Raw genomic sequence first — 113,699 nt, forward strand, 5'->3', positions numbered from 1 at the left:
TCGCTGCCGGACTGGGCTGAGACAGTACGCGGCTCTTTGCTCTCTGAAATGGCGACTGCCACCTCCCCCTTGTCCACCGTGTCCAGCAGGCCGGCGGTGGCGATGGATTTGCAGCCCTCGGGGTCCGTCTTCGCCGCACTCATGAGCAGGCTTGCAATGCGCCCGCCCTGGTCCACCTGGTCCTTGGAATAGAGCTTGAGCTCGTTGCCTTCGGCGTCCTTCATGCCGGAGATCAATTCGCGGAGCTCGTCCTCGGTATACACCTTGTCCTGGGCCGCCTCGGTGGTGGCGGTCGTCGCCGTGGGGCTCGCGGTGCCGCCTCCACCACCCGTGCACGCCGCCAATGAGAGGACCGCTGCTGCCAATCCGAGAACCGGTACTTTGCCCACTTGAACCACTCCTTCAAGATACGAAGCATGCTTACGATCTACAGCTTAAGGCTTTCGGGTCGGGGACGATAGCCGGATTCCACGAAAAGTGCCAGCATCGTCAGCCCTTGACTCCCGCCCCCATCCTTCCCTACACTTTTCATAAAGCAGAATCTAATTTCCACCAAGTGAAAATATCTCGCAGAATCGCCTAGCGGAATCGCGAAGCGGCGAGAAGCTTAGGAAGCTAGATCAAAGCCCCCTCCTCGGAAGGACCTACGATGACGTACACAGTGAACTGCTCCATCCTGCTGACAGAGCTGCCCCTGCTCGAGCGGCCCGCCGCCGCGAAGGCCGCCGGCTTTGACGCCGTCGAGTTCTGGTGGCCTTTTGAAACTTCCGTCCCCACCGACGCCGAGACCACGGCCTTCGAGCGCGCCATCACCGACGCCGGCGTGCAGCTCACCGGCCTGAACTTCAACGCCGGCAACATGCCCGGCGGCGACCGCGGACTGGTCTCCTGGAAGGGACGCTGCTCCGAGTTCAAGGACAACATCGACGTCGTCGCCGGCATCGGCGGGCGCCTCGGCTGCAAAGCCTTCAACGCCCTGTACGGCAACCGGCAGGACGAATTCACCCCGGAGGAGCAGGACGAACTGGGCGCCCGGAACCTGGCCGCCGCAGCCGAAGGAGTGGCCCGCATCGGCGGCACCGTCCTGCTGGAACCGGTCAGCGGCGCCCCCAGGTACCCGCTCCTCAAAGCCCAGGACGCACTTGACGTCATTGCCCGGGTCAAGGAGGAATCCGGCGCGGAGAACATCAAGCTCCTCGCCGACTTCTACCACCTGGCCGTCAACGGGGACGACGTCGCCGCCGTCATCGAAAAGCACGCGAAGGACTTCGGCCACATCCAGATCGCCGACAACCCCGGCCGCGGGGCTCCCGGAACCGGAGAGCTTCCGCTCGGCGAATGGATCGCCCGCAGCCGCGAACTCGGCTACGAGGGCTACATCGGCCTCGAATACAAGGAACCGCAGGAAACCGCCTTCAGCTGGGCCATCCGCCAGCGCGTCAGCCAGTAGCGGTTTCGACGAGCTCAACCACCGGCACCACCACAGACTTCAGAAAGAGAACCACAATGAGCAACGTTTCAGTCATCGGACTCGGAATCATGGGCCTGCCCATGGCCATCAACCTCGTCAAGGCCGGCCACACCGTCACCGGTTTCAACCGCAGCCAGGACAAGATCGACAAGCTGGTCTCCGAAGGCGGCAAGGGCGCTACGAGCATCGCGGACGCCGTCAAGGACGCCGACGTCGTGATCACCATGGTCCCGGACTCCCCCGACGTTGAGGGCGTAGTCAGCGGTCCCGAGGGCGTCTTCGCCAATGCGAAGAAGGGCACCTTGTGGATTGACGCCAGCAGCATCCGCCCGGACGTCGCCAAGCGCCTGGCCGAGGACGCAGTCGCAGCAGGCATCCGCCCGCTCGACGCGCCGGTCTCCGGCGGCGAACAGGGTGCCATCGACGCCGCCCTCTCCATCATGGTCGGCGGCGAAGCGGCAGACTTCGAGGCAGCCCAGGACGTCCTCAACGCCGTCGGCAAGACCATCGTCCACGTCGGCCCCGCAGGCTCCGGCCAGACCGTCAAGGCAGCCAACCAGCTGATCGTCGCCGTCAACATCGAGGTCCTGGCCGAAGCCATCGCCTTCCTTGAGGCCTACGGCGTGGACACCGACGCAGCCCTCAAGGTCCTCGGCGGCGGCCTCGCCGGCTCCAAGGTCCTGGACCAGAAGGGCCAGAAGATGCTGGACCGCAACTTCGACCCCGGCTTCCGCCTGGCCCTGCACCACAAGGACCTCGGCATCGTCACCTCCGCCGCCCGCGAAGCCAACGTCGCCGTCCCCCTCGGCGCCGTCGTCGCACAACTCGTCGCCGCCACCGTCAACCAGGGCGACGGCGCACTGGACCACTCGGGCCTCTTCAAGCAGGTCCTCCAGCTCAGCGGCCGGAAGTAAAGCACCTCCGGCAGTAGCCGGACAACAAGCAAAACCGGGCAACCGCCGTCGTACATCAACGACGGCGGCTCCCCCACCACACCCAAAAACAGCCCGAGAGGGCCCCAAAGTTTCCCTAGGAGTACACCATGACCAAGATGCGCACCGTAGACGCTGCCGTCGCGATCCTGGAAAAGGAGGGCGCCACCGAGGCGTTCGGCCTGCCAGGTGCGGCAATCAACCCCTTCTATTCGGCCATGCGGGCCCACGGCGGGATCCGCCACACGCTGGCCCGCCATGTTGAGGGCGCCAGCCACATGGCGGACGGCTTCAGCCGCGCCAAGGACGGCAACATCGGCATCTGCATCGGCACCTCCGGCCCGGCAGGCACCGACATGATCACCGGCCTGTACGCGGCGTGGGCCGATTCCATCCCCATGCTGTGCATCACCGGCCAGGCCCCCGTGGCCAAGCTGCACAAGGAAGACTTCCAGGCCGTGGACATCGAGTCCATCGCCAAGCCCGTCACGAAGATGGCCATGACCATCCTGGAGCCCGGCCAGGTTCCCGGCGCCTTCCAGAAGGCCTTCCAGCTGATGCGCTCCGGCCGCCCCGGCCCCGTCCTGCTGGACCTGCCGATCGACGTGCAGATGGCCGAGATCGAGTTCGACATCGACACCTACGAGCCCCTGCCCGTTGAGAAGCCCAAAGCCAGCCGCAAGCAGCTGGAAAAGGCCCTGGACATGCTGACCGCAGGTGAGCGCCCGCTGATCGTGGCCGGCGGCGGCATCATCAACGCCGGCGCCTCCGAGCAGCTGGTGGAACTGGCCGAGCTGCTGGGCGTTCCGGTCATCCCCACCCTGATGGGCTGGGGCGCAATCTCCGATGACCACCCGCTGATGGCCGGCATGGTGGGCCTGCAGACCTCGCACCGCTACGGTAACGAGAACTACCTGCGCAGCGACTTCGTGATCGGCATCGGCAACCGCTGGGCCAACCGCCACACCGGCGGGCTGGACACCTACACGGCCGGCCGCACCTTCGTGCACATCGACATCGAGCCCACGCAGATCGGCCGCGTGTTCTCCCCGGACTTCGGCATCGCGTCCGACGCCGGTGCGGCGCTGGCCGGGCTGATTGAGCTGGCCCGTGAGCGCCGGGCCGCCGGATCCCTGCCGGACTACTCCGGCTGGGCCGCCGAATGCGCGGAGCGCAAGGCAACGATGCACCGCAAGACGCACTTCGAGAACATCCCCATCAAGCCGCAGCGCGTGTACGAGGAGATGAACAAGTCCTTCGGCAAGGACACCACCTACGTTTCCACCATCGGACTGTCCCAGATCGCCGGCGCCCAGATGCTGCACGTGTTCGGCCCGCGCAAGTGGATCAACGCCGGCCAGGCAGGTCCCCTGGGATGGACCGCTCCGGCCGCCCTGGGCGTTGTCCGCGGCAAGCCGGACGAGACCGTTGTTGCCCTGTCCGGTGACTACGATTTCCAGTTCATGATCGAGGAACTGGCCGTGGGTGCGCAGTTCAACCTGCCGTACATCCACGTGGTGGTCAACAACTCCTACCTGGGCCTGATCCGCCAGTCCCAGCGCGGCTTCAACATGGAACAGAACGTGTCCCTGGCCTTCGAGAACATCAACTCCCCGGAAACAAACGGCTACGGCGTGGACCACATCAAGGTGGCAGAGGGCCTGGGCTGCAAGGCCATCCGCGTGGAGGACCCCAGCGACCTGGGTTCCGCGTTCGACAAGGCCAAGGCGCTCATGGGCGAGTTCAAGGTTCCCGTGGTGGTGGAAGTGATCCTGGAGAAGATCACCAACATCTCCATGGGCCTGGAAATCAACGCGGTCAACGAGTTCGAGGAACTGGCCGAGACCAGCGCCGACGCCCCCACCGCCATCCTGGCGATGCAGGCCTAACCATGCGGATCGTGATCGCCCCGGACAAGTTCAAGGGCTCGCTGTCCGCCCCGGACGTGGCCCGGCACCTGGCTGCCGGGCTGCAGTCCGCCACGGGCCACAACCTTGAGGTACTCCGGATTCCGGTGGCCGACGGCGGCGAGGGCACCCTCGATGCCGCCGTCGGCTCCGGCTTCTCCTGCCGGAGCGCCACGGTCAGCGGCCCTACCGGGCAGCCGCTCCGTGCGGACTTTGCCGTCCGCGGCCGCGAAGCGGTCATCGAAATGGCAGCGGCTTCCGGCCTCGCCGTCCTCCCCGGCGGCACCCTGGATGCCAAGGGCGCCACCAGCCTGGGCACCGGTGAACTGATCCGGGCAGCGCTCGACGCCGGATGCCGGCAGATCATTCTCGGCGTCGGCGGGAGCGCCAACACAGACGGCGGCGCCGGCGTCCTGCAGGGACTCGGCGCGCAACTCCTCGACGCCGACGGCAACGAACTGCCGCCGGGCGGCGCGGCCCTCGCCAGGCTGGACCGGATCGACTTCTCGGGCTTCGATTCCCGCCTGGACGAGACGCGCTTTGTCCTGGCCAGCGACGTGGACAACCCCTTGCTCGGGGCGGAGGGCGCTCCCGCGATCTTCGGCCCGCAGAAGGGCGCCACGGCGGACGACGTCGGAACCCTCGACGCGGCGTTGCAGCATTTCGTGGACGTCCTCGCCGCCGAGATCGGGCCCCGCGCACTGAAGGCCGCGGAAGCACCGGGCGCCGGAGCGGCAGGCGGCGTGGGCTACGCCGCCATCGCGGTCCTGGCCGCAACGCGCAGGCCCGGCATCGACGTCGTGCTTGAATTCACCGGGCTGGCCGACCGGCTGGCCGGCGCCGACCTGGTGATCACCGGCGAAGGCAGCCTGGACGAACAGAGCCTGCTCGGCAAGACGCCCATGGGCGTGGCGCGTGCTGCTGAACAGGCCGGCGTTCCGGCGGTGGCCGTCTGCGGCCGGACCACCCTGACACCGGAACAACAAAAGGATTCCGGATTCCGGCAGGTCTACCCGCTGACCGCGCTGGAGGCCAAGGTAGAAATATGTATAGCCGAAGCAGGACCCCTGCTTGAACAATTGGGAAAGCACATCGGCGCGGAACTGGCGGACCTGACCCAGGCCCCCGCCCCGGCCGGTCCCACCACGCCGGTGAACAGCGCCCGCACTAAGGAGCCCCTCAATGTCTGAAGAACGCTTTGACCTCGTTATCCGGGGCCAGCGCATCCTCACCACGGTCGGCATCGCGCCCCGTGAAGTGGGCGTGCGCGGCGGCAAGATCGTGGCCATCGAACCGCTCGGCAACGGCCTGGCCGGCACCGAAGTGGTCCAGCTCGCCGACGACGAAACCCTGATTCCCGGCCTGGTGGACACCCACGTCCACGTCAACGAGCCCGGCCGCACCGAGTGGGAGGGCTTCGCGTCCGCCACCCGCGCCGCAGCGGCCGGCGGTGTCACCACCATCATCGACATGCCGCTGAACTCCATTCCGCCCACCACCACCGTGGAAGGTCTCAAGCTCAAGCGTGAAGTGGCCGAGGACCAGGCGTTCGTGGACGTCGGCTTCTGGGGCGGCGCGGTTCCCGGCAACAAGGCGGACCTGCGCCCGCTGCACGACGAGGGCGTGTTCGGTTTCAAGTGCTTCCTGCTGCACTCCGGCGTGGACGAGTTCCCGCACCTGGAAGCGGACGAGATGGAAGAGGACATGGCCGAGCTCAAGTCCTTCGACTCGCTCATGATCGTGCACGCCGAGGACTCGCACGCCATTGACCGCGCACCCCATCCCGGCGGCGACCACTACTCCACCTTCCTGGCGTCCCGCCCCCGAGGCGCCGAAAACAAGGCCATCGCCGAGGTGATCGAACGTGCCCGGTGGACCGGTGCCCGCGCCCACATCCTGCACCTCTCCTCCTCGGACGCGCTCCCGATGATCGCCTCCGCAAAGCGCGACGGCGTCCACCTCACCGTGGAGACATGCCCGCACTACCTCACGCTCATGGCCGAGGAGATCCCCGACGGCGCGACTGCTTACAAGTGCTGCCCGCCGATCCGCGAGGCCTCCAACCGCGAGCTGCTCTGGAAGGGCCTGCAGGACGGCACCATCGACTGCATCGTGTCCGACCACTCCCCGTCGACGCTGGATCTGAAGGACCTGGAGAACGGCGACTTCGCCGTGGCCTGGGGCGGTGTCTCCTCGCTGCAGCTGGGCCTCTCGCTCATCTGGACCGAAGCCCGGCACCGCGGCATCCCGCTGGAGCAGGTTGTGTCCTGGATGGCCGAGAAGCCGGCCGCCCTGGCACGCCTGTCCAACAAGGGCCAGCTGGCGCTCGGGTTCGACGCCGATTTCTCGGTCTTCGCCCCGGACGAGGCCTTCGTGGTGGATGTTTCCAAGCTCAAGCACAAGAACCCCATCACGCCGTACGACGGCAAGGCGCTCTCCGGCGTGGTCCGGAAGACATTCCTGCGCGGACATGAGATCGACGGCCAGACCCCCAGCGGCAAGCTCATCCGCCGCGGCGGCGTCTGAGGAACCACGCCGTGGCTGTCCAGGTACATTCCCCGCGCGGCATATGTGCGTCCGCTCCGGCGAGCACTGCTCCGGCGAAGGCCGGGGCAGCGGCGCGGGGTCCGCAGCTCAAGGCCCACGGCCTGGCCGTCTGGGTGACGCCGGACGGCGGGCAGGACATTGACGACGCCGTGATGGCGCGCGCCGCGGAACTGTTGCTGGCGCGTGCCCTGAAGATTGCTCCGGAGGCGGAAGTCCACGTCTGGCCCGCCGCCGGAGCTGCAACTTCCGCTGCCGAGGCTGCCCTGCCGGGGGGACCGCACGGGGCAGCCGGCAGCGGAACCCGGGTGCCGTCGTCTGCCCTTCCGGAGGACTCCCCGGAAGTGGACGACGACGGCGCCACTCTCCTGCCGCCGTCGGCCGGTCCCGCGAGCCTGGTGTCAGTGGATCTTGCCGCCGGCGAGGTTCTGCTGGACGGCAAGCTGGTGGCGCTGACCGGCGTCGAATTCAAGCTGCTGCGCTACCTCGTGGAAAACTGTTCGCGGGCCATCAGCCGTGAAGAGCTGCGGCTCTTCCTGGAATCGTTCGATTCCCCCGCGGCGGCCTCCCGTTCCATCGATGTGTATGTGGGCCGGGTGCGGCGGAAGCTGCGCCGCGGCCGGCATGCGATCGCCACGGTGCGCGGCGGTGGCTACCAGTTCGTCCCGGGCCCGCACACAAAAGTTCGCGGCCCCGCGGAATACTGCATCTGAAACGGTGGTTGTGCCAGTAGAAACCAGCGCAGCCAGCCCGTTCAGTACGCAAGCTTTGTCAGTAATCAGACTCCCGAAGGATCATCATGACCCCCACTCTGACCACCAAGCTCCAGCCCGGAACCCAGGCACCGGACTTCACCCTGCCGGACGCTGAGGGCAAGCCGACGTCGCTGGCCGATTACCGCGGCAAGAACGTCATTGTGTACTTCTACCCGGAAGCGGCCACCCCGGGCTGCACCACCGAGGCGTGCGATTTCCGCGACAGCCTCGAGTCCCTGCAGGGTTCCGGCTACGAGGTGCTCGGAGTTTCCCCCGACGCCCCCGAGAAGCTGGCACACTTCACCGGCGACTTCGCGCTGACCTTCCCGCTCCTGGCCGACGAGGACCACGCTGTTGCACTGGCCTACGGCGCCTGGGGTGAAAAGCTGCGCGACGGCGAGGTGACTGAAGGAATTGTCCGCTCCACCGTGGTTCTCGACCCCGAAGGCAAAGTGAAACTGGCCCAGTACCAGGTCAAGGCCCAGGGCCACGTCGCGGCGCTGAAGGAAGCCCTGGGCGTCTAGCCCCCGCCCACTACCAGGACCCTCTCTCACTTCCTGCGCCTTTTGCCCCAACGCTCTCTCACCTGTCGCGCCAAAAGCCGGAACCCTCTCTCACTGTCTTGGAGAAAGTGAGAGAGGGTTCCGGCTTTTCCGGTAGATAGTGAGAGAGGGTCCCGTGGTTCGCGTGTCCGGGGTTAGTGGTGGAGCCGGTCGGAAGCCAGCGCGGACTGGCGGACCTGCGCCGGAGTGAAGCGGGCGCCGGCGTCGGGGAAGCGGGGAACCTCGATCCGCGCATGGCTGTGGACTTCAGAAACCGTGTCCCGCGTGTGCTCGGCGATCTTTGCCATCGTGGTGACCCACATGCCGTCCATGGCCTTGACCCGGCTGATCAGCTGCTCGAGTGCCACAGCCTTGGAGGGCCGGCCCGAGATGAACGGGTGGTTGGTCAGCACGAAACAGCTCCCGGCCGCGTGGTGCGCCTCGGCTTCCAACGTCCACATCTCGAGCACCTTGGCGGGGCTTTCGATGACGCCGCTGCCGGTCACTCCGGGATAGAACGCGTACTGCTCCCAGTCGTCCAATGCCCAGTCGACCGGGATCTCGACCAGGTCCCTGGAGTCACCCTCGGCGACGCTGAAGCGATACGGTGCATCGCCGTCGAGCAGGCTTGAATCGTAGAGGAAGCCGCGGTCTGCAAGGAGGGCCGGCGAGTGCCAGTTGAGCTCCCACCAGGGGGCGCGGTAGCCCACGGGCCGGACGCCCGCCACCTTGGCCAGTGCTTCCAGTCCACGGTCGATGTACCGCGCCTCGGTGGCGGCGTCGATGCCCTGCATGGGTTCGTGCAGGTAGCCGTGGTGGGCGATCTCATGGCCCGCGTCCACGATCCGCCGCACCACGTCGGGGTAGCTCTCGGCCGTGAAGCCGGGGACGAAGAAAGTGGCCTGGATATCCTGGCGCTGCAGGATCTGCAGCAGCCGCGGCACAGCAACCTTGGGTCCGTATGACTGGTGGGTCATGAGCGACATCCGGCGCGTGCTGGTGGGATCGTGGGCGATGGTGCAGGATTCCGCGTCCACATCGAACGTGAAGGACGCGGCCGCCCGGTAGCCTCCGGGCCAGGTGATGGGATGGGCGGAGTCCGGGAAAGCGGGGAAGTCCATGGTCCGGTTCCTTTCTACAGTGAGACTGCGGTTGTTGCCGGGCGGACTGAAGTTTCGGATGCAGTGTCTTCCGGGACGATTACCTGCTGAGCTGCGGCACTGGCCAGAAACTTGCGGTGAACCCGGGGGCCAAGCACCGCGTAGCTTGCAGCGCTGCTGAGTCCGCCGGCCAGCCAGGACAGGTCCCAGCCGCCCAGGGCCACGGCGATGGGGCCCTGCATTGCGGGGACAAGCCCGTACATGAACAGCCAGGTGGCGAAGATGCCGACCAGGAGGGATACGACGCCGGCCCAGTTGACTCCGGGGAGCCGCTTGGTACCCACGCGGTCGAACAGCCGCGAGGCGTCACTGGGCCAGCGCTTCTCGACCCAGAAGTAGTGCACCAGCATGACCCCGCCCCAGGCGGCCACCCATGCCACGAGTCCGATCAGCCAGGCATCCAGCACTGCGGCGAAGTCTTCCTGGAAGATGAAGAACACGACGGCGGCCAGCGAGAACACGCCGACGAACAGGTTGAGCTTGCGGCGGCTGATGGTGATGTCGAGCGCCTGCGTGGCGACCGAGAAGGTGTAGATGTTCAGGATGTTGGTGGCGATGGGCCCGTGCAGGACCATCAGGAGCACGGGAAGTGCGAGGACGCCGAAGTTCTGGACAATCAGCTTTCCGGGATCGATCTCGCCGCTGTTGGTGGCGAGGCTGGCGCCCAGGATTCCGAGCCAGACGACGGGGATGAACTGGCCCAGGACTGAGGCCAGGTAGACCTTGCGCTTGGGCACTTCGGTGCTGACGAAGCGGGAGTAGTCGGCGGCGTAGGTGAACCAGGTGATCCCCCAGCCGATGCCGATTGCCGTCATGACGGCGCTCATCGCGGCAATCCGCTCCGAGCCTTCGAGGATGTTGCCGGCAGGTCCGGCGTAGGACCAGTTGATCTTCATGCCGAACCAGGCGACGGCGGACATCACCGCGAGGATGATGATGGTGGGCGGCACGGTCCACTTCTCAAAGGCCGCGATGGCCTTGTAGCCGAACCAGGCGATGGCTACCTGTGCAGCCATGATAGTGGTGGCGACGCCGATCTTCCACGCGTAGTTCTGGGCAGTCGGGTCAACCCAGCCGAGGGTTCCGAACAGCGCCATGACGAGGTCCAGGATGATCCATGTGTTCACCGCACACCAGCCGATGACCAGCAGCGCCTGGATGGCGGCGGGCAGGTAATTTCCGCGCCTGCCGAATGCCGCACGGGCCAGCACCATGCCTGTTGCCCCGGTCTTCTGGCCGAGCAGGACGAAGCAGCCGAAGAGGAGCATCCCGATCAGGTTCCCCAGGACCAGAACGGTGACGGTGTCGGCAAAACCAAGCCCGAGGTGGATGCCCAGGGCGCCGAGCACCCAGTTGATGGGTGCGAGGTTTGCGCCGGCCCAGATCCAGAACTGGCCGGATACCTTCCGGGTCCGCTGGGATTCGGGAATGGGCTGAAGCCAGGCTTCGACGTCTTCGCCGGCTACGGGCGCTTGGCCGGCCGGGACTGCAGTGGAGTTGTGTTGCATGGGGGCCTCCGTAGGGGGAAAGGGGTATATCCAGATTATGTGTTGCAGGCCACACCCAACAAGATACGATGTGTACATCAAAACGACCCTTTGCATTACGGAGCGTCATGCCGATCAAACTCAGCGATGTCATGAACCACGCCACCTTCACTGCCGCGGATCCGGTGCTCCGCGCCGGCGCGGCCGCAGCGGCCGATACGCAGCTGCGCTGGGTCCACTCCAGTGAGGTTCTGGACATTGCACCGTTACTTAGCGGCGGCGAACTGCTCCTCACCGGCGGCGACGCCCTGGTCACAGCCTCGGACGCGCGCCGCGTGGAGTACATCCGCCAGTTGGCTGAGCGCGGCGTCGGTGCGCTAGCGGTGGAAACGGGCCAGCGGCTCGCGTCGCTTCCCTCCTCCATGGTCCGGGCGGCGGAGGAAGCCGGACTGCCGCTAATCGAATTCCGCAAAGTGGTGCCGTTCGTGGGCATCATGCAGGCCATCAATTCGATGCTGGTCAGCGAATCCGTGGCCCACCTGCGCCGTGCGGACGAGGCCAGCCATGAGATGGCTGTTGAGCTGGCCCACGGGAGCAGCCTGGACCAGATCCTTGCCGTCCTGGCCGGAATCATTGACGCGACACTGGAGCTCTCGTCCGTGTCCGGTGTGACGCTGGGCAATGCCGGCCCCAACGGCGCCGGCACCCGGCCGGAGGGCACCGGCTCTCCGACCGACGACACCGGCAGTCGGCCGGAGGGCACCCGCTCTCCGACCGACGGCCCCGGCAGTGACGAGGAGCCCGGACACACGGCCGGCCCGGGCACTGGCGGCACCGTCATCAACATCGATGTGCCGGTCCGCGGCGTGCCGTCAGCGAGGCTGATCATCACCGTCCCGGCCGACGGCGACATCAACCTCGCGCGCGTTGCCGGCGGCCGCTGCGTGGACATCCTATCGCTGGCCCTGCTGCAGCGGATGCCGCCCGGGTTGAAGGAAGTGGCAGGGACTGCACTGCTGCGCGCCGTCAGTTCCGGCAGCCAGCCGTGGCGGCTCCAACAGCTCTCGCCGGCCGCCGGCATTCCGCCCTCGGCGACGATGGTCGCCGTCGTCGTCCGGACATCCACGTCGCAGCAATTGCGGGTGGCCATGGACAAGATCCTCAAGAAGTCGGCCCAGCAGAGTGCCAGCTACGTGGACAATGCGGAGGTCCTGGCGCTTGCCGCCCTTCCGTTCGACGGGGCCGCGTCGGCGCGGGCCGAACTCGTTGCCGCGCTGGAGGAGCTCCCGGTTGAGGCCGGAACCATGACGGCGGTGGGCCCGCTGGCAGCCGGGATCGAGAACGCGCCGTGGTCGCTGTCGGAGGCGAAAGTCGCACTGGATCTTGCGGTAAACAGTTCACTCCGCGCTGCGGCGCGGCCGACGTCGGACACCGGCGGCGTGGTGCTCGACGTCGAAAATCTCGCCGTGGAACGTCTGGCGGCACAACACCTGGACCAACGTGCGCGGCAGGATTTTGTCCGCCAGCAGCTGGGGCCCGTGCTGGATCACGATACCCGGCGGAACTCGCAGCTGCTGGAAACGCTGGCAACGTGGCTCGACTCCGGCTGCAACACGGCGCAGGCCGCACGGGAGCTGCACGTGGAGCGGCAGTCGATGCACCACCGGCTGCAGCGGATCTTTGAGCTGTGCGGCGGGGATCCGCGCGGAACCGGCCGGCTCGCCGCGCTCCACCTGGCCACCCGGCTGGCCGCGCCGTAGCCCGGCCCGGACCGCCCAAGCGCCCAGAGCGCCCTCTCCCCCGGGACGCTCTCTCACTTAACGCAGGAAAAGCCGGGACGCTCTCTCACTTCCCCCAAGGAAGTGAGAGAGCGTCCCGGCAAAACCGACAGGAAGTGAGAGAGCGTCCCGGCTCCCGGCAAAACCGACAGGACCTAGCGGAGCACCACGGTCCGGTTGCCCTGCAGGATGACCCGGCCCTCGCAGTGCCAGCGCACTGCGTTGGACAAAGCCTTGCACTCCGTGTCGCGGCCGGCGGCCACCAGATCTTCCGGGCCGTAGGTGTGGTCCACCTCAACCACCTGCTGGGCGATGATGGGTCCCTCGTCCAGTTCGCCGTTGACGTAGTGCGCGGTGGCGCCCACGGTCTTCACGCCGCGCGCGTAGGCCTGGTGGTACGGCTTGGCGCCCTTGAAGCTGGGCAGGAACGAGTGGTGGATGTTGATCGCCTTGCCGTCCAGCTTGCGGGTGAGGCCGTCGCTGAGCACCTGCATGTAGCGGGCCAGCACCACCAGCTCCACGTCGTACTCGTCCACCAGTTCCAGCAGCCGCGCTTCGGCTTCGGGCTTGGTGGCGGCGGTGACGGGCACGTGGAAGAACGGGATGCCGTGCCATTCCACCAGCGCCTGATGGTCGGTGTGGTTGGAAACCACGGCCACCACGTCCACCGGGAGTTCGCCGATCCGGGCACGGAACAGCAGGTCGTTGAGGCAGTGCCCGAACTTAGACACCATGATCAGCACCTTGCGCTTGGAGCCGTGCGGCTCCAGCCGCCAGCTCATCCCGAAACGTTCGGCCACCGGACCAAAAGCGGTCCGCAGCGTGTCCGCGGTGGAGGCATCGCCGTCGGACGCAAAGTGCACCCGCATGAAGAAGTGCCCCTCGGACCGTTCGCCGAACTGCTGGTTGTCGATGATGTCGCAGCCGTGTTCCAGCAGGAAGCCGGACACGGCATAGACGATGCCCGGCGACTCGCTGCAGTCCAGGGTCAGGACGTGCTCCACGGTGGTGGCCGGCGCGGCGGCTGACGGCAGGGAAGTTTCAGTCTCAATGGCAGTCATGGCTCAGCACTCAATCACGTTGACGGCGAGGCCTCCGCGGGAGGTCTCCTTGTACTTGGTTTTCATGTCGGCTCCTGTTTCGCGCATCGTTTTGATGGCTTTGTCGAGGGATACCTTGTGGCTGCCGTCGCCGTGCAGGGCAAGGCGGGCGGCGTTGATGGCTTTCACACTGGCAATGGCGTTGCGTTCGATGCAGGGAATCTGCACCAGGCCGCCCACGGGGTCGCAGGTCAGCCCGAGGTTGTGTTCGATGCCCACTTCGGCGGCGTTTTCCACCTGTTCGGGCGTGCCGCCGAGGACCTCGCACAGCCCTGCCGCCGCCATGGAGCAGGCCGAGCCCACTTCGCCCTGGCAGCCCACTTCCGCACCGGAAATGGAGGCGTTGATCTTGAACAGGATCCCGACCGCGGCCGCGGCCAGCAGGAAGCGGACCACCCCGTCGTCGTCGGCTCCGGGAACAAACTTGGTGTAGTAGTGCAGCACCGCCGGCACAATCCCGGCGGCACCGTTGGTGGGGGCAGTGACGATGCGCCCGCCGGCGGCGTTTTCCTCGTTCACGGCCAGCGCGAAGAGGTTCACCCATTCCATCGCCCGGAGCGGATCGGTCACGCCGGTGTCCGCCGTCAGGGTTTTGAACAACGACGGCGCCCGGCGCCTGACGTTCAGCCCGCCGGGAAGGATCCCTTCCGCAGCGCAGCCGTTGTCCACGCATTCGCGCATGACGGCCCAGAGCTTCAGCAGCTCCGCGCGGAGCTCGGCTTCGCTGCGCCACACCAGTTCGTTGGCGAGCATGACGTCGGAGATGGACATCCCTTCGCGGCGGCAGATCTCAAGGAGTTCGTCGGCCGTGGTGAAGGGGTACGGCAGCGGGGTGTCGTCCGCCACCACTTTGTCGCCGGCGTCGGCGTCCCCGTCAACAACGAAGCCGCCGCCAATCGAATAGAAGCTCCGTTCGCTGAGGACGGCGCCCTTGTGGTCCAGCGCGCGGAAGGTCATGCCGTTGGGGTGTGCGGGCAGGGACTTGCGGCGGTGCAGCACCACGTCCTCGTCCCAGTTGAAGTCCACCCGGTGGTCCCCGCCGATCCGGAGTTCGGCGTCGAGCGCGGCGGCAGCCACCTGGTCGTCCGCGGTGGAGGTGTCCACCGTTTCCGGGTCCAGGCCCTGGAGCCCGAGCACCACGGCTTTATCGGAGCCGTGGCCCCGGCCGGTGGCGCCGAGCGATCCGAACAGTTCGGCCTGGACCCGCGTGGTGGCGCTCAGGTGGCCGTCACCTTTGAGCCCTTCGGCGAACAGCTTCGCCGCCCGCATCGGGCCGACCGTGTGTGACGACGACGGCCCGATGCCAACGGAGAAGAGGTCCAGGGCGCTCAGCGCCATCAGGGCACCTCGGGGGAGGCGTATTCCCTCATGGCGTCCAGGAGCCAGCGGCCCAGGAAGTCCGCGAACGAAGCCCGCGGGAAGAGCCGGAAGCTCTCCTCGCCGGACTTCAGCAGGACCACCGGGATGTTGCCCACCTCGGTGTTCAGGGCTGTCCCCGGCTTGATGCTGCGGGGGTGCAGGTCAACTGCGCAGCCCTTCTCCAGGACGGCGCGGGCACGCGGGCCGGAGAGTTCGAACGTGGTGCGGTTGGCGGAGAGGTCCACCACCTGGCCCGGGGCGTCGCCCAGGGCCGCCGTGAGGGAACCGATCAGGTCTCCGCCCAGGGAGTCGTGGGCTTCTTCCGGTGCCACCACCAGGAATTCCGCCGGTCCGAGCCACAGGACGCTGACGCTGCCCGTGCCGCCCACTTCACCGCACCGCGCCGGCAGACCGCCGGCAACTGAAGCGATCCGTGAGCCCTGCTCGGAGCGGGGGTCCACGCGGATCCCGGCCATGGTCTGGAACGGGCCTTCCTTCAGGACGACCGTTCCCTCTACGGAGCCGGCTTCCAGTGCGGAGGCCAGGTGGGAGGCCGGGCTGCGGCGGATGTCCCGGAGTCCATTGATGCCTTCGAGTGCTGCGGTGTTAGCCATCTTTGCGGGTCCCTTCGGGGTCAAAAAGTACGGTTTCGGCGATGACGACATCAACCAGCTGGTCTCCGGCTGCGGCCACGAGGGTCTCGCCGATGCGGTTGCGGCCGTTCTTGATCAGGGCCAGGCCAAACGACCGGCCCAGGGCGGCGCTGTGGTAGCTCGAGGTCACGAAGCCCTGCATGGGGACGGGTCCGTAGGCAGGGTTGACGGTGATGCCCTTTTCCACGAGCTGGGTGCCTTCCGGCAGCCGCAGCGTTCCATCCACGGGAAGGACGCTGACCAGGTGCTTGCGGTCCTCGCGGCTGGCGTCGGTCCGCGAGTAGGAGCGCTTGCCGATGAACTCCTTGGCCTTGGAGACCACCCATTCCATTCCCGCGTCCTGCGGGGTGACGGTGCCGTCGGTGTCCTGGCCGACGATCGGGTAGCCCTTTTCGGCGCGGAGCACGTGCATGGTTTCGGTGCCGTAGGGGGTGATGCTGAATTCGGCCCCGGCGGCTGCCACGGCTTCCCAGGTGTTGAGCCCGTACCAGGACGGCACGTTGATTTCGTAGGCCAGTTCGCCGGAGAACGAGATCCGGCAGATCCGGGCCTGAACACCGGAGGCCAGGGTGGTTTCGCGGAACGTCATGAACGGGAAGGCTTCCGCTTCCAGGCCGCCGTCAGCGGCCAGTTCGGGCGCCAGCTTCGCGATCACTGCGCGGGACTTGGGCCCGACGACGGCAATGGTGCTCCACTGTTCGGTCACCGAGGTGCAGTGCACGTCGAGCTCAGGCCATTCGGTCTGCAGCCATTCCTCCAGCCAGTCCAGCACCTTCGCGGCGCCGCCGGTGGTGGTGGTCATGAAGAACCGGTCCTCGTCGAGGCGCAGGGTCACGCCGTCGTCGAAAATCATGCCGTCCGGGCCGCACATGACGCCGTAGCGGGCGGAACCAGGGGCGAGCTTCTTGAACGCGTTGGTGTAGATCCGGTTGAGGAACTCACCGGCGTCCTTGCCGCGGATTTCGATCTTGCCCAGCGTGGTGGCGTCCATGAAGCCCACGGATTCGCGGACTGCAGCGCACTCGCGCAGCACGGCGGTGTCCATGTCTTCCCCGGCCTGCGGGTAGTACCAGGGGCGCTTCCACTGCCCCACGTCCTCGAACAGTGCGCCCTTGGCAACGTGCCACGGCTGGATCGAGGTGACGCGGGCGGGGTCGAACAGCTCGCCGCGCTGGCGTCCGGCGAGTGCTGCAAACGCCACCGGGGTGAACGGTGCCCGGTAGGTGGTGGTGCCGATGTCGCCGATGCCGCGGGACGCTTCGCCTGCCGTGCGGAGTGCGGCGGCGATGACGCCGATCGCGTTGACGCCGGAGGTCTTGCCCTGGTCGTTGGCGGTGCTGATGGAGGTGTAGCGCTTGATGTGCTCCACGGACCGCATGCCGGCACCGGTGGACCGCAGCACGTCAGCCACGGACTGGTCGCGCTGGAAGTCCACGAAGTGGTGGTGCCAGTCATCCGGTGTGCCTTCCTGGCCCGGAACCAGCCACAGCTGGCGGGTGGGGGCGGATGCCTTCGGTTCACCGATGACGGCGGGCTTGGTTTCGGATGCGAAGCCCGCGGCGATGGCCGCCGAGGCTCCGGCGGAGATGCCTTCGGCGAGGCAGTCCTCCAGTTCGAAGCTGCCGCGGCCCGAGCCGATGGTCTGCTGGTTCGGGACAACGGTGCTCGGCACGAAAGCGGCGAGCTCATCGTCCCAGCGCAGCTTGCCCTGCCGCTGGGAGTGCAGGTGAACCAGCGGGCTCCAGCCGCCGGAGACGGCCAGCAGGTCGCAGGCGATCTCTTCGACGCCGGAGGTGAGTTCGCCGTCGTCGTTGATGCTGCGGACGGTCACGCTGCTCAGCCGGCCTGCCCCGTCGGCCGACGTGTTGGCTACGGCGCTGCCGATCAGCACGCGGGTGCCGGATTCGACGGCGGCGGCGGCCACCCCGGTGAGGCGGGGGCGGGCGTCCACGACGGCGGCGACCTTGACGCCGGCGGCGCGGAGGTCCGCGGCCACCGCGTAGGCGCTGTCGTTGGTGGTGCTGATGACAACGCGCTGCCCGGCGGCAACGGCGTAGCGGTTGAGGTAGGTGCGGACGGCCGAGGCGAGGATGATGCCGGGGCGGTCGTTGTTCTCGAACACCAGCGGGCGTTCGTGGGCGCCGGGAGCAAGCACCACCTGGTTGGCACGGATGTGCCAAATACGCTGGCGGGAGACGCCGGGGGCGGCCGGGCTGGAGAGGTGGTCGGTGCGGTTCTGGACCGCGACGACGTAGTTGGCATCGTAGGCGCCGAAGGCGGTGGTGCGGTTCAGGACGGTGCATTCGGCTGCGGAGACGAGTTCGGCTTCCACATCCGCCACCCATTCCAGGGCCGGCTTGCCTTCGATGGCCTCGGCAAGCTCGGGCGCGGTGGAGCCGGACAGCAGCGTACCGCCCAGTTCGGGCTGGTCATCCAGCAGCATGACGCGGGCGCCGGTGCGGACTGCTTCGCGGGCCGCGGCCAGGCCGGCGGGGCCGCCGCCGATCACCAGGACGTCGGTGTGGACGAACTTCTTGTCGTACTCGGCGCGGTCCTCCTCGGGGTCCAGGCGGCCCAGTCCGTTGAGCAGGTCCGCCTTCAGGCCGTCCACCAGGGTGACGGTGGTGGCGGGGAGCATGGACTCGGCCACGTGGCCCGGGAAGCGTGCTTCGACGCGTACCAGCGCGTTGGATTCCTCCACGCCGGCGGACATGATGCCGCGGGCGCGGCCCTCGTAGAGCGAGTTGCCTGCGGCGATCCGGCCGTTGGCGAGCAGGGCTGAGGCGAGCGTGTCGCCGGGGTGGCCCGTAAATTCCTCGCCGTCCACGGTGAAACGCCAGGAAATGCTGCGGTCGATGCGTCCGCCGGCGGCGAGGCGGGCGTTCTGGGAAGTCACTTGGTTGCTCCTTCCGGGGCGGTGGTGCTGGTTGGCGAGATGCTGGTTGCGGAGGTGCTGGGCGCGGCGGTGCCGGTGGTGGTGCTGTCAGCGGCGGTGCTGGCAGTTCCTGCGTCCGGGGCCGCCACGGCGGCCGCGCCGGCGGCTGCCGGACGGGGGGTGCCCATCGGGTAGACGGCCTGGATGTCGTACGTGACCGTGTCGCGGAGCATGTTGAACCACTGGCGGCAGCCGGTGCTGTGGAGCCAGCGTTCGGCGAAGGTGCCCTTGGTGTTGTCGCGGTAGAACAGGTACTCGGCCCACTCGCGGTCGGTCAGGTCGTTCGGGTTCTCCGGGTAGGCCACGTGGGCCTGGCCGCCGTAGTGGAACTCGGTCTCGTCGCGCGAGCCGCAGTTGGGGCATGAGATAAGCAGCATGTGCGTCTTCTTTCTATGAGTGCAGGGTCGCTGACGGCGGCTAGTGGGCCACGGCGGCTGCGCCGTGTTCGTCGATCAGGGCTCCGGTTTCAAAGCGTTCCAGCGCAAACGGCTTGTTCAGCTTGTGCGGGGTGCCCGTGGCGATGGTGTGGGCGAACGTGAGGCCGGCAGCGGGCGTGGCCTTGAAGCCGCCGGTGCCCCAGCCACAGTTCACGAACATGTTCTCCACCGGGGTGGTGCCGACGATCGGCGAGGCATCCAAGGTGGTGTCCACAATGCCGCCCCAGGTCCGGAGCACGTGCGCCCGGGCAAAGATGGGGAAGAGCTCGACGGCGGCAGCCATCTGGTTCTCGATCACGTGGAAGGACCCGCGCTGGCCGTAGCCGTTGTAGGAGTCCACGCCGGCGCCCATCACCAGTTCGCCCTTGTGGGCCTGGGAGACGTAGACGTGCACGTGGTTGGACATCACCACGGTGGGGTGGACCGGTTCGTGCAGTTCGGACACCAGGGCCTGCAGCGGGTGGGACTGGATGGGGAGCCGGAAGCCGGCCATTTCCGCGAGGACCGAGCTGTGGCCGGCCGCTGCGAGGCCCACCTTTTCAGTGTTGATGGTGCCGCGGTTGGTCTTGACGCCAACTACGCGGTTGCCGTCCTTGACGAAGCCGGTGACTTCGCAGTTCTGGATGATGTCCACGCCCAGTTCGTCGCACTTGCGGGCAAAGGCCCAGGCCACGTGGTCGTGCTTGGCGATGCCTGCACGCGGCTGGTACGTGGCGCCCATGACGGGGTAGCGGATGTTGTCGCTGATGTTCAGGATGGGGCAGAGTTCCTTGACCTGGTCCGGCTCCAGCCATTCAGCGTCCACGCCGTTGAGTTTGTTCGCGCCGACGCGGCGGATGCTCTCGCGGACGTCGCCCAGGGTGTGGGCGAGGTTCATGACGCCGCGCTGGCTGAACAGGAAGTCGTATTCAAGTTCCTCGGGCAGGATTTCCCACAGCTTCAGGGCGTGCTCGTAGATGGCCGCGCTCTCGTCCCAGAGGTAGTTGGAACGGATGATCGTGGTGTTCCGGGCCATGTTGCCGCCGGCCAGCCAGCCCTTTTCCAGGACGGCGATGTTGGTCATGCCGTGGTTCTTGGCGAGGAAGTAGGCCGTGGCCAGGCCGTGCCCGCCGCCGCCCACAATCACGGCGTCGTAGGAGGACTTGGGCTCCGGGTTGCGCCAGAGGAAATCCGGGTGCTCCGGAAGCTGTTGGGTGCTCACTGGGCTGCTCCAATCAGGTCTGCTTCGAAGGCGGCAGTGTCGGTGCCGCTATTGAGGTGGGGGTAGAGGGGGAACTGTTCGGCAAGGGCGGTCACCCGGGCGCGGAGTTCGACGGCGGTGCTGTCGCTCAGGGACGTTGTCCCGGTGGTGCCGTTGCCGGCAGCGGCGATGAGCGCCGTCGCGATGATGTCCGCTACTTCGGCGAATTCGTCGGCGCCGAAGCCGCGGGTGGCCAGGGCCGGGGTTCCGATCCGGAGGCCGGAGGACACCATCGGCGGGCGGGGATCGAACGGTACGGCGTTGCGGTTGACGGTGATGCCGATCCGGTGCAGGGCGTCTTCGGCCTGCTGGCCGTCCAGTTCGGAGTTGCGGAGGTCCACCAGGACCAGGTGCACGTCGGTGCCGCCGTTGACCACGGAGATGCCTGCCGCGGCGACGTCGTCGCGGAGCAGCCGTTCGGCCAGCAGCTTGGATCCCTGCAGGACGCGTTCCTGGCGTTCCTTGAATTCCGGGGTGCCGGCTAGCTTGAAGGCCACTGCCTTGGCTGCGATGACGTGCTCCAGCGGGCCGCCCTGCTGACCCGGGAACACGGCGCTGTTGATCTTGCGGGCGTATTCCTCCTTGGCGAGGATGACGCCGCCGCGGGGACCGCCGAGGGTTTTGTGGGTGGTGGTGGTGACGACGTCGGCGTACGGCACCGGATTGGGGTGCAGCCCTGCTGCCACCAGGCCGGCGAAGTGCGCCATGTCCACCATCAGGTAGGCGCCCACGAGGTCGGCGATGCGGCGGAACTCGGCGAAATCGAGCTGACGGGAGTAAGCGGACCAGCCGGCGACGATCAGCCGCGGGCGGTGCTGAAGGGCCAGCGCTTCGACTTCGGCCATATCGATGCGGAGGTCGGATTCACGGACGTGGTACGGGACCACGTTGTAAAGCTTGCCGGAGAAGTTGATGCGCATGCCGTGGGTGAGGTGGCCGCCGTGGGCCAGGTCAAGGCCCATGATGGTGTCGCCCGGGTTCAGCAGCGCGAACATGGCGGCGGCGTTGGCCTGCGCGCCGGAGTGCGGCTGGACGTTCGCGAACTCGGCGCCGAAGAGGGCCTTCACGCGGTCGATGGCCAGCTGCTCGACGACGTCAACGTGCTCGCAGCCGCCGTAGTAGCGCTTGCCCGGGTAGCCCTCGGCGTACTTGTTGGTCAGGACCGAACCCTGTGCCTCCATGACTGCGGAGGGGGCGAAATTCTCCGAGGCGATCATTTCCAGGGTGGACTGCTGGCGGCCCAGCTCATTGGCAATGGCCTGCTGGACCTCGGGATCGACTACGGAAAGTCGCTCGTTCAACTGCTCAACCACGGATGCTCCTTTGAAATACCACTATTGCTATGACTGATATATCAGTGTGAGGTCAATGGTATGATTGGGATCACAAGAGAGTCAATAGCGGGAAGCAAAGTGGCACTGAGCTTCCGGTTGTACCCGATCGCTCAGTGGTGAAGCTGAGCGGTGAAGAACTGAGTAGCGATGAACGGAGCGGCACCTTGAATGCACTTCCTGCCCTGCCACCCGCCGAGGACGAAGTCCTGTCCCAGGCGGAGGCCGCCTACCGGCAGCTGCGCGACAAGCTGATCATGCTGGAGATCCGGCCGGGCGAACCCATCAATGACGGACAGCTGGCGGCCGAGCTCGGGTTTGGCCGCACCCCCGTGCGCGAGGCGATCAAGCGTCTGGAAGTGGACCACCTGGTGGTGTCCTATCCGCGCCGGGGAACGTTCGCCACCAACGTGGACTTCACCGAACTGGCCGACGTCTCCGAGGTCCGGGAGCTGCTGGAGCCCCTGGCTGCACGCAGCGCGGCCACCCGGGCAAACGCCGCCATGCGCCGCGAGCTGCTGCACGTCGCCGACACCATTGCCGGGCTGGATCCGAATCCCAGCGAGTCCCGCGACCTCATGCGCTACGACCTGACCGTGCACCGGCTGATCTACAAGGCGGCAGCCAACCCGCACCTGGAAGACACCCTGATCCGCTACGACAACCTGGCCACCCGCATCTGGTGCCTGGTCCTGGACAAGGTGCCCTCGGTGAGCGGCCACGTCACCGAACACGTCGAGCTGCTCAAGGCCGTGGCCGCCGGCGACGCCGACAAAGCGGGCGAGCTGGCCCTGCACCACGTCACGAGCTTCGAAGAGACCATCCGCAAGGTGCTCTAGGCAGCTCCCGCGACAAAAAGACGAAACGCTCTCTCACTTCCTGCGATTAAAAACGAAACGCTCTCTCACCTTTCGCCATAAAACCCGAGACGCTCTCTCACTTTCTTCAAGAAAGTGAGAGAGCGTTTCGCCTAAAGCGGCAGGAAGTGAGAGAGCGTCCAGTGGGCGCTGGTAGCCCTACCGACCGCCGCCGCCGATCACCCCGGCTTCCACGGCCTTCGTGACGGCGTCCGCCTCGGCCTGGGTCAGCTTGCCGTCGGTGACTGCGGTGTCCAGCCGGGTCTTGAGGGCGGCTGCGCGTTCGGCCTGGCCGGCCGCGCGGATTTCCTCCAGTGCCGCGGTGACCTTGGATTCCTCGACGCCGAGCGACTCCGCCAGGGACTTGGCCATCGCCGCATCCATGGCGGAGCGGTCCGGTCTGGTGCCTTCGGCCGGCGCTGTGCCGTCCGCCGCCGCGGTGGGCTTGTTGGCGTCCCGGAAGGCCTGGATCGCCTCGGTCACCTTGGCTTCCTCGACGCCAAGCTTCGTGGCAAGGTCAGCAGCCAGCTGGCCGCGGTCCCCTCCCTTGTGGCCGCCCCGCTTCCCGCTGTCAGTGGCCGCGGAACCGTCGGTGGACGCCGTGCTCACCGCCGACGCCGTGGCGCTCGGCGTTGGGGTTTCGGCAGCCGACGCCATTCCGGTGACTCCCAGGCCGGCGCCGAGCGCCAGTGCCCCGGCCGTAAGGCCAAGGGTTATTCTCTTCGTGCGTGACATCTGATGTCTCCTCGATCCGCCGTTGTGAACGGCTCTTTGGGGAAGAACGGCCGGTTTGCACCGTCCTTCACTCAAAGATGCAGGGCCAACATAAGGCACCGCTGTTCGGATCCTGTCGGCATGCTGTGAATGCAGGCCTGTAGGTCAATCATCTGTCATGGCTGCCAGAACGTGGGGGGTCAGCCGTTTCTTTTCCAGCTCTTTGGCCACCGGACGTTCATCAGCAGCAGCCCCAGCAGGAGCGAGTCAACGGTCATGATTGCGGCCATGAGGTAGGCCCAGCCGATCATCATGGCTTGTTCACCGCCAACCTGCGGCGTGAACACTTGGCGGGCATCGATGATCGCATATCAATCTCCTGACGTGGATCCCCCCAGTCAATCGATAGTCCACCAAGTGTGGCATGGCCGCGGCCCGGACGGAACGGCCCGCACTACTCGAATCCTGCCCTTGCGAGGCACCGAAAAGCGCGCGGAATACTCGTTAGATAATCGCCGCGCGCAGCTCCTTGGCGGCGAGCGCGGGATCGTCCGCGCTGTAGATGGAACCGCCGACGACGGCGACATCGGCACCCGCACGCTGCACGGCGTTGATGGTGGAGAGGTTAACTCCCCCGGCCACGGAGAAGGGCACGCGTGCTTCCTCCCCGGCGCTCAGGAGGACGTCGAGGTTGTAGCCCGGCTTGGCCTGCTCGTCGAGGCCTGCGTGGAACTCGATGAACTTGGCTCCCAGGGCGCGGGCCTCCTTGGCGCGGGTTACTTTGTCCGCAACGCCGATCAGGTCAACAACAACGCCCTTGTTGTGGGCCTTCGCTGCCTTGACCGAACCGGCGATGGTGGAATCGTCGGCGCCGCCGAGGACGGACACCAGGTCCGCACCGGCGCTGAAGGCGATCTCGGCCTCCAGCTCGCCAGCGTCCATGGTCTTCAGGTCCGCGAACACGATCTTGTCCGGGTGGGCGGTCTTGATGGCGGTCACCGCTGACAAGCCGGCGTTCTTCACCAGCGGGGTGCCCAGCTCGATGATGTCGACGTATTCGGCAACCTTGCCGGCGAGTTCGAGGGCGGCTTCGACGGTCAGGACGTCCATGGCGACTTGCAGTTTCATGTGTATATTCCTTGCTTGTTGAGGGGTTTGGCTGACTTGGTTCGGTGCGGCTATTCGAGGTTTGCGTGGCGAAGCCACAGATCCTCCGGTGCGATGGCTTCTTCATCCCAGAGGCTTTGGAACACCGCTTCCGTGGTGGTGAACAGCACCTGTTCGAAGAGGCTGCCCGAATACTGCCGGGACACAGCCGAACCGTGGTCCGTCTTTTGGGCGGCCGGAATTACGACGACGGCAGAGGCCGCCTCCGCGAGCGGAGAACCCGGGTTGGTGGTGTAGACGGCCACCCGCGCACCCTGGGCAGCTGCGGTCTGTGCCGCTTTCACGACACTGGACGTAGTGCCTGAGCCGGAGGCGGCGAGCAGCACGTCTCCCGCGCTGATGGCGGGGGCCGTGGTCTCACCCACCACATGAACTGCCCGCCCCAGGTGCATGAGCCTCATGGCGGCCATTTTCAGGACAAGGCCGCTGCGGCCGGCGCCGGTAACGAAGATCCTGTCAGCCAGCCGGAGCTCCGTGACGAGCGCCGCCACCTGGGCCGGGTCCACGCGGTGGAACACCTCGCAGATTTCGCCCTGGACAAGATCCCGGTTGCGGCCAAAGGCCCGGGAGGCATCGGCCAAGGACGTGTCGGCCAGACTCGCGTTGGCCAGGGCCGGGTCGGTTGCTGCGATGACGCTCATCAGTTGGTTCCCCCTTCACGAAAGTTGCTACCCCTTCATCCTCGCCCGCCTGTCGGGCGGGTCCAACGCCATGATCGGACAGTCTTGCCTACCCAAAGGGATAGGCATGCTCTGAAAGAGTCCGTAAACTGGGCGGGTGGATGCCCCCGATATCGCCCTGCTCGAAGCTGTTACCGCCCTGTCCACTGCTCCGCTGGCCGGCATCGCCCAGCGGCTGCGGGAGGCCACCCTGCCGTACCTGGGCTGCAGCGCCCTGGTTATCTTCACCGAGGACTGCACGGGCCGGCCGCAGAAGAAAGCCGGCGACGAGTCGATCATCAGCCGCGTGTCCATCGCCGAACTCGACCACATCCGGACGTCGCTCGCAGGCGAGTCAGGCACAGGCGATGCGTGGCAGGGCGAAGCCGTGCTCGGCGGCGCGGTGCGCCCGGTCCTTGCCTTGTCTTCACCGAGCAATGCCCTGCTGGTCCTCGCCGATCCGCAGCATCCTGCAGGAACTGCACACACGGCGGACACCGCCGCACGCGAAGCGGCAGGGCGCATGCTCCGCTACTTCTGGGCGATGGCGTCCGAGCGGATCCGGGAAAAGGTGGCCGACGCACCGCCGTCGTACTTGATCGAATCCCGAGCCGCTTCCGCCGAGCGGGTCAGGGTGACTGCGGAGCTGGTGGACCACCACTCCACCACCCTCGAGACGCTCCTCGCGGCGCTGCGGTCGCCCGCACTGAGCGACGATGCAGCGCGGAGGTCCGCCACCGACGTCGCCGCCAAGGCGCTCGTGGGACTCCGCACACTGAACGACCGCACCACCGACCTCGTGGAAGAACCCGTCGCCACTGCGTTCCAGCGACTCCGTGAGGACCTGAAACCGCTGATGAACTTCAGCGGCATCGACGTCCAGTTCATCGAGCCTCCCGTCAACGGCCGCGCCTTACCTGGCGAGGTTGCCCATGCGGCCCGGGCGATCGTCCGCGGGCTGGTGCTTGCCATGGTGGACCAGCAGGGAGTCCGACGGATCCGGACGCAGTGGGATTGCGACGGCGAGAACCTCCTGGTCAATGTCCGCGACGACGGTCCCGGCGAACTGTCCACGGACGCACCGAACATGGCCCGCCTCGCCCAGCGCGTCGAAGCCCTGTACGGGAGCATGTCGGTGGACGTGATGACTGGCTGGGGCGCCGACGTCGCCGTCTCACTCCCCCTCGATCCGCCCGCCCGGCAGCTGGCAGACGTTTCGGACTGGAAGCTGGGTGAACGCGAACTCGACGTCCTCCAGCTGCTGGCAGCCGGCCAGCGGAACCGGGCCATCGCCGCGAAGCTGCACATCAGCGAGAACACCGTGAAGTTCCACCTCCGGAACATCTACCGGAAGGTGGGCGCGTCCTCCCGCACGGAGGCGATCGCGATGGCGCACAGCAACGGCCTGCGTTAGGCCAGGGCCGCACAATGGGATCGAAAATCGGCAGATAGGACTCCGCACCATGGCAATCGAAGTTTGTCCGGCCACCCGCTTCGAGGACGTGAAAGCAATGGTGGGGCCCAAACGGCCCGACGCGACCGTGTGCTGGTGCCTGAGCTACCGCATTCCCTCCAAAGAGAACCTGGAGTTGCGCGGCCCGGAACGCGGAGAATTCGTGAGGGAACTGGTCCGGCAGGAACCGCCTCCCGGGGTGCTCGCGTACGACGGCGACGAGGTGGTGGGCTGGGCCGCTGTCCATCCGCGCGCCGACACCAGCTTCGCCCGCAACCGCAAGATCCCCCATGTTGACGACCTTGATGTGTGGTCGGTGTGGTGCATCCGGGTGCGGCCCGGGCACCGCGGCAAGGGAATCTCGTATCACCTGCTGCAGGGTGCCGTCGACTTCGCCCGCAGCCACGGCGCGCAGGCCATCGAAGGCTATCCCGTCGATAACCAGGGCAGGAAGGTTGACCTCACCATGGCCTACGTCGGCACGCGCAAGCTCTTCGAAGGGGCCGGCTTCACCAAGGCCGCAGACACCGAGTCCGTGGTCAACGGCTTTCCCCGCGTACTGATGCGGCTGGACCTGGACTGATGTCCACGCGCATAACGCAATGCCTGCTCCCGCACACCCCACGACATAGGATCGAAAGTGTGCGACTGACCGAGAGGTCGCTTTGGGCGGCATTGTGGCGGGTAAGCAAGCCGCAGAAACTACTTGAGAGTATGGATCATGGCTTCGAAGAACGACCCCGAATCCGACGTCGACGCGGAGTCGGGCCAGCACGGCGGCGTCCAGTCGGTGGACCGGGCCCTTGCGGTTTTGGAGATCCTGGCCCGGGACGGCCATGCCGGGGTGAGCGAAATCGCCGAGGAGATGGGCATCCACAAGTCCACCGTCTCCCGGCTGATGGGTTCACTGGTGGCCAGGGAGATGGTCCACCAGAACAGCGAACGGGGCAAATACCAGCTGGGCTTCGGCATCCTCAGGCTGGCAAGCTCCATCCCGGGCCGGCTCAGCCTGGTCCGTGAAGCCCGGTCCGTGCTGGAAAGCCTGGCCGAGGAATTCAAGGAGACGGTGAACCTGGCCGTCCTGCGCTCAAACTACGCCGTCAACGTGGACCAGGCGATGGGCCCCTCCACGCTCGCCACATACGACTGGGTGGGCAGCCTGACCCCGCTCCACGCGACGTCGAGCGGGAAAGTGCTGCTCGCAGCGCTGTCTGCGGACGAACGCGACCGCATCCTGAAGGAGACCGGCCTGCCGGCCCGCACGCCCCGGACCATCACCAACCGGAAGGAGCTGGAAACCCAGCTCCTTGACGTCGCCCGCGACGGCTACGGCGTGGTCCGCGAAGAGTTCGAAATCGGCCTCAACTCGATGTCCGTGCCGGTGTACAACCATGTGGGTGTTGTGATCGGGGCCGTGAGCATCTCCGGGCCGGCATTCCGTTTTGATCCGGAAACGGCACCCGGGCTCCTCGCGGAGCTGAAGCAGGCAGGGCTGCAGATCAGCGCAAAAATGGGCTATACCCGCCGCTAAGGCATCAGGTCCAGCACGCCCCACGCCGGCAGCGTTCAGAGGTCCTCGTTGAGCCGGTCGGTGAGAATCCGGTTGGCGTTGAACTGCAGGATGCCGAGCGACTCCTGGATCAGGGGTGAGGCGATGCTGCCCCTGCGCACCGCTGCGACGATGCGGCGCGTGGGTTTCGTCTGACCGGTGATGCGTAACCGAACCACGTTTTCGGCACCATGCAAAGGCGCCAGCCGGGGCAGCAGGCCGACGCCCAGCCCCGCTCCCACGAACGCGATGTGGGTTTCCCATTCAACGGCTTCATGGGCAATCCGCGGCGTCACCCCGACTGCCGTGAACGCCGCGGTGAAGAGGGAATGGTACGTGGAACCGGCGGCCTCCGTAATCCAGGGTTCCGATGCCAGCTCTTCAAGCGTCGCTGTCTGGCGTGATGCCAGCGGATGGTCACCGGGAATGATCACGTCCAGTGGATCGTCGAGCAGAACTCTCTGCTCGAAGCGCGGATCGTCCTCACCATAGCTGTCGGACTGCATGGCGACGATGACTGCAAGGTCGATTCGTTCCGCAATCAACAAGTCGAAGCAGCGGGCCGGTTCAGCTTCAAGAACCTGCACCTCCAGCAGGGGGCGTGTTGAGCGCAGGGTGGCGGCCAGCGGCGCGAGCAACTGGGCGGCTGCAGATGAGAATCCGCCGAGGCCAAAGTGGGACTGCACCTGGTCGCCAGCCTCCATGGCTGCGGCGCGCAGGTTCTCCCATTGGGCAATGAGGGGATCCGAGCCCGCCACCAGAAAGCGTCCCGTGGCGGTAAGCCGCAGGCCCCGGCCGTCTTTCGTCAGCAGCTGCATTCCAAGCACGCGCTGGAGCTCCCGCAATTGCGCGGAGACGGCAGAGGGAGAATAGCCCGTGAGCTCCGCGGTCGCGCCTATGGTGCCGCACCGGGCGAACACGCGGAGTGTGATAAGCCTCGGGTCGATCATGCATCTATTCTGCATGGTTATATTCAAAATCTTGCGCTTTTATTGCAGATGACGTGACTCTAATCTCAGATTACAAGTTCTTCGACCACGCCGTTAGCACCCGTGCACCCGTGATCAACACGCAACACCCACTACCCATGCCTCCCGGGAGGAAACCCATGACTGCTTCAGTGAACGTGCCCCTCAATTCACGCGGAAAACTCGCTGCATCATTGCCTGCCGAGCAGCTGGCAGAAATTACCGCATTGTTTGAGTTCCGGCGCACCGGATACTCCCTCGATGCCCCCTTCTACACCGATCCTTCGATCTTCAAGATCGACATGGAGGCAATTTTTGGCCAGCACTGGATCTTTGCCGCAAGCACCGCCGAACTGCCGGAGCCGGGCGACTACGTCACCGTCGACTACGGGCCCTACTCCCTGATAGTGCTGCGCAACGACGACGGAGCCGTGAACGTCCTGCACAACGTATGCCGCCACCGCGGCGCCCGCGTTCTCACCGAAGCGGCCGGCTCAACTGGAAACCTGGTCTGCGGCTACCACTCCTGGACCTACTCCCCGGAGGGCAACTTGATCCATGCCTCCGCGCCGGGTGAAACGAAGTTCGACAAGAGCTGCTTCGGCCTCAAGCGCGCCCAGGGCCGCGAGGTCGCCGGACTTATCTTCGTCTGCATTGCGGATGAACCGCCGACGGACTTCGACGAAACCGCAAAGATTTTTGAACCCTACCTGGCGCCCCACGATCTCTCGAAGACAAAAATCGCCTACCAGCAGAACATCATCGAAGAGGGCAACTGGAAGCTCGTCATGGAGAACAACCGTGAGTGCTACCACTGCGACGGCCACCCGGAGCTCGCCTGCTCCCTCTTCCCCACCTGGGGTCTGACGGAGGGCCTGATCCCGCCCCATCTTGAGGAAGTGTGGAACCGGAACAAGGAGGCCCAGTCCTCCCTCGAGGACCGGTGCCGCCGCTACGGCCTTCCCTACGAGGTGGTCGAGCAGCTTGACACGCGCATCGCCGGAATCCGCATCTCGCGGGAATCACTCGATGGAGAGGGCGAATCGTTCTCTGCCGACGGTCGGAGGCTTTCAAAGAAGCTGCTCGGTGACTTGCGCGACTTCCGCCTTGGCCGCTGCTCGATGCACCTGCAGCCCAACAGCTGGTTCCATTTCCTCGGCGACCATGTCATCACGTTCGGCGTCTTCCCCATCAACGAACACCAGAGCCTGGTACGCACCACTTGGCTTGTGGCTGACGACGCCGTGGAAGGCGTCGACTACGACCTGGAGAAGCTCACCTACACCTGGAAGCAGACGAACCTGCAGGACAAGGCGTTCGTGGAGCTGTGCCAGCAGGGTGCCGGCAGTCCCGCCTACGAGCCCGGTCCGTACATGAAGAGCGAATACCAGGTCGAGGCATTCATCAACTGGTACGTGCAGCGCGTGCAGGAGCACTTGGCGTGATTGAACTCCTCACTGAAACGGCAATCCAGGAACCACAGCGTATTCGCGGTCTTGAGATGCCCTGGAACAGGGTGATGGGAAGCACTGAGACACCCGCCCGGGCAGCCCGTGCTTTGGGCCCATGGCATCCGCAGGAGTTCATGGCCGAATGCGTCGAGACTATTCCCGAGGCCGGCGCCATGATGACCTTCGTGTTCCGCCGCTGCGACGGTGCGCCCCTGGCGTTCCGTGCCGGCCAGTACGTGAACGTCGCATTTCCCGTGAATGGCGAGGACCAGGAACCGGTGGACCGCAGCTACTCGCTGTCCAGTTCGCCCACCGAGCCGTGGACCTTCAGCATTACCGTCAAGTGCGACTCCACGGGACTGGTCTCGCCGTGGGTGCACGAGAACGTCAAACCCGGCACCGTCCTTGAGATGCTGGGACCGGTGGGAGCATTCCACCTGCCCGATGCCGACCGCCGGGCAAGGTATCTTTTGCTTGCCGCCGGCGCAGGCATCACTCCCATCATGTCCATGATGCGGACCATCCACTCCCTGCCCGGACACGCCGATGTTGTGGTGCTCTACCACGGCTCGGATGCTGGAGGCTTTGCCTTCCACCGGGAACTGGCCTATATCGCCTCCGTGGACTCACGCATCAAGGTCTACTACTCCCTGGGCGACCGCAGCGTACCGGAGGGGTGGGAAGGACTCAGCGGAAGACTGACGGCGGCCATGCTCGAGGAGGTGGCTCCGGACGCCAACGGCCGTCAGGTGTACGCATGCGGTCCTGAGGGTTACCTGAACACCGCCGCCGAGCTCCTCAAGAAGGTCGGTGTGGACGACACTTCCATCTATATGGAGTTCTTCTCCGGAGACCGCCAGACGCTCCTTGAATACCAGGCGGAGGTGGCCCTTGCAGCCGACGTCGCGGAGGAGATCGCCGAGGAGATCGCTGAATCCGCCGAGGACTACTTTGAAGGCCAGCCCGCCGCGTTCGGGCTCTACGAGCCTGGCTACGACGCTGACGGGACTCTGCAGGCCTCGGGCCTGCCGCTGGAAATCGTCGACCCGGACACGCCCGGCTCCGACCCCTCCGCCGACAGCCCGGTCGGGGAGCCGGAAGCCGGTTCCCCTGATGCCTCGAGCTTCGACACGGTGGGAACAGGCAGCCTCACCATGTCCTTCATGCGTACCGGCATCAATGTGCGGATCGACCCCGCCGAGCGCATCCTCGAGGTGGCACAGCGTGCCGGCGTCAGGATCGGCGCGAACTGCAAGGAAGGCATGTGCGGCTCCTGCAAGGTCGTCAAGCTTTCAGGGGAGATCGAGATGAACCACCAGGGCGGGATCCGGGCGCGGGAAATCTCTGCAGGCAAGTTCCTGCCCTGCTGCTCCATCGCGCAGACGGACCTGGTGATCGATGCCTGAATCCCTGTTCCGGCCCACTGTCAAGGCGCAGCCGGAACCCTGAAATAGGGCTTAAGACTTCAGAAAAGCCTTGACATGGCAATGTAATCCCGGCCACTCTGTTGCTTATCGTGAGACGTGTTGATCTTTGCGGAACAGCCGCCGCGATGGAAGCAAAGCTGGCCTTGATTACTGAATGCCAGGAAGACCCGATCTTCCGCCCGGCTGGGGGACGCCGGAGTACAGCGTCAAACCGAGAATCCAAACCAAAGGACTTGACATGGCTTTGAACAGCGACATCCGCACGGATGCCCACCCCCCCCTTGAGCTGGAGGAGCCCAAGCTCGTTCCTGCACCCGAGAACTCTCCTTCCTCCCACGATTCACACGATTCACACGATGCCGAGAACACCGAACAGATCATGCAGGAACTCCGCCAGACCAAAGCCGAGCAGGCTGTGGCAGAGCGGCGGAACCGCAAACTCACCCTCGACAAGGCCACCTTCGGCATCACCGGGGTCCTGGCCCTGGCCTTCGTGGCGTGGGGCTTCCTGGGCCGGGACAGCCTGGCCGCCACGTCAACAGCCGCCCTCGACTGGGTAATGGAGTACACCGGCTGGCTCTTTATGGTCCTAGCCTCGCTGTTCGTTGTTTTTGTGCTCTGGCTGGCCCTGGGCAAGTGGGGCAACATTCCCCTCGGCAAGGACGGCGAGAAGCCCGAGTTCCGGACCGTGTCATGGATCGCCATGATGTTCGCGGCCGGCATGGGCATCGGCCTGATGTTCTACGGCGTGGCCGAGCCGCTCTACCACTACATCTCCCCGCCGCCCGGAACGGTGGACGGACGGACGCCGGCAGCCATCCAGACCGCCATGGCAACCTCCATCTTCCACTGGACCCTGCACCCCTGGGCAATGTACGCCGTCGTCGGCATTGCCATGGCCTACGGCACCTACCGCCTGGGCCGCCGGCAGCTGATCTCCGCGGCGTTCACGTCGCTGTTCGGCATCAGGACGGTGGAAGGGCCGGTAGGCAAGTTCATCAACATCCTGGCGATCTTCGCCACGCTCTTCGGCACGGCGGCTTCCCTGGGTCTCGGTGCCCTCCAAATCGGCAGCGGCCTGACGTCGAACGGCTGGATCGGCGAGATCGGCACCCCCGTCCTGGTGGCCATCGTTGCCATCCTGACTGCGTGTTTCGTGGCCTCGGCGGTGTCCGGCATCAGCCGCGGCATCCAGTGGCTGTCCAACATCAACATGGTCCTGGCCGTTGTCCTGGCGCTCATCGTCTTCATCGCGGGGCCAACGCTGTTCATCCTCAACCTCATCCCCGCCGCGGTGGGCGACTACGCCAGGGACCTGGCCGAAATGTCCTCCCGCACCGAGGCCGTCGGTGACGAGGCCCTGCGCACCTGGATGTCCGGTTGGACTATCTTCTACTGGGCCTGGTGGGTGTCCTGGACGCCTTTCGTGGGCATGTTCATCGCCCGGATAAGCCGCGGCCGCACCATCCGGCAGTTCGTCACCGGCGTCCTGCTGGTACCCAGCATCGTCAGCGTCATCTGGTTTGGCATCTTCGGCGGAACGGCCTTCAAGATCCAGGAGGACGCGGACAAGGCAGGCACGGCCGGCCTCGTGTCCATGGCCAGCGGGTCACCGTCCATCGACTTTGACGGAGCCCTGTTCGACCTGGTGAAGAACATGTCCATGCCGGCCTGGCTGACCGCGGCGGTCATCGTCCTCGCCATGGTCCTGGTGGCCATCTTCTTCATCACCGGAGCCGATTCCGCATCGATCATCATGGCATCCCTGAGCTCCAACGGATCCTCCGACCCGAAGCGCGGACTGGTCATCTTCTGGGGCCTCCTCACCGGCGCGGTTGCCGCCGTGATGATGCTGGCCGGCGGCGATGAACCGTCCGAGGCGCTCTCCGGCCTGCAGCGGATCACCATCGTGGCGGCCCTGCCGTTCGTGCTGGTGATGCTGCTGCTGTGCTTCGCCCTGGTCAAGGACCTGCGCCGGGATCCGCTGTCCCTCCGGCGCCGACTGGCGGACTCCGTAGTGGAGCGCGCCATTCGCAGCGGCGTGGACCAGCACGGCGGCGTCCAGTTCGATCTCGTTACCAAGCATCAATGTGATCAGCGCTGTCCGGACGACGGCCGCTGCGCGGCTTCCCCCGCTGACACCCAAGCCCCCGCAAAGAATTAGGAGTAGACCATGACCACAGTCCTCGAAGGCCGCCCCACCGGTAACGCGACGGTGGAGGCCGGCGACGTTGCCGGCGTCCGCGGCACTGACACCGTACAGTATGTCCTTACCCTTGCGTGCCCGGAGCGCCCCGGAATCGTCCGGGCCATCACAGCATTCCTCGCTGATCGCGGCTTCGACATTGTTGAACACCAGCAGTTCGATGACCACATCAGCGGCAAGCTCTACCTGCGCACGGCCTTCACTCCGGGAGACAAGGAAATTTCCGCGGAAGGCCTCAGCGCGGAGTTCGCCGCCGTCGCCGATGAGTTCGACATGGAATTCGCCATCCACGATGGCCGCCCCCAGCGCCTGCTGGTGATGGTTTCCAAGTTCGGCCACTGCCTCAACGACCTCATCTTCCGCTGGCGCGCCGGCAGCCTGGGTGCGGAGATCGCCGTCGTGGTGTCCAACCACGAGGACCTCCGCCCCATGGCGGAAGCCGCCGGCCTGCCGTTCATCCACGTCCCGGTGACGGCCGCTACCAAGCCCGAAGCGGAAGCGCGCCTGCTGGAACTGGTGGCCGAGTACAACGCGGACCTGGTGGTGCTGGCACGCTACATGCAGGTCCTGTCCAACGACCTGTGCGCCAGTCTCCGCGGCCGCGCCATCAACATCCACCATTCCTTCCTGCCCGGGTTCAAGGGGGCCAAGCCCTACCACCAGGCCTATGACCGCGGCGTGAAGCTCATCGGAGCCACCGCGCACTACGTCACCGCAGACCTGGACGAGGGACCGATCATCGAGCAGGAAGTGTTCCGGGTGGACCACAGCCTGGACCCGAACGCACTGGTCACTGTAGGCAGGGATGCCGAATCGCAGGCACTGTCCCGCGCAGTTAGGTGGCACAGCCAGCACCGGGTCCTGCTCAACAACACCCGCACCGTCGTCTTCCGCTAACGCCAACGCCCGCAAAGCTAAACAGGAGAAACAACACCATGAGCGCATCACCACGCGTTGTCATTATCGGCGCCGGCATTGTCGGAACCAACCTTGCCGACGAACTCGCCACCCGCGGATGGACCAACATCACGGTGGTGGAACAGGGTCCGCTGGAACTTGCCGGCGGCTCCACCTCGCACGCGCCGGGCCTGGTGTTCCAGAACAACCCGTCACGGACCATGACCGAGTTCGCCACCTACACGGTGAACAAGCTGCTGGCCCTGAGCAAGGACGGCGAGTCCTGCTTCAACCAGGTTGGCGGCCTGGAGCTGGCAACCACCCCCGAGCGCCTCGCCGACCTCAAGCGCAAGATGGGCGTGATGACCTCCTGGGGCGTCGAAAGCCGGATCGTCGACGCCGACGAATGCGAAAAGTTCTACCCCCTCCTGAACACCGGCAAGCTCACTGGCGGCCGCGAAGTCCTGGGCGGCCTGCTCATCCCCACCGACGGCCTGGCCCTGGCCGCCCGCGCGGTGCAGTTGCTGATCGAGCGCTCCAGCGAGCGTGGCGTGACCTTCCTCGGCTCCACCACCGTGACCGGCATCGCCCAGGAGGGCGGCAAGGTGACCGGCGTCGAAACCGAGAACGGGCTGATCCCGGCCGACATCGTGGTGTCCTGCGCAGGTTTCTGGGGCCGTGAACTCGGCAAGATGGTGGGCTTGGAAGTCCCGCTGCTGCCGCTGGCCCACCAGTACGCCATCAGCACTCCGCTGCCCGAACTTGAGGGCGTCAACGAGCTTCCCAAGGGTGCCAGCAAGCCCATCCTGCGCTACCAGGACAGGGACCTCTACTACCGCGAATGGGGAGACCGCATCGGCATCGGCAGCTACGCCCACCGTCCCATGCCGGTGGACATGTCCGCCCTGCCGAAGGTCTCCGCGGAGGAAATGTCGGACCACCGCATGCCGTCCCGCCTGGATTTCACCCTGGAAGACTTCCTGCCCGCCTGGGAGGACAGCCAGGACCTGCTGCCGGCGCTGCGCAACTCCGAGATCCAGGACGGCTTCAACGGCATCTTCTCCTTCACCCCCGATGGCGGCCCGCTCATGGGCGAGGCGCCCGACCTCGAGGGCTTCTTCGTGGCCGAGGCCGTCTGGGTCACCCACTCCGCCGGCGTGGCCAAGGCCATGGCAGAGCTGCTGATCGAGGGCCGGTCCCGCACCGACCTGCACGGCTGCGAGCTCACCCGCTTTGAGAAAGTCCAGACCAGCGACGAGTACGTCAGCGAAACCTCCCAGCAGAACTTCGTGGAAATCTACGACGTCCTGCACCCGCTGCAGCCCAAGGAATCACCGCGGGACCTGCGCGTCAGCCCGTTCAACGTCCGGCAGAAGGAGCTGGGCGCATTCTTCCTGGAGTCCGCCGGCTGGGAGCGCCCGCACTGGTTCGAAGCCAACCGCGGGCTGCTGGCCGAACTGCCGGCTGAATGGCAGGCGCCCGAACGGGACGAGTGGGCAGCCATGTTCTCCTCCCCCATTTCGGCGGCCGAAGCGTGGAAGACGCGCACCGCCGTCGCGCTGTACGACATGACGCCGCTGAAGCGGCTGGCCGTCAACGGACCGGGCGCCCAGGCGCTGCTGCACCGGCTCAGCACGGGCAACATCGCCAAGAAGCCCGGCGCCGTCACCTACTGCCTGCTGCTGGAGCACGACGGCGGCATCCGCAGCGACGTGACAGTGGCCCGGCTCGCTGAGGAACAGTTCCAGCTCGGTGTGAACAGCAACGTGGACTTCGACTACCTCCGCGTGGAAGCCCGCAAGCAGTCCGCCGCGGATCCCGCCCAGTGGGTGCACGTCTCGGACATCACCGGCAGCACCTGCTGCATCGGACTGTGGGGCCCGCTGGCCCGGGAAGTGATCGGCAAGCTCAGCACTGACGACCTCTCCAACGACGGCCTGAAGTACTTCCGCACCAAGGAAATCTCGGTCCGTGGCATCCCCGTCACAGCCATGCGGCTCTCCTACGTGGGCGAGCTCGGCTGGGAGCTGTACACCACCGCCGAGTACGGGCTGAAGCTGTGGGACCTGCTGTTCGAGGCGGGGCAGGAGCACGGCATCATTGCGGCCGGGCGCGGCGCGTTCAACAGCATGCGGCTCGAGAAGGGTTACCGGCTGTGGGGCACGGACATGACCTCGGAGCACCACCCCTACCAGTCAGGCCTCGGCTTCTCAGTGGCCAAGGACAAGACGGGCTTCGTGGGGGCGGAGGCTCTGGCGGCACTGAAGGAACAGCAGCCCGACAAGGTGCTTCGGTGCCTGACCGTGGACGACGGCACCTCACTGGTCCTGGGCAAGGAGCCCGTGTACGTCAACGGCGAGGCCGCCGGGTACGTCACCAGCGCCGCCTACGGCTACTCGATCCGCAAGCCCCTCGCCTACGCCTGGCTGCCTGCCGCGGTTTCCGAGGGCGACCCCGTGGAGGTTGAATACTTCGGCAGGCGCATCGCGGCAACCGTCACGGCCGAACCGCTGTTCGATCCCGGCATGGAACGGCTCCGCGGGTAGTTCGACGACGGGTCAGGACGACCGTACCGCCGTCCTGACCCCCTACTACGCCAGAACGACGGCGACACACCGGCAGGTCCGGAGTGTCGCCGTCGTTCGCGGTTAAACAGGGTCACGACGGCGGGCGGCCGGGGCTGGGCGGCTGGGGATGGGGCAGCTGGGGTGGGCGGCCGGGGGTGGGCGGCTGGGGTGGGGCGGCTGGGGCTGGCGGGGCCGAAGTCCTAGCCGGCTGCGTAGACGTCGGTTTCACGCTTCAGGCGGCGGGTGATCAGTTCCACCCTCCTGGACATGTGCGTGCCCACCTGGAGCCGGTCGCCAGGCCAGCTGGAGGCCTCCCGGGAGTCTTCGAGCGCCTTGGCCAGGGCCCTGGATAGGGCATAGACCTTCCAGGCGTGCTTCAGGTAGTGGACGGTCCGTTTCTTGTAGCCGGGCGCCTGCTGCACCAGGTGGATGGCGGCGCGCGCCAGGGCTTCGCCCAGCAGCTTCTCCCCGCTTTGAATTCTTTCCATGCGGACCTTCACCATCCCCAGTGCGCCGACTGACTCTTACTCGACCCTTCCTTCGAGTGTGGCGAAGGTGGCTCAGCGTCGGCTCAAGGCTGTGCAAGGATTTGCTCAAGACCCTGCCGGGACACCGAACGAGGGCGACGGAGTATGTTGGGGTACCGACGAAAGGTGGATCGCCATGACGGAGCCGGACTGGGTCCAACACGCTATCTGGTGGCAGGTCTATCCCATCGGATTTGTCGGCGCGGAGCCTACTGCCGACATAGGCGCCGGCCCAGCGGGCGGAGCAGCGGCCCAGCCCGTGGTCCACCGGCTGGGCCAGCTGGTTCCCTGGCTCGACTACGTCGTGGAACTGGGAGCTTCCGGCCTTGCGTTGGGACCGGTCTTCGCCTCGGAAACCCACGGCTACGACACCACCGACTACTTCCGCATCGATCCCCGGCTGGGTGACGACGCGGACTTCGACGAACTCATTACCCAGTGCCACGCCCGCGGACTGAAGGTCCTGCTCGACGGCGTCTTCAACCACGTGGGCCGCAGCTTCGGGCCGTTCCAACGCGTGCTCGCGGAAGGCCCCGACGCTCCCGCCGCCTCATGGTTCCGCCTGCAGTGGCCGGACTCCGGGTGGACGCCGGGGACCGAGCCCGGCTACGACGATTTCGAGGGCCACCACCACTTGGTGGCCCTCAACCACGACGAACCCGGGGTCGCCGCCCTGGTCACTGACGTGATGAAGCACTGGCTGGGCCGCGGGGCGGACGGGTGGCGGCTTGACGCAGCGTACGCCGTGCCGGCGTCGTTCTGGGCACCGGTGCTGGCGGAGGTGCGCCGCGACTATCCGGAGGCCTACTTCGTGGGCGAGTACATCCACGGCGACTTCGCCGATGAGGTGGAGCGGAGCACCCTGGACTCGGTCACCCAATACGAGTTGTGGAAGGCCGTCTGGAGTTCCCTCAACGATGCCAACTTCTACGAACTCGCGTCCGCCCTGGAGCGCCACAACGGGTTCCTGGACAGCTTTGTGCCGCTCACGTTCGTGGGCAACCACGACGTCACCCGGCTGGCCAGCAAGCTGGAGAACCCGGATCAGCTGGCCCTTGCACTTACCGTCCTGCTGACCGTGGGCGGGACGCCCAGCATCTACTACGGCGACGAGCAGGCCTTCCGCGGCGTCAAGGAGGACCGCGCCGGCGGCGATGACGCGGTCCGTCCGGCATTCCCCGCCGGCCCCGCGGACCTGGCAGCGGCCGGCTGGCCCGTTTACCACCTGCACCAGGAACTGATCAGCCTCCGACGGCGGCACGCCTGGCTGCACCGCGCCCGCACCACTGTGCTGACTCTCAGCAACGAGCACCTCGTCTACCAAGTCAGGGGCGACGGCGGTACAGGCGACGGCGGTGCACGCGACGGCGGTGCGCTGACAGTCGCGCTGAACCTTTCCGTCACGCCGGCGGACCTGCCCGTGCCGGCAGGATCAGGCACCCTGCTGGCCGGACAGGCCCGCCAGCATCAGGAACGCGACGCCGTGGGCCTGCCCGGTTACGGGTGGGCGGTGCTGGGAAGCAGCTAGCAGCCCTAGCTGGCCGCCGCCGGACCAGCCAACGCCGCAGTTTCCGGCAGGCCTTCAGTCAGCTGCGCTCCGCCTTCCGCCAGGTGCGGCACGAAGCGGACGAACATGGCCTTGAAACCGGGGGTGTTGGATTCCCTGGCCACGTTCTCCTTGTGGACCAGGGCGTTGGCCTCGGGGAAGTACGCCGCGGCGCAGCCCTTCGCCGTCGGGTACGCCACCAGGCGGAACTTGTCCGCCTGCCGGTCGTGGCCACGGAAGGTGCTGACCACGTCCACGAGGTCGCGGTCCTTTAAACCGAGTTCCGCCAAGTCCTCCGGGTGCACCAGAATCACGCGCCGGCCATCCGAAATTCCCCGGTACCGGTCATCCAGGCCGTAGAACGTGGTGTTGTACTGGTCGTGGCTGCGGATGGTCTGGAGAACCAGGTGGCCCTCGGGCGGGGTCAGGTATTCCAGCGGGCTGACCGTGAAGCGTCCGCGGCCGATGTCCGTCTTGAAGGACCGGGTGTCACGCGGCGGGTTGGGCAGCACGAAGCCGTTTTTGGTCCGGACCCTGGCGTTGAAGTCTTCGAAGCCGGGCAGCACCCGCGAGATGTGGTCCCGAATGACGTCGTAGTCCTCAGCCATGGCCTTCCAGTCCACGGAATGGCCTTCGCCGAAGGTGGCCTCGGCCATCCGTGCCACGATCACCGGTTCGGCGAGCATGTGTTCGGACACCGGGTGGAGCCTGCCCTGCGTCGAGTGCACCACGGACATGGAGTCCTCCACGGACAGGAACTGCGCACCTCCCGGGTGCTTGTCGTCCTTGTCGGTCCGGCCCAGCGTGGGCAGGATCAGGGAGGTGCGGCCGTGGACCACGTGGGACCTGTTCGGTTTGGTGGAGATGTGGACGGTCAGGCCGATCCGCTGCATGCCCGCTTCCAGTGTCTCCGTGTCGGAGCAGGCCAGGGAGAAGTTGCCGCCCATGGAGACGAAAACGTCCACCTCGTCGCGTTCAAAGGCTTCCATCGACTCGACGGCGTCGTACCCGTGGTGCCGCGGGGACTGGATGCCGAACTCGCTGTCCAGTGCTGCGAGCAGCCACTCCTTGGGTTTCTCCCAGATGCCCATGGTCCGGTCGCCCTGGACGTTGGAGTGTCCGCGGACCGGGCAGGCTCCGGCGCCGGGCTTGCCGAAGTTACCCTGCAGGAGCAGGACGTTGACCATTTCCTTGATGGTGTCCACCGAGTGGGGCTGCTGCGTGACGCCGAGGGCCCAGCAGAAGATCGTGGCCTTGGACCGGATCAGCATCCCGGCAACGTCCTCGATCTGCGTCCGGGCCAGGCCTGTCGCTTTCTCCGTCTCCGCCCAGTCCAGCTCCCGGCGGGCGTCGCGGTACGCGTCGAAGCCGTCTGTCTGCGCGTCGATGAAGGAACGGTCGACGACGGTGCCGGGGTTCCGCTCTTCCTCCTGCAGGAGCAGGTGGCCCAGTGCCTGGAACAGCGCAAGGTCCCCGCCCACCTTGATCTGGAGGTACTCGTCGGCCAGGGGCGTGCCGCCGCCGACGACCCCGGCGATGGTCTGGGGGTCTTTGAAGTTGAACAGGCCGGCCTCCGGCAGCGGGTTCACCGCCACCACCTTGCCGCCGTTGTCCTTGCACTCCTTCAGCGCCGAGAGCATCCGGGGATGGTTGGTGCCCGGGTTCTGGCCGACCACGAAGATGAGCTCCGAGTCGTGGATGTCGTCCAGCGACACGGTGCCCTTGCCGATGCCGATGGTCGGGTTCAGCGCCGAACCTGAGGACTCGTGGCACATGTTCGAGCAGTCCGGCAGGTTGTTGGTGCCCAGTGCCCGCGCGAACAGCTGGTACATGAATGCCGTCTCATTCGCGGTGCGCCCGGAGGTGTAGAAGACGCAGCGGTCCGGGGTGCTGGCCCGGATGTGCTCGCCGATCAGTTCGAAGGCCTCCACCCAGGAGATCGGTGAATAGTGGGTTTCGCCTTCGCGGATCACTACCGGCTCGCTGAGCCTGCCCTGGTTGCCCAGCCAGTACTCTGTCTTGCCCGACAGCTCGGCGATGGAATGCCTGGCCCAGAACTCGGCGCCCACTGTCCTGAGGGTGTTCTCCTCGGCCACCGCTTTGGCACCGTTCTCACAGAATTCAGCCGTCTTGCGTTTCTTGTCCGATTCCGGCCAGGCGCAGCCGGGGCAGTCGAAGCCGCCGCGCTGGTTCAAGCGCAACAGCGAATGGGCCGTACGCGACACCCCGGCCTGCGCCACGGCGCGCTCCAGCGCCACCATCACGGCCTTGACGCCGGCAGCTTCCTTTTTTGGTGCGTGGACTTCGAGGTTGTCCTCGTTGATGTCCTCGACCGGTGCGGGCTGCCGCCCGAACTTGAGGGGTTTCACTGGCTTACCTTGGCCAGCGTCTCGCGCTCCGCCGCAATGGTGGTGCTGTCCCCGTGGCCGGTGCGGACCACCGTGCCGGCAGGCAACGTCAGCAGCCGCTGCCTGATGGAGTCGAGGATGGTGGGGTAGTCGCTGTAGGACCGGCCCGTGGCACCCGGGCCGCCGTTGAACAGCGTGTCCCCGGTGAACACCGTTCCTTCGTCCTCGAGGTGGAAGCACGTGGAGCCCGGCGAGTGGCCCGGGGTGTGCAGGGCACGCAGGGTGGCCCCGCCCACCTGGAAGACGTCGCCGTCCGCGAGGTAGCGGTCCGGCTTGACGTCGGGATAGACCTGCTCCCACAGCACCAGGTCGTCCGGGTGGAGGTAGACCGGTGCGTCCACGGCCTCTGCCACGGCACGCGCCGCACCGATGTGGTCGTTGTGCGCGTGCGTCAGCAGGATGGCCAGGACCTTACGGCCGCGGACCTGGTTGATGATCGCTTCGGCGTCGTGCGGGGAGTCGATGATCACGCATTCGTCCTCGTTCCCCACGATCCAGACGTTGTTGTCCACGTCCCAGGTGCCGCCGTCGAGCGAAAACGTGCCCGAGGTGACCAGGTTCTCGATGGTGACGCTCATACGGACGCCGCTTCCGGGGCGGTCTGAGCGGCGGTGACGGTTTCAGTGCCCGGGTGGATTTCCACCACGGACCGCAGCACCTTGCCCTCGTGCATCTTGGCGAACGCCTCCTCCACCTGGTCGATGGTGATGCGTTCGGTGACGAAAGCGTCCAGGTCCAGGTTTCCCAGCTTGTAATGCTGAACCAGCATGGGGAAGTCACGGGAGGGCAGGCAGTCGCCGTACCACGAGGACTTCAGGGAACCGCCGCGGCCAAAGACGTCCAGCAGCGGCAGCTCGAGCTTCATGTCCGGCGTCGGAACACCCACCAGCACCACGCGGCCGGCGAGGTCGCGCGCGTAGAAGGCCTGCTTGTACGTTTCGGGGCGGCCCACGGCTTCAATCACGACGTCGGCGCCGTTGCCGCCCGTGAGTGCCCGGATGGCTTCGATGGGATCTTCCTTGCTGGAGTCCACGCCGTGAGTGGCGCCCAGGGACTTGGCCATTTCCACCTTGTTGGCGTCGATGTCCACCGCGATGATGGTAGTGGCACCGGCCAGCTTTGCCCCGGCGATCGCCGCGATGCCCACGCCGCCGCAGCCGATGACGGCGACGGATTCGCCGCGCTTGACCTCGCCGGTGTTGATGGCGGCGCCAATTCCTGCCATCACACCGCAGCCGAGGAGTCCGACGGCGGCGGGATCGGCGTCGTCGTCAACCTTGGTGCACTGCCCGGCGGCGACGAGCGTCTTCTCCGCGAAGGCGCCGATGCCGAGCGCGGGCGAGAGCTCCGTGCCGTCCTCAAGCGTCATCTTCTGCGTTGCGTTGTGCGTGTTGAAGCAGTACTGCGGCTGGCCTTTGGCACAGGCGCGGCATTCGCCGCACACAGCACGCCAGTTCAGGATCACGCGGTCGCCGGGGGCCACTTCGGTGACGTCCGGTCCGACGGCGCTGACCACACCGGTGGCCTCGTGGCCCAGCAGGATGGGGAAATCGTCGGTGATTCCGCCCTGCTTGTAGTGCAGGTCCGTGTGGCAAACGCCGCAGGTGAGGATGTCCACCAGCGCCTCGCCCGGGCCGGGATCCGGCACCAGGATGGTCTCCACCGAGACCGGAGCGTTCTTTTCCTTGGCGATGACGGCTTTTACTTTGTGAACCATGATTCGTGTGTTCCTTTCCTGAGCCCGGGAGGACTCGTTGGCAACGGCACCCGTTGCCAATCTAGCTGACTCGTTGCGGTTCCAAATCTTCGTGCAGGACGACCCGCACTACGGTGTGCGCTGCTTCCTGCGTGCGGACGGCGCTGCCGCATGCCCTGCAAGGATGCCCGTCCGGTGCCGGATCTTCAGACGGTAGAGCAGTGCCCCGCCGATCGCGACTGGACCGACGAAGATTACGCCGCCCCGGTGGACTGCGGGGTCTAACGTCCCGGGCATCCGGAACAAGACGCAGGAGTTCTCCGTCATTCTGCAAAGTCTCCTTGTTCGTCGTGGGAGCCAGCGTGGAACGCCACCCCTTGGATCGGGAGGCCGGCCTGAACACCACGGAGTCAGTTCCGCTGAATTGCGTATTACACAACACGATGCACATAGCGCGTACTAGAAAAATATGACAGCCGCCACACGGGGTGTCAACAGATCGCCGCAGTGCTACCTGGCACCAACGCGTCGAATCTTCGAACCATATCTAATTTCCTGCAACCGCGTCGCTTTCAGTGCAACATGTTTTCACCAACACGGCTTTCACATCGCCTCCTGGTGGTAATTCCATGCGCAAAGTTCAAGACGGTGAGGCACGAAGGTATTGACTGTGGTGCATGTCACGCCTAATCTGGTGCAACAGCGTTGCGCTGAATGCAACCCCAAACACCTTGGTGGATACATGAGTAACGAAACTTCCTCTCCCGCTCTTGCGGGGGAACGTGGCGCGGAGCAGGATGGCGTGCATGACGGCCGCCGCGCCGGCCGCAGTACGTTGAGCGGCCAGAATTTCCAACCTGCTGACGACGGTGTCAGCAAGGACACGCGCCGCAGAGTCATCGCGGCCAGCTTCATCGGCAACTTCGTTGAATGGTTCGACTACGCCGTTTACGGCTACCTGGCCGTCACGATCGCCACTGTCTTTTTCCCTGAATCAGATCCCCAGACCGGGCTTCTGCTGACCTTCGCCCTGTTCGCGATTTCATTCCTGGTGCGCCCGCTCGGCGGGTTCGTCTGGGGCCATATCGGTGACAGGGTGGGCCGGCGCACGGCCCTCTCCCTGTCCATCCTGATCATGTCCGGTGCGACGTTCTGCATAGCCCTCATTCCGGGCTACAACACAATCGGCATCTGGGCTCCGATCCTGCTTCTGATCATCCGGGTGGTCCAGGGCTTCTCAGCCTCAGGCGAGTACGCCGGAGCGTCGGCCTTCCTCGTCGAGTACGCCCCCGCCAACAAGCGCGGCCTCTACGCCGCGGTGGTTCCCGCGAGCACCGCGGCAGGCCTGCTGCTAGGTTCCCTGCTGGCGGGCCTGCTGACCATACTGCTCAGTTCCGATGCGATGCAAAGCTGGGGTTGGCGCCTGCCGTTCCTGCTGGCCGCCCCGATGGGCCTGATCGGACGCTACATCCGGACCAAGCTGGAAGACACCCCCGTATTCCGCGAAATGGCCGCGGAGGACGATGCTGTGAAGGCACCCGTTTCAAGCCTGTTCCGGAACCACTGGCGGCAGCTGCTGCAGGCCGTCGGAGCGGTGCTGCTGAACGCCGTCGGCTTCTACGTGATCCTCAGCTACATGCCCACCTACCTGTCCTCGGAGCTGGGCCTCGGCGAGACCGAATCATTCCTGGCCACCACCGTCGCACTGGTGACATACATCGGTTTCATCTTCCTGACGGGAATGCTGTCGGACCGTTACGGACGCAAGAAGGTACTCATTGCCGCGTCCGTGAGCTTCATCCTGCTGACGGTGCCCGCGTTCGCGCTTCTGGGAACCGGGAACTTCCTTGTAATTGTCCTGGTCCAGATCCTGCTGGGCGCCATGCTCACGCTCAACGACGGGACGCTCCCCAGCTTCCTGGCAGAAATGTTCCCCACCCGTGTCCGCTACAGCGGCTTCGCCGTCAGCTTCAACCTCTCCAACGCGCTCTTCGGCGGCACCGCCCCGTTTATGGCAACGCTCCTGATCGCCGCCACCGCCAGCGATCTCGCCCCGGCCTGGTACCTCGTCGCAGCGGCAGTCATCTCCCTGATCGCCGTCGCGCTCTCCAGGGAAACCTGCAAAGAACCGCTGCGCCACGAATAAAGACTTCCTCCCACCTCAAAGTAACTGCACCACAGAAAGGCACCACCACAATGACCACCACAACATCCGAGAACGCAACGTCCGTCGCCGAACTGGAGCGACTCAAAGTCCTCAAGAACGGCGACAAGGTCAAGCTCACCTTCTCCGACACTGAGTTCGAGCGTCGCATCGCCGGTCTGCGCCGCATCATGGTGGAAAAGGATCTGGACGCCGTTGTCCTGACCAGCTACCACTCCATCAAGTACTACTCCGACTTCCTTTTCACCACCTTCGGCCGCTCCTACGCCATGGTTGTCACCAAGGACGACACCGTCACCGTCACCGCCAACATCGACGCCGGCATGCCCTGGCGCCGCAGCTTCGGCGACAACATCGTCTACACGGACTGGCGCCGCGACAACTACATCTTCGCCATCCAGGAAGTGCTGCGCACCCGCGGCATCAACCCCCGCCGGCTCGGCGTCGAGGACGACTCGCTGCCGCTGGATAACCGCAACAAGATCCAGGCAGCCTTCGCATCGGCCACCCTGGTGGACGTTGCCCAGGCTGCGATGCGCCAGCGGATGATCAAGTCCGCAGAGGAGATCGAGGTCATCAAGCACGGTGCACGCATCGGAGACCTCGGCGGCGAGGCCATCCGCAACGCCATCACGGCCGGCATCACCGAGTACGAGGTCGCCCTGATCGGCACCGAAGCCATGGTCCACGAGATTGCCCGGACCTTCCCGGATTCGGAAATCCGCGACACCTGGGTGTGGTTCCAGTCCGGCATCAACACCGACGGCGCGCACAACTGGGGCACCACCCGCAAGATCCAGGAACACGACATCCTGTCGCTGAACTGCTTCCCGATGACCTCGGGCTACTACACGGCGCTGGAGCGCACCCTGTTCTACGGCGAACCGGATGCCCGCTCGCTGGAACTGTGGAACATCAACGTGGAAGTCCACAAGCGCGGACTCGAACTCATCAAGCCCGGCGCCGTCTGCAAGGACATCGCCGCTGAACTGAACGAGATCTACGTCGGCTACGGCCTCCTGGCCAACCGCACCTTCGGTTACGGACACTCCTTCGGCGTCCTCAGCCACTACTACGGCCGAGAAGCGGGGCTGGAGCTCCGCGAGGACATCGACACCGTGCTGGAACCGGGCATGGTGGTTTCCATGGAGCCGATGATCACCGTCCTGGACGGCGAGCCGGGCGCCGGCGGCTACCGCGAGCACGACATCCTGGTGGTCGGCGAAGACGGCGCGGAGAACATCACCAAGTTCCCGTTCGGTCCGGAATACAACATCATCGGGGCATAGCACCTGCCGCATTTGCCACCGCCCGAAAGCGGCGCCACGTCATCCGTGGCGCCGCTTTCCGGCTCTCATACGGAATGATGGTGGACACCATGACCTCTGAAGAAACTCCTGAAACCAGCACCAACGGCGACACCAAGGGCACGTCGGTCATCGTCAACGCCATCGCCGTGCTGCGGAGTTTTACCGCTGACGAGCCGCTGCTCGGCGTCACCGAGATAGCAAACCGCGTCGGCCTGCACAAAAGCACCGTCTCCCGCATTCTGGCCACGTTCGAACAGGAACACCTGGTGGAACGCGATCCGGAGACCCGCAGGTTCCGCCTGGGCCTGGGCCTGATCGCCGTTGCCGGACCGCTGCTGGCCGAACTCGAAGAGCGCCGCGTGGCCTACCCCGTCCTGCGCGAACTCACGGAACAGACCGGCGAAACAAGCGCGCTCATGGTGTGGAACGGGTCCGAGTCGATGTGCGTGGAGCAGATCGCCAGCCACCACCAGATCAAGCACACCACCCCGTTGGGCGCACGGTACAAGGACGCACTCAGCGCTTCCGTGCAGGTCTTCCTTGCCGCCGAGCCGGCCGAGCGCGTGCGGGTATTGCTCCGCAGCGGCGAGATAACCCATCCGGGCCTGGACGAAACCAGCCTCGAGGCGTACCTGATCCGGCTGGGCGACGTCGCCCGGCGCGGCTGGGCCACCAACTACGGCGAGTCATCACTGGATGAGGTGGGCCTGGCCGCCCCCGTCTTCGACCACCGCGGCGACATCGTGGCGGCGGTCCTCATCCCGGCGCCCCGCTTCCGGGTTTCCCCGGACACACTGCAGCGCCTCGGCGAGTCCTGCAAGGCTGCCGCGGACCGGGTCACAGCCCGACTCGGCGGCGCCGCGCCCGCACGCTGACCCCGGACGCTCTCTCACTTCCTGCGGGTTTCTCCCCGACGCTCTCTCCCGAGTGACAGAGCGTCCCGGACAAAGCGACGGAAAGTGAGAGAGCGTCAGGTGGGGATGATGCGGAACAGGAACCTGGTCCGGACCATCACCCAGAGCAGCGCCACGATCAGGGCGTAGGCGGCGGTGTTGAGCCAGATGTTCCCCTGCTGCAGGGCCGGAATGTTCGCTACCACCGCGATGAGTACCACGTGCATGATGAAGACGTACAGGGTGGCCTGCCCCAGCGGGATCAGCAGCCAGCCAACAGCGCGTTCGATCGGCTTCCAGTAAGCCGTGAGGAGCGCGTAGGCCGTCACCAGCAGGGTGAGCACGTTGAGGAGCCGCCCGGGCTCGAGGTAGGTCCGCCCGAAGAACTGGTCGTACACGGCACGGTAGCCCGCATCCGACGTCAGCGCGAGCCTGACGTCGAACTCGTTGGCCAGGTACGGGTTGCCCCAGGACATCAGTGCGAAGGCCACCGTGATGGCCGCGCAGACACCCACCACCCAGCGATGGCCGGACAGCCAGACCACAATCCTCCGACGGTGGTAGCCGCCCACCAGCCCCAGCACAAACAGGACCTGCCACACCAGCAGCGGGAAGGAATCCTCGAACTGTGACGGCAGGAGCCGGAAGCGGAACACCGTCCCGGCAACGTACAGGGCGGTGGTGCCCAGCAGAACCCAGAGCACCTTGCCGCGGGCCAGCGCCAGCAGGATCAGCGGGCTGACCAGCAGCATGATCACATAGAGTCCCATCACGTTGAACTGCCACGGGCCGAACTGCAGGAGCAGCACTGCCGGGATGACAGCCCCGGACACGGGAAACTGGAGAAGGCCCTGCATGCCGGTGTAGAGGTCATAGGTCCTGCCCGCTCCCGACCTGCCGGCACCGCCGGTCCCCTGGTCCGTGAACGTGGTGAGCACTTCGGAGTTGAAGGCCGGGATGAGGCTGAGCAGGAACACCAGGACCACAACCGCCAGCGCCGTAACGTACAGCTTGCCGGCCCGCCGGCCGGTCTTTTCCGCCACCAGGCCGATGTTGTCCTGGGCCTTGGGCCCGTAGACCATGCCCAGCACAAGCCCGGAGAGCAGCACGAACAGCTCTGCACCGGACACAAAGCCGATGGTTTCCTGCGTCAGCAGCTGGAAGAACGAGGTCATCCCCACGTGGTTCACCACCACGAACAGGATGGCCACGCCGCGCATCAGGTCCACCCGGGCATCCCGCGAGGACTTGTCCGAGTACGCCCAGTTCGCGGCCGTGCGCAGGCGGACCGGCACCAGCCACAGCAGGACCGCGGCCGCCAGCAGTGTGGCCGCCATGATCGCCGCAGGAACACCGGCCAGCGTGTTGCCTGATGACCCGCCCAGCCCCTGCACCGTGGCGGTGACCGGCCCGGTGGTGAGCGTGGACTCCTTGACGGCTGCGCCGGCGGCCGCCGCCACGTCCGCATTCCGCGTCAGGCGCCAGTCAATGATGGTGTTGCCGGCGTCCCCCACGTCCGTTTTTTCGTCCCAGACGACGGCGGCAATCCGGTCCAGTTTCCCCTGCCCGGCGTCGCCCAGCACCTGTCTCCACCAGCCGGTCTTGATGTCGTTTTCCGAGGGGCCGCCCGCCGACGGGCTGTAGTAAGCGGCAGTCTGAAGCAGCAGCGGCTTTTCCCGCTGCACGGCGTAGGACTCGTAGAAGTCGGAATCGCCGGTGTCGGCTGGCGCATCCCCGGCGGACGCGGCCCCCTGGGCCGTCCCATCCAACAGGGCCGCAAGCTCCCCGTCCTTTGACAGCGTATTGACGGCGGCTCCCCCGCCGGTGTCGTCATGGAGTGCCGTCAGGCCGGCCCAGTCAACGACGTCGTCGCCCGGGTAGTACGGCGCGTAGGGTGCATCCGAGCCGTTCCAGACGCCGTCGGAATTCGTGTCCAGAACGGCGAACCCGGCGGTGCCGGGCGCCGGGGCGCTGCGGTTCCTGGTGAACGGATAGTCCCGCCCCTGGAAGGGCTGCCACACCATGACCACGTTGGATTCGGCTGCGAACGCCTGGGCCACGGCCCGGTACGCCGGAACGTAGGCCCCCGGCTGCTGGCCCCAGGACACCCAGCTGGAGTTCATGTCCGGGGCGAAACGGATCAGCAGCTTTCCGGGGAAACCCTGCGCGAGTTCCTCGAGCTGCCCGGCAAAGTCACCGGCGGCGGCCGCGTTGACGTCCGTCAGGGACACCGTGGGGTTCACGGTCAGCAGGGCGTGGGCGCCGGAGGATGCACTTTGGGCCAGGAACTCCCGCAGGTAGGCCTTTTCCGCGGCTTTGATGGGAAAGGAAGCATCGTGCCCGAGGACCGCAGGAGTGGCCTGCAGCCGCGCAGCGAAACCGGCGGCATCGTCCTCGCCCCATTCCAGCACCGCACCAAGGAGGGGCTTTCCGGGCGCGGCCCCGAGGTCCTCCCCCGCGGCAGTGTTCGACGCCGGGACGCCAGCTTGCGCTGTACTTCCGGCTTGCGCTGTACTTCCGGCTGGCGCTGCCACGGCAGCATGCGCGGCACCCGCGGGCAGAAAGAGCACCAGTGCGAGCAACAGAAGGGAGGCCCTGAGGAAGGCTTTAAGCGGACTGATCCCGGCCGCCTTTCGGGAAGAGCGCCGAAACAGTCGTCCCGCCGCCGGGCGTTTCCGCGAGGGAGAGTTCTCCGCCGTGTGAATGGACGATCCGCACGCAGGTGGCGAGCCCCAGGCCCGAACCCGGGGCGTCGCCGGGGCGATGCAGCCGGACCAGCGGTTCAAGGACCCGTTCGCGGTCGGCGGCTCCGACACCTTTGCCGTTGTCCGCCACACGCACGACGACGCCGCGGTCATCGGCCACGGCATCAACCCGGACCTTGAGGCTCTGACCGGGGCGGCGGTAGTTGGATGCATTGCCCAGGAGGTTCTGCAGCAGCGTCCTGAGTTGCGCCGGATCAGCCACCACTTCAGCATCCTCGCATTCCAGCGAGGCGCCGGCGCCGAATCCGTCGCCCAGGTCGCTCACTGCCTCGGCCACTGCCCTTTGCAGGGAAACCGGCCGGGGACGCAGCATTCCGCCCACCTGGGAGTAGCTGAGGACGTCGTCCAGCATGGCGAGCATCCGCCGCCCGCTGCCACCGATGCGCTGCAGATAGCCTGCCGCCGGGCTGTCCGGGCGGATGTCGTCGTCGTCTTCACTCAGTTCCACGTAGCCAAGGATTGTGGTGAGAGGGATGCGAAGGTCATGGCTGACGCGTCCGGCGAACTCCGCCAGTTTGCGGTTGCTGCGCCCGAGTTCCTCCAGGGCATGCTGGAGCTGCAGCGTGCGGTGCTGTAGTTCCAGCACTTCCACCACCTGTGCCGCCAGGACGTCCAGCATGGCGATCTGCTCTGCAGAGATGGTGGCCGGCGCGTCGGAGAAAACGCACAGCGAGCCCAGCGCGAAGCCGGAACTGGTCTGCAGCGGCGAGGAGGCGTAGAACCGGACATTCGCAATTTCGCCGGTCACAAACGGGTTGTCCGCAAATCTCGGATCGGCGGAAGCGTCTGGCACCACGGTGGTGCCGCCGTGCTGGAAAACCATGGCGCACATCGAGTCCTCCCGTGCGCACAGTCCGGGCGCCAGGCCCGCGGCCGCAAGCTGGACCTGCTGTCCGGGAGCGATAATGTTGACGACGCTAAAGGGGACGCCGCAAAGCTTCGCGGCAAGGTCCACCAGGAAGTTCAGGGCCCGCGCGGCGGTGGCGCTGGCGCTGGCGATGTCGTCCTCGGCGGAGGCCGGATCCCGCGGCAATAGTCCGTATTCGCCCAGCACGGAGCGCCGTTCAAGGTCAGCGCTAACAAGGCTGTGCCCATCTGCTTGAGCCACTGGAGTCCTTCCCACCAATAAGGACAGCCGGCCAAGCGCCGCAGTCCCCCCAGCAGGAGTCTATCGGAGCGGAATGCCGCCAACCGGGGTGCTGTAGTCTCTTGACACCAAGCGCAAATTTCGGGTTGACTATTACGCATGCTGAAATAACAGTTCCATGATGCGGAATGCAGAAGTGATGCTGCGGCGAGAAACGGGCCGCGGCGGCTTTTGCATCGGGGCAGCCCCTTGTCCGCATAGCCGACGCCATGGATGCCAGCATTTGCACGAGGGATGAACAAGCATGCAGCTTGCCGTATTCAACGGGGCGGACCGCGCGGAAGTCACCGCGGCACTTCGCCCCTGCATCGACGTCCGGCGCTGGGTGGACCAGATCGCGGACGCACGCCCGTTCGCCAGCAGCGAGGCCCTGCTGGACTTCGCCCGCAACGCCGCCGACCCGTTTACGCCGGACGAGGTGGAAGCCGCCATGGCCCACCACCCGCGGATCGGGGAACGGCCCACGGCTTCCACCACGGAGGCCTCCATGTCCCGCTCGGAACAGGCAGGCGTGGATCCCGCGGACCGGCAAATCACGACGGCACTCGCCGAAGGCAACCGTGCCTACGAGGAAAAGTTCGGCAGGGTGTTCCTGATCCGCGCGGCCGGGCGGACCGCTCCGGAAATCCTGGCGGCACTGCACGAGCGCCTCAACCACACTGCCGAAGAAGAAGACGCCATAGTGGCCCAGCAGCTGCGCGAAATCGCCCTGCTCCGGCTCGAAGGAGTGATCAGCGAATGACCGTTTCACAGGTGACCACCCACATCCTGGACACCGGGGCCGGGCGCCCGGCTGCCGGCGTCGCCGTCGTACTTTACGCGCGCGACGGCGGCGGCTGGAACCTCGTTGCTTCGGGCACCACGGATGCCGACGGCAGGGCGAAGGACCTTGGTCCGGAGCTCCTGCCGGCCGGGACGTACCGGCTCAACTTTGCCACGGGCGCCTACTACGAGGACCTGGGCACGGCCACGTTCTTCCCGGAGGTGGATCTGGTGTTCACCGTGTCCGACGCCGGCGAGCACTACCACGTGCCGCTGCTCCTGAGCCCGTTCGCCTACTCGACGTACCGCGGCAGCTAGACGACGCCGGGGCGGCCGACCCATTCAACCCCGGGCAGTAGGCTAGATGGCATGGCTTCTGAAGACACCCCCGCCGAACGGCGCGAAATCACCGTGCGCCGGGCACCCAAATACGTGCCGTTCCTCATACTCGGCGGACTCGTGGGCATCATCGTTGCGGCAGTCATCGCGTTTGCGCTGCCCGGGGACCCGAGCTACGAACCCAGCTCCGTCTTCGGTTTCTTTATGGTCCTTTTCGGCGCCGGCGGAGTGATTCTGGGCGCCATTGTTGCCCTCCTGCTGGACCGGCTCAGCGTCCGCCGCGCCGAACACGCCGTCGTCGAAGCCGTCCCGGAGACCGACGCCGGCAGCGAACCGGACGACGGCGGGGACAGCGGCACCCAGGCTGGCCGTCAGTCATAATCGGGCGGCCGGGAAAGTCCTACCCCATCACGTGAGATAATCGACCAGTGGCACGCGGCGATGGAAAACTTTCTCATGATCTTCTCCCTGGCGAAAAAGGCCCTCAGGACGCTTGTGGCGTCTTCGGGGTCTGGGCACCAGGTGAAGAAGTAGCAAAACTCACCTATTACGGGCTGTATGCATTGCAGCACCGCGGTCAGGAGTCGGCTGGCATAGCAACCAGCGACGGCAAGCGGATTAACGTCTATAAGGACATGGGCCTCGTATCCCAGGTCTTCGACGAGACCACGCTGAACACCCTGACCGGGCACCTGGCCGTCGGCCACTGCCGCTATTCCACGACCGGCGCCAGCCACTGGGCCAATGCCCAGCCCACGCTTGGCGCTACCGCCACGGGCACCGTGGCACTGGCCCACAACGGCAACCTCACCAACACTGCCGAGCTCAACGCCATGATCAACGACCGCACCGGCGGCCAGCTGAGCGGCGAAATGAAGCAGGGCAACACCTCGGACACCGCCCTGGTCACGGCACTGCTGGAGGGCGAAGAGGGCAAGTCCCTCGAACAGACAGCCATTGAGCTGCTGCCCAAGATCAAGGGCGGCTTCTGCTTCGTCTTTATGGACGAAGGCACCCTCTATGCGGCGCGGGACACCTACGGCATCCGCCCGCTGGTCCTCGGCCGGCTGGAGCGCGGCTGGGTTGTCGCCTCCGAACAGTCGGCCTTGGCGACTGTGGGCGCGAGCTTCATCCGCGAAATCGAACCCGGCGAATTCATCGCCATCGACGAGGACGGCGTGCGGTCCCAGCGCTTTGCGGAGCCGACGCCGGCTGGTTGCGTTTTCGAGTACGTGTACCTCGCCCGTCCGGACGCCGCCATCGCGGGACGCTCCGTCTACGAATCCCGCGTGGAGATGGGCCGCCAGCTGGCCCGCGAAAACACCCAGGAAGCGGACATCGTCATCCCGGTCCCGGAGTCCGGCACCCCGGCTGCCGTGGGCTACGCAGAGGAATCCGGCATTCCCTTCGCGCACGGTTTCGTCAAGAACTCCTACGTGGGCCGCACGTTCATCCAGCCCTCGCAGACGCTGCGCCAGCTGGGCATCCGGCTCAAGCTCAACGCCCTCGAGTCCGTGATCCGCGGCAAGCGTGTTGTTGTAGTGGATGACTCGATCGTCCGAGGCAACACCCAGCGAGCCATCGTCCGGATGCTCCGCGAAGCCGGTGCCGCCTCGGTGCATGTGAAAATCTCCTCCCCGCCCGTGCAGTGGCCCTGCTTCTACGGCATCGACTTCGCGTCCCGCGCTGAGCTGATCGCCAACGGCGCCACCATCGAGGAAATCTCCCAGGCCATCGGCGCCGACTCGCTGGCCTACATTTCCGAAGACGGCATGATCGACGCTACGCGTCAGCCGCGCGAGCGTCTCTGCACCGCCTGCTTCACCGGCAAGTACCCCATCGAGCTGCCCGGCGCGGACAAGCTCGGCAAGAACCTGCTGGAGCGCACGGACCTCGGCGGCCTTCCTGCCGCGGGATCCGCCGCCAGCGCCCCGGAATCCACCGCCGTAGCAGTGGATTCCGACGAGGATCCGGCCGGCAAACCCGGCGCCACGGGCTGCGACCCGGGACCGGATGCCGAGTTCGAGAACCTGCTGACCGACGCCGATCGTCTGACCGCTGACAAGAAAGAGTCCGTATGACTTCCGCATCTTCCTCCGCCCAGAACGCCGGCATCACGTACGCCTCCGCCGGTGTTGACGTCGAAGCGGGAGACCGCGCTGTTGAACTGATGAAGGACGCCGTCAAGGCAACCCACAATTCCTCGGTGATCGGCGGAGTGGGCGGCTTTGCCGGCCTCTACGACGTTTCGAAGCTCCTCACCTACAAGCGGCCGCTGCTTGCCACGTCCACGGACGGTGTGGGCACCAAGGTGGCGATCGCCCAGGCCATGGACATCCATGACACCATCGGCTTCGACCTCGTGGGCATGGTGGTGGACGACATCGTGGTGGTGGGTGCCGAGCCGCTTTACATGACCGACTACATCGCCTGCGGCAAGGTTGTCCCCGAGCGCATTGCGGACATCGTCCGCGGCATCGCAGCCGCCTGCTCCGTGGCCGGCACTGCCCTGGTGGGTGGCGAAACCGCGGAGCACCCTGGCCTGCTGGGTGAGCACGAGTACGACGTCGCCGGTGCCGCCACCGGTGTTGTTGAAGCCTCCGATCTGCTGGGCCCGGACCGCGTCCGCGCGGGGGACGTTGTGATCGGCATGGCCTCTTCCGGACTGCACTCCAACGGCTACTCCCTGGTCCGCCGCGTCATCAACCACGCCGGCTGGGCACTGGACCGCCAGGTCTCCGAACTCGGACGCACGCTGGGCGAGGAACTGCTCGAACCCACCCGCGTCTACGCAGCCGACTGCCTGGACCTGGCCCGCACGTTCCCCGTGAACGGATCCGCGGCCGGCAAGGCTGTCCACGGCTTCAGCCATGTCACCGGCGGCGGCCTCGCAGCCAACCTGGCCCGCGTCCTCCCGCAGGGCCGCATCGCCACGGTGGACCGCGCCACGTGGGAACTTCCCGCCATCTTCAAGCTGGTCTCGGAACTGGGCAACGTCCCGCTGGCGGACCTCGAGCGCACCCTGAACCTGGGCGTGGGCATGGTGGCAATCGTCTCCCCCGAGGCTGCGGACGCCGCCGTGAACCGCCTCAACGACCGCGGCCTGCCGTCCTGGATCATGGGCACCGTCGAAGAGAACTCGGACTCCATCGTGAAGACCGGCCCGGACTACGTCCAGGGTGCCAAGGGTGTTGACGGCGGCGCAGTCCGACTGGTGAACGCCTACGCCTAAGGGTTCCTAAACTCTCATCGAGTGCTCCGCAACCGCCGTTTAGCAGGTCCATAACGGCGGTTGCGGAGCACTCGATCTGTTTAAACCTCCAGCAGGCTGAATATTCCGCCCTGCGGGTCGCTCAGCGTGGCGACCCTGCCGGCGTCCTCGTCGTCGCCGTCACCCTCCGGTTCGACCAGGACGACGGCGCCAGCGGCCACCGCAGCGGCCACCGCCTCCGTGATGCTGTCGACGCCGAAGTAGACCTGCCAGCCAGCCTGAAGGACGTCTTCCGTGTCGGACTCCGGGTCGGCTCCCGTGGCCGCCCCCTCGTCATCTTCCTCGTCCTCCAGCGGGAGCGGCGCGATCCCGGCCACCTCCGCCCCGTCCACCATCAGCGTGGTGTACGTTCCGCCGTCGTCCTGCGGGTATTCGGTGACCTCGTGCCCGAACAGCTGCTGGAAGAAGGCGACGGCGGCCTGCGGTTCGGGAGTCAGCAGTTCCGCCCAGGCAAGGGCCCCGGATTCGTTGTACCTTGCGGTGCCGGTATGCGTTCCCGGCTGCCACACGCCGGTGGTGCCGCCGCCGGGTGGCGCCAGGAACACCATGACGCCGGTGTCCTCCACCTCCTCGGGGCCGAACTCCACCGCGCCGCCCGCGTGCGGCGTTTCCTCCACGATGGCTCCGGCATCAGCGACAGCAAAGTAGATGTTCCACTGCGCGGCCGTGCCGGAGGACTCCTGCTGGGGGTTCTGGGGCGCAATGACCGTGATGAGGTCGTCGCCCAAAAAGGCCTTGGAGTAGCTTCGCCCGTCCGGAGTGGGCAAGTCCTCATAGCGCCAGCCGAACACGGCGGCATAGAAAGCCTTTGCCGCCTCCACATCCTTGGTCTGCAGGTCCGTCCAGCAGATCTCGCCCGCGTTGAAGGTGGTGCGACCGGTCATAAAATCATTTCCCTTCGACCCTAATATTCGAAACCGCGCCGGCCCGGCAGCGGGACAGCCCACGATCAACCTAGTACGGGGCTCCGGCACTGACAACAAGCGGTCCGGCGGAGGACAATGGCGGCAACGACGATTCACCGCCGTCGAAGGACCGCCGGAACGGAGTGAGCCATGGCCAGCCGCGTGGACATTAACGGGCACCCCACCTGGGTGGAGGACCGCGGAGGCAACGGGGAGCCGCTCCTGCTGCTCCACGGCGGCCTGGGCAACAGCGACGATCTGCTCAACAGCATAGGTCCGGGGCTGTCGGATGGTTTCCGCGTCCTGGCCTTCGACCGGCGCGGTCACGGCTATACCGCGGACACGGAGGCAGACTTCCATTACGCGGACATGGCGGAGGAGACGATCGGCGTGCTTGAGAAAGTGGTGGGCGGGCCGGCCCACCTTGTCGGGTGGAGCGACGGCGGCATCATTGCACTGTTGGTTGCCCTTCGCCGCCCGGACCTGGTCCGGAAACTCGTGGTGGTGGGCGCAAACTACAACTTCGAGGGCACCCTCCCCGTCGAGATGGACCCCGGCTCCGCGGTGCCGCAGGAACTTGGCACAGCCTATATCGCGCGTTCCCCGGACGGGCCTGAGCATCTGGAAGTCGTCATGAACAAGAGTTTCCGGATGTTCGCTTCGGAGCCCACTCTGACGACGGCCGACATCGCCCGGATCAGCATGCCGGTGCTCGTCGTGGTGGGCGACGACGATCTCGTCACCCTGCCGCACACGGTTTCCCTGTACGAGGCCCTGCCGAATGGCCAATTGGCGGTGATTCCGGCGGCCTCGCACGGGCTTCCCCTGGAACAGCCGGAAGCCCTCAACCGCCTCATCCTTGCCTTCCTGGCCGCCACCGGCGCGCCCCGGACACTGATGCCGATACGGCGGGCGAAAACACTCCCGGGGTGACGTCCCGGGGTGACAACAGAAAGGCCCGTCAGGGCACACCGGAAACCGGCGTGCCCTGACGGGCCCAATATCTGAGGTCAGCATCCGGAGTGCTGGAAAAGAAGAGCCGAAGAGCCGTACGGATCACTGTGGTGAATGGTACGACGGCGGCACGCCACTGAGTGCCTTACGGCAGGTTCAATGGGCGACAACTAACCGATTCGACGGGTGTCAACCTCGTCGTCGTCTTCTTCCAAATCGTCCGCGTACTTATCCACATAAGCCGAATAATCCGGTTCGACCGGCTCACTCGAGAAACGGCTCGGTGCACGACCCTCAGTGCTCTTGAGCTCACGCTGAAGCGCAGAGTAGTCGGTGTTCGGGGAATAGTACTTAATATCCCGAGCCTGCTTGGTAGCTTTTGCCTTTTGACGGCCGCGCCCCATGGCGTGACCCCCTTTTGTACTCGGACCGGAGGTGGTCACCATTGGCGTTAGTGAGGCCCCGGAATGTTTGGTCAATTTGTCGTACACCTAGATTACATGCTTTCAGCGGTAACTGCGCCCCGGAACGGGCCCCTGGAGAACACTCGCCACGTTAACGCAGGTCCGGACCGTCTCCGGTCCGCAGATTTTCTTCGGTAGAGTCGTTGGGGCGACTCCAGCCGGGCGGCCCATTGGCTGCCCTCATCCAAGGAAAAAGCCAGGATTGCGACGCCGGGAAGGGTGAATCTTCACGTGAATGACCAGAACGGAACGGACACAGGGAACCACGAGACATCCCCGCGCGCCGGAATGCCACCGGTCGCTCCCCCGCAGCCTTCCCGGCCGCCAACCAGCAGCCTCCCGATCCTGCCGCCCGCCGTCACCGTCACAGACAACACAGACGTCACAGATGTCACAGACGACAAGCCGGCCCCCAAAGCGGGCGAGCCACGTCAAACCCTGTTCAAGGTCGGCTTCGTGGTGGCCGGACTGGTGCTGCTGGGCCTGCTCACGTGGTGGCTGGCAACCCTGATCGCGAGCGGCAATGAGCAAGCCGCCAACCAGCCCCCGGCCCCGGCTGTGTCGGAGTCAACATCACCGTCCGCGCAGCCGACCCGTGGAGAGCTTCCGCAGGATGGCGTGAGCGCGCTGGACTACCAGTTGGGCGACTGCTTCGAGAACTTCGATCCGGAAGCCACGGAGTCACGGGTGGTGGCGTGTACCACCGGCCACTCGGCGCAGCTGGTTGCCGTGTACCGTTTCCCGGAATCGGACTCCTACCCTGGCATTGCCGCATTGCGCGAGAAGGGCCGCGAGATCTGCCAGGACGCCGGACTCACCGACGCCGTGGCCAACTACGTCCTCATGCAGCGCAACGCCTACCCGAGCGATACCAGCTGGGAGCAGGGCGACCGGCGGGTGGACTGCTATGTCACCGCGGACAAGGGCAACATCATCATGGAATCCCTCATCCCCTAGGACCACCCCCGCAGCCAGACAGCCAGCCGGCCCGCCCTAACGCTCCCCTAGCCCTTCCGCCGCACTGACAGCCCGCTGCCGGCGAGGGCACCGCCATCGCGGTCCTGGCGCTCCAGGCTCGCGATGGTGAGCTCGTCGACGTCGGCCGCGGTGTCCACCAGCACAGTGTCCCCGTCGGCGATGTCGCCGGCGAGGATGGCCTTGGCTAGCCTGTCGCCAATTTCGCGCTGCAGCAGCCGGCGCAGCGGCCGGGCGCCGTAAGCGGGATCGAAGCCCGTCATGGCCAGCCAGGCGCGGGCACCCTCGGTGACTTCCAGCTCAAGGCGGCGGTCACGCAGCCGCTTGCCGAGTTCGGCCACCTGGAGTTCCACGATCCGGGCCAGCTCCTCGACGTCCAGCGCGTCAAACAGCACCACTTCGTCCAGCCGGTTCAGGAATTCCGGCTTGAAGGACGCGTGCACGGTGGCCATCACGGCACTGCGCTTGGCGTTGGCATCCAGGGTCTGGTCCACCAGGAACTGGCTGCCCAGGTTGGAGGTCAGCACCAGGATCACGTTGCGGAAGTCCACGGTGCGGCCCTGGCCGTCGGTGAGGCGGCCGTCGTCGAGCACCTGCAGGAGGATGTCGAACACCTCGGGGTGGGCCTTCTCCACTTCGTCCAGCAGCACCACGGAGTACGGACGACGGCGGACGGCTTCAGTCAGCTGGCCGCCTTCCTCGTAGCCCACGTAGCCGGGAGGGGCGCCGACCAACCGTGCCACGGAGTGCTTCTCCCCGTACTCGGACATGTCGATCCGCACCATGGCGCGTTCGTCATCGAACAGGAAGTCCGCCAGGGCCTTCGCCAGCTCGGTCTTGCCTACGCCGGTGGGACCCAGGAACAGGAACGAACCGGTGGGCCGGTTGGGGTCGCTGATGCCGGCGCGCGCACGGCGAACGGCGTCCGACACCGCGGTGACGGCCTTCTTCTGGCCGATCAGCCGCTTGCCGAGCTCCTCCTCCATGTGCAGCAGCTTCTGACTCTCGCCCTGCAGCATGCGTCCGGCCGGAATGCCGGTCCATGCGGAAATCACCTCGGCAATGTCACCCGCCGTGACTTCATCGGCCACCATGAGCTCCTGCTTCGCACCGCCACCTGCCACCCGGGCTGACTCAGCCTCGGCCGCGGCGGACAGCTCGCGCTCCAGTGCGGGAAGTTCGCCGTACAGGATGCGGGAGGCCGCCGCGAGGTCTCCTTCGCGCTGGTACTTCTCCGCAGCCGAACGAAGCTCGTCGATCCGGGCCTTGAGGTCACCGACGTGGTTGAGTCCGGCCTTCTCAGCTTCCCAGCGTGCGTTCAGGGCCGACAGCGCTTCCTTTTTGTCCGCCATGTCCGCCCGCAGCGCAGCCAGGCGTTCCACGGACGCGGCATCCTTCTCGTTGGCGAGGGCCAGTTCCTCCATGGTCAGCCGGTCCACCTGGCGCCGCAGCTGGTCGATCTCCTCCGGTGCGGAATCAATCTCCATGCGCAGCCGGGAGGCCGCCTCATCCACGAGGTCGATCGCCTTGTCTGGCAGCTGACGGCCCGAAATGTAGCGGTTGGAGAGCGTCGCCGCCGCGACCAGGGCGGAGTCCGCGATGGACACCTTGTGATGGGCTTCGTAGCGTTCCTTCAGGCCGCGGAGGATGCCGATGGTGTCGTCCACGCTCGGCTCACCCACGAACACCTGCTGGAAGCGGCGCTCCAGGGCGGGGTCCTTCTCGATGTTCTCGCGGTATTCGTCCAGCGTGGTGGCTCCGATCAGGCGCAGCTCACCGCGGGCCAGCATGGGCTTGAGCATGTTGCCTGCGTCCATGGAACTGTCCCCGGAGGCGCCTGCGCCCACCACGGTGTGGAGTTCGTCGATGAAGGTGACGATCTGCCCCTCGGAGCTCTTGATCTCCTCCAGGACGGCCTTCAGCCGCTCCTCGAACTCGCCGCGGTACTTGGCCCCGGCCACCATCGAGGCGAGATCCAGGGCAATCAGCGTCTTGCCGCGCAGGCTTTCCGGCACGTCGTTGGCCACGATCCGCTGGGCCAGTCCTTCGACGACGGCGGTCTTGCCGACACCCGGCTCGCCGATGATCACCGGGTTGTTCTTGGTGCGGCGGCTCAGCACCTGGATGATGCGGCGGATCTCGGCGTCACGGCCGATCACCGGGTCCAGCTTTCCGGAGCGGGCGATCGCGGTGAGGTCCGTGCCGAACTTCTCCAGCGCCTGGAAGGTGTTCTCAGGGTCCGCATTGGTGACCTTGCGGTCCCCCCGGACACCCGGCAGGGCGGCGAGCAAGGCCTCGTGGGAGGCACCGGCGTCGCGCATTAGCTTCCCGACGGCGTCACTGCCGGCGGAGAGCCCCAGCAGCAGGTGCTCGGTGGAAACGAAGGTGTCCCCCAATTTGTCGGCCTCGTTCTGGGCGTTCTTGATGGCCTGCAGGGCGGTGCGGGACAGCTGGGCCTGCTGCACCGAGGTGCCGGACGACGCAGGCAATGCTTTGATGGCGGTACTTGCCTGGACGCTGACGGCATCCGGATCGGCGCCCGTGGCGCGGAGGAGCGCGACGGCGACGCCCTCGCGCTGGTCCATCAGCGCCTTGAGCAGGTGGGCCGGCTCAACCTGGGGATTTCCTGCCGTGGAGGCGTTCATGGCTGCTGCCGAAAGAGCCTCCTGGCTCTTGGTGGTGAACTTGGCGTCCAAAGAGAGCTCCTTTCGGGGATAGATCAACTCTTAAAGTTGAGTGTACATGACTCAACTTTGCCGGACGTGGCCTCAAGGTCCATGTTTGCCGACGGCGAAATGGCTGTCTAGGGGCGATCGGCCCCCGCCCCCCGGACACGGCGCCCCGGCAGCGCCCCGGCGCGGCCAAAGCGCCACCGACGCTATGCCACCGGATGGCCGGCGGCTAGTCGGCGCCGACGCCAGTGACGAGCGTAATCCAGCCCAGATGCCGGGAGACGGCAGCGTGGTCGTTGTAGAAGCCGGTGAAACTGGATGGAAGGCCGCCAGGCAGAACGCTCGACGTCGACAGCACGCCCACCAGTTTTCCGCCGACGATGAGGGGTCCGCCGGAGTCCCCCGCCAGCGGGTGCCCTGTCCGCGACTGTGTCCGCACGGACAAGCCGCCAAAAGCGTCCGAACCCTGCCCCGACACCTCCACTCCGGCAGCCTTGACCTGGACGGACATGGCGCCGGCGCCCTCAGTCTCGTCACCCCAGCCGATTACGCGCGCAGGCGATCCCGCCGCCGGGAAGGTCCGGGACAGGCCGACATAGATTCCGGGGTGCGGGGTGGAGAGCTTGAGCAGCAGTACGTCGCCCACTGGCGACGGGTAGCGGGCTGCGATTGTCCGGACCACACCCCCGGCACCGAGGTACGGCGTGTCGAGCCGGACGGAACGAAGGCTCGCTGAGTCGCAGTGCCTGGCCGTAATCACCCAGCTGGCTGAAATCTGGCTGCCCGTGCAAGCCACCCTGGTGCCGGCGGTGTCGTAGGCGATCTGTACCGCGAAGGGTGCCTCAGCGAGGGAAACCGTCTCGCCGCCGGCAATATCCGTCCCGCCGCGCGAGGGTCCGGCGGGGCCCGGGTCCGGCGCCCCCGACGCCGGCAGCGACGTCAGGGATATGAGAAGTGCAGCGGCAGCCGTCACACGCAAAGCGCGGAGAACCCGGGCCTTCAGGCGGCAACGCATTTTCATATGGTAGGACTCAGGCCCCGGAAAAGTTAGCCCTCACGCAACAGCCGGCCCGGACACGCAGGAGGGCGGTTCCCCCAAGGAACCGCCCTCCGGCTGGCGTGGCAGGCGCATCGCAGTGAACCTTCCACACAGAGACTTCTCTGGTGGACCGCCGCCCGCCGCGAGGCGGGCAGGCGGTCCGATGACGACACTACAATGCATTTTCCGGCATGTCACGAAGATGACAAAAGCAGTCATACCGCGGTGGGTATTGTGGGAGCCATGGAGCACACCCAGGACGCCGGCACCCCCACCGCCCAGCACATCTTCATCGACAAGGAGAACCCGGCCGTCTGGCGGGCGCTAAACGGTCTCGGCCTGAAAGCACGCGAGGCTGCCGATGAAGCCGGCATCAGCAGGGCCCTGACCGAACTGCTGAACGTCCGCATCTCGCAGATCAACGGCTGCGCCTACTGCCTGAACATGCACGTCGCCGATGCCCTCAAAAAGGGTGAAACCACCCAGCGGCTTGCGGTGCTGGCCGCCTGGCGGGACACCGCGCTGTTCACGGAGCAGGAGCGCGCGGCCCTGGCGCTGGCGGAGTCCATCACCACCCTGCCCGATGCCCACACCCGTGAACGGGAGGATGCCTACGCCCGGCAGCACCTGAACGCGGCCGAATACTCAGCGGTGAGCTGGCTGGTGATTACGATGAACGCCTTCAACCGCGTATCCATCACCAGCCAGCACCCCGTGCGGCCTGAAGCCAAGGAGGAGCCCGCCGCGCAGGGATGACCGGGCAGGGCTGACCAAAGAGGCTGATGCTAGGCCGGGTAGACGGCCACCGCGGCCGCCTTGATTACGAAGTAGACGGTCATTCCCGGCGCAAGCCCCAGGTCCGCCGAGGCAGCCGGTGTGATGTCCGCGGACATCCCGCCGGCCCGGACCCGGATCTGGTCGCCGTGTTGTTCCAGGTCCGTGACTGTGACGGGGAATGAGTTCCGGGGACTGCCGTGCGCGTCGCTCAGGAAGACGGAGACGGCCGACGGCGGGAAGGCAGCTACGCCGGGCTGCCCGGCCATGTTTGGCTCGCCTGGTCCAATCGGGAGGAGGTCCTCGTCCTGGTGGCCGGCCACTTCGAGACCCTCTGTTGTCCGGATGCCGGTGGCGGTGATGGTTCCGGGAATGAGGTTCAGCCCCGCCAGCCCGGCGGCAAACCGGCTTCGGGGCCGCTGCAGGACCTGCCTGGTGGGCCCTTCCTCGGCAATTTTGCCCCGTTCGAGGATGATCACCCGGTCGGCCAGCATCAGGGCGTCAAGGACGTCGTGGGTGATGATGATGGCGCGCCGCCCGGCCAGGACCTTCTTCAGCAGCCTGCGGAGCAGCGGCGCCGCGTGGATGTCCAATGCCGCCATGGGCTCGTCCAGCAGCAGCACTTCAGGGTTGGCCGCAAGGGCCCGGGCCACCGCCACACGCTGGGCCTGGCCGCCGGAGAGTTCCGCTGGCCGCCGGGCCTCGAGGTCCCCGGCATCCACCGCGGCCAGCCATTCACGGGCCGACTCCCGGGCCGCCTTCCTGGCTGTTCCGGCGCTGCGGGGTCCGAAGGCCACGTTTTCCAGCGCGCTGAGGTGCGGGAACAGCAGCGGCTCCTGCGCGAGGAGTGCCGTGCGGCGGTGGTGCGGTGCGGTCCAAACACTGGCGCCGCCGTCGAGGTCGAACAGCACTTTTCCGTCGATGACGGACCGGCCGGAATCGGGCCGCAACAGTCCGGCGACGACGCTGAGGAGGGTGGATTTGCCGGCCCCGTTGGGGCCCAGGACCGCGACAGTTTCGCCCGGCGCGAGGCTGAGGCCGACGTCGAACCCGCGGGCGCGCACGGTTGCCTGCATGCGAAAGCTCACCGGGCGCCGTCCATTCGTCCGCTTGCCGTGCCGCCCGCCGGGACACTGCGCTGGTCCTGTTGTCCGGGGCGCCGATACGTCAGCCCCACCACCGTCACGGCCACGGCCACCAGGACAAGGGAAAGCGCGACGGCGGCATCGGCGTCCGTTTCCCGCTGCAGGTAGATTTCCAGCGGCAAGGTCCGGGTCACCCCCTGCAGGCTCCCGGCGAAGGTGAGCGTCGCACCGAATTCGCCCAGGCTCCGCGCGAAGGACAGCACGGCCCCGGACGCCAGGCCGGGCAGCACCAGCGGCACGGTGACACGCCGCAGGACGGTGGTGGGCCGGGCGCCGAGGGTGGCGGCCACTGCCTCGTACCGACCGCCGGCGGTGCGAAGCGCGCCTTCCAGGCTAACCACCAGGAACGGCAGCGCCACGAAGGTCTGGGCAAGCACCACCGCCGTCGTCGAAAAGGCAATCTGGATCCCGGCAGCCTCAAGGCTCCGGCCCAGCAGGCCCTGGCGGCCGAAGGTGTACAGGAGGGCGATGCCGCCTACCACCGGCGGCAGCACCAGCGGCAGCAGCACAAAGGCGCGCAACAGGCGCTGGCCGGGGAAGCTCGAACGTGCCAGGACAAGGGCCAGCGGCACGCCAAAAACAATGCACAGCGCAGTGCTCGCCGCCGAGGTCCGCAAGCTGAGGCCAAGAGCCGTCAGGGAGGATTCCGACGTGACCAGCGGTATGAACTGCGGCCAATTGACCCGGGCGGCCATGGCCGCCAGCGGCAGGAGCACGAACACCCCGCCCGCCGAGGCGATGGCGTAGACCCAGCGCGGGACTCCGTGGTAACCGCTTCCCCGTCCCAGATCCATGGTCTCCTTACGGTGCTCCGAAACCGGCGTCGGCGAGGGTCTTCCTGCCTTCGGCACCGGTCACCAGGGCGATGAAGGCGGCGGCAAGTTCCTTGTTCCTGCTCGAGCCTACTGTGGCGATGGGATACGTATTGACGGCCTTGCCGGCTTCCGGGAAGGGGATGCCCTTGACCTTGTCGCCAGCGCCGTTCACGTCCGTGACGTACACCAGGCCGGCGTCGGCCTCACCGGAGGCCACCTTGCCCAGCACGTCCGTGACTGATGATTCCTCGCTGACTGGAGACAGGGTTACGCCGGCCGCCTTTTCCACGGTGTCCGATGCTGCCCCGCACGGGACCTGGCTGGCGCAGACAACCACCTTGACTCCCGGCCTGGCGAGGTCGGCGAAGGCCGCGATCGACGCCGGATTGGAGGGTGGGACGGCGATCTGCAGGACGTTCGTGGCGAAGTTCGTTTCCGCCCCCTCGAGGAGTCCGGCGTCGGCAAGCTTGGCCATGTTCCTGGTGTCCGCCGAAGCAAACACGTCTGCGGGCGCACCTTGGGAGATCTGCGTGGCCAGGTCCGAGGAACCGGCGAAGCTGAGCGTCACCTTGCTGCCTGGGTTCTTCGCTTCAAAGTCACTGGCGAGCTTGCTGAACGTGGCCTTAAGCGAGGCAGCGGCAAAAACGGTGACTGTCCCCGAGGGTTGCCCGGCCGCCGCCGAGGACCCTGCGCCCGCAGGGCCGGTCGACGTTGACGCTGGCGGACCGCAGGCCGCCAGTCCGGCGGTGAGGAGCGCGGCTGCTGCCGCCAGCGCGGTGATGCGCGGATTCCAGGACTTCACACGATGCTCTTTCCCTGCGGCGTTTCAATGATCACGGTGGTGGCCTTGACGACGGCCGTGGCAACGGACCCGAGCTCCAGGCCCAGCTCCCTGACAGCTTCGCTGCTCATCAGCGACACCACCCGGAACGGCCCGCACTGCAGTTCGACCTGGGCCATGACCTTGTCCGCTGTGATTCCGGTGACCAGGCCAACGAACCGGTTGCGGGCCGAACTGCCCACCCGGGTGGGATCCTCCGGAAGCTGCGCCTGTTCGCGGGCCAGGGTGGCAAGCTCGAACCCGTCAACGGCCAGGCGGCCCGAGTCGTCCTTCACCGGGGTGAGGCTCCCGTTCTCGGTCCAGCGGCGGACGGTGTCGTCGCTGACGCCCAGGAACCTTGCCGCTTCTGCGATTCGAATGGTTGGCATTTGTTCAGAATAACCTCATTTGCGGATAATTAGTCCATATTTGCCCGCAGATACTGATGCCAGGGGTTTTGTCCCTCGAGCCGACGATCCTTGCCGAAGGCATTGGCTGGCGTGAACCATAGCCCCGCAGCCAGCAGCGGCAGTACGATTTTTCGTGGGGGCGGAGCCGCCAGCGCCAAGGAGCGTTGCCATGAAATGGATCAGGCCTGACAGTCCGGACTACGACGAATCCCGGAAACTTTTCAACGCGATGATCGACCGTCGCCCGGCCGTGATCGCCCAATGCGGAACCCCCGGCGAGGTGGCCGAGGCGTTGAAGCATGCACGCGACAACGAGCTGGCCGTGGCTGTCCGCGCAGGCGGGCACTCCGTGGCCGGGATGTCCATGAACGACGGCGGCCTGGTGGTGGACGTGCGGCCCATGAAATCGGTCAGTGTGGATCCGGAGAACCGCACCGTCACGGCCGGCGCCGGCCTCACCTGCGGCGAGTTTGACCGGGCTACGCAGGAATACGGCCTCGCCCTGACCGGAGGGCGCGTCTCCACCACAGGGCTGGCCGGCTTCACGCTTGGAGGCGGCTCCGGCTGGCTGGAACGGGCCTTCGGCTTTGCCTGCGACCATCTGATTTCGGTGGACCTGGTCACCGCCGCCGGCGAACTGGTGACTGCCAGCGCCAGCGAGAACCCCGAACTGTTCTGGGCCCTGCACGGCGGGGGCGGAAACTTCGGCGTGGCCACATCCTTCACGTTCGGACTGCACGAACTAGGTCCGAAAGTACACGCCGGCCTGATGATCTGGCCCGGGGAGGCTGCCACCGAAGTCAGCCGCGGATACCGGGAGCTTGCCCTCGCCGCGCCCAACGAGGAATGCGCAACCCTGCTCTATTTCACCGCTCCGCCCGAGCCGTTCATGCCCCCGGAGATGGTGGGAAAGATGGCCCTTGGCGTGGTGTACATCTACGCCGGCGATGCCGGTGAAGGCGCTGAGCGAGCCAAGCCGTACCGGGCGCTCAACCCGGCGGTGGATCTGGTGGAGGATACCAATTACGCCGATTTCCAATGCTCCCTGGATGACCCTCCAGGCCTGTACAACTACTGGAGCGCCGACTACCACAACGAACTTTCCGACGACGCCCTGGACATCGTTATCGATTCGGCGCGCAAGCTGCCCGGCCAGCACTCCCAGCAGCTGATTGCACACTGGGGAGGCGCGGTGGGCGGACCGGCCGCGGCGGCCACGCCGCTGATGAACCGCAACGTGAGCTGGGTCAGTCACCCGTTCGGCCTGGGCGAGACACCGCAGGAGGGTGACGAAGCCAAGGCATGGGTGAAGGATTTCCGCCACGACATTGCGCCCTACGCCACCGGCGGGGTGTGGTTGAACTTCATCGGCGACGAAGGCCAGGCCCGGGTCCGCGCCGCATTCGGGGATGAGAACTTCGACAGGATGTCCCGGGTGAAACGGGAATTCGATCCCGACAACGTGTTCCGCGGCAACCAGAACATCCCGCCCGCCCCAGAGTAGGGCGTGCAATTTTCAACATCTGAAGTAGTTGTTTCTTCGCGGGACCTGTCGTGGGTCGATGTGGGGTGGCGGGATGAACCAGGGCACCCCGGTTTTGACGTGGATCTGCCACTGTTCCTTGTGGATCATGTGGTGGTGATGGCTGCAGAGCAGGGCGCCGTTGTCTGTGCTGGTGGTTCCGCCGTGTGACCAGTAGGTGATGTGGTGGGCTTCGCACCACGGGGCGGGGATGGTGCAGCCCGGGAAGGCGCAGCCCTGGTCGCGGGCGGTGAGGGCTTTGCGGATGTGGGGCGGGAACACCCGGGTGGTGCGGCCGATGTCCAGGATCCTGCCCTGGCTGCCGAGGAGGACGGGGATGATGTCCGCGTCGCAGGCGATCTTCCGGACGGTGGCCGCGGTGACGGGACCGGTGAACGTGAAGGAGCCCGTGCCCGGGATGCCGTGTTCGAGTTTGTCGAGGAGGTCGCGGTAGTCGATGGTGACCATGACCTGGGGCCGGAGTCCGCCCGCTGCGGGGAGCGCCCCGGTGGTCAGGGCTGTTTTGCAGGCGCTGACGAGGCCGTCGAGGAGCTGCTGCGGGCGGGTCCGCTGGTCCAGGTCCGGTTCCAAGTCCTGCTCTGCGCCGCTGTCGGCGCCTGGTTGGGTGCGGGGGTTGGTGGCCGTGTTCATCGCCGTAAGCAGGTGTTCCGTTTGCTCCGTGGTGGCCAGGATTTCCATCCGCTGGAGTCCGTGGCGGGGCTGGCGGAGGAACACACCCTGGCGGTGCCGGAGTTCGGCTTCGGTGGGTTCGGTGCCGTCCTGGTCGATCGCGTCCGTCCACTGCCGGGCGACCCGGGCGACGAAGTCGGTGTCCTGCTCTGCCGCGGCGCGGGTCAGGGCGTGTTCCATCCTGGCGGTGGTGTTTTCGGTGGCGTGGTGGCGGACCCGGTCCAACGCCAGGGTGATGATGGTCGCGGACCTAGTGCCCACGGACCCGGACGCCACGGCCTCGGCGAGCTCGGGCCGATCCGGTGGTTGGGGGTGGCCGGTGATCCCGGGCCTCGGCAGGACCGCCTCGGCCAGTGCCAGCCGGCGGCGGGCTTCACCGGCACCGATCCGCAACCTCGCGCGGAGGAACTCTGTGGTGTTCCGGCACCCGTCATCGGCCGGATCCGGTTCCCGGGTCGCAGGAGCTGCAGTTCCCGCGGGCGCCTCTGCAGCCGGATCGCTTGCAGCCGGGTCACTCCCTGCATCCGCCGGGCTGGTGACCCAGCCGATGGGCCCGTGCACCGCTGTCGCTTCGCCCCATCCGGTGGTCCAGCCAACCGCGGCACCCGAGCCGGCCCTCGCAGAACCCGCAGCAGCCGAGGCCTCGTGCCGGGTCCGGTCCACAGCCCCGGCGGCGACCACCTGCAGGTATTCCATGGTCCGGGCGATTTCCTCGACGTTCGCCGCGAAGTCGGCAGCCTCCCGGAAGCCCATCACCCCGGCGGCCTCGGCCGCCGTCGAACTGGCACGTTTGAGCAGCTCAAGGCTCCGGGGAAGATCGCCGGACCCGCCGCCGTCGGACGCCAACACCTGAGAAGGCTGCAGACCGGCGGGGACACTGCGCAGGCCCGGAACGGAAGCGGGCCGGACAGCAGAAGCGGCGGCGGGCAGTGCCGCCCACCGCAACGCCCCTCCTCCTTCTGCGAGTTCCCCCAAGACCTCCATGGGACAACTCTGCCAAAGGGGTCCGACAAAAAGGCCCTGTCCTGCAGAGGAATCCACTGGCACCCGCGGCACTAGAATTTTCCCCATGGCCGTTTACTTGGATCCGCCGCTCTGGCCAGCCCACGGAACCCACTTTTCGCACTTGATCTCGGACACGTCCCTTGACGAACTGCACCGTTTCGCCGAGGCCGCCGGCATTCCGGAACGCGCGTTCGACGGCGACCATTACGACGTCTCCGAGGCCCGGTACGGGGCCCTCGTGGAGGCCGGCGCCGTCCCCGTGGAGGCGCGGGTCCTAGTCCGAAAACTGATCGCCTGCGGGCTCCGCATCCCGGCCCGCGAGCGCGGCAAGGCGCTCAAGCTGCCGCTGCTGAACCGCTGGAACGCCGTGCTGCCAGGCCACGACGCCCTCTTCCTGGACCTCCTGGACCGCTGGGGCGAGGAGCACCGGAAGTACCACGGCCGCACCCACCTCCTCTCAGTCCTCGAAGCCCTGGACCTGCTCACCGAGCCGGCAGACCCTCCCCGCACCGTGGTCCTCGCCGCCTGGTTCCACGACGCCGTATACCGCGGGATCGCCGGCCAGGACGAGGAGGAGTCGGCGAGGCTGGCAGAGGACAGGCTCCTGCACGCCGGGCTGTCCGAGGACGAAGCGTACGAGGTGGGGCGGCTGGTCCGGCTCACTGCCGACCACCGCCCGGAGGCAGGGGACGACGACGGCGCCCTCCTCTGCGATGCGGACCTGTCCGTTCTCGGCGGCGAACCCAAGGCCTACGGCCGCTACCTCAGCGCCGTCCGGGAAGACTTCGCGCACATCGGCGACGCCGACTTCGCCGCCGGACGCGCCGCCGTCGTGCGTCATTTGCTGGAGCTGGATCCGCTGTTCAACACGGCCCGCGGCCGTGAGCTCTGGCAGGATTCCGCGCGGCGCAACCTCAACGGCGAGCTCAACCCCGCAGCCTGGCCCGCGTGAGCGAGGTTCAGGCCGCGCACCGGCAGCTGCCGTTCACGGTCCGCTTCGAATGGGGGCTCGACGGCGCCATGGCCGTGGCGCCCGGGGCCGAACTGGCCGTGGTGGTGGACGTCCTGTGTTTCACCACGTGCGTGAGCGTCGCCGTAGAGCGTGGCGCCGAGGTGTTTCCCTACCACTGGAAGGACGGCACGGCAGCCGGTTTCGCGGCGGAACAGCAGGCGGTGCTTGCCGGACGACGCGGCGGCAAAGGGGTCAGCCTCTCCCCCGCCAGCCTGCGCTCCGCGTCAACGCTGGACAGGGTGGTGCTTCCTTCACCGAACGGATCGGCGTTGGCCCATTCCCTGGCGGGCGCGGTGCCGCGCGTCGCCGCAGTGTGCCTCCGGAACGCCCGCGCCACGGCCGACTGGGCCGCCCGGCACCTGCCCCCGGCCGCCGTGATCGCCGTTATTGCAGCCGGTGAAAAATGGCCCGACGGCGGACTCCGGCCCGCGCTCGAGGACCAGCTGGGCGCAGGTGCTTTCCTGGCGGCACTTCCCGGGCATCGCCGGGCCGGGTTCTCCCCCGAAGCCGGGTGGGCCATGGACGCGTTCACCGCTGCGGAACCGCGGCTCGGTGACACGCTGCTGGAATGCTCCAGCGGGCGCGAGCTCGTTTTCGGCGGTTACCAGGAGGACGTGGAGATCGCTGCGGAGCTGAACCGGAGCACCGCCGTCGCACTTCTCGACGACGGCGCGTTCCGCCGGGCCTGAGCGCTCGCCCGTAGGCGGCCGCCGGCCTTAGCGGTAGCTGGTGACGAACGGCCGGTCGGTGGGCACGATCTGCTTGCCGAGGGGCATCAGCGAGACGGGTATGAGCTTCAGGTTCGCGATGGCCAGCGGGATTCCGATGATGGTGATGGCCATGGCGAACGCCGTCACCACATGGCCGATCGCGATCCAGATCCCTGCCACCACCAGCCAGATCACATTGCCCAGGAGCGAGAACACTCCGTTGCCGCCCGGCTTGTCCACCATCATCCGGCCGAAGGGCCATAGCGTGTAGGAGGCAATCCGGAAGGACGCGATGCCCCACGGAATGGTCACGATGAGCAGGCAGCAGATGATGCCCGCGAAGAAGTACCCCAGCGCCAGCCAGAGTCCGCCGCATACCAGCCAAATGATGTTGAGCAATGTCTTCATACGGCCATTCTCCCCCGCTCGCGCCTGATCGGGCGTCGGGGATTGCCCTGATCCGGCCCTGAATTAGCGGCCGCCCGCATCAGCCGATGATCGGCCGCTCTTCGGGCAAATGGTAGAGCCGCGGATGCGCGGAGAGGGCCAGGGCCGAAGCCACAGTGATGGTGCCGATGCGGCCGACGAACATGAGGGCCATCAGCACCCACTGCGCGCTGACCGGCAAGTGATAGGTGATGCCGGTGCTCACCCCCACCGTGGCGAAGGCGGAGATGGATTCAAAGAGCACCTTTTCGAGGCTGTAGTCGGTGAACAGCAGCAGCAGCAGCGTTCCCGCAATGACGGCGGCGACGCCCAGCAACGCAACAGAGAGCGCCTGGCGCTGCGCCGAGGAACTAATGGAGCGGTGGGCGATGGTGACCTGTTCGCGGCCGCGGACCTCGTTCCAGATGGCGAATCCCAGGATGAGGAACGTGGTGATCTTGATGCCGCCCGCCGTCCCCGCACTCCCGCCGCCAATGAACATCAGGATGTTGGTGACCATCAGGGTCTCCGGTGTGGCAGCCCCGTAATCGATGCTGTTGAAACCTGCGGTCCGGGGAAACACGCTGCCGGCCAGCGCCCCGAGGAACTTCCCGCCGGTGGAGAGCGGCCCCAGGGTTTCGGGCCTGTTCCATTCGAAGGCCGCGAAGAGCACGAAGCCTGCCGCCAGAAGCAGCAGGGTGCCGTAGACGGTCAGCCGGACGTGCACTGTCCAGTCCCTGATCCGGAACCCGTCCCGCATCAGGGCAATGATCACGGGAAACCCCAGCCCGCCGGCCACCACGGCTGCGCAGACGGGGACAATGATCCAGGGATCTTCGGCCAGCCCGATGAGGTTGTCACTGTAGAGGGAGAAGCCGGCATTGTTGAAGGCGGATACAGCGTGGAAGATGCCGTGCCAGAGTGCCGTGGCAGGGTTGGCGTCGTAACCGATCCAGAACCGGAGCGTCAGGACCGCTGCCGTGCAGCCTTCCAGTGTGGCCATGATCTTGGCGACCCGCACCAGCACGGAGCGCACATCACCAAAATTCAGGGTGTGGGTTTCGGACTGCGCCACGAGCTGCCCGCGGAGGCCGAGGTTCTTGCGGACCAGCAGGGCGAGCAGCGTTGCCAGCGTCATGATGCCAAAGCCGCCCACCTGGATCATCCCGAGGATCACCGCCTGGCCGAAGGGCGTCCAGAACGTGGCAGTGTCCACGGTGATCAGGCCGGTCACGCAGACGGCCGAGACCGAAGTGAACAGGGCCGGCATCCCGACGTCGGAGTCCGTGGGGTAGTGCGAGGCGGGAAGCAGGAGCAGCCCGGCCCCGATCATGATGACGGCGAGGAACGCCACCGGCACCGACCTGACCGGATGCAGGAGCAGGCGCCTGATGCGGCTGTCCTTCGTCCGAATGTCCGCGGGCACTTTTGCCGGCCCCCTCAGCGGTACGGCCATGGGACGTCCTCTCATCGGCGGGCATACGAAGGGCTTCAGGCACCGCGATAACAACCGTGCCCATAGTTCGACGCATCACGGAGCGTAGCACCGCGTGATTCCGGCATAACCCGGTCTTTACGAAATCCTTACGCGGCCCTTCCCGGCCACGCAGCGGCGCAGGCGCATACTGTTGGCAGCGTCCCGGCAAAGGGCTAACGTCACAGCCAAGGGGCGGTCCGCAGAAGGAGGCGCAGCGTGACCATCATTGACAACGCCGTCTACGTAAATGGCCGCCGGACCACCGACCCGGAGGGGCTTGAGGAGACCTACTTCCTGCTGCGGCAGCGCGAGGGGATGGCCTGGATCGGCCTCTACCGGCCGGACGCGCCGGAGCTGCGTTCCGTGGCAGACGAGTTCGACCTCAGCCACCTGGCGGTGGAGGACGCCCTGACCGGCCACCAGCGGGCAAAACTTGAGCACTACGGCGAGATCCTGTTCCTGGTGTTGCGCCCGGCGCGCTATCTCGACGACGTCGAAAAGGTCGAGTTCGGCGAGATCCACGTTTTTGTGGGAACGGATTTTGTGGTCACCGTCCGCCATGCTGAGTCACCGGACCTGGCCCGCGTCCGCCGACGCATGGAAGCCCAGCCCGAGTTCCTGGCGCTGGGTCCGGACGCCGTGCTGTACGCCATCCTGGACCAAGTTGTGGATGAATACGAGCCGGTGGCTGCCGGCCTGGAAAACGACATCGACGAAATCGAGGACGACCTCTTCAGCGGCGACCCGGACGTCTCGCGCCGGATTTATGAGCTCTCCCGCCAGGTCATCATGTTCCAGCGCGGAACCAGCCCCCTGGCGGGAATCCTGCAGGCCCTCCTCTCCGGAACGGCCGAACATCGGCCCGGCCCCGAGCTTCAGGACCACCTCCGTGACGTCCTGGACCACGTGCTGCGGCTGGGCGAACGGACCGCCTCTTTCCGGGCCCTGCTGCAGAACGCGCTCACCGTCAACGCCGCGCTGGTGGCGCAGCGGCAGAACGACGAAATGCGGCGCCTGACCGAATCCAGCTTCGCGCAGAGCGAGCAGGTCAAACGCATCTCCTCCTGGGCCGCCATTCTCTTCGCCCCCACCCTGGTGGGCACCATCTACGGGATGAATTTCCGCACCATGCCCGAGCTCGACTGGATCTTCGGCTACCCCATGGCGCTGGGCCTGATGGCGGCCATGGGCGTGGCCCTCTACGTCGCGTTCAAGCACAACAAATGGATCTGACAGCGGTCCGGGCAGCACTGGCGGACACAGCCCGGAGAGCCCGCGTTCCGGGAATGTCACTAGCTGTCGTGTCGCGGGACCGGGTGCTCCATACCGGCGGCACTGGTTTCGCGGACCTTGAGGGCCATGCCCCCGCGACGGCGGATACGGTCTATCCCTGGTTTTCCATGACGAAGCCGGTGACCGCCACCGCCGCCCTGCGGCTCTCCGACCAGGGGCTCCTGGACCTGCACGCACCCGTGCCCGAATACCTGCCCTGGCTGCGCGCCCCCGGCCCGGCCCAACCAACCGTGTGGCAGCTGCTCAGCCATTCCGCGGGGCTGGGCAATCCGCTGCCCGTGACGTGGATCCACCCGGCGGATGCACCGGGACCGGAGCAGGAGCAGATGCTGCGGAAACTGTTGGCCCGGCGCCGGGCGTTCCGCCACCGCCTTGGTGGCACCGGGCATTACTCGAACGTCGGCTACCTTGTGGCGGCCCAGATCATCAGCCAGGTCTCCGGTGAGCCGTTTCCGAGCTACGTCCGGCGCGAGATCCTTGCTCCGCTGGGCATGGATTCAACCGGTTTCGCCTACCTGCCAGGACACTCCGCGGCTATAGGCTATGTCCGTATCCCCCGCCCGCTCACCCCGGCGCTCGCGGCAATCCTTCCACCAGGAACACTGGGGGCAAGGCACGGCGGATACTCCGCGCTCAACCCGTTCCTGGTTGACGGCGCGGGCTACGGAGGCCTGGTAGGAAGCGTGTTGGACGCAGCAGCGTTCGCCCGGTTGCACCTCAATGACGGGCTGGCTGTTCCGCCGGGAACCGCCGGCGCTCCCGCTGTCCCGCAGGGGCACCGCATCCTTCAGGAGCCCACGGCGCGGGCGATGCGCGACATCCGCGTCAAAGGAAAGCAGTTCGACCACTCCGCGGGCTGGTTCCGGAAGCACACGAAGGGGCCGCACGGATCCTATGTGGAGCACTTCGGCACCGGGCTGGGGTTTTGGAACATCATGCGCCTTTACCCGGAGCGGGGCAGGGCAATCGTGCTCATGTCCAACAGCTCCACGAGCTACGACTACGCCACCTTGTTTTCCCTGATCCTCCGCGTGCCGTGGACCTGAGTCCCGCGACTATGCCTGCTTGACCAGGGCTGCGTCGACGTTGATTTTGACCTTGTCGCTGACCAGCACGCCGCCGGCTTCGAGGACCGCATTCCACGTCAGCCCAAACTCCTTGCGGCTGATTTCTGCCTCTGCGCTGAAGCCTGCCCGGGTGGCACCGAACGGATCAACCGCCACACCGGTGAACTCCACTTCGAGCTCCACGGGCTTGGTGACGCCGCGAATGGTGAGGTCGCCGGTGACGGTATAGTCCTCGCCGTCACCCTCGATGCCCGTTGCCCGGAAAGTCATCTCCGGGAACTGCTCGACGTCGAAAAAGTCCGCGCCGCGGACGTGGGCGTCGCGGTTGGCATCGCCCGAGTCGAAGCTCGCCGTTTTCACGGTGGCGTGCAGGCTGGACGCCGACAGGGACGGGCCCACGTGCGCCTCCGCGGAAGCGTCGGTGAAGCGGCCGCGGACTTTGCTGATGCCGGCATGGCGGACGGTGAACCCGATTTCGCTGTGGGACATATCAAGGGTCCAGATGCCGGGGGTAATACCTTGGGGCAGAGTCACAACGGGTCTCCTTCGACTCGGGTGGCGGGCCTGGCCCGCCGGTTCTTCGGGGTGGTCCCCAGCTGAATGCTAGCGAAGAGCATTAGCCACGGCTAGCCTCAGCACCGGGCGCCTCAGTCGCTGGCACAGCCTCAGCCACAGCCGCAGGCCATTTCGGCTCCCAGCCAATGGCAGGGGCGACGTGCCGGGCAATGTTGCCGAGCAGCTTGGCGTTGAAGTCCACGCCCAGCTGGTTCGGGACGGTGAGGAGGACGGTGTCGGCAGCCTGCACCGCGGCGTCCGCCGCAAGCTCTTCGGCGATGGCGTCGGGCTCGCCCACGTAGCTCTTGCCGAACCTCGCCACCAGTCCGTCAATGATCCCCACCTGGTCCCGCTTTTCCCGAAGGGCGCTGAGCCCGAAGTACCGGCGGTCCTCGTCGTCCACTATCGGCAGCACGCTCCTGCTGACTGAAACCCGGGGCGTGTGCTGGTGGCCGGCGCCGGCCCAGGCGCTGCGGAACATGCTGATCTGCTCGGCTTGAAGCTCGTCGAACGGCACGCCGGTGTCTTCGGTCAGCAGTGTGGAACTCATTAGGTTCATGCCCTGTTCCGCAGTCCAGACGGCGGTGGCGCGGGATCCGGCGCCCCACCAGATCCTGCGGGCCAGATCCGGCGAGTTCGGCTGGACCGGCAATTTGCCGGGTCCGCCGCCGAACCGGGGATCCCCGTCTGCCACGCCGGCGCCGGTGATGGCATGGCGGAACAACGCGGTGTGCCGGCGTGCCATGTCCGCGGGGCTCTCGCCGTCGGCCGGAACATGGCCGAACACTGCGGCGCCGTCCCGTGCCGGCTCGGGTGAGCCGCGGCTGACGCCCAGCTGCAGCCTGCCGCCGCTGATCAGGTCCGTGGCGGACGCTTCCTCCGCCATGTACAGCGGGTTTTCGTACCGCATGTCGATCACGCCGGTGCCCATTTCAATCCGGCTGGTGCGGGCGGCGATGGCTGCCAGCAGCGGGAACGGGGAGGCCTGCTGCCGGGCAAAGTGATGCACCCGGAAGTACGCGCCGTCGATACCCAGCTCCTCGGCGGCCACGGCCAGCTCGATGCCTTGCAGCAGGGCGTCCCGGGCCGTGCGGGTGCGCGACCCCTCGACGTTGCCCCAGTGGCCGAAGGAAAGGAATCCGATGCGCTTCATGACTGCGGCAACAAGAAGCCGTCACTCTTCATTCCGGCGCCAAGCCATTCCGGGCGCCAAGCCATTCCGGCGCCAGGTCATTCCGGTGCTAGGCGGCCGGGGCCTTCGCTGCCAGCACAAACGCCCGGACCTTCGCCAGGTCTTTGACTCCGCGGGAACTTTCGACGCCGGAGGAGACGTCCACTCCCCACGCACCGGCTTCCTTTGCGGCCCGGGCGACGTTCACGGGGTCAAGCCCCCCGGCCAGCAGCCAGCTCCGCCCGGCAAGCCCCTTGGCCTGCACCGACGCATAGTCCCAGGCCTCGCCCGAGCCCGGCACAGCGGCATCGATGAGCAGCAGTTCCTCGCCCCAGCTGCCGAATGCTTCCGGGGCGGCACTCATGGTGACGGCCCTGATCACCTTCATGCCGGCGTCGTGCGCTGCTTTCACGTCCTCCGGGGTGCGGTCCCCGTGGAGCTGGATCCACTCGAGGCCCGCCTCGCGGGCGAGCGCGACGGCGTCCGCCACCGGCTCGTGCCGGAAGACGCCCACTGCGGGGGTGCCGGCCGGCACGTGGGCGAGCAGCTCCCGGGCACTGGCGGGTGTAACCTCCCGCGGGCTTTTGGTCAGGACGAATCCGACGGCGTCCGCGCCGGCACCTGCCGCTGCCAGGACCGACTCCGGCGTACTCAGGCCACACACCTTGACGAACATCCTGCTCCTCCTGCGATTCTCTTCCTCCACCTGACGTTAGCAAGCCTGCCAAGTCTGCACCGACGTTACGCCCGGGCCTCGTGCCGGCCGCTAGGCTGGGCGGATGGAGATCATCCGCTATGCAGAACTCAGGGCCGAACCGTGGCGCAACAAGGGCGGGGTCACCCGCGAACTGGCCAGCCATCCGAAGGCTGCTTCCGCCCAGGACGGCGCCTGGGACTGGCGGGTAAGCATCGCCGAGGTGTCCAAAGCCGGCGCGTTCTCCACCTTTCCCGGCATGGACCGCGTCCTGACCGTGATCGACGGCGAACTCCTCCTGCTGACGGTAGACGGCGCCGAGCACCCGCTGGAGAAGTACCGGCCGTTCCGGTTCTCCGGCGACGCCGACACAGCCAGCGCACTGCCCACGGGCGACATCCGCGACCTCAACGTGATTACCCGGAACGGTGCCTTCAAGGGCTACACGTCCATCATCGAACTCTCCAAGAAGCGCGCGCACCCCGTTTTCGAAGGCCAGCTGGGCATTCTGCTGCAAGGACAGGCCACTGTCAGCCCCGGCACTGCCGGGGCCGCTGCTTCGGATGCCGCACCCGGCGGCGGGGAGACGCCCGACGACGGCGTGGCACCTCAGGCAGCCCCGGCGCCAGGTGAGCCGGAGACGCTCGGCCGCTACGACGCCGTCGTCGGTTCCGACTCCGGTACGCCGGAAATCCTGGGCCGGGGCTTCCTGGCCGTCGTATCGATCGACCGGGTTACGGGCTAGGCACCGGTCACAAGCTAGCGGTCGGTCAGAAAGCAGCGGCGGAAGCCTGCAGGTCTTCCCGCTGCGTTGACTGCCCGTTGGGGGTGAGCGCTGCGGCGATCACTACGGAGCTGGCCGAGGCCCAGGCCTGCGGCCGGCAGCTCGCAGGGAACGGCACGGGCGTGCGCATGGTGTCCGAGCCATGGCCGCCAAAGAGCTCCGGCAGCCGCCAGTCGTTGGCCTCGGCCACCTCCAGCAGCCCGGCGGCGAGCTGCGCCGCTTCATCCGGGAAGCCGTCGGCCAGCATGCCGCTGATGATCAGGGCGGTGTCGTGGCTCCAGACCGCGCCGGCGTGGTAACGGGTGGGCCAGTATCCGCCGTTGGTGGTGGACAGCGTCCGGACGCCGTAGCCGGAGAACATGGTGGGGTCCATAACGCGGCGCACCACAATCCGCTGCTCGTCCTCGTTCAGGATTCCGGTGCCGAGCAGGTGACCCATGTTGGAGGTCACGCCGTCCACCGGTCGCTTATCGGCATCCAGGGCAAGGGCGGGATACGGACCCAGCTCGTCCTCGCACCAGAACTGGGCACGGAAGCGGTCGGCCATGCCTGTTGCGTAGTCGCGCCATTCCTGCGCGCCCGGACGTCCGAAGGCGTCAAGGATTTCCGCGCCCACTACTGCCGCCTCGTAGGCGTAGGCCTGGACCTCGGCAAGCGCGATGGGCCCCTTCGCCAGTGAACCGTCGTGCCAGCGGATGGCGTCGCCGGAGTCCTTCCAGCCCTGGTTCACCAGGCCCTGCCCGGAGGCGTCGAGGTATTCCAGGAAGCCGTCCCCGTCCAGGTCGCCGTGGTCCCTGAGCCACTCGAGCGCGTCCTCGAGGTTGGGCAGGAGTTCCTTGACCTCGGCGTCGGGCATGCCGGCTTTCCAGGCATCGTGCAGGAGGCAGATCCACAGCGGAGTGGCGTCAATGGTGCCGTAGTACACCGGCGGCAGGCGCAGGGCATGGCCGCTCTCCGCCATGGTCAGGACGGTCCGGCGGACTTCATGCAGGATCTTGCCCGGCTGCACTGCCGTGGTGTGGTCCGTTTCCGTGCCCTGCCGGCCGGCGAGCGCACGGAGCGTTCCGCCGGCAATGGCCGTGTTGATGGGCAGCAGCATTCGCGCTGCGATGATGGAATCGCGGCCGAACATGGTGAAGAACCAGGGGGCACCGGCCGCCAGGAACGTGTCATGCGGATGCGAGTAGTGCGCCAGCCGCAGGCTGTTGAGGTCGCTGACGGACCGTTCGAGAAGGCGGCTGAGCCGGGGATCGTTCGACGCCGGAGCGGTGATGGGTTCACCGTCCGCGGCCAGCATCGGCGAATCCGCGTCAGTCAGGTCAACCGCCCATTCCAGCTCCACGGGTACGCCGGGAGACACCTCCACGGCCCAGTCGATGGTCACGGTGCTGCCGTCCACGCTGACGGTTCCGTTGACGGCCGTCAACGCCAGGGTGGTGTCCTGGTCGCGCCAGGACCAGGTGGTCCCCTGCGGTTCCACGCGGGCGCCACCACGACCGCCCTGCTTGATGTGTTCCATGGTGGTGTTGTCCGCGCCGAGGGTCAGCGTGACCGTCAGCGATACGGGCTCCCGCATGGCGGACTCCAGGCGCAGTGTCTCACCCACCCGGCCGGAGCAGCCGGTGAGGGTTTCGGTGTCCGCACCGTGGCGGATGCGGCTGGACCGGGCCGAGCGCCTGCGCACCAGGGAGAGCAGGGGGTCCGCCACTTCGGCATCGGCACGCACGAAATAGATGTAGTCGGTTTCCTTGGAGGAGCGCAGCTGCGTGGACACCCATTCGGGCTCCCGCCCGTCAACGGTGAGGACGGCAGTGTTGAGGACGCGGTCGTCGCCGCAGTAGATCCCCTGTGCGCCCGTGTGGCGGACCTGTCCATGGGCGTCGGACCACGCCTGAATGGGGGCGCTAAAAACGCCGGAAAGATTGTGCAGGTATGGCTGTTCAGAGGCCACGGTAAAACAACTCCTGTGCTGCTGGGTGTGGGTGCGGAGGCTGGCGTCCGCATTACCGGGCGAGAACCTGGGCGCACAGATTTGATCGATCAAATTTGTGCGGTTAAATCGTCTCACACGTTAGTGTGAGACGGAAAAGACCGCGATGCGGCAGCCATGCCGGGGCGTCCGCCGGCCACTGCCTGCATTTCCCCAACCGTCCAGTACCCCGTCCTAAGGAGCCCCATTTGGCCCGGCCCACCCTCGCCAGCCTGGCCAGAGAACTCGCCGTGTCCCGGCAGACCATCTCCAACGTGCTGAATGCTCCGCACAAGGTCAAGCCCGCCACCCGGGAGCGCATCCAGGCGGCCATTGAAGCAGCCGGCTACCGGCCCAGCGCCGCCGCCCGGCAACTGCGCACCCAGCGTTCCATGAACTTCGGCATGCGGCTCCTTCCCGCGACGGACGGAATCAACGGCGCCGTGCTGGACCGCTTCCTGCACGCGCTCACGGAAGCGGCGCAGGCGGCAGGCTACCGGCTCACGCTGTTCTGCGCGGACTCGGACAGCGACGAGATCCGCCAGTATGAGGAACTGCTCGACGTCGCGGGGCTGGACGGATTCATCCTCACCTCCAGCACCCCGGACGACGCCCGGACCCGCTGGCTGCAGGAACGCGGAACACCCTTCGCCGTTTTTGGCCGGCCCTGGGATAGCGCCGGCCGCCCGACGTCGGGGAGCCACTCCTGGGTGGACGTTGACGGGGCCGCAGGAACGGAACAGGCGGTGCAGATGCTGCTGGCCCAGGGCCACTCCAGGATCGGCTTCCTGGGCTGGTACACGGGCAATCCCGTGGGCGCAGACCGCCGCCGCGGCTGGCAGCGCGCCATGGACGCGGCAGGACACGGCAGGGATGTGCCCGGCCTCAGCGTGGAAGCGGAAGAGACCGTTGCCGGCGGAGCATCCGGGGCGGCCCTGCTGGCGTCGAGGGGTGCCACGGCCATTGTCTGTTCCAGCGACTCGCTGGCCCTCGGGGCCATGGAAAAACTCCGGGAGTTACGGCCCGGCACCGGGCGGCCAGCCGTTGTGGGCTTTGACAACACTCCCGTGGCTGCCGCACTCGGTCTCTCCAGCGTCGCCCAGCCTGTGGAAGAGGCCGCGCGCCACATCATCCGCGTGCTGACCTACGAACTGGCCGGCAACGGGACCGCCGCCGGGGCGGACGCCGGCGGGGCGGCCACCCCGGCCACAAACCCGCCGGACAGGCAGCTCCTCCTTGCCCCGCACGTGGTGGAACGAATCCCGCTGCCGCTGGCGCCAACCGGCAGCAGGCAGGCCTAAACCAAGGGCCTTGATGTTTCCCCTTCAGTGCCCTAATGTCGCCAGCTACCAGCTGAATCTCTGGAGCCGATCATGAGCGACAAGGAATCCGCACCAGCTTCACGCGACGCCCGCGCCGCCGTCCATCCGAGCGCGCCCGACCCCCGAACCGCCGCAGTCCCGCGAACCGCCGGAGTCCACCCCACTGCCCCGCTCGTCGCGATCGGCATCACCTGCGGCATTGCCTGGGCCGCAGGATTCCGCAGCTACATGGTGGAGCTTGCGGGCCCGGCCTCCACCTTCACCTGGTGGGGAACCTTCGGTGCGATCCTCCTGCCGGGGGCCGTTGCGGGCGCGCTCCTGGGCTGGGCGGAGGCTCTTCGGCGCGCAGGCGGGCGGAGGGGATGGCGCTGGCTTGCCCTTGCTCCACTCGCCTTCGCCATCGCCCCGATGTTCATGCCGGGCGCGATCGCCGCACTCCTCACCGAAGGCCTCGGCGGCGGCGCAATCGCAGTCTCTCTGATGGGGATGGGCGGCGGCTACGCCCTCTCCCGTCGCGGACCCCTCTGGGCACGGCTGCTCTGCGGCCTCGTCAGTACAGCCCTCGCCGCGGCACTCATCCTGACCGGACCCGGAATCGCCGGCGCCCGGCTCGCCATCACCGAAGCGCGCGGCGCCTGGTTCGCCACCCTGGCCGCATCGTTCATCATTGTGCTGGCCCTCGCCTCGTCGATCCCGCACCGGACCATGCCGCCCCGGTGACCTTAACCACCAACGGTGGCCTCCCGCCGTCGGGCGTTGCTACGCTGGGACCAAGGTTCCCTCTTTGGAACCTCCGGACGACGGTTCAGTACCCGGCACACGACAAGACTGGCCAAAGGATCTGTCATGTCGTGGTTAATCCTCATCCTCTCTGGCGCACTCGAGGCCGTGTGGGCCGCAGCGCTCCATCGGACGTCCCAGGTCAAGGGCCGCCGGCGCGTCCTGCCCGCAGCGCTCTTCCTCGTCTCAGTCATCGCCAGCACCGGAGGACTCGCCCTCGCGATGCAATCCATCCCCACTGGCACCGCGTACGCGGTGTGGGTGGGCGTCGGCGTGGTGCTGACCTCCGCCTACGCGATCGTCACCAAAGTGGAACGCGCGACGGCGGCGCGGCTGGTGCTGCTCGCCGGGATCGCCGCGTCCGTGGTGGGCCTCAAGGTGGTGGCGTGATGACCAAGAACGCGACTGCCTGGCTGATCCTGCTCGCCTCCGCCGTGCTGGAAGCCGTCTGGGCCACCGCACTGGGACTCTCCGACGGCTTCTCCCAGGCGCTGCCGACCGCCGTCTTTGCCGTCACCGCAACGCTGAGCATGGCGGGACTGGGGATCGCCGTGAAGTCGATTCCGCTCGGGACCGCCTACGCCGTGTGGGTGGGCATCGGCGCTGCCCTGACCGTGGGCTGGGCGATGGCCACCGGCGTCGAGCCGGCCAGCCCGCTCAAGCTGCTGTTCATCGCCGGGATCGTGGGCTGCGCGGCGGGGCTGAAGCTGCTGCCGCAGGACCGGTAGAGCCGCGCACCACCAGATCGGATGCCAGGACCACCGGCGAGCGCGTGGAATGTTCGCCGGCAATTTCGGCCGCCAGGGCATGGACGGCGGCGTGCGCGATCGCAGCGACGGGCTGCCGGAGCGTGGTCAGCGGCGGATTCGTGAGCGCCATCAGCGGTGAGTCATCGAAGCCGACGATGGACACATCTTCCGGCACGCGCAGCCCCCTGGCCTGGACCGCCCGGATGGCACCGAGCGCCATAACGTCGGACGCGCACACAATGGCCGTGTGGCCGGAGTCCAGGAGCTCATTCGCCGCACTCTGGCCGCCTTCCACCGTGAACATGCTGGTGGCCGTGTGCGGTCCCGGGTCCTCAATGCCAAGGTACCCGGCGAGGCCGCGTTGGTGCAGCAGAAGGTGTCCTTCCCTTCCGGCGGGCCGGAACAGACCCCGGGTGTGGTGGTGATGCGTATTGACGACTCCGTCGGGACGGACGTGGACCGGAACCTGCGCGGACTCGTAGTGGTGTTCAACGCCTCGGATGAGGCCACCAGCCAGACAGTGGCCGCCACCGCAGGGTCCACCTTTGCCCTGCATCCGGTACAGGCCGGGGGCATCGATTCCGTGGTCAAGGCGGCAACCCATGACGCGGCGTCCGGGACGTTCACCGTCCCTGCCCGCACCGTGGCGGTGTTCCAGGCAAAATAGCCGCGGATTAGGCTGGTGCCCATGGCATCTTCCCCGCCGGACGCGCTCCGGCATCCCGACGTGACGGCGGCCGTGGCGAACCTGCGCGGTCGCCTGGCCTCGGGGAACCGGATACTGCTCGGCATCACGGGCTCGCCGGGGTCCGGGAAATCGACCTTTGCAGCCGCTCTGCACACCCTCTTTGGCCCGGACGTGGCCGTGGTGGTGCCGATGGACGGCTTCCATCTGGGCAACGCGATTATTGAGGGCACGCCGCTGCGGCAGCGCAAAGGGGCAATCGACACGTTCGACGCCGGCGGTTACCTCTCGCTGCTGCAGCGGCTCGCGCGTAGGGATGAGTCGGTGGTTTACGCGCCGGATTTCCGGCGCGAAATCGACGAACCGGTGGCAGCCTCCATTGCCGTGCCGGCCTCGGTCCCGCTGGTGATCACCGAAGGGAACTACCTCCTGGCGGACCACCCTGTGTGGCAACAGGTCCGGGCCCAGCTGGACGAGGTCTGGTTCATGGACACTTCCCCGGCTCTTCGCCTGGAGCGGCTGGTGGACCGGCATGTGCACTTCGGCATGGACCGGCCTGCCGCGGAGGAATGGGCCGCCTGTTCCGACGAGGCGAACGCCCGGCTGATCGAATCCACCCGCGACGCGGCGGACCGGGTCATCCCCTGGTCCTAGCCTCCCGGGGTGTTTACCGCCCGGTGCGCAGAAATTTCCCCTGCATTTTTTCGGCGACACAGGGCCATGGCACCGCAGCCCTGTTAGCCTGCTCCTAGGATCACCGGACCATCATCGGGTCTCAGCCGGTGGCTGGATCCCCCGTGGCTCCTGGACGCAGAGGACAACAGCACATGGATGCGCAAGTGCCGGGCACTGCTCCGGGGACGGCCGCCGCACCGCCGGCTGGCAACCACCCAGGTGCGGCAGGATCCCCCGGGCCAGATGCGGCCGGGCCTGAACGCACGTGGAGCCTGCAGCGCGAATGGTCCCGGGCATTCCTGGTGATGCTCGCTGCGCTGTTGATCGGCGCCGTCGTCACCATCGTGGGGGTGCGCGGCCTGATGAACCAGGTGGAGGAAACCTCCCACCGGCTGCAAGTGGAGCTCGAAAAGGTGGAGGTCCTCCGCTCAGCCCTTGACGCCCATGAGGAGCTGGGACACCAGCTGCTTGCCAACGCCCCCGCGGACCGTTCTGCCTTTGTCCGGCAGCAGGATGAGGTCTCACGCCTGTTCGGGGAAACCGCCGCCGTTTTGCCGGGTGACACGGCACCGCGGGAAAAGCTTGACGCTGCGCGGCAGTCCTGGCAGGAAGCCCTGGCAGCCCATGGCCTGTGGGGCAGCCAGGTGCAGTCCCTCCAGGGCAGCCATATAGACCAGACCCCGGCGTTTGCCGCGTCCAGCGCCGCGATCCGCATGCAGCTGGCGGATATCCGGCGGTACTCCCTGGCGGAGATGGATGACGGGCTCGCGCACAGTGCCGAACTCGAACGGTTCTTGTTCATCGGGCGCAGTGCCTTGTTCGTGGCGGCATTGGGCGCCACCGCGTACTTCCGACGCAGGATGGTCAAGGACATCATTCGGCCGGTGGAAAGCATGCACCACGGCGTACGAAAGCTGCAGGCCGGGAACTACAACCACCGCATTGAAGTCTTCCGCCGCGACGAACTCGGCGAGCTGGCCGAGGCGTTCAACGGGATGGCCCTGGCTGTACGCAACAGCCACGAGGCGCTCACCCACCGCGCAACCCACGACCCCCTCACCGGCCTGGCGAACCGCGCGGCCCTGATGGAACACCTGACGGCATCGTTCGGGGCGGGCAGCACACGCAGGAACCGGAACGAGGGACTGCTGTTCATCGACATCGACGACTTCAAGGAGGTCAACGATTCGCTGGGCCATGAGCGTGGCGACGCCCTGCTCGTTCAGCTGGCCGCCCGGCTCAAGGCCTGCGTCCGCTCCGACGACATGGTTGCCCGCCTCGGCGGGGACGAGTTCGCGATTGTGGTGATGGACGACGACGCCGGCTCCGTCACCGCCGGGATCGCCGAACGGATCCACGAGGCACTGCGTGCGCCTTTCTTCGTCGGCGAGGACCGGCTGACTGTCACCGCGAGTATGGGCGCCGTGCAGCGCCGTCCGGACACCTCGGACGCCGCCGAGCTCCTGCGGCAGGCGGACTTTGCAATGTATCTGGCCAAACACGGCGGAAAGGCCCGGTTGCAGCTGTTCGACGCCGAAGGCTACGACCATATGACCTATCGCGCCGCCCTGAAGCGGGACCTGGCTGCGGCGGCACCGGAGGGCCAGCTCCGGCTCGAATACCAGCCCATTGCGGACCTCACCAGCGGAGCCATTCTCGGCATCGAAGCGCTGGTGCGCTGGCAACACCCAACGCTGGGACTGCTGGCCCCCTCGGAATTCATTCCCATTGCGGAAGAGACAGGGGACATCGACGCCGTCGGCTGCTGGGTGCTGGATACCGCCAGCCGCCAAGCTGCCGGCTGGCGGAAGGCCCTGCCCCAGTGCGAACACCTCTGGGTTGCGGTCAACCTGTCCACCATCCAGCTCCCCAATCCGCGGAATCTGGCGGCCATCAAGCGCATCCTCGCCGATCCCGCAGCGCAGGCGGACAAGGTGGTGCTGGAAGTGACCGAGACAGCCCTCGCGGGAAGCACGGACGGCGGAATCGCGGCTCTCAAGACACTGAAGGAGACGGGCGTCCGGGTGGCAATCGACGATTTCGGGACGGGGTACTCCTCGCTGAGTTCGCTGGCGGTGCTGCCTGCGGACATCCTCAAGATCGACCGTTCATTCCTTGGCCGGCAAGCGTCCGAAGCGCAATCGGCAGCAATGCTCGAAGGAATCCTGGGTCTGGCCCGCATGCTCTCCCTCGAGGTGGTGGCCGAAGGAGTGGAGGACCGCCGCCAGCTGGAGCTGCTTCGGGCACTGGATTGCCACATGGGGCAAGGCTACTTCCTGGCCCGCCCGGCCCCCGCCGAAATGATCGTGGCGCTACTGGCAGCAGGAACCCCGCTTCAGCCCGGCCCGGCGGAGCTTGAGCAGGCCGTCGATTCATGAGGAATACTGGCCTTGCCGCGGGAGTTCTTGGCTAGGACGGCACTTCCCGGAATACGCAAAGCAGCGAATTGGAGACCCCTATGGCACCGGCATCCGCACCATTAGTCCACCTCGGCGACGGATTGAACGTCAGCCCTTTAGGGTTCGGCGGCATGGCCCTCACCCCGGTATACGGCGAAGTGGACCAGGGTGAGGCCCTCCGCACCCTCCACCATGCCGTTGATGCGGGCGTCAGCTTCATCGACACTGCGGACATCTACGGTGGCGGCAGCAACGAGGAACTGATCGCCCAGCTACTGAAGGAACGACGGGGCGAAGTGCAGCTGGCCACGAAGTTCGGGCTGGTGGGCACTCCCGCCAGCGGCTACACCGACATCCGGGGAGACGCCGCCTACATCCGGCAGGCAGTGGAAGCCAGCCTCCGCCGCCTGGGCACCGACACCATAGACCTGTACTACATGCACCGCCGCGACCTCCGCGTTCCGATTGTGGAAACCGTGGAGGCCATGGCGGCGCTGGTGCAGCAAGGCAAGGTGCGTCACCTCGGCCTGTCCGAGGTGACGGCCGAGGAGCTGCGGGAGGCCAGCAGCATCCACCCGATCGCCGCGGTCCAGAGCGAATGGTCCATCTGGAGCCGCGATGTGGAACGCAATGTTGTTCCCGCGGCGGCCGCGCTTGGGGTGGGATTTGTGCCCTATTCGCCGCTGGGCCGGGGATTCCTCACCGGCACAGTGGACGCTTCGAAACTCGGGAGCGGCGACTTCCGCCGCAACATCCCCCGCTTCGCCGCTGATGCAGCGGATGCCAACCAGGGCGTGGTGGCCGCGGTGCAGGCCGTCGCTGGCGAGCTCACTGTCGCCGGCACGCCGGCAACTCCAGCCCAGGTGGCTCTCGCCTGGCTGCTTGCCCAGGGCAAACGGCTCGGCCTGCCCGTGGTTCCCATCCCGGGCACGCGCAAGGCGGAACGGATCGACGAGAACCTGGGTTCGCTGGCGCTGGACTTCACCGCCGCACAACTGGAAATGCTCGACGCCGCCGCGGACGCCGTCGTCGGCTCCCGCTCAGCGGACCCCACCTGGGTGTCCCAGGGCCGTGAGTAGGGCCTCCGTAGACTGAAGCCCATGGATTCCCTCATTCACGACCTGCGTGACATCACCATCCGCCGGATTTCTGTCAGCGAGATGGACAACAACGTGTATCTGCTCACCAGCAAGGCGTCGGGCGCGCAGCTCCTGATCGATGCGGCCGATGATCTGGCCGCCATCCAGGGGCTGCTTGCCGACTCCGCCGCGGACACCTCCGCGACGCCGAAGCTGGCGTTGATTGCCACCACCCACCAGCACTGGGACCACGTCCGCGCGCTGCCGGCCCTGGTGGAGGCCACCGGGGTGAAGACGGCGGCCGGGACGGACGACGCACCGGAGCTGCCCGTTCCGGTGGACGTGCTGCTGGATCACGGGGACGTCGGCAACTTCGACGGCTTCGACGTGACGGCTGTGCACCTGCGCGGCCACACACCGGGGTCAGTGGCGCTGGTGTACCAGGACCCGGCAGGCCCTGCGCACATCTTTTCCGGCGATTCGCTGTTCCCCGGCGGCGTGGGCAACACGCAGAAGGATCCGGCACGCTTCCACCAGCTGATCACCGATGTCAGCGAGCGGCTGTTTGGTGTGTACCCGGATGACACCGTGGTGCACCCGGGTCACGGCAAGCCCACGACCCTCGGCGCGGAACGCCCGCACCTTGAGGAGTGGCGCGCCCGCGGCTGGTAGCTTTCGCTGCGCTTTGACGCTGGCGCTGCGCTGCGTGATTTGCGCTACGCAAAATGCCGGTCGCTGCGGATATACCCGCCGCGTCCGGCATTTTGCGTAGCGCCAGCTACTTTACGTAGCGAAAACACGATCCTTAGCGGCTGCGGCGTTCGTTCGACGCCGGAGCTGACGCACGGCGGGGGGCGCCGCTGCGTGCCGGACGGCCTTCGCCGGAACGGCCGTTGCCGCCGCCGGAGTAGGATCCGCCCGAGGTGCCGCCGGTGTTGGAGGACCAGACTGCTGCGTTGCCGCCGGCCGAGCCGGACTTGCTGCCGGCAGCGGCGCGCTGGCCCGTTGCCGGACGTCCGCTGCGCTGGCCGCCCGTTGCTCCGCCGGTGCGGGGAGCGCCGCCGGTGCGGGGAGCGCCACTTCGCGGTGCACTGGTGCGGGTTGCCCCGCCGCGGGCGTCGCCACGGCCGTCGGTTGCACGGGCGTCAGACCCGCGGCCGGCCGATGCACGGCCACCTGCTGCGGGAACGTCGTTGTGGTGCGAGTAAGCAGTGGCACGGCCACGGCCGCGGGCATTGCGGCGCTCGGCGCGCTCGGCGTCGGCGCGGTCCTGGTTCTTTTCCGCCACGCGCTCAGCGGCGTTGCGGGCAGCGGCCTGGCCTTCATAAGCCACGGCGCGTCGCTCGGAACGCGGAAGATCCGTACGGGGAGCCTCAGCCGAAACCCGGCCGCGTCCGCCACGTCCGCCGCGGCCGCCCGCGGTGGGTGCAGCCTGCGTAGTGCGGCGTGCGCGCTTGCGCTCCGCGTTTGCACCGGTGGAGGTGCCGCCGCCCTGGTTGGACTTGGCAGCCAGCAGTGCGGCGCGGGTGCGCGGGTCGATCTTGTCGGCCATTTCGCCCACCAGTTCTGCAACCAGCGGCGAGTTGGCGGTGACGCGCTCGAAGTTGACCTCGACGCCCGCAGCCTTCATGAGCTTCTTGACATCGGACTGCTGCTCCGGCAGGGTCAGCGTGACCACGGTGCCGTCGGAACCGGCGCGGGCCGTACGGCCTGAGCGGTGCAGGTATGCCTTGTGCTCCGTGGGCGGGTCAACGTGGATCACCAGTTCGACGTCGTCCACGTGGACGCCGCGGGCGGCGACGTCGGTGGCCACCAGGACGCGGACGTCGCCGGAGGAGAACTCGGCAAGGTTGCGGTCACGGGCGTTCTGCGACAGGTTGCCGTGCAGGTCGACGGCGGGGATGCCGGCGTCGGTCAGGGTCTTGGCAAGCTTGCGGGCGTGGTGCTTGGTGCGCATGAAGAGCACGCGGCGGCCGGCACCCGAGGCGAGCTCGACGATCAGCTGCTTCTTGACGGTCTGGTCGTTGACCACCAGTACGTGGTGTTCCATGGTGGTGACCGCGGCCTGCGGGTCGTCCACGGAGTGGGTCAGCGGGTTGGACAGGTAGCGCTGGACGATCTTGTCCACGCCGTTGTCCAGGGTGGCGGAGAACAGCAGGCGCTGGCCCTGGCTGGGGGTCATGTCCATGAGCTTCTTGACCACCGGCAGGAAGCCGAGGTCCGCCATGTGGTCTGCCTCGTCCAGCACGGTGACCTCAACGGCCTCGAGGGTCAGGATGCGCTGGCGGATCAGGTCCTCCAGGCGGCCCGGGCAGGCGATGACAATGTCGACGCCGGCGCGCAGCGCCTTTTCCTGGCGTGCCTGGGAGATGCCGCCGTAGATCACGGTGGTGTTCAGGCCCATGGCCTTGGCCATCGGCTCGATCGTGGCGTTGATCTGGGTGGCCAGCTCGCGGGTCGGCGCAAGGACCAGCCCCATCGGGCGGCCGGGCTTGCGGAAGTGCTTGGCTTCCCGCTCAGCGAGTCGGGCTACAAGCGGGATGGCGAAGGCAATGGTCTTGCCGGAGCCGGTGCGGCCGCGGCCCAGGACGTCGCGTCCGGCCAGGGTGTCCGGGAGGGTCTTGACCTGGATGGGGAACGGTTCAATGATTCCCTGGGCGGTCAGTGTGTCGGCGAGTGCTTTGGGCGTGCCGAGGGCAGCAAAAGTAGTCATGTGTTTCAAAGGTCTTTCAGGCGGTATCCGTGCGGATATCGGCCCCCGGTGCCGGTTGGCCCAGGGGTTCGCCGAAGAAAAGTCAGGTGATCAACCGGATTGCTGCCAACCTTGCGGTAGCGGCGGACGGGACCAAATAGAACGCGTTCATCGACGCAGGATGTGCCTCTCACATGAAAAAAACCCACTCCCTGCCGGACAAATCCTTCGGGGGATCCGGTTGATGAACCGAATCAAAGTGGGCATCACTGCACATCAAGTTCCACCAGTCTAGCATCCGGCGGGCTGCCCGCCCGAACGGGCACTGTTTCGGGGCGGGCCGCCGCCGCTCCGGCCCCCACTTCTGCAACTGCCACCATGGCGGACCCATCCGGATCCGGCCTGGCTCCGAACCAGCACGGGAAGATCTACCCGAAAGGACATGCCATGGAACTCGAAGACAAGGGGCGCAACGTCGTCATCCATCATCTCGGAGGGGCCAAGCGGCCAGGCCGGCTCACCGGCTATGGCGAGTCCAGGCGGGAAGACCGGGCGGGCCAGGTGGGGGCAGAGCCCGAGGAAGCCGCCGAACCAGGTCCAACAACGGACTACACTTGATGCCTTGAGGCTCGACGTTTGTCGAGGACCGAGCGACCCGGGCTGCGGCTGAACCGCGTTCCAGGAAGACGAAACCAGGGAGGCCCCGCGATCGCCGCCTAGCCCGGCACGAAGCCGGAGAATGCCCTTTCCCGCTCCGGAAGCCAGTTCAGGCGCAGCGACGCCCGCCGCCGCCATTGGAGCGTCCGGCCTGCCGGGACCGGCCCCACCTCCCCCGCCGAAGGGCTCAGAACCGGGCCTAGTCTTGATTCACCCCAACTGTTACCTACGTCACAATTGTGGCGGCTCCGTGCAGACGGCGGCGCGGCACCCTGCCTGCAGGGCAGTCCGCCTGCGACGCAGTCAGCCTGAGACAAGGAAAGAAGCACTGATGTCTGAACGCACCACCACGGTTGCCCGGAACACTGCAACGGAACCCACCAAGGGAGGCCACAGCCAGGAACCGCACCTTGCCCGCGCGCTGAGCAACCGGCACATCCAGCTGCTGGCCATCGGCGGCGCCATCGGCACCGGCCTGTTCATGGGATCCGGCAAGACCATCTCCCTCGCCGGCCCGTCCGTCATCTTCGTCTACATGATCATCGGCTTCATGCTGTTCTTCGTCATGCGGGCCATGGGCGAAATCCTGCTGTCCAACCTGAACTACAAATCCTTCAGCGACTTCGCCGGAGACCTCCTGGGCCCCTGGGCCGGGTTCTTCACCGGCTGGTCCTACTGGTTCTTCTGGGTTGTTACCGGCGTCGCGGACATCGTGGCAATTGCCGGCTACGTGGACAAGCTGGCCCCCGGAACCCCGCTGTGGATCCCCGCGCTCATCACCCCCGTAGTGCTGATCCTGCTGAACCTCCCCACCGTCAAGGCCTTCGGGGAAGCCGAATTCTGGTTCGCCATCATCAAGGTGGTGGCCATCGTCGCACTGATCGGCACCGGCATCGTTATGATCGCCACGAACTTCACCTCCCCCAACGGGGCAGTGGCCAGCCTCGCCAACATCTGGAACGACGGCGGCATGTTCCCGCACGGCATGTTCGGCTTCATCCTCGGCTTCCAGATCGCCATCTTCGCGTTCGCCGGCATCGAACTGGTAGGCACTGCGGCGGCGGAAACCAAGGACCCGGAGAAGAACCTCCCCCGGGCCATCAACTCCATCCCCATCCGCGTGCTGCTGTTCTACGTAGGCGCCCTGGTGGTCATCATGGCGGTCAACCCGTGGCGGACCATCGACGCCGCCAGCAGCCCGTTCATCGGCATGTTCACCCTCGCGGGCCTGGGCATCGCCGCCGTGGTGATCAACCTGGTGGTCCTTACCTCCGCGGCATCCAGCGCCAACTCCGGCATCTACTCCACCTCGCGCATGGTCTACGGCCTGGCCCAGGACGGCAACGCCCCGAAAGCCTTCGGCAAGCTGAGCATCCGCAAGGTTCCGCAGAACGCCCTGCTGTTCTCCTGCATCTTCCTGCTCGCCGGCCTGGTGCTGCTTTACTCGGGCGACTCCGTCATCGGCGCGTTTACCGTGGTCACCTCGGTTGCATCCGTGCTCACCATGTTTGTCTGGTCCATGATCCTGATCAGCTACATTGTGTTCCGCCGCCGCCGTCCCGAACTCCACGCAGCCTCCGCCTTCAAGATGCCCGGCGGCGCCTTCATGCCTTACGTGGTGCTGGCATTCTTCGTGTTCATGCTCGTGGCGCTCGCCCAGGCCGAGGACACCCGCCTCGCCCTGGTGGTTGCTCCCCTGTGGTTCCTGATCCTTGGCGCGGCCTGGTACTTCAACCGCAAAACGCCGCTCCAGCAGGCACGGATCGTTGAGTGGAAGGCTGAGTCTGATTCGGACAGGGCAAAAGTCAACGCCCTGAACTAGGACGATTTCCGCGCCGCAACCCGCGGCGCAACAACCACAGCGACGACGGCGATGGCGACCGTGAGAGCGAAGACTCCCGCGAAGGAGGCGCCCGACACTCCGCCCCGCCGTCGTCGTTGTGGTTCCCGCCGCCGTTCCCGCTAAGGCACTGAACACGATCCCGGTGGTGGCCAGGGCCAGCGCACCACCGAGCGAATCTGAAATGGACATGGCCGAGCTGTTGAAGCCCTCGGTGTCCGGAGTCGACATGGCCAGCGTCATCACGCTGAGGCGCGGATACATCAGGCCCATCCCGAAGCCGGCGGACATCCAGCCGGTAATCGCGACGCCGGCCGGCCAGCCCAGGACGGTGGTCACCAGGGCAAGGACGACGGCGGCAAGCACCATCGCCGACCCGACCCTGATGGCCCGGAGGTTGCTGAGCTTCGCGCCCATCCGGCCCTGCACGGCCGAGGCGCCGGCCCACGCCAGGGCGCCGCCGGTGAGGGTCAGCCCGGCAAAAGTGGGCGAAAAGGAGTACCGCTCCACCAGCAGGTACGGAAGATAGACCTCCGCTCCGAAAAACGCCGCGGAGACGAGCCCACGGGCCAGGATGACGCTCGGCAGCCCGCGCCGGGCAAGCAACGTGCCGCGGGGCACCAGCGGACGCACCGCCACGAACGCGATCACGACGGCGGCCGCCGCCAAGAAAGCTCCGGCGCCCGGAACCTGCGCGGAAAGGTTCAGGCCCAGCACGGCCAGCGCCGCAAGGGCGGCCCACGCGAGCCTGCCGTAGGACCAGCGCCCCGGCTCCGAACTTCCCTCCGGCGCGCCGCGGAGTCCGCGCAGCGCAGGCACGATCATCAGGAGGGCCGGAACCACCAGCCCCACCACGCCCAGGAACACCCAGTGCCAACTGGCCGCCTGCGCCACGATTCCGGCCGCGAAGGGTCCCACCAGCGAAGGAATAACCCACGCCGCGGAAAACGCGGCGAAAATCTTCGGGTGCAGCACGGGCGGATAAACGCGCGCCACCACAACGTACAGCGCAACGGTCATGGCGCCGCCGCCCAGTCCCTGCACCAGGCGCCCGGCCACCAGGACAGCCATGCTTCCTGCCGTCCCGGCGATCAGCAGCCCAAGGACGAACAGGGCCACTGAGGCGTACAGCGGTCCCACTGGGCCGCGCCGGTCGGACCAGTTGCCGGCCGCCACCATGCCGATCACGCCGGTAGCCAGCGGTCCGGCGAAGGCCAGGGCGTACAGGCCGGCGCCCTCCAGTTCCCGGCTGACCAGGGGCATGATGGTGGTCACGGCCAGCGACTCAAAGGCAGCCAGGAACACCAGGGCACACGCGCCGGACGTCACGAGCAGGTAGTGGCGGTGCAGGATTCCTGCAGCCTCAGGGGCGGCGGCGGGGGCGCTACGTTGCACGGTGATGGCCTGATCAGTCGTTTCGGATGCGTGCCTGCCATTAAACACCCCAGGCCGTGATGTCCAGGGTCATCCTGAACATCACGGCCTGTGCTGCGTGCCGGGAACCCGGCCCGGCGGAGACTATTCCGACTGGCCTCCCGCCGTGTTGGCCTTCGTGGTGAACGGCAGGAGCAGGCGGGACTGGTGGGCGGCGTCGCGGTAAATCTTGTGGGTGACGGGCCGGCCCACCGGGAGGTGGAAGGCGTCCGGCGGGAGCAGCGAGTTGTGCTCATCTGCCAGCGGCTCGGCGTTGGACAGTTCCACCGTCAGCTTGTGGCCCGGCCTGAACGTGTTCGCGAACGGGTAGAGCCGCAGCACGTATTCCTCGATCTGCCCCGGCTCCACGGGCACGGAACGGGTGTGCGGGTGGTAGGGGTTTCCCTCGGTGGTGCGCTCATCGAGCTCGCGGTGCGAGGCCTTGAGGTATCCGCTGGTGATGAGCTGGCGCTTGCCGTTCGGGGCGTAGTCCCACAGGCGCAGGATGAAGTTGGTATCCGGCTGGTCGATCTCGGCGAAGATGTGTGCTGCGCCGGTGCCGATCATTTCCGCGTCCTCTTCGAACGGTTCGGTGGACCAGCTGATGATCTGCACCTGGTCGGTGACCGTCAGCGGGGCCTGGTAGAAGCCGTCCGGCGCGGCATATTCGGCGCCCATCAGCTCGGGCTCACCGGAGAGCTTGTGGCGCGGGCGCAGGTACAGCGGCTTGTACTCGATGTCCTTCGGCGGCCACTGGTCCGCAGTCACCACCTCGCGGGAGCCCTCCACGAAAACGCTCACGGCAGGCTCATCCATCACGCCGTTGTCGATGCCCTTGATCCAGTAGTCGTACCACCGGAACATCTTGTCGTGCTCCTCGATGAAGGGACGCGACTGCATCGGCGGGTAGGGGCCGATGTCCAGTTTCTTCGGGCCTTTCAGCTCGTTGAACAGCTCGATGGTGCCGTCCAGGGTCCAGCCGCGGCCCTGGTCCAGCTGCAGCCACACCGGGATGTCGATGTTCGGGGCCAGCGTGACGGGATTGCGTTCCTCGTACCAGTCCCCGTCCAGTTCGTTCATCACGATGTCGAACCAGGCTTCGTGGTTTTTCGGGTAGTTCAGGACGTGGACCAGGTTCGGCCAGGCGGCGACGTCCGGGTCCTGGAGGCGCCTGGCGACGAGCTCCTTAAGCTCGCCGGGCGGGTACATCTCGATCATCCGGGACTTCACGCCGTCGGTGAAGGCCCAGCCGGAATCGCCTCCCCGGCCTTCGCGGGCAGCGCGGGGCATGAACCACATGATGCCGCCGTGGTACGTGGTCTCGTAGAAGTCGTAGTGGCCGCCGGAGACGAAGATTGCCTTCAGGTGCGGCGGGCGCTCGGCGGCGGCCAGCACCTGCATGGAGCCGAAGTAGGAGATGCCCACCATGCCGACGTTCCCGTCACACCACGGCTGCTCCGCTACCCACTCGATGAAGTCGTAGGCGTCCTGGCCCAGCGACACCCCGCCGGCGTTGTAGTTGCCGATGTGCTCACCGCCGGAGTGGCCGGAGCCGCGCAGGTCGCCGATGACGTGGACGTAGTCCTCCTTGACGATGCGGGCAATGTCGCCGGCCTCGATGCAGCCGTCCCACATCGGGCTCGGGCGCCGCTGCGGCGGGGTGGTCAGCGCCAGCGCCTGCAGTTCCTTGCCGTAGGGGCTCAGTGCCACCAGTGCCGGGCGCGGCTTGTCCTCGGCGCCCTGGTAGGCGTCCGCGGCGAGCTCGACGCCGTCGCGCATCGGGACCCGCAGGTCCTTGCGCACGGCGATTTTCTCCCCGCCGGCATTCAGTAACTGGCAGTCATCCATGAGTGCTTATCTCCTCATCTTGGGTCAAGTGGTCCATCGTCGTGCGGTAGCCGTGGAGCGTCGTGAAGAACGGGGACGGCTCCAGGGTGGGGTCCCCCTGATACCCAAGGTCGTCGGCCACCCGGGCGAAGGGCGAATACGGTGAGTCTGTGTCCTGCAGTCCGGCAGCCAGGCAGCCGCAGGCCGCATCCTTGACGCGGGCTTCGATGTCCAGGCTCCCCTGGAGCGCTTCCCGAGCCTGCCCGGCGTCGAGCTCCACGCCGTAAGGTGTGCCGTCCGCGCGGCGGTACGGGTGCCCCAGGTAGAGGTGCTGCGGACGGATCTCGTCGCCGAGATACTGCAGGCTCCTGCGGTAGCCGGCGGGGTCCACAAAGCCGGGAAATCCGTTGGCCGCACCGTGGACCTGTACGGCGTCGCCGACGAACACGTCGTTTTGTCCGTCCAGGACGTACGCGACCGACCCGGCGGTGTGTCCCGGAATCGAGTGGACTGAAACGGTGACGTCGCCGCCGAGGGAGATGGTCTCGCCGCCGCGCACAAGGAGCGTCGGCTCCATCTCCCCCGAGATGACGGCGTTCGTTGCGGCGGTCAGCTTTGCCTCGCCGTCGGGGTCCTGCAGATACCGCGCCCGTCCGGCAAGGTATTCGTCCACGTGGGCCCGGCGAGAGCGGAGCATCGGCGCGTCAGCCTCGTGGATGACCACCTGCGCGCGCCGCCCGGTGAGCTCCCACAAGGCAAACGCACCCCCAATGTGGTCGATATGGCCGTGTGTCAGAAAGATCCAGCGGACGTCCTCGATCCGGCGGCCGATCGCCTCCAGTGCCGGCACCATACCTTCTGCGGGCGAGGAGGCGATTCCGGTGTCCACGATGGCGGGCTCCGGAGCGTCGATGAAGAAGCTGTAGAGGCCGAACCGCCCCCACGGCGAGACGATCGGATGAACGGCGACCGGCTTCGTCATTGCGCTGTGCTCGCGAAAGACGGTGTGCCCCCGTTGGACCCGGGCCCAGCGTTGAGGAATTCACCGGTCTCCTCGTACGCCCGGTAGAACTCCGGGATCCAGGCGAAGTTCTGCACGAATCCGTGGTTGGCGCCCTCATAGCGGCTGACTGTCGCGGCCACGCCGGCTTCCTTGAGGCGCCGGCCGTACAGTTCACCCTCGTCCCGCAGGGGGTCATGCTCGGCCGTGATGACGAGGGCTGCCGGCAGGCCGGCGAGGTCCTGGCGCTTGATGGGCGAGACGAGCGGGTCCGCCGGGTCAGCCCCGTTATTGAGGTAGAACGAGTTGAACGGTGCGAGGCCTGCAGTCTCCAGTCCGTACCCCTCGGCGTTCTCCCGCAGTGAGGGGTAACGGTCGACGTCGAAATCCAGGTCCAGCGACGGGTAGAACAGGATCTGGTGGGTGATCCGGTTGAACCCGTCGTCGTGGGCTTTCGCGGCGACGGCGGCGACGAAGTTGCCGCCCGAACTGTCGCCGGCGATGACGAGGTTCTTCCCGTCCCACTTCAGGTTTTCACCCTTTCCGGCCGCCCAGCGGACCACGCCGTAGCAGTCCTCAAGCCCCGCGGGGAACCTGGCCTCGGGCGCTAGCCGGTAGCCCACCGAGATGACCTTGTGGCCGGTTTCCTTGGCCAGCGACCGTGCCACGTGGTCGTGGGTGTCCAGGCTGCCCAGGAAGAACGCGCCGCCGTGGAAGTAGACCAGAAGGCCGTAGGCGTCCGCATCGGCGGGCGTGTAGATCCGCACCGGAACCTCGCCGGCCGGCGTCACAGCGGTGGCGTCCTCGACGGAGTGGAGCGGGAGGCGGCCCTCCAGCGGCGGGACCTGGGCGGCCTCGCCGGCACGCATGGCTTCGGGGCTCAGGGGGGAACCGTCGGGTGCCGGCAGGGTTGCCAGAATTTTGGCGATTTCAGGATGGATGGCCATGGCGTTCAGGCCTTTGCCGCTGCAGCAGCAGGCTTCTGGGACGCGGGCTTCTGCCCCGGAAAGACGTCATTGACCTCTTCCTCGCTCCAGCCCTGGCGCGAGATGCGCTGCAGCTCGTCCGTCACCGGCTTGCGGGTTGCCTGGAACAGGGCCAGCGCCTCCTTAACCGAACCGGCCCGGGACAGCGCATCGGCCAGTGCTCCGGCGTCTTCAATGGCAGAGTTCGCGCCCTGGCCCTGGTGGTGCAGCATGGAGTGCGCCGCATCGCCCATCAGGACCACCGAGTCGGTGTGCCAGGTGTCCACGGGGTCGATGTCGTAAACGGCGCGGATGTTGACCAAGTCCATGTCGAGATCCCGGGCGATGCTCACGATCCGCTCGTCGAAGCCCTCCACAGTCTTCAGGAGTTCTTCCTTGGTGATGGCGGGCGCCCAGGTGCCGTCCGGGTTAAGTGCGGTGATATCGAAGGACATCTGGTTGCGGTGGCGCAGCGGCAGCAGGTAGACCTTCGTGCCCCTGCCCATGTACATCCGCAGATTGTCGTCAACCACCATCCCGTGGGCGTCGTCGGCGGAGATCACCACGCGGTAGGCGTGCTCGCCGGAGAACACCGGGCCCTTGTCGCTGAAGAGCTGCTCACGCACAGCGGACTTGATGCCGTCGGCGCCAACCACCAGGTCGGCCTCCACCGTCTCGCCGTTGGCAAAGGTCAGCACGGAGCGATCTCCCTTGTCCTCGATTGTCTCCAGCCGGTGGCCGAGCTGCACCATGCCAACGGGAAGAACGCCGAGAAGGGCCTCGATGAAGTCGCGGCGGTGGATGAGGTAGGTCTGCTTCTCTTCGCCGAACTCCGGCCAGGTGTCCTTCATGATGGGCTCACCGGTTGCGGTGAGGATTTCGAAGTAGTCGCTTGCCGAGCTCACCTTGGCGATCTCGTCGAAGATCCCCCACTGGCGGAACCGGGCCATAGTGGCGGGGCGCAGGCCGATGCCGGCACCGACCTCCCCCATCTGGGGAGCCTGCTCGTAGACCGTGACGTCCGCACCGAGCAGGCTCAGGGCCTTCGCCGCCGCTGCGCCACCGTAGCCTGCGCCGACGATGGCGATCTTGAGGTTCTTGATGTCTTCAGCCTTCATGGTTTCATCTCTTTCTTGACTGTGTAAGTTTGGGGTTTGTCCGGGGTCAGGCGGTCAGCGACAGGAAGTCGGCCGGGTTGTCCTCGAGCAGGAGTTTGAGGGTGGCGTCGTCGATGCCGGCCGCGCGCATGTCGGGGATCATGTCCTCGAAGATGTAGTTGATGGTGTGGCCCTTCACGCCTGGCCAGCCCAGCGGGCTGCAGTTTGCGTCGGCCGAGACGAGGAGCTTGTCCGCGTAGCCCTTGTTCACAAGCTTGACGAAGTGCTCCATACGTTCGGCGCGCTTGCGGCCCCAGAACGGCGGATCCGGCAGTTCGAGATCGTAGCCGAAGGTGTCGAAGCCGATCCGGCCGCCCTGCTCGTAGATCCAGTCGTGCGGGGTTATCGGAGCGTTCAGGCCGTCGTCGGCGTGGCCGAAGAGCACGCGGTCCAGCGAGAGGCCCTCTTCGTTGAAGATGGTCACGGCCGGTTCGGGGTCGATGGCCAGGTGGGTCAGGATCGGCGCACCGGTGACGACGGCGGCGCGGGCGGCGGCCCGGTAGATGCGCTTGTCCAGGTCCGTCATGCGTCCGCCCCGGCTCACGCCGACCTTGATGACGCCGGCCTTGGCACCCGTGCTGCCGATGCCGACGGTGATCTCGTGGATGAACACCTTCGTGAGGTAGTCCACGGTGGCGCGGGAGAAGTGCGGCAGGGCGGTATCGCCGCCGACGAAGCCGGTGCAGGCCACGATGTGCACGCCCGTCTTCCGGGACAGGGACTTGTAGTAGTCCACGTCGCGGCCGTTGCAGATGCCTGTGGCGTCCACGAAGGTACCGCCGCCGTATTCACGGAACTTCCGCAGCTTCGGCACGGTTTCCTCGTACGCCTGCTCCGGCGACTTCCACCATTTTGTGTCCAGTTCAGACCCGGGCATGCCGTAGCCGATGTGTTCGTGGACCGCCACGATTTCCAGTTCTTCAGCCGGGATGGTTCCCAGCACGGTGTTGACCTTGGTCATTCGTTCACCTCAGGGTTTCGAAAGCTTGTTGGGTGGGGGCGGGCGCGTGTTTAGCGCACGGTCAGCAGGTTGCGGGGGTTGTCCACGAGGATGCGCTGCGCGTCTTCTTCGCCCAGGCCGCGGGCCTTGAGGAACGGCACAAACGTGGTCAGGATGTGGCTGTAAGGCAGGTTGTACTCCGGCAGTCCCTTTGCCACGCCGATCGAGTTGCCCGACAGGATGATCTTGTCGGCATGGCCGGCCTCGACGAGCTCGAGCACCATCTCGGCGCGGGCGCGGTCGCTGAGGTAGTCCGGGTGGTCACTCAGGCCCACGTGGTCGATCCCGACGAACGCTCCGCGGCCTGCCACCTCGACGGCGGAACCGGCAGCGTCCTTGCGGTCCAGATCGCCCACCAGTACCCGGTCAGCTCCGATCTGCTCGGCCAGGACGACGTCCAGGTCATGCAGGGCGTCGGCGCCGAAGCGAATGGAGACCGGGACGCCGGTGTTCTTTGCGGCGCGGGCTGAGCCGCGGAAGAGGCTTTCCTCGGTCGGCGTCATACCGGCACGGTCGGCGACGGTGGCGACGATACCGGCGGCGGCTCGGCGCTCGACCCGGGGAACCACCATCCCCTCAGTGACCTCCTTGCCAAAGAGATCACTGAACTTCTCTGCCGGCCACGGGGTGGGCGGGTTGGTCTGCGGCGTCAGGAAGTACCCGCCGAGCTCTTCCTCCGGGCCCAGGCCCGTGGAGGCGACGATATGGACGCCGGTGGAGCGTGACAGGGCCTCGTAGAGCTTGAGGTCTCGGCCGTGGAACATGCCGGTGCTATCGACGATGGTCTGGCCGCCGTGCTCGCGGAAGTCGGTGAGCTTGGCGGCCAGGACCTCGAAGATCTCCGCCCGGTCCATCGAGATGTCGGGGGCGTACTGGGCACCGGGGAGCACCGACAACAACGCCTCATGGACCGCGACAACGCCCAGTTCAGAAGCAGGTACGGGGCCCAGGACCGTGTTGACGGTTTGCCCGGCGGGGGCAGCAATCGCGTCGGCGGTGCCGGCGGGGGTGGGGTGACTCACGGGGCTTCTCCCTTAAGGATCGGGTGCTGAATGCTGGGGCGCCGCGGAGTTGGATCGTGCCGTCGCCCCGTTGCGGTGTAGCCACCATCACATATTCCTTTACATTGTGTCAAGGAAATAATCGCAACGTACGACTAACGCCGGGACAGCCAGATGAACCCTCGTTGCGTAAGTGCTCTTGACATGATGTAAAGTTTACAGACAAACTGTGGGGAGCGCCACATCCGGTTCGGAAACAAAGGAGTTTTCATCGATGAGTCAGAACAACATTGCAGGGACGGGCACTGCACAGAAGGGCATGGGATCGAGCCGCGGCTCGGTACGAGCCACTTTCATCGCCGCCTACAGCGCCGTCACGCTCGCGCAGATCACCAACGCGCTGCCGGGTGCCCTCAGCGGCACCTTTGCGGTGGAATTCCACACCTCGGGCGCTGGCCTGACCTGGATTGCGGGCATGTTCCTGATGGGCATTGTGGTGTTTGAGCTCAGCTGGGGGCTGCTGGGCGATCTGTTCGGACGCAAGAAGCTGCTCTATGTCGGCGCTGCGGTCAGCGTTGTCGGCTCCGTTATGGCCGCGCTGGCGCCGACGACCGAGATGATGATTGCCGCGCAGGCTCTCGGCGGCATCGGGGCAGGCATCCTGTTCCCCATCTCGCTGTCCATGATCGCGGCGATCACCCCGGACCACCGGGCGCGGGCCCGGGTCATTGCCACGTGGGCAGGCTTTCTCTCGCTGGGCGCGGTGATCTCCCCGGTGCTCGCAGGCTTTACGGCGCAGTTCTTCACCGTGCCGGGCGTTGCGCCTGGCTCGCCGAACACATTCAGCGGCTGGCGGGTGGCCTACCTGATTGCGGCCGGCGTTGCCGTGCTCGTTCTCCTCGTCGCGCTCCGGGCGAAGGACTCGGCGGCCGCCGAGGGACGCAAGCTGGACCTGCCCGGCCAGATCACCCTCGCGCTCGGCCTGATCGCCGCCCTCTACGCCACGGTGACCGCGGTGGACGCCGGATTCGGCAGCGTCCAGGTGGTCGCCAGCTACGTCGTCGGCGGCATCCTTCTGGTCGCCTTCGTCGTCATCGAATCACGCACCGAGCAGCCACTCATCCACCTGTCCCTCTTCAAGAACAGCGCTTACTCGATCACCGGCATTGTGGCGGTCACGGGCATGTTCGCTTTCCTCGCGATCTGCTTCAGCACCAGCGTCGCCGTCAGCGGACTAGCCCTGGCCGAGACCTGGAAGGTCGGTGTGCTGTTCGTCTTCATCCAGGGTCCCGCATTCGCCTTCATCCCGGTGGTGGGGTGGCTCATCCACCACGTTGCCCCGCGTTGGGTGCTCACCGCGGGCTTCGCCCTCATGGCCGTCTCCGGTTTCTGGCTCTCCACCTTCGCCCTCGGCACTCCAGAGGCCTTCGGCGGCACCCCGTGGACGGCCTTCATTCCGCCGCTCCTGCTGCTGGGCATCGGATTCGCACTCACCGTCGGCTCTGTCACCGCTGTTGCCATCAATACCGTCCCGCCCCAGCAAATCGGCATGGCTTCCGCAACGACGAACCTCCTGCGCGACCTCGGCTTTGCCCTCGGACCCGTCATCGGATCAGCCATCGCTTTCGGCATCGGAGCCACGGCCTTCGCCGGTCCCCTCGCCGGAATCCTCGGCGGGGCAGGGCTGCCTGCAGAGGCCGCCGCCGGGCTGGCGAACGTGCCGCCGCTGGGCTTCCTCGCCGGCTGGGACGGCGTGATCGCGCAGTTCACGGCCCAGGCAACGGCCGGCGGTGCACCCGCCCCTGCCGTTGACGTTATGGTCCAAGCCCTCAATGGCGCACAGCCGCAAATCATGGGAGTGGCCGGGACCTCGCTGGGCCAAGGGTTCCAGGCGGTCTACCTCACCGCGGGTATGGCGGCGATCCTGTCCGCCATTCTCACCCTCTTCATCTCCGCACGGTCCTCGGCACCTGCGTCCGATGCCATCGCGGAAACCCCCGACACCACTGCCGCAAACGCCGAGGCCGCCGTCTAACACTGACGGCCTCCGGCTTCGACCAACCACCTACCACCTACCACCTACCACCCGCAAGGAGAACACTATGACTGCACCCCTCGAATCAGACATCGACATCTGGGATGACGACATCCTTGTCGACCCCTACCCCACCTATGCCGCGCTCCGCGAACAGGCCGCAGTTGTCCACCTTCCCAAGAACGACCTGTACGTCCTGACGCGCCACGACGTCATCCGCGATGCCCTCGGTGATCCGGAATCCTTCTCGTCCACCAGCATCGGTTTTAACCCCATGGTGAACGAGGCGCTGCAGGGCACCTCGCTTGCCTCTGATCCGCCCACGCACACGCAGCTCCGCGCCACGCTGTCACAGAACCTCACTCCCCGAGCACTCCGCGGATTGAAAGTCGTCATCGACGAAAAGGCCGACAAGCTCGTGGCAGAGCTGGCCGCCAGCGGCAGCTTCGAGGCCGTCGATGCCCTGGCCCGGGCGTTCCCGATCGAAATCGTTGCCGACCTCATCGGCTTCAGCGGACACGTCAAGGACAACATGCTGCGCTGGGGCCAGGCGGCGATGCAGGTCATCGGCCCGCTGAACCAGCGCACGCAGGAGAGCTTCCCGATCGCGGGCGAGCTATACGGCTGGTGCTCGTCGGTCACCGCCGAAGACCTCACGCCCGGCTCAATCGGCCGCGGAATTTTCGACGCCGAGACGCGCGGCGACATCCCCCAAGGCTCTGCGGGGCACATCATCCACCAGTACCTGGGAGCGGGCGTCGACACGACGATCGCGTCTATCGGCAACATCATCGCGCTGTTCGGCCACCACCCCGAGCAGTTTGAGCTGGTCCGGGAGAACCCTGAACTGGTCCCCGCGGCGTTCGCCGAGGTTCTGCGTTACTGGGCACCGGTCCACATCTGGGGCCGCAAGGCAACCCGCGACGTCGAAATCGACGGCGTCACGATTCCGGCGGGCGCCCAGGTGGGCATCCTCTTCGGTGCCGGCAACCGCGACCCGCGGCACTACGAGAATCCCGACACCTTTGATGTGCGGCGCAATCCGGTGGACCACCTCTCCTTCGGCTACGGGCCCCACGGCTGCGCCGGCCAGGGCCTGGCGAAACTTGAAGCGCACGCAATCATCGAAGCACTGGCCCGCAGGGTGAAAACGTTGACGATCTCCGATGAGGTCCGGGAGCCCAGCAACATCACGCGGAGTTTCGAATTGCTCCAGGTCGAAAAGGTAGTGGCAGCATGAGGATCGAACTGGACCGGCCACGCTGCGAGGGACACGGCCTGTGCGAGGAAGCCGCGCCCAAGCTGATGCACCTCGATGACGACGGCGAACTGGTCATCGACGTCGCGGACGCCGAAGGGGCCGACCTGGACGCCGCGAAGGCGGCGGTCCGGGTCTGCCCGGTGGCCGCGCTGCGATTGGCCGCGGCATGACGATGCGAAGGATAGTGGTGGTCGGCAACGGCATTGCCGGACTGACGGCGTGCGACTCGTTGCGCTCGGCGGGCTTCGACGGTGAGCTCACCGTCGTCGGCGCCGAGCGCCACCACCCTTACAGCCGCCCCGCCCTGTCCAAGGCGCTTCTGCACGGTGACGATGCCCTCCACGCGCATGAGCTCCCCGAGCCCACGCACGAAGCAACGGAACTGCTCGGCGTGGGCGCCGCGGGCCTGGACCCGGACGCCCGGCTGGTTCGCCTGGACGGAGGCGGCGAACTGCCGTATGACGGCCTTGTCATCGCCTCCGGTTCCCGGGCGAAGCGCCTTGGTCCGGGTGCCCACCAGAGAGGAGCAGGCGGAGCGCAACAGGATGGCCCCGTCCGCGAGCTCACCCTGCGCACCATCGAGGACGCCATCCTCCTCAAGGAAAGCGTTGCATCGCGCCCGTCGGTCATCGTGATCGGCGGCGGACCGCTCGGCATGGAGGTCGCGTCCGGTTGCCTGCACGTGGGCTGCGAGGTCACCCTCGTCTCCGACGTCACGCCGCTGTCGCATCAGCTGGGCGACCATCTGGCCGGCATCTTCACCTCCGCCGCCGTCGGGCGCGGACTGCGCGTGGTTGGCGGCGGGAAGGCCCGTCTTGCCGATCACGGCGACGGCGCAAAAGTTGTCCTGGCCGACGGCACCGAGCTCAAGGCGGATCTCGTCGTTACTGCAATCGGCGATGAGCCGAACGTTGACTGGCTGGCCGGCTCGGGACTCCTCACCGACGGATCGCTGCGCGTCGACTCCCGAGGCCGGATGCGGCCGGACATAGCGGCCGCCGGCGACGTTGCCTTTTTCCCCACCCTCCGCGGCGTGCAGCGGGTTCCGCTGTGGACGAGCGCCATCGACCAGGCCAAGGTCGCGGCCGTCGGCCTGCTGCAGGGCGACGCCGCACCCGAGTTCAACTTCCAGCCCTATTTCTGGACAGAGGGCTTCGGGTTGTCGCTCAAAGCGGTCGGCTTCACACCGGTGGCGGGTGAACCCGACTACTGCGAACCGGGAGCGGAAGGCGAGTCGCTGCTCCTGCGCTGGGACAATCCGGACGGTTCCGGGACCGCCGCCGCGGTCAACTACCGGATCCCGGTCCCCAAACTACGCCGGCTGGCCGACGCCGGGCCGGACGCGCTGCGTTCGCCCGCCCTGCGTCCGCCCGCGCCCGCACGGGTTTGACGCCGGCCGCCACGGTTAGGATTGAACCATGTCGTCGTTGCGAGAAGCCCACAAGAAGCTCACCCGCGACATGATCGTGGAACGGGCGCTTGAGCTCTTCACCGAGAAGGGTTACGCCGCGACCACCATCGACGAAATCGCCGCCGCGGCCGGCACCACCCGGGTCACCTTCTACGCCTACTACCCTTCACGTGTTGACCTGATGAAGGACTTCATGGCGCGCGTCAACGCGGTGCTGGACCGTGCGGACGGCCCGGAGAGCGGCTCCACCGCACCCGACCTTGTTGACGTGGTGCGTGCGGGCGAGCTGCCGGGCATCCTGGCCTGGCTGGAGTCGCGGGCGGCGCTCTGGCCGGTCTTCCGCCCGTACCTCGACGTGCTCGACGAGGCCGCCGCCGTCGACCGTGAGGTGCGCGCCATGGTCGAGGGATGGCATGAGGAAGTCATTTCCGACCTGGTCCGCGGAATGCAGCTTGCCGGGCGTTTCTCGGACGAGACGCACCACATCCGCGGAACCCTCGCCTTCACGTCACTCGACTACGTGGCCACCCTCTGGACACGACGCAAGTTCGAACCCAACCGCGAACACGCGCTGGAGGTCCTGGCGGACAACTGGTACCACCTGCTCTGCGACGAAGGCTGACCGGCAGCCACTCCCCGGGCGGCTAGGGGTCCAGCCCCAGGCCCGCTGACGGAACCACCGCTCCCGTGGCCGTCGAATCCGGGTTGAGCATCCAGCCCACCCGCTTGGCGGCACTCAGCACCACAACGCTTTCGGCCAGCTCGATCCCCGGGATCCGTTGCTGGAGTGCGAGTTCGGCGTTCATCACGTCCGCCAGGGAGTGCAGCCACATGACGATCACGAAGTTGGTCCGGCCGGTGGTGGAGGCGGCAAGCCGGACGTTGCGGAACCCCCGCAACTCGGCCCCCGCGGTGTCGTGCTGGCCCGGCGGCACGTTGGCGAACCACTGGCACGTGACCGGGTAGCCGGAGTATTTTTGCGCGATTTCGCAGCGGAACGACAGCAACTGGCTGGCCAGCACGCGGTTCAACTGCCGCTGGACGGTGGCCGGACTGCGCCCGAGGCCGCGGGCGATCTCCGCCGCGCTCGCCCTCCCGTCCTGTGCGAGGAACGGAATCAGGTCCAGATGGCTCTGCGGCAGCGGAGCACCAACGACCGCGGGCGGGGCCGAGCCCGACGCCTCTGGCCCGGCGAGCACCCTGAGGGCGTTCTGCTGCGCCTTGTCCAGGACATTGAGCCGCCAGGCATAGCCGCCCACGTGCAGCCGCGTGCAGAGCGCGGTCCGGTATTTGAGGAGGCCGGGGATGTCCTTGAACTGCGGCACCACGGTGTCGCTGAAATGGGCAAGCGTGGGCGTGATGACCGTCAGCATCAGGTCGCGGTTGCTGGCCGCTTCCTCCACCGTGACCACTTCGGGCATGGCGGCGAGCGCGGCGGTGACGCCGGCGCGCTGCCGCATCTCACAGTCCACGTCCACCAGCGCCAGGCACATCTGTTTGGGATCGCCGATCAGGTGGGCGGTGGTCCAGGCGGCGCCGGCGTCCCTCAGCCGGTCCCAACGTGCCGCGAGCGTGGTGGCATGCACGCCCAGGACACCGGCGGCATCGGACCAGCTGATCCGCGGCGCTATCTGCAGCGCGTTGATGAGGCGGAGATCGTCCTCACTGACTTCCATCCGGACACATCCTCTTCCGCTCGCATGATTCCTGCACAAACCATCATAGTTTTGAATTTTTCCAGCTATTTTCCGCGTTGTGAACCAGCTCACTCCACAATGGGTAGCAGGTCACTAACCAATCGTTCGGGAAGCAGGAGAACATATGTCGATCACCGCCGATGCCAGGGAGCTACAGGGCGAAATCGCCCGGTTCCGCCACGAGCTGCATCGGGAGCCGGAGATCGGCCTGAATCTGCCCCGGACCCAGGAAAAGGTACTCAAGGCGCTGGAAGGCCTGCCGTACGAGATCACCCTCGGTGAGAGCACGACGTCGGTCACTGCTGTTTTGCGCGGCGGCGCGCCGCACGCTTCAGCCGAGAAGCCGGCGGTCCTGCTCCGTGCGGACATGGACGGCCTGCCCGTCCAGGAACGCACCGGCGTCGATTTCACCTCACGCATCGACGGCGCCATGCACGCCTGCGGCCACGACCTCCACACCTCCATGCTTGCCGGCGCCGCCCGCCTCCTGGCCGACCGCCGCGACCAGCTGGCCGGCGATGTTGTCCTGATGTTCCAGCCGGGCGAGGAAGGCTTCGACGGCGCCTCCCACATGATCAGCGAAGGTGTGCTGGACGCGGCGGGCCGCCGTGTGGATGCCGCCTACGCCATGCACGTGTTCTCCGCCCTGGAACCGTACGCCCAGTTTTGCACCAAGCCGGGCGTCATCCTGAGCGCATCCGACGGACTGTTCGTCACCGTGCTGGGCGCCGGCGGCCACGGCTCCGCGCCGCACTCCGCAAAGGACCCCGTTACGGCGGTTGCCGAAATGGTGACAGCCCTGCAGGTGATGATCACACGCCAGTTCAACATGTTCGATCCCGTAGTCCTCACGGTCGGCCTCCTGCAGGCCGGCACCAAGCGCAACGTCATCCCTGAATCCGCGCGCTTCGAAGCCACCATCCGCACGTTCTCCGATGCATCCCGGGAACGGATGATGACGGCCATTCCGGTCCTCCTCAAAGGCATCGCCGCAGCCCACGGCCTCGAGGTGGACGTCGACTACCGCTCCGAGTACCCCCTCAGCGTCACGGATGAAGACGAGACACACACCGCCGAAAAGACCATCCAGAAGCTCTTTGGCGATTCGCGCCTGACCCGCTGGGTCACCCCGCTCAGCGGCTCGGAGGACTTCTCCCGGGTGATGGCCGAGGTGCCCGGCACATTCATCGGGCTCAGCGCCGTTGCCCCCGGCGCGGACCACACATCCACCCCGTTCAACCACTCCCCCTACGCCACATTCGACGACGGCGTTCTCTCCGACGGCGCGGCGCTCTACGCAGAACTCGCCGTTTCCCGCATCGCAGCCCTCGCGGCTGCAGGCAACTGACCTTCCCTTCTCTTTTGGAGCCCCACATGACTTCCACCGTAGGCATGCCAGCCGAGGTCCAGGTTCACAAATCCCACGTCCGGACCCTCATCGGAACCGGCATCGGCAACGCCGTTGAATGGTACGACTGGGCCATCTACGCCACGTTCTCACCGTTCATCGCCAGCGCACTGTTCAGCAAGGCGGATCCGACGTCGGCCTTCCTGGCCACCCTGGCGATCTTCGCCGTCGGCTTCGTTGCCCGTCCGTTCGGCGGCTTTGTCTTCGGCTGGATCGGTGACCGGATTGGCCGCAAGACGTCCATGACGTTCGCCGTCGGCCTCGCGGCCCTCGGCAGCCTGCTGATCGGCGTCGCCCCGACGTTCGAGGCTGTCGGTGCGTTCGCGTCCGTGATGCTGCTGGTGGCCCGCCTGATCCAGGGCCTGGCGCACGGCGGGGAGCTGCCGTCGTCGCAGACCTACCTTTCCGAAATGGCCCCCAAGGAAAAGCGCGGCTTCTGGGCAACCCTCATCTACACGTCCGGCACTGCAGGGATCCTGGCCGGCACGTTGCTCGGCGCCATCCTGTCCAACGTCCTGGGCACGGCCGACATGAACGCCTGGGGCTGGCGCATCCCGTTCCTGATCGGCGGCGCCCTGGGGGTCTACGCCCTGGTGATGCGTGCCCGGATGAAGGAAACCGAAGCCTTCGAAGCCGAGTCTCCCAAAGAGAAGCACGAGCCCATGTGGCCGCAGATCTGGCGGCACCGCAAGCAGGCCCTGCAGGTTATCGGCCTCACCGTGGGCCTCACCGTGAGCTACTACATCTGGGGCGTGGTGGCACCGAGCTACGCTGCCACCACCCTGAAGATGGACCGCGGCGAAGCCCTCTGGGCAGGCGTGATTGCCAATATCGTGTTCATCGCCGCCCTGCCGTTCTGGGGCAAGCTGTCGGACCGCATCGGCCGCAAACCGGTCCTGATCATGGGCTCTGCCGGTGCCGCCCTGCTGCACTTCCCCATGACCTGGCTGCTGAAGGACTCCCCCTGGCAGCTCGCCGTCACCATGTCCGTGATGCTCTTCTTCATCGCCGCCAGCGCCGCCATTGTCCCGGCTGTTTATGCCGAGCTCTTTCCCACCAAGATCCGCACGGTGGGAGTCGGCGTCCCCTACTCCATCTGCGTCGCTGCCTTCGGCGGCACGGCCCCGTACCTGCAGACCTGGCTTGGCACCATCGGACAGGCCAACCTGTTCAACGTTTATGCCGTGCTCCTGCTGCTGATCGGCATCGCGTTCGTCTTCACCATCCCGGAGACCAAGGGCAAGGACCTGACGCACTGACCCTCCCGACGGCGGCATGGCCGCCCGACGGGTACCGGCGAAGGCCGGGCGGCCTGGCCGCCCGGCCTTCGCCATTGCCGCGTCTGGGAGAATGGGACCATGCGGGCAACCCAGGCACACCGCCGGAGGGCTGTCGCCGGCCGCGGCCGGGCATGCCCGACGCATCGCGGCATCGTAGCGGGATGCACAGCCCGATCTGCTTACAATCAACCGACAGTCATCTAACAAGGGAACCATGAAGAAACTCACCACGGCCCTGCTCGCCGCCGGGCTCATCATCTCCGCTTCAGCCTGTTCGGCACCCGAAAAACTGACCACAGCAGAAACCTGCGACCGGCTGAAGATCGTTGTGACGGATTCCAGTGCCAACGCCGGCAAGACCGGGATGGTCATTCTGGGCAACCGGCTTCGCCCGATCGTGGCTGGTGCCTCGGACGAGCTGAAGCCTGCGGTGCAGGCAATCCTGGACTATGCGGACGAGTCCGCGAAGGAGAACCCGGACGCGGACAAGGTCGCCGAGCTGCAGGCTGGCTACCAGAAGGCCGGCGCCACCTTCGGGCAGCTCTGCAGCTAAGCCCTGCCACGTAAGCCCTGTTCACGCCGGCCAGGCCGGTTGCAGGTCCGGCAGGACGCCGCTCCCTAGCCCAGGTGGACGGGAGCGCCGTCCGCGTCGGCGCCGCTGAACGTCTTCCGGTCGATGGTGATCAGCAGGAGTGCAACCGGCATGATCAGGATCGACACGGCCGCCGCCCACAGGAACACCTCCGCATAGCCGGCGGTCAACGCCGCCATCGGGGCTGTTCCTGCGGCGGCCGTGGCCGCCGCCGCGATGGTGCTGAAGAGGGCGATGCCCAGCGATCCGCCGATCTGCTGGGAGGCGTTCACCAGGGCACTGGCAACACCGGCGTCGTCCTTGTCCACGCCGAAGAGGGCAAGGTTCTGCATGGGAACGAACACCATTCCCAGCCCCAGGCCCATCAGGATCAGTGCGGGCAGCATGTTCACTGCGTAACTGCCGTCCGCGCTCACCTGCGTCAGCCACAGCATGGCCGCCGCCATAAAGAACGGCCCGCCGGCGGTAGGGATCTTCGCCCCCAGCTTCGGCAGGTTCTTCGCCACGACCGCAGCGGTGACGATCAGCACCACGGTCATCGGCAGGGACGCAATTCCTGCCGGGAACGGGGCGAAGCCGAGCACAATCTGGATGTAGAAGTTGATGAACAGGATGCCGCCGATCAGGACGGCGCCTGAGAGGAATGAGGCGAGGAACGCCGCCGCGCGGTTGCGCTCCGTAGCGACCCGGAGCGGCAGCAGCGGGTGTTTCACCTTCTTCTCCACAGCCGCGAACAGCACCAGCAGCACCGCGCCGGCAAGGATGAACCCCCACGCCTCCGGGGCACCCCAGCCGTGTTCGGCGTTGGTGAAGCCGTACACCAGCGACCCCAGCCCGAGCGCAGCAAGCACGACGCCGGGCCAGTCGTATTTGGTTGAGCCTTCGGCTATGCTCTCGCGAACCTGGATCAAGACGCCGATGAAGGCAACGATGGCGATGGGGACATTGACGAAGAAGCACCACCGCCAGGACGCGTAATCCGTCAGATAGCCGCCCAGGAGGACGCCGACGGCGGCGCCGACGCCGCTGATGGAGCCGAAGATCGCGAACGC

The 113,699-nt window shown here is 66.7% G+C and carries 101 protein-coding genes, 1 pseudogene and 1 riboswitch (2 of these 103 cut by a window edge); of the genes and pseudogenes, 54 read left to right on the forward strand and 48 right to left on the reverse strand.

Features of this window, described 5'->3' with window-relative positions; translation table 11 throughout:
- A protein-coding gene (locus tag ACSQ1X_RS18960) for a hypothetical protein (protein WP_436058836.1) crosses the window boundary here: on the reverse strand, window positions 1-389 show its 5' end (the start). It extends 469 nt beyond the left edge of the window; the window shows 389 of its 858 coding nt (coding positions 1-389); its start codon is at window positions 387-389; its stop codon lies beyond the left edge, outside the window.
- A 260-nt stretch (window positions 390-649) separates the two neighbouring features.
- Here ACSQ1X_RS18960 and ACSQ1X_RS18965 point away from each other — a divergent pair, with 260 nt between their 5' ends.
- The 7 genes from ACSQ1X_RS18965 to bcp all read left to right on the forward strand — a co-directional run bounded on the left by ACSQ1X_RS18965 (window position 650) and on the right by bcp (window position 8,133).
- On the forward strand, window positions 650-1,450 hold the full coding sequence (locus ACSQ1X_RS18965; protein WP_436058837.1) for a hydroxypyruvate isomerase family protein: 801 nt from the start codon (window positions 650-652) through the stop codon (window positions 1,448-1,450).
- Between the two features lie 56 nt (window positions 1,451-1,506).
- On the forward strand, window positions 1,507-2,385 hold the full coding sequence (locus tag ACSQ1X_RS18970) for a 2-hydroxy-3-oxopropionate reductase (protein WP_436058838.1): 879 nt from the start codon (window positions 1,507-1,509) through the stop codon (window positions 2,383-2,385).
- A 128-nt stretch (window positions 2,386-2,513) separates the two neighbouring features.
- Complete coding sequence (gene gcl, locus ACSQ1X_RS18975; RefSeq protein ID WP_436058839.1) at window positions 2,514-4,292, forward strand: glyoxylate carboligase; 1,779 nt, start codon at window positions 2,514-2,516, stop codon at window positions 4,290-4,292.
- A 2-nt stretch (window positions 4,293-4,294) separates the two neighbouring features.
- A complete protein-coding gene (locus tag ACSQ1X_RS18980) occupies window positions 4,295-5,500 on the forward strand; it encodes a glycerate kinase (protein WP_436058840.1) in 1,206 nt (401 codons plus the stop codon).
- Window positions 5,493-6,836 (forward strand): allantoinase AllB, encoded by a 1,344-nt coding sequence (allB, locus tag ACSQ1X_RS18985; RefSeq protein ID WP_436058841.1) that lies wholly within the window; start codon window positions 5,493-5,495, stop codon window positions 6,834-6,836. Before ACSQ1X_RS18980 ends, allB begins: the two co-directional genes overlap by 8 nt.
- Before the next feature lie 11 nt (window positions 6,837-6,847).
- On the forward strand, window positions 6,848-7,567 hold the full coding sequence (locus ACSQ1X_RS18990) for a winged helix-turn-helix domain-containing protein (protein WP_436058842.1): 720 nt from the start codon (window positions 6,848-6,850) through the stop codon (window positions 7,565-7,567).
- Between the two features lie 86 nt (window positions 7,568-7,653).
- On the forward strand, window positions 7,654-8,133 hold the full coding sequence (gene bcp, locus ACSQ1X_RS18995) for a thioredoxin-dependent thiol peroxidase (protein ID WP_055798141.1): 480 nt from the start codon (window positions 7,654-7,656) through the stop codon (window positions 8,131-8,133).
- Between the two features lie 173 nt (window positions 8,134-8,306).
- Here bcp and ACSQ1X_RS19000 read toward each other — a convergent pair whose 3' ends face one another.
- Window positions 8,307-9,272: a polysaccharide deacetylase family protein gene (locus ACSQ1X_RS19000; RefSeq protein ID WP_436058843.1), complete on the reverse strand. Its 966-nt coding sequence runs from the start codon at window positions 9,270-9,272 to the stop codon at window positions 8,307-8,309.
- Between the two features lie 14 nt (window positions 9,273-9,286).
- Window positions 9,287-10,819: a purine-cytosine permease family protein gene (locus ACSQ1X_RS19005; RefSeq protein ID WP_436058844.1), complete on the reverse strand. Its 1,533-nt coding sequence runs from the start codon at window positions 10,817-10,819 to the stop codon at window positions 9,287-9,289.
- 107 nt (window positions 10,820-10,926) lie between these two features.
- Here ACSQ1X_RS19005 and ACSQ1X_RS19010 point away from each other — a divergent pair, with 107 nt between their 5' ends.
- Window positions 10,927-12,558 carry a PucR family transcriptional regulator gene (locus tag ACSQ1X_RS19010; protein WP_436058845.1) on the forward strand — a complete coding sequence of 544 codons (1,632 nt, stop codon included), beginning with the start codon at window positions 10,927-10,929 and terminating at the stop codon, window positions 12,556-12,558.
- 173 nt (window positions 12,559-12,731) lie between these two features.
- Here ACSQ1X_RS19010 and purU (ACSQ1X_RS19015) read toward each other — a convergent pair whose 3' ends face one another.
- From purU (ACSQ1X_RS19015) to glyA, 7 genes are read right to left on the reverse strand one after another with little or no spacing between them, the layout of a single operon-like run.
- Window positions 12,732-13,637, reverse strand: a complete 906-nt coding sequence (purU, locus tag ACSQ1X_RS19015) for a formyltetrahydrofolate deformylase (RefSeq protein WP_436058846.1) — start codon at window positions 13,635-13,637, stop codon at window positions 12,732-12,734.
- A 3-nt stretch (window positions 13,638-13,640) separates the two neighbouring features.
- Window positions 13,641-15,014, reverse strand: a complete 1,374-nt coding sequence (locus tag ACSQ1X_RS19020) for an L-serine ammonia-lyase (protein ID WP_055798163.1) — start codon at window positions 15,012-15,014, stop codon at window positions 13,641-13,643.
- A complete protein-coding gene (locus ACSQ1X_RS19025) occupies window positions 15,014-15,649 on the reverse strand; it encodes a sarcosine oxidase subunit gamma (protein WP_436058847.1) in 636 nt (211 codons plus the stop codon). The genes ACSQ1X_RS19020 and ACSQ1X_RS19025 overlap by 1 nt, the downstream gene beginning before the upstream one ends.
- Window positions 15,642-18,584 (reverse strand): sarcosine oxidase subunit alpha family protein, encoded by a 2,943-nt coding sequence (locus ACSQ1X_RS19030; RefSeq protein WP_436058848.1) that lies wholly within the window; start codon window positions 18,582-18,584, stop codon window positions 15,642-15,644. The genes ACSQ1X_RS19025 and ACSQ1X_RS19030 overlap by 8 nt, the downstream gene beginning before the upstream one ends.
- Window positions 18,581-19,000: a sarcosine oxidase subunit delta gene (locus tag ACSQ1X_RS19035; protein WP_436058849.1), complete on the reverse strand. Its 420-nt coding sequence runs from the start codon at window positions 18,998-19,000 to the stop codon at window positions 18,581-18,583. The genes ACSQ1X_RS19030 and ACSQ1X_RS19035 overlap by 4 nt, the downstream gene beginning before the upstream one ends.
- A gap of 40 nt (window positions 19,001-19,040) precedes the next feature.
- Window positions 19,041-20,261 carry a sarcosine oxidase subunit beta family protein gene (locus tag ACSQ1X_RS19040; protein ID WP_055798173.1) on the reverse strand — a complete coding sequence of 407 codons (1,221 nt, stop codon included), beginning with the start codon at window positions 20,259-20,261 and terminating at the stop codon, window positions 19,041-19,043.
- On the reverse strand, window positions 20,258-21,613 hold the full coding sequence (gene glyA / locus ACSQ1X_RS19045; protein WP_436058850.1) for a serine hydroxymethyltransferase: 1,356 nt from the start codon (window positions 21,611-21,613) through the stop codon (window positions 20,258-20,260). The genes ACSQ1X_RS19040 and glyA overlap by 4 nt, the downstream gene beginning before the upstream one ends.
- A gap of 185 nt (window positions 21,614-21,798) precedes the next feature.
- On the opposite strand from glyA, the gene ACSQ1X_RS19050 reads away from it, so the two are divergent.
- Window positions 21,799-22,470: a GntR family transcriptional regulator gene (locus ACSQ1X_RS19050; RefSeq protein ID WP_055798219.1), complete on the forward strand. Its 672-nt coding sequence runs from the start codon at window positions 21,799-21,801 to the stop codon at window positions 22,468-22,470.
- Between the two features lie 177 nt (window positions 22,471-22,647).
- Here the strand turns inward: ACSQ1X_RS19050 and ACSQ1X_RS19055 are convergent, their stop codons facing one another.
- The 4 genes from ACSQ1X_RS19055 to hxlB form a co-directional block, all read right to left on the reverse strand.
- Window positions 22,648-23,223, reverse strand: a complete 576-nt coding sequence (locus tag ACSQ1X_RS19055) for a hypothetical protein (protein ID WP_436058851.1) — start codon at window positions 23,221-23,223, stop codon at window positions 22,648-22,650.
- A 179-nt stretch (window positions 23,224-23,402) separates the two neighbouring features.
- Entirely contained in the window at window positions 23,403-23,549 is a 147-nt protein-coding gene (locus tag ACSQ1X_RS19060) for a hypothetical protein (protein ID WP_156372403.1), read from the reverse strand.
- 157 nt (window positions 23,550-23,706) lie between these two features.
- The gene (hxlA, locus tag ACSQ1X_RS19065) at window positions 23,707-24,330 is read right to left on the reverse strand and encodes a 3-hexulose-6-phosphate synthase (protein ID WP_436058852.1); all 624 of its coding nucleotides are present in this window, start codon (window positions 24,328-24,330) and stop codon (window positions 23,707-23,709) included.
- Between the two features lie 50 nt (window positions 24,331-24,380).
- Window positions 24,381-25,010: a 6-phospho-3-hexuloisomerase gene (gene hxlB / locus ACSQ1X_RS19070; protein ID WP_436058853.1), complete on the reverse strand. Its 630-nt coding sequence runs from the start codon at window positions 25,008-25,010 to the stop codon at window positions 24,381-24,383.
- 136 nt (window positions 25,011-25,146) lie between these two features.
- On the opposite strand from hxlB, the gene ACSQ1X_RS19075 reads away from it, so the two are divergent.
- The 3 genes from ACSQ1X_RS19075 (at window position 25,147) to ACSQ1X_RS19085 (ending at window position 28,012) form a co-directional block, all read left to right on the forward strand.
- Window positions 25,147-26,442, forward strand: coding sequence for a LuxR C-terminal-related transcriptional regulator (locus ACSQ1X_RS19075; RefSeq protein WP_436058854.1), 1,296 nt, complete (start codon window positions 25,147-25,149; stop codon window positions 26,440-26,442).
- A gap of 49 nt (window positions 26,443-26,491) precedes the next feature.
- Window positions 26,492-27,064, forward strand: coding sequence for a GNAT family N-acetyltransferase (locus ACSQ1X_RS19080; protein ID WP_436058855.1), 573 nt, complete (start codon window positions 26,492-26,494; stop codon window positions 27,062-27,064).
- A gap of 138 nt (window positions 27,065-27,202) precedes the next feature.
- A complete protein-coding gene (locus tag ACSQ1X_RS19085; RefSeq protein WP_436058856.1) occupies window positions 27,203-28,012 on the forward strand; it encodes an IclR family transcriptional regulator in 810 nt (269 codons plus the stop codon).
- 35 nt (window positions 28,013-28,047) lie between these two features.
- Here the strand turns inward: ACSQ1X_RS19085 and ACSQ1X_RS19090 are convergent, their stop codons facing one another.
- The gene (locus tag ACSQ1X_RS19090) at window positions 28,048-28,980 is read right to left on the reverse strand and encodes a LysR family transcriptional regulator (protein ID WP_055802580.1); all 933 of its coding nucleotides are present in this window, start codon (window positions 28,978-28,980) and stop codon (window positions 28,048-28,050) included.
- A gap of 158 nt (window positions 28,981-29,138) precedes the next feature.
- Between ACSQ1X_RS19090 and ACSQ1X_RS19095 the strand changes: the two genes are divergently transcribed.
- From ACSQ1X_RS19095 to ACSQ1X_RS19115, 5 genes are all read left to right on the forward strand, one after another.
- On the forward strand, window positions 29,139-30,443 hold the full coding sequence (locus ACSQ1X_RS19095) for an aromatic ring-hydroxylating oxygenase subunit alpha (protein ID WP_436058857.1): 1,305 nt from the start codon (window positions 29,139-29,141) through the stop codon (window positions 30,441-30,443).
- Complete coding sequence (locus ACSQ1X_RS19100) at window positions 30,440-31,855, forward strand: ferredoxin reductase (protein WP_436058858.1); 1,416 nt, start codon at window positions 30,440-30,442, stop codon at window positions 31,853-31,855. Before ACSQ1X_RS19095 ends, ACSQ1X_RS19100 begins: the two co-directional genes overlap by 4 nt.
- 259 nt (window positions 31,856-32,114) lie before the next feature.
- Window positions 32,115-34,040, forward strand: a complete 1,926-nt coding sequence (locus ACSQ1X_RS19105; protein ID WP_436058859.1) for a BCCT family transporter — start codon at window positions 32,115-32,117, stop codon at window positions 34,038-34,040.
- Between the two features lie 9 nt (window positions 34,041-34,049).
- The gene (purU, locus tag ACSQ1X_RS19110; RefSeq protein ID WP_436058860.1) at window positions 34,050-34,979 is read left to right on the forward strand and encodes a formyltetrahydrofolate deformylase; all 930 of its coding nucleotides are present in this window, start codon (window positions 34,050-34,052) and stop codon (window positions 34,977-34,979) included.
- Between the two features lie 38 nt (window positions 34,980-35,017).
- Window positions 35,018-37,525 carry a GcvT family protein gene (locus tag ACSQ1X_RS19115; RefSeq protein ID WP_436058861.1) on the forward strand — a complete coding sequence of 836 codons (2,508 nt, stop codon included), beginning with the start codon at window positions 35,018-35,020 and terminating at the stop codon, window positions 37,523-37,525.
- Between the two features lie 221 nt (window positions 37,526-37,746).
- On the opposite strand, the gene ACSQ1X_RS19120 is transcribed toward ACSQ1X_RS19115, so the two are convergent.
- On the reverse strand, window positions 37,747-38,034 hold the full coding sequence (locus ACSQ1X_RS19120; RefSeq protein WP_436058862.1) for a hypothetical protein: 288 nt from the start codon (window positions 38,032-38,034) through the stop codon (window positions 37,747-37,749).
- A 175-nt stretch (window positions 38,035-38,209) separates the two neighbouring features.
- Here ACSQ1X_RS19120 and ACSQ1X_RS19125 point away from each other — a divergent pair, with 175 nt between their 5' ends.
- Window positions 38,210-39,601, forward strand: coding sequence for an alpha-amylase family protein (locus ACSQ1X_RS19125; protein WP_436058863.1), 1,392 nt, complete (start codon window positions 38,210-38,212; stop codon window positions 39,599-39,601).
- Window positions 39,602-39,606: 5 nt separating this feature from the next.
- Here the strand turns inward: ACSQ1X_RS19125 and ACSQ1X_RS19130 are convergent, their stop codons facing one another.
- The 4 genes from ACSQ1X_RS19130 to ACSQ1X_RS19145 all read right to left on the reverse strand — a co-directional run bounded on the left by ACSQ1X_RS19130 (window position 39,607) and on the right by ACSQ1X_RS19145 (window position 44,050).
- Window positions 39,607-41,988, reverse strand: a complete 2,382-nt coding sequence (locus ACSQ1X_RS19130; protein ID WP_436058864.1) for an FdhF/YdeP family oxidoreductase — start codon at window positions 41,986-41,988, stop codon at window positions 39,607-39,609.
- Entirely contained in the window at window positions 41,985-42,605 is a 621-nt protein-coding gene (locus ACSQ1X_RS19135; protein ID WP_055802593.1) for an MBL fold metallo-hydrolase, read from the reverse strand. The genes ACSQ1X_RS19130 and ACSQ1X_RS19135 overlap by 4 nt, the downstream gene beginning before the upstream one ends.
- Window positions 42,602-43,744, reverse strand: a complete 1,143-nt coding sequence (locus ACSQ1X_RS19140) for an S-(hydroxymethyl)mycothiol dehydrogenase (protein WP_055802595.1) — start codon at window positions 43,742-43,744, stop codon at window positions 42,602-42,604. The genes ACSQ1X_RS19135 and ACSQ1X_RS19140 overlap by 4 nt, the downstream gene beginning before the upstream one ends.
- Window positions 43,745-43,852: 108 nt before the next feature.
- Window positions 43,853-44,050 carry a hypothetical protein gene (locus ACSQ1X_RS19145; RefSeq protein WP_436059386.1) on the reverse strand — a complete coding sequence of 66 codons (198 nt, stop codon included), beginning with the start codon at window positions 44,048-44,050 and terminating at the stop codon, window positions 43,853-43,855.
- Between the two features lie 415 nt (window positions 44,051-44,465).
- Between ACSQ1X_RS19145 and ACSQ1X_RS19150 the strand changes: the two genes are divergently transcribed.
- The 3 genes from ACSQ1X_RS19150 (at window position 44,466) to ACSQ1X_RS19160 (ending at window position 48,072) form a co-directional block, all read left to right on the forward strand.
- Window positions 44,466-45,869 (forward strand): MFS transporter, encoded by a 1,404-nt coding sequence (locus ACSQ1X_RS19150; protein WP_436058865.1) that lies wholly within the window; start codon window positions 44,466-44,468, stop codon window positions 45,867-45,869.
- A 50-nt stretch (window positions 45,870-45,919) separates the two neighbouring features.
- Window positions 45,920-47,176, forward strand: a complete 1,257-nt coding sequence (locus ACSQ1X_RS19155; RefSeq protein ID WP_436058866.1) for an aminopeptidase P family protein — start codon at window positions 45,920-45,922, stop codon at window positions 47,174-47,176.
- 77 nt (window positions 47,177-47,253) lie between these two features.
- Window positions 47,254-48,072 (forward strand): IclR family transcriptional regulator, encoded by an 819-nt coding sequence (locus ACSQ1X_RS19160; protein ID WP_436059370.1) that lies wholly within the window; start codon window positions 47,254-47,256, stop codon window positions 48,070-48,072.
- A 95-nt stretch (window positions 48,073-48,167) separates the two neighbouring features.
- Here ACSQ1X_RS19160 and opgC read toward each other — a convergent pair whose 3' ends face one another.
- Together opgC and ACSQ1X_RS19170 are read right to left on the reverse strand one after the other, a co-directional pair.
- On the reverse strand, window positions 48,168-50,624 hold the full coding sequence (opgC, locus tag ACSQ1X_RS19165; protein ID WP_436058867.1) for an OpgC domain-containing protein: 2,457 nt from the start codon (window positions 50,622-50,624) through the stop codon (window positions 48,168-48,170).
- Between the two features lie 73 nt (window positions 50,625-50,697).
- Window positions 50,698-51,963, reverse strand: coding sequence for a GAF domain-containing sensor histidine kinase (locus ACSQ1X_RS19170; protein ID WP_436058868.1), 1,266 nt, complete (start codon window positions 51,961-51,963; stop codon window positions 50,698-50,700).
- Between the two features lie 283 nt (window positions 51,964-52,246).
- Here ACSQ1X_RS19170 and uraD point away from each other — a divergent pair, with 283 nt between their 5' ends.
- The 5 genes from uraD to purM are packed head-to-tail and all read left to right on the forward strand — an operon-like array spanning window position 52,247 to window position 56,335.
- Window positions 52,247-52,744 carry a 2-oxo-4-hydroxy-4-carboxy-5-ureidoimidazoline decarboxylase gene (gene uraD / locus ACSQ1X_RS19175; RefSeq protein WP_436058869.1) on the forward strand — a complete coding sequence of 166 codons (498 nt, stop codon included), beginning with the start codon at window positions 52,247-52,249 and terminating at the stop codon, window positions 52,742-52,744.
- A complete protein-coding gene (gene uraH, locus ACSQ1X_RS19180; protein WP_055802608.1) occupies window positions 52,741-53,082 on the forward strand; it encodes a hydroxyisourate hydrolase in 342 nt (113 codons plus the stop codon). Before uraD ends, uraH begins: the two co-directional genes overlap by 4 nt.
- Window positions 53,083-53,133: 51 nt before the next feature.
- Window positions 53,134-53,484, forward strand: a complete 351-nt coding sequence (locus tag ACSQ1X_RS19185; protein ID WP_055802611.1) for a hypothetical protein — start codon at window positions 53,134-53,136, stop codon at window positions 53,482-53,484.
- A gap of 47 nt (window positions 53,485-53,531) precedes the next feature.
- Entirely contained in the window at window positions 53,532-55,184 is a 1,653-nt protein-coding gene (gene purF / locus ACSQ1X_RS19190; RefSeq protein ID WP_055802612.1) for an amidophosphoribosyltransferase, read from the forward strand.
- A complete protein-coding gene (gene purM, locus ACSQ1X_RS19195; protein ID WP_436058870.1) occupies window positions 55,181-56,335 on the forward strand; it encodes a phosphoribosylformylglycinamidine cyclo-ligase in 1,155 nt (384 codons plus the stop codon). The genes purF and purM overlap by 4 nt, the downstream gene beginning before the upstream one ends.
- Window positions 56,336-56,415: 80 nt before the next feature.
- On the opposite strand, the gene ACSQ1X_RS19200 is transcribed toward purM, so the two are convergent.
- Window positions 56,416-57,258: a VOC family protein gene (locus ACSQ1X_RS19200; protein ID WP_436058871.1), complete on the reverse strand. Its 843-nt coding sequence runs from the start codon at window positions 57,256-57,258 to the stop codon at window positions 56,416-56,418.
- A 171-nt stretch (window positions 57,259-57,429) separates the two neighbouring features.
- On the opposite strand from ACSQ1X_RS19200, the gene ACSQ1X_RS19205 reads away from it, so the two are divergent.
- Window positions 57,430-58,212 carry an alpha/beta fold hydrolase gene (locus tag ACSQ1X_RS19205; RefSeq protein WP_436058872.1) on the forward strand — a complete coding sequence of 261 codons (783 nt, stop codon included), beginning with the start codon at window positions 57,430-57,432 and terminating at the stop codon, window positions 58,210-58,212.
- Between the two features lie 191 nt (window positions 58,213-58,403).
- Here the strand turns inward: ACSQ1X_RS19205 and ACSQ1X_RS19210 are convergent, their stop codons facing one another.
- The gene (locus tag ACSQ1X_RS19210; RefSeq protein WP_055802618.1) at window positions 58,404-58,637 is read right to left on the reverse strand and encodes a DUF3073 domain-containing protein; all 234 of its coding nucleotides are present in this window, start codon (window positions 58,635-58,637) and stop codon (window positions 58,404-58,406) included.
- A gap of 291 nt (window positions 58,638-58,928) precedes the next feature.
- Here ACSQ1X_RS19210 and ACSQ1X_RS19215 point away from each other — a divergent pair, with 291 nt between their 5' ends.
- Window positions 58,929-59,654, forward strand: coding sequence for a septum formation family protein (locus ACSQ1X_RS19215; protein WP_436058873.1), 726 nt, complete (start codon window positions 58,929-58,931; stop codon window positions 59,652-59,654).
- 47 nt (window positions 59,655-59,701) lie between these two features.
- Here the strand turns inward: ACSQ1X_RS19215 and clpB are convergent, their stop codons facing one another.
- Window positions 59,702-62,368, reverse strand: coding sequence for an ATP-dependent chaperone ClpB (gene clpB / locus ACSQ1X_RS19220; protein ID WP_436058874.1), 2,667 nt, complete (start codon window positions 62,366-62,368; stop codon window positions 59,702-59,704).
- A 205-nt stretch (window positions 62,369-62,573) separates the two neighbouring features.
- Window positions 62,574-63,359: a S1 family peptidase gene (locus ACSQ1X_RS19225; RefSeq protein WP_436058875.1), complete on the reverse strand. Its 786-nt coding sequence runs from the start codon at window positions 63,357-63,359 to the stop codon at window positions 62,574-62,576.
- A 267-nt stretch (window positions 63,360-63,626) separates the two neighbouring features.
- Between ACSQ1X_RS19225 and ACSQ1X_RS19230 the strand changes: the two genes are divergently transcribed.
- Complete coding sequence (locus tag ACSQ1X_RS19230) at window positions 63,627-64,139, forward strand: carboxymuconolactone decarboxylase family protein (protein ID WP_436058876.1); 513 nt, start codon at window positions 63,627-63,629, stop codon at window positions 64,137-64,139.
- A gap of 29 nt (window positions 64,140-64,168) precedes the next feature.
- Here ACSQ1X_RS19230 and ACSQ1X_RS19235 read toward each other — a convergent pair whose 3' ends face one another.
- The 4 genes from ACSQ1X_RS19235 to ACSQ1X_RS19250 are packed head-to-tail and all read right to left on the reverse strand — an operon-like array spanning window position 64,169 to window position 67,326.
- Entirely contained in the window at window positions 64,169-65,245 is a 1,077-nt protein-coding gene (locus ACSQ1X_RS19235) for a sulfate/molybdate ABC transporter ATP-binding protein (RefSeq protein WP_436058877.1), read from the reverse strand.
- Entirely contained in the window at window positions 65,242-66,096 is an 855-nt protein-coding gene (locus tag ACSQ1X_RS19240; RefSeq protein ID WP_436058878.1) for an ABC transporter permease, read from the reverse strand. Before ACSQ1X_RS19240 ends, ACSQ1X_RS19235 begins: the two co-directional genes overlap by 4 nt.
- A gap of 7 nt (window positions 66,097-66,103) precedes the next feature.
- Entirely contained in the window at window positions 66,104-66,919 is an 816-nt protein-coding gene (gene modA, locus ACSQ1X_RS19245; RefSeq protein ID WP_436058879.1) for a molybdate ABC transporter substrate-binding protein, read from the reverse strand.
- Window positions 66,916-67,326, reverse strand: coding sequence for a TOBE domain-containing protein (locus tag ACSQ1X_RS19250; protein WP_436058880.1), 411 nt, complete (start codon window positions 67,324-67,326; stop codon window positions 66,916-66,918). Before ACSQ1X_RS19250 ends, modA begins: the two co-directional genes overlap by 4 nt.
- Before the next feature lie 190 nt (window positions 67,327-67,516).
- Here ACSQ1X_RS19250 and ACSQ1X_RS19255 point away from each other — a divergent pair, with 190 nt between their 5' ends.
- On the forward strand, window positions 67,517-68,851 hold the full coding sequence (locus ACSQ1X_RS19255; protein WP_436058881.1) for an FAD-binding oxidoreductase: 1,335 nt from the start codon (window positions 67,517-67,519) through the stop codon (window positions 68,849-68,851).
- A gap of 12 nt (window positions 68,852-68,863) precedes the next feature.
- Here ACSQ1X_RS19255 and ACSQ1X_RS19260 read toward each other — a convergent pair whose 3' ends face one another.
- Window positions 68,864-70,543 carry a DUF222 domain-containing protein gene (locus ACSQ1X_RS19260; protein ID WP_436058882.1) on the reverse strand — a complete coding sequence of 560 codons (1,680 nt, stop codon included), beginning with the start codon at window positions 70,541-70,543 and terminating at the stop codon, window positions 68,864-68,866.
- A gap of 85 nt (window positions 70,544-70,628) precedes the next feature.
- Between ACSQ1X_RS19260 and ACSQ1X_RS19265 the strand changes: the two genes are divergently transcribed.
- Together ACSQ1X_RS19265 and ACSQ1X_RS19270 are read left to right on the forward strand one after the other, a co-directional pair.
- Window positions 70,629-71,516 carry a DUF4031 domain-containing protein gene (locus tag ACSQ1X_RS19265; protein ID WP_436058883.1) on the forward strand — a complete coding sequence of 296 codons (888 nt, stop codon included), beginning with the start codon at window positions 70,629-70,631 and terminating at the stop codon, window positions 71,514-71,516.
- Window positions 71,513-72,265 (forward strand): 2-phosphosulfolactate phosphatase, encoded by a 753-nt coding sequence (locus ACSQ1X_RS19270; RefSeq protein ID WP_436058884.1) that lies wholly within the window; start codon window positions 71,513-71,515, stop codon window positions 72,263-72,265. The genes ACSQ1X_RS19265 and ACSQ1X_RS19270 overlap by 4 nt, the downstream gene beginning before the upstream one ends.
- 27 nt (window positions 72,266-72,292) lie before the next feature.
- Here ACSQ1X_RS19270 and ACSQ1X_RS19275 read toward each other — a convergent pair whose 3' ends face one another.
- Together ACSQ1X_RS19275 and ACSQ1X_RS19280 are read right to left on the reverse strand one after the other, a co-directional pair.
- Window positions 72,293-72,694: a YccF domain-containing protein gene (locus ACSQ1X_RS19275; protein ID WP_436058885.1), complete on the reverse strand. Its 402-nt coding sequence runs from the start codon at window positions 72,692-72,694 to the stop codon at window positions 72,293-72,295.
- A 79-nt stretch (window positions 72,695-72,773) separates the two neighbouring features.
- Window positions 72,774-74,168 (reverse strand): TrkH family potassium uptake protein, encoded by a 1,395-nt coding sequence (locus tag ACSQ1X_RS19280; RefSeq protein ID WP_436058886.1) that lies wholly within the window; start codon window positions 74,166-74,168, stop codon window positions 72,774-72,776.
- A 237-nt stretch (window positions 74,169-74,405) separates the two neighbouring features.
- On the opposite strand from ACSQ1X_RS19280, the gene ACSQ1X_RS19285 reads away from it, so the two are divergent.
- Both ACSQ1X_RS19285 and ACSQ1X_RS19290 read left to right on the forward strand, forming a co-directional pair.
- Window positions 74,406-75,422 (forward strand): magnesium and cobalt transport protein CorA, encoded by a 1,017-nt coding sequence (locus tag ACSQ1X_RS19285; protein ID WP_436058887.1) that lies wholly within the window; start codon window positions 74,406-74,408, stop codon window positions 75,420-75,422.
- Complete coding sequence (locus tag ACSQ1X_RS19290) at window positions 75,413-76,528, forward strand: serine hydrolase domain-containing protein (protein ID WP_436058888.1); 1,116 nt, start codon at window positions 75,413-75,415, stop codon at window positions 76,526-76,528. Before ACSQ1X_RS19285 ends, ACSQ1X_RS19290 begins: the two co-directional genes overlap by 10 nt.
- 9 nt (window positions 76,529-76,537) lie before the next feature.
- Here the strand turns inward: ACSQ1X_RS19290 and ACSQ1X_RS19295 are convergent, their stop codons facing one another.
- The 3 genes from ACSQ1X_RS19295 to ACSQ1X_RS19305 all read right to left on the reverse strand — a co-directional run bounded on the left by ACSQ1X_RS19295 (window position 76,538) and on the right by ACSQ1X_RS19305 (window position 78,951).
- Window positions 76,538-77,083 carry a YceI family protein gene (locus tag ACSQ1X_RS19295; RefSeq protein WP_436058889.1) on the reverse strand — a complete coding sequence of 182 codons (546 nt, stop codon included), beginning with the start codon at window positions 77,081-77,083 and terminating at the stop codon, window positions 76,538-76,540.
- An 82-nt stretch (window positions 77,084-77,165) separates the two neighbouring features.
- On the reverse strand, window positions 77,166-78,257 hold the full coding sequence (locus ACSQ1X_RS19300; RefSeq protein WP_436058890.1) for an LLM class flavin-dependent oxidoreductase: 1,092 nt from the start codon (window positions 78,255-78,257) through the stop codon (window positions 77,166-77,168).
- A gap of 88 nt (window positions 78,258-78,345) precedes the next feature.
- The gene (locus ACSQ1X_RS19305) at window positions 78,346-78,951 is read right to left on the reverse strand and encodes a phosphoribosylanthranilate isomerase (protein WP_436058891.1); all 606 of its coding nucleotides are present in this window, start codon (window positions 78,949-78,951) and stop codon (window positions 78,346-78,348) included.
- Between the two features lie 103 nt (window positions 78,952-79,054).
- Here ACSQ1X_RS19305 and ACSQ1X_RS19310 point away from each other — a divergent pair, with 103 nt between their 5' ends.
- On the forward strand, window positions 79,055-79,714 hold the full coding sequence (locus ACSQ1X_RS19310; protein ID WP_436058892.1) for a HutD/Ves family protein: 660 nt from the start codon (window positions 79,055-79,057) through the stop codon (window positions 79,712-79,714).
- 25 nt (window positions 79,715-79,739) lie between these two features.
- Here ACSQ1X_RS19310 and ACSQ1X_RS19315 read toward each other — a convergent pair whose 3' ends face one another.
- The gene (locus tag ACSQ1X_RS19315) at window positions 79,740-81,704 is read right to left on the reverse strand and encodes a glycogen debranching N-terminal domain-containing protein (protein ID WP_436058893.1); all 1,965 of its coding nucleotides are present in this window, start codon (window positions 81,702-81,704) and stop codon (window positions 79,740-79,742) included.
- 227 nt (window positions 81,705-81,931) lie between these two features.
- Here ACSQ1X_RS19315 and ACSQ1X_RS19320 point away from each other — a divergent pair, with 227 nt between their 5' ends.
- The 4 genes from ACSQ1X_RS19320 (at window position 81,932) to ACSQ1X_RS19335 (ending at window position 84,552) form a co-directional block, all read left to right on the forward strand.
- On the forward strand, window positions 81,932-83,023 hold the full coding sequence (locus tag ACSQ1X_RS19320; protein ID WP_436058894.1) for a LacI family DNA-binding transcriptional regulator: 1,092 nt from the start codon (window positions 81,932-81,934) through the stop codon (window positions 83,021-83,023).
- A gap of 72 nt (window positions 83,024-83,095) precedes the next feature.
- Complete coding sequence (locus ACSQ1X_RS19325) at window positions 83,096-83,764, forward strand: hypothetical protein (protein ID WP_436058895.1); 669 nt, start codon at window positions 83,096-83,098, stop codon at window positions 83,762-83,764.
- Between the two features lie 50 nt (window positions 83,765-83,814).
- Window positions 83,815-83,881, forward strand: a riboswitch (guanidine-III (ykkC-III) riboswitch).
- A 9-nt stretch (window positions 83,882-83,890) separates the two neighbouring features.
- Window positions 83,891-84,214 carry a DMT family transporter gene (locus ACSQ1X_RS19330; protein ID WP_436058896.1) on the forward strand — a complete coding sequence of 108 codons (324 nt, stop codon included), beginning with the start codon at window positions 83,891-83,893 and terminating at the stop codon, window positions 84,212-84,214.
- Window positions 84,214-84,552, forward strand: a complete 339-nt coding sequence (locus ACSQ1X_RS19335) for a DMT family transporter (protein WP_055802879.1) — start codon at window positions 84,214-84,216, stop codon at window positions 84,550-84,552. Before ACSQ1X_RS19330 ends, ACSQ1X_RS19335 begins: the two co-directional genes overlap by 1 nt.
- Here ACSQ1X_RS19335 and ACSQ1X_RS19340 read toward each other — a convergent pair.
- The gene (locus ACSQ1X_RS19340) at window positions 84,494-84,877 is read right to left on the reverse strand and encodes a substrate-binding domain-containing protein (RefSeq protein WP_436058897.1); all 384 of its coding nucleotides are present in this window, start codon (window positions 84,875-84,877) and stop codon (window positions 84,494-84,496) included. The two genes, ACSQ1X_RS19335 and ACSQ1X_RS19340, sit on opposite strands and share 59 nt — an antisense overlap.
- A gap of 12 nt (window positions 84,878-84,889) precedes the next feature.
- On the opposite strand from ACSQ1X_RS19340, the gene ACSQ1X_RS19345 reads away from it, so the two are divergent.
- From ACSQ1X_RS19345 to ACSQ1X_RS19365, 5 genes are all read left to right on the forward strand, one after another.
- A complete protein-coding gene (locus ACSQ1X_RS19345; RefSeq protein ID WP_436058898.1) occupies window positions 84,890-85,240 on the forward strand; it encodes an alpha-1,6-glucosidase domain-containing protein in 351 nt (116 codons plus the stop codon).
- Between the two features lie 21 nt (window positions 85,241-85,261).
- Entirely contained in the window at window positions 85,262-85,912 is a 651-nt protein-coding gene (locus ACSQ1X_RS19350; RefSeq protein ID WP_436058899.1) for a nucleoside/nucleotide kinase family protein, read from the forward strand.
- A gap of 173 nt (window positions 85,913-86,085) precedes the next feature.
- The gene (locus ACSQ1X_RS19355; protein ID WP_436058900.1) at window positions 86,086-88,311 is read left to right on the forward strand and encodes a putative bifunctional diguanylate cyclase/phosphodiesterase; all 2,226 of its coding nucleotides are present in this window, start codon (window positions 86,086-86,088) and stop codon (window positions 88,309-88,311) included.
- 80 nt (window positions 88,312-88,391) lie between these two features.
- Window positions 88,392-89,411, forward strand: a complete 1,020-nt coding sequence (locus ACSQ1X_RS19360) for an aldo/keto reductase (protein WP_436058901.1) — start codon at window positions 88,392-88,394, stop codon at window positions 89,409-89,411.
- Between the two features lie 21 nt (window positions 89,412-89,432).
- Window positions 89,433-90,083 carry an MBL fold metallo-hydrolase gene (locus ACSQ1X_RS19365; protein ID WP_436058902.1) on the forward strand — a complete coding sequence of 217 codons (651 nt, stop codon included), beginning with the start codon at window positions 89,433-89,435 and terminating at the stop codon, window positions 90,081-90,083.
- A 133-nt stretch (window positions 90,084-90,216) separates the two neighbouring features.
- Here ACSQ1X_RS19365 and ACSQ1X_RS19370 read toward each other — a convergent pair whose 3' ends face one another.
- The gene (locus ACSQ1X_RS19370) at window positions 90,217-92,124 is read right to left on the reverse strand and encodes a DEAD/DEAH box helicase (RefSeq protein ID WP_055802864.1); all 1,908 of its coding nucleotides are present in this window, start codon (window positions 92,122-92,124) and stop codon (window positions 90,217-90,219) included.
- Window positions 92,125-92,550: 426 nt separating this feature from the next.
- Here ACSQ1X_RS19370 and ACSQ1X_RS19375 point away from each other — a divergent pair, with 426 nt between their 5' ends.
- Complete coding sequence (locus ACSQ1X_RS19375; RefSeq protein WP_436058903.1) at window positions 92,551-92,721, forward strand: hypothetical protein; 171 nt, start codon at window positions 92,551-92,553, stop codon at window positions 92,719-92,721.
- A 370-nt stretch (window positions 92,722-93,091) separates the two neighbouring features.
- Window positions 93,092-94,582: a D-serine/D-alanine/glycine transporter gene (gene cycA / locus ACSQ1X_RS19380; RefSeq protein ID WP_436058904.1), complete on the forward strand. Its 1,491-nt coding sequence runs from the start codon at window positions 93,092-93,094 to the stop codon at window positions 94,580-94,582.
- Here cycA and ACSQ1X_RS19385 read toward each other — a convergent pair.
- The 7 genes and pseudogenes from ACSQ1X_RS19385 to ACSQ1X_RS19415 form a co-directional block, all read right to left on the reverse strand.
- Window positions 94,579-95,995, reverse strand: a pseudogene (locus ACSQ1X_RS19385) (MFS transporter). The gene cycA and the pseudogene ACSQ1X_RS19385 overlap by 4 nt on opposite strands.
- 123 nt (window positions 95,996-96,118) lie before the next feature.
- The gene (locus ACSQ1X_RS19390) at window positions 96,119-97,861 is read right to left on the reverse strand and encodes a CocE/NonD family hydrolase (protein ID WP_436058905.1); all 1,743 of its coding nucleotides are present in this window, start codon (window positions 97,859-97,861) and stop codon (window positions 96,119-96,121) included.
- Complete coding sequence (locus ACSQ1X_RS19395) at window positions 97,854-98,822, reverse strand: MBL fold metallo-hydrolase (RefSeq protein WP_436058906.1); 969 nt, start codon at window positions 98,820-98,822, stop codon at window positions 97,854-97,856. Before ACSQ1X_RS19395 ends, ACSQ1X_RS19390 begins: the two co-directional genes overlap by 8 nt.
- Window positions 98,819-99,787, reverse strand: coding sequence for an alpha/beta hydrolase (locus ACSQ1X_RS19400; RefSeq protein WP_436058907.1), 969 nt, complete (start codon window positions 99,785-99,787; stop codon window positions 98,819-98,821). Before ACSQ1X_RS19400 ends, ACSQ1X_RS19395 begins: the two co-directional genes overlap by 4 nt.
- A 5-nt stretch (window positions 99,788-99,792) precedes the next feature.
- The gene (locus tag ACSQ1X_RS19405) at window positions 99,793-100,923 is read right to left on the reverse strand and encodes an FAD-dependent oxidoreductase (RefSeq protein WP_436058908.1); all 1,131 of its coding nucleotides are present in this window, start codon (window positions 100,921-100,923) and stop codon (window positions 99,793-99,795) included.
- Between the two features lie 46 nt (window positions 100,924-100,969).
- The gene (locus ACSQ1X_RS19410; RefSeq protein WP_436058909.1) at window positions 100,970-101,923 is read right to left on the reverse strand and encodes a phosphotriesterase family protein; all 954 of its coding nucleotides are present in this window, start codon (window positions 101,921-101,923) and stop codon (window positions 100,970-100,972) included.
- A 50-nt stretch (window positions 101,924-101,973) separates the two neighbouring features.
- Window positions 101,974-102,984 (reverse strand): phosphotriesterase, encoded by a 1,011-nt coding sequence (locus ACSQ1X_RS19415; RefSeq protein ID WP_436058910.1) that lies wholly within the window; start codon window positions 102,982-102,984, stop codon window positions 101,974-101,976.
- A gap of 253 nt (window positions 102,985-103,237) precedes the next feature.
- Here ACSQ1X_RS19415 and ACSQ1X_RS19420 point away from each other — a divergent pair, with 253 nt between their 5' ends.
- The 5 genes from ACSQ1X_RS19420 to ACSQ1X_RS19440 all read left to right on the forward strand — a co-directional run bounded on the left by ACSQ1X_RS19420 (window position 103,238) and on the right by ACSQ1X_RS19440 (window position 108,292).
- Window positions 103,238-104,998: an MFS transporter gene (locus tag ACSQ1X_RS19420; RefSeq protein ID WP_436058911.1), complete on the forward strand. Its 1,761-nt coding sequence runs from the start codon at window positions 103,238-103,240 to the stop codon at window positions 104,996-104,998.
- Window positions 104,999-105,065: 67 nt separating this feature from the next.
- Window positions 105,066-106,238: a cytochrome P450 gene (locus ACSQ1X_RS19425; protein WP_436058912.1), complete on the forward strand. Its 1,173-nt coding sequence runs from the start codon at window positions 105,066-105,068 to the stop codon at window positions 106,236-106,238.
- Window positions 106,235-106,429, forward strand: coding sequence for a ferredoxin (locus tag ACSQ1X_RS19430; RefSeq protein ID WP_436058913.1), 195 nt, complete (start codon window positions 106,235-106,237; stop codon window positions 106,427-106,429). The genes ACSQ1X_RS19425 and ACSQ1X_RS19430 overlap by 4 nt, the downstream gene beginning before the upstream one ends.
- Window positions 106,426-107,649 (forward strand): NAD(P)/FAD-dependent oxidoreductase, encoded by a 1,224-nt coding sequence (locus ACSQ1X_RS19435; protein WP_436058914.1) that lies wholly within the window; start codon window positions 106,426-106,428, stop codon window positions 107,647-107,649. Before ACSQ1X_RS19430 ends, ACSQ1X_RS19435 begins: the two co-directional genes overlap by 4 nt.
- Window positions 107,650-107,677: 28 nt before the next feature.
- Entirely contained in the window at window positions 107,678-108,292 is a 615-nt protein-coding gene (locus tag ACSQ1X_RS19440) for a TetR/AcrR family transcriptional regulator (protein WP_436058915.1), read from the forward strand.
- A 22-nt stretch (window positions 108,293-108,314) separates the two neighbouring features.
- Here ACSQ1X_RS19440 and ACSQ1X_RS19445 read toward each other — a convergent pair whose 3' ends face one another.
- Window positions 108,315-109,346, reverse strand: a complete 1,032-nt coding sequence (locus ACSQ1X_RS19445) for an Lrp/AsnC family transcriptional regulator (protein WP_436058916.1) — start codon at window positions 109,344-109,346, stop codon at window positions 108,315-108,317.
- Between the two features lie 145 nt (window positions 109,347-109,491).
- Here ACSQ1X_RS19445 and ACSQ1X_RS19450 point away from each other — a divergent pair, with 145 nt between their 5' ends.
- The 3 genes from ACSQ1X_RS19450 (at window position 109,492) to ACSQ1X_RS19460 (ending at window position 112,608) form a co-directional block, all read left to right on the forward strand.
- Window positions 109,492-110,715: a M20 metallopeptidase family protein gene (locus ACSQ1X_RS19450; protein ID WP_436058917.1), complete on the forward strand. Its 1,224-nt coding sequence runs from the start codon at window positions 109,492-109,494 to the stop codon at window positions 110,713-110,715.
- 26 nt (window positions 110,716-110,741) lie between these two features.
- Entirely contained in the window at window positions 110,742-112,034 is a 1,293-nt protein-coding gene (locus tag ACSQ1X_RS19455) for an MFS transporter (protein WP_436058918.1), read from the forward strand.
- 235 nt (window positions 112,035-112,269) lie between these two features.
- Window positions 112,270-112,608, forward strand: a complete 339-nt coding sequence (locus ACSQ1X_RS19460; RefSeq protein ID WP_055802853.1) for a hypothetical protein — start codon at window positions 112,270-112,272, stop codon at window positions 112,606-112,608.
- 65 nt (window positions 112,609-112,673) lie between these two features.
- Here ACSQ1X_RS19460 and ACSQ1X_RS19465 read toward each other — a convergent pair whose 3' ends face one another.
- Window positions 112,674-113,699, reverse strand: the 3' portion of a protein-coding gene (locus tag ACSQ1X_RS19465) for an MFS transporter (protein ID WP_436058919.1). 438 nt of this gene lie beyond the right edge of the window; 1,026 of the gene's 1,464 nt are visible here — the last part of the coding sequence; its start codon lies off the right edge, out of view; it ends in the stop codon at window positions 112,674-112,676.

Source organism: Arthrobacter sp. LjRoot78 (assembly GCF_964254335.1).
Lineage (GTDB): Bacteria > Actinomycetota > Actinomycetes > Actinomycetales > Micrococcaceae > Arthrobacter.

Coding starts and splice junctions, on each gene's coding strand:
- ACSQ1X_RS18965 (WP_436058837.1), top strand. CDS start 650: ATGACGTACACAGTGAACTGCTCCATCCTGCTGACAGAGCTGCCCCTG.
- ACSQ1X_RS18970 (WP_436058838.1), top strand. CDS start 1,507: ATGAGCAACGTTTCAGTCATCGGACTCGGAATCATGGGCCTGCCCATG.
- gcl (WP_436058839.1), top strand. CDS start 2,514: ATGACCAAGATGCGCACCGTAGACGCTGCCGTCGCGATCCTGGAAAAG.
- ACSQ1X_RS18980 (WP_436058840.1), top strand. CDS start 4,295: ATGCGGATCGTGATCGCCCCGGACAAGTTCAAGGGCTCGCTGTCCGCC.
- allB (WP_436058841.1), top strand. CDS start 5,493: ATGTCTGAAGAACGCTTTGACCTCGTTATCCGGGGCCAGCGCATCCTC.
- bcp (WP_055798141.1), top strand. CDS start 7,654: ATGACCCCCACTCTGACCACCAAGCTCCAGCCCGGAACCCAGGCACCG.
- ACSQ1X_RS19000 (WP_436058843.1), bottom strand. CDS start 9,272: ATGGACTTCCCCGCTTTCCCGGACTCCGCCCATCCCATCACCTGGCCC.
- ACSQ1X_RS19005 (WP_436058844.1), bottom strand. CDS start 10,819: ATGCAACACAACTCCACTGCAGTCCCGGCCGGCCAAGCGCCCGTAGCC.
- ACSQ1X_RS19010 (WP_436058845.1), top strand. CDS start 10,927: ATGCCGATCAAACTCAGCGATGTCATGAACCACGCCACCTTCACTGCC.
- purU (WP_436058846.1), bottom strand. CDS start 13,637: ATGACTGCCATTGAGACTGAAACTTCCCTGCCGTCAGCCGCCGCGCCG.
- ACSQ1X_RS19020 (WP_055798163.1), bottom strand. CDS start 15,014: ATGGCGCTGAGCGCCCTGGACCTCTTCTCCGTTGGCATCGGGCCGTCG.
- ACSQ1X_RS19025 (WP_436058847.1), bottom strand. CDS start 15,649: ATGGCTAACACCGCAGCACTCGAAGGCATCAATGGACTCCGGGACATC.
- ACSQ1X_RS19035 (WP_436058849.1), bottom strand. CDS start 19,000: ATGCTGCTTATCTCATGCCCCAACTGCGGCTCGCGCGACGAGACCGAG.
- ACSQ1X_RS19055 (WP_436058851.1), bottom strand. CDS start 23,223: ATGTCACGCACGAAGAGAATAACCCTTGGCCTTACGGCCGGGGCACTG.
- hxlA (WP_436058852.1), bottom strand. CDS start 24,330: ATGAAACTGCAAGTCGCCATGGACGTCCTGACCGTCGAAGCCGCCCTC.
- hxlB (WP_436058853.1), bottom strand. CDS start 25,010: ATGAGCGTCATCGCAGCAACCGACCCGGCCCTGGCCAACGCGAGTCTG.
- ACSQ1X_RS19080 (WP_436058855.1), top strand. CDS start 26,492: ATGGCAATCGAAGTTTGTCCGGCCACCCGCTTCGAGGACGTGAAAGCA.
- ACSQ1X_RS19085 (WP_436058856.1), top strand. CDS start 27,203: ATGGCTTCGAAGAACGACCCCGAATCCGACGTCGACGCGGAGTCGGGC.
- ACSQ1X_RS19090 (WP_055802580.1), bottom strand. CDS start 28,980: ATGATCGACCCGAGGCTTATCACACTCCGCGTGTTCGCCCGGTGCGGC.
- ACSQ1X_RS19095 (WP_436058857.1), top strand. CDS start 29,139: ATGACTGCTTCAGTGAACGTGCCCCTCAATTCACGCGGAAAACTCGCT.
- ACSQ1X_RS19105 (WP_436058859.1), top strand. CDS start 32,115: ATGGCTTTGAACAGCGACATCCGCACGGATGCCCACCCCCCCCTTGAG.
- purU (WP_436058860.1), top strand. CDS start 34,050: ATGACCACAGTCCTCGAAGGCCGCCCCACCGGTAACGCGACGGTGGAG.
- ACSQ1X_RS19115 (WP_436058861.1), top strand. CDS start 35,018: ATGAGCGCATCACCACGCGTTGTCATTATCGGCGCCGGCATTGTCGGA.
- ACSQ1X_RS19120 (WP_436058862.1), bottom strand. CDS start 38,034: ATGGAAAGAATTCAAAGCGGGGAGAAGCTGCTGGGCGAAGCCCTGGCG.
- ACSQ1X_RS19125 (WP_436058863.1), top strand. CDS start 38,210: ATGACGGAGCCGGACTGGGTCCAACACGCTATCTGGTGGCAGGTCTAT.
- ACSQ1X_RS19135 (WP_055802593.1), bottom strand. CDS start 42,605: ATGAGCGTCACCATCGAGAACCTGGTCACCTCGGGCACGTTTTCGCTC.
- ACSQ1X_RS19140 (WP_055802595.1), bottom strand. CDS start 43,744: ATGGTTCACAAAGTAAAAGCCGTCATCGCCAAGGAAAAGAACGCTCCG.
- ACSQ1X_RS19145 (WP_436059386.1), bottom strand. CDS start 44,050: ATGACGGAGAACTCCTGCGTCTTGTTCCGGATGCCCGGGACGTTAGAC.
- ACSQ1X_RS19150 (WP_436058865.1), top strand. CDS start 44,466: ATGAGTAACGAAACTTCCTCTCCCGCTCTTGCGGGGGAACGTGGCGCG.
- ACSQ1X_RS19155 (WP_436058866.1), top strand. CDS start 45,920: ATGACCACCACAACATCCGAGAACGCAACGTCCGTCGCCGAACTGGAG.
- ACSQ1X_RS19160 (WP_436059370.1), top strand. CDS start 47,254: ATGGTGGACACCATGACCTCTGAAGAAACTCCTGAAACCAGCACCAAC.
- uraD (WP_436058869.1), top strand. CDS start 52,247: ATGCAGCTTGCCGTATTCAACGGGGCGGACCGCGCGGAAGTCACCGCG.
- uraH (WP_055802608.1), top strand. CDS start 52,741: ATGACCGTTTCACAGGTGACCACCCACATCCTGGACACCGGGGCCGGG.
- ACSQ1X_RS19185 (WP_055802611.1), top strand. CDS start 53,134: ATGGCTTCTGAAGACACCCCCGCCGAACGGCGCGAAATCACCGTGCGC.
- purM (WP_436058870.1), top strand. CDS start 55,181: ATGACTTCCGCATCTTCCTCCGCCCAGAACGCCGGCATCACGTACGCC.
- ACSQ1X_RS19200 (WP_436058871.1), bottom strand. CDS start 57,258: ATGACCGGTCGCACCACCTTCAACGCGGGCGAGATCTGCTGGACGGAC.
- ACSQ1X_RS19205 (WP_436058872.1), top strand. CDS start 57,430: ATGGCCAGCCGCGTGGACATTAACGGGCACCCCACCTGGGTGGAGGAC.
- ACSQ1X_RS19210 (WP_055802618.1), bottom strand. CDS start 58,637: ATGGGGCGCGGCCGTCAAAAGGCAAAAGCTACCAAGCAGGCTCGGGAT.
- ACSQ1X_RS19225 (WP_436058875.1), bottom strand. CDS start 63,359: ATGCGTTGCCGCCTGAAGGCCCGGGTTCTCCGCGCTTTGCGTGTGACG.
- ACSQ1X_RS19230 (WP_436058876.1), top strand. CDS start 63,627: ATGGAGCACACCCAGGACGCCGGCACCCCCACCGCCCAGCACATCTTC.
- ACSQ1X_RS19240 (WP_436058878.1), bottom strand. CDS start 66,096: ATGGATCTGGGACGGGGAAGCGGTTACCACGGAGTCCCGCGCTGGGTC.
- ACSQ1X_RS19250 (WP_436058880.1), bottom strand. CDS start 67,326: ATGCCAACCATTCGAATCGCAGAAGCGGCAAGGTTCCTGGGCGTCAGC.
- ACSQ1X_RS19255 (WP_436058881.1), top strand. CDS start 67,517: ATGAAATGGATCAGGCCTGACAGTCCGGACTACGACGAATCCCGGAAA.
- ACSQ1X_RS19260 (WP_436058882.1), bottom strand. CDS start 70,543: ATGGAGGTCTTGGGGGAACTCGCAGAAGGAGGAGGGGCGTTGCGGTGG.
- ACSQ1X_RS19265 (WP_436058883.1), top strand. CDS start 70,629: ATGGCCGTTTACTTGGATCCGCCGCTCTGGCCAGCCCACGGAACCCAC.
- ACSQ1X_RS19275 (WP_436058885.1), bottom strand. CDS start 72,694: ATGAAGACATTGCTCAACATCATTTGGCTGGTATGCGGCGGACTCTGG.
- ACSQ1X_RS19280 (WP_436058886.1), bottom strand. CDS start 74,168: ATGGCCGTACCGCTGAGGGGGCCGGCAAAAGTGCCCGCGGACATTCGG.
- ACSQ1X_RS19290 (WP_436058888.1), top strand. CDS start 75,413: ATGGATCTGACAGCGGTCCGGGCAGCACTGGCGGACACAGCCCGGAGA.
- ACSQ1X_RS19300 (WP_436058890.1), bottom strand. CDS start 78,257: ATGAAGCGCATCGGATTCCTTTCCTTCGGCCACTGGGGCAACGTCGAG.
- ACSQ1X_RS19305 (WP_436058891.1), bottom strand. CDS start 78,951: ATGTTCGTCAAGGTGTGTGGCCTGAGTACGCCGGAGTCGGTCCTGGCA.
- ACSQ1X_RS19310 (WP_436058892.1), top strand. CDS start 79,055: ATGGAGATCATCCGCTATGCAGAACTCAGGGCCGAACCGTGGCGCAAC.
- ACSQ1X_RS19325 (WP_436058895.1), top strand. CDS start 83,096: ATGAGCGACAAGGAATCCGCACCAGCTTCACGCGACGCCCGCGCCGCC.
- ACSQ1X_RS19330 (WP_436058896.1), top strand. CDS start 83,891: ATGTCGTGGTTAATCCTCATCCTCTCTGGCGCACTCGAGGCCGTGTGG.
- ACSQ1X_RS19335 (WP_055802879.1), top strand. CDS start 84,214: ATGACCAAGAACGCGACTGCCTGGCTGATCCTGCTCGCCTCCGCCGTG.
- ACSQ1X_RS19340 (WP_436058897.1), bottom strand. CDS start 84,877: ATGTTCACGGTGGAAGGCGGCCAGAGTGCGGCGAATGAGCTCCTGGAC.
- ACSQ1X_RS19350 (WP_436058899.1), top strand. CDS start 85,262: ATGGCATCTTCCCCGCCGGACGCGCTCCGGCATCCCGACGTGACGGCG.
- ACSQ1X_RS19355 (WP_436058900.1), top strand. CDS start 86,086: ATGGATGCGCAAGTGCCGGGCACTGCTCCGGGGACGGCCGCCGCACCG.
- ACSQ1X_RS19360 (WP_436058901.1), top strand. CDS start 88,392: ATGGCACCGGCATCCGCACCATTAGTCCACCTCGGCGACGGATTGAAC.
- ACSQ1X_RS19365 (WP_436058902.1), top strand. CDS start 89,433: ATGGATTCCCTCATTCACGACCTGCGTGACATCACCATCCGCCGGATT.
- ACSQ1X_RS19370 (WP_055802864.1), bottom strand. CDS start 92,124: ATGACTACTTTTGCTGCCCTCGGCACGCCCAAAGCACTCGCCGACACA.
- ACSQ1X_RS19375 (WP_436058903.1), top strand. CDS start 92,551: ATGGAACTCGAAGACAAGGGGCGCAACGTCGTCATCCATCATCTCGGA.
- cycA (WP_436058904.1), top strand. CDS start 93,092: ATGTCTGAACGCACCACCACGGTTGCCCGGAACACTGCAACGGAACCC.
- ACSQ1X_RS19390 (WP_436058905.1), bottom strand. CDS start 97,861: ATGGATGACTGCCAGTTACTGAATGCCGGCGGGGAGAAAATCGCCGTG.
- ACSQ1X_RS19395 (WP_436058906.1), bottom strand. CDS start 98,822: ATGACGAAGCCGGTCGCCGTTCATCCGATCGTCTCGCCGTGGGGGCGG.
- ACSQ1X_RS19400 (WP_436058907.1), bottom strand. CDS start 99,787: ATGGCCATCCATCCTGAAATCGCCAAAATTCTGGCAACCCTGCCGGCA.
- ACSQ1X_RS19405 (WP_436058908.1), bottom strand. CDS start 100,923: ATGAAGGCTGAAGACATCAAGAACCTCAAGATCGCCATCGTCGGCGCA.
- ACSQ1X_RS19410 (WP_436058909.1), bottom strand. CDS start 101,923: ATGACCAAGGTCAACACCGTGCTGGGAACCATCCCGGCTGAAGAACTG.
- ACSQ1X_RS19420 (WP_436058911.1), top strand. CDS start 103,238: ATGAGTCAGAACAACATTGCAGGGACGGGCACTGCACAGAAGGGCATG.
- ACSQ1X_RS19425 (WP_436058912.1), top strand. CDS start 105,066: ATGACTGCACCCCTCGAATCAGACATCGACATCTGGGATGACGACATC.
- ACSQ1X_RS19430 (WP_436058913.1), top strand. CDS start 106,235: ATGAGGATCGAACTGGACCGGCCACGCTGCGAGGGACACGGCCTGTGC.
- ACSQ1X_RS19435 (WP_436058914.1), top strand. CDS start 106,426: ATGACGATGCGAAGGATAGTGGTGGTCGGCAACGGCATTGCCGGACTG.
- ACSQ1X_RS19440 (WP_436058915.1), top strand. CDS start 107,678: ATGTCGTCGTTGCGAGAAGCCCACAAGAAGCTCACCCGCGACATGATC.
- ACSQ1X_RS19445 (WP_436058916.1), bottom strand. CDS start 109,346: ATGGAAGTCAGTGAGGACGATCTCCGCCTCATCAACGCGCTGCAGATA.
- ACSQ1X_RS19450 (WP_436058917.1), top strand. CDS start 109,492: ATGTCGATCACCGCCGATGCCAGGGAGCTACAGGGCGAAATCGCCCGG.
- ACSQ1X_RS19455 (WP_436058918.1), top strand. CDS start 110,742: ATGACTTCCACCGTAGGCATGCCAGCCGAGGTCCAGGTTCACAAATCC.
- ACSQ1X_RS19460 (WP_055802853.1), top strand. CDS start 112,270: ATGAAGAAACTCACCACGGCCCTGCTCGCCGCCGGGCTCATCATCTCC.